Raw genomic sequence first — 115,104 nt, forward strand, 5'->3', positions numbered from 1 at the left:
AGCATCAGCATGGTGAAGCCCACCAGCCCGAGCACCAGGACCATTTCGGGGGTGAGCGAGAGTCCCACTAGCTGGCTTCCTGTCGGACCAGAGGACGAGGGTGGATGGCGTTGGGCAGTGCTTGCGTCACGCTGCGAAGACTCGTCCCTGTTTTTGTCAGCTTGCTCTGGTCGGCGAGTATAGGCGGTGCAACTGCTTTACTGGTGAATCGGAGCCGTCCTGGGGCCGGGCATATGTGCCTGGCGCGCTACTTACGGCGATACAGCAGATCCCATACGCCGTGGCCCAGCTTCAGGCCGCGCCGTTCGAAGTGGGTTTCGATGCGCCACGCCGGTTTCTCGGCGTACTGGCCGGGGCCGACGTCGTTGCGCCAGTCCGGGGCCGCTTCCATCACCTCGAGCATGTGCGCGGCGTAGGGCTGCCAGTCGGTGGCCAGGTGCAGCAGGCCGCCGGGTGCCATGCGCGAAGCCAGCAAGGCCACGAAGGACGGCTGCACGATGCGGCGCTTGTTGTGGCGCTTCTTGTGCCAGGGATCGGGGAACCAGATGCGCGCCTCGGCCAGCGTGCCAGGGGCGATCTCGTGTTCCAGCACTTCCACCGCGTCGTGCTTGTACAGCCGCACGTTGGCAGCGTCGCGCGCCGCCAGCGCATTCATCAGCCGGCCCACGCCCGGGCCGTGCACTTCGATGCCGAGGTAGTCGCGCGCCTGATCGTGCTCGCTGGCCCAGGCCAGCGCCTCGCCGTTGCCGAAGCCGATCTCCATCACCAGCGGCGCCTGGCGTCCGAAGCGCGCGGCGTAGTCCTGCGTGGCTTCGGCGTAGTCGATGCCGAAGCGCGTCCAGTGTTCGTCGAAGGCGCGCTGCTGCGCCGGCGTCATGCGGCCCTCGCGCAGCACGAAGCTGCGGATACGGCGCAGGTACGGCGCGCTGTCTTCGCTGTGCGCGCTCATGCTCAGCCGATGGTGCCGTCGAGCGGGCTCGACGCCGAGGCATAGCGCTTGCGCGGGATGCGGCCGGCGCGGAAGGCGGCGCGGCCGGCCTCGATCGCCAGCTTCATCGCATGCGCCATCAGCACCGGGTCCCTGGCGCCGGCGATGGCGGTGTTCATCAGCACGCCGTCGCAGCCCAGCTCCATCGCGATGGCGGCGTCCGAAGCGGTGCCCACGCCGGCGTCGACGATGATCGGCACCTTGGCCTGCTCGATGATCTCCAGCAGGTTGTAGCGGTTCTGGATGCCCAGCCCCGAGCCGATCGGCGCGGCCAGCGGCATCACCGCCACGCAGCCGATCTGTTCCAGGCGCCTGGCCAGGATCGGGTCGTCGCTGGTGTAGACCATCACGTCGAAGCCGTCGGCGACCAGGGTCTCGGCGGCCTTCAAGGTTTCCACCACGTCGGGGAACAGGGTGCGCTCGTCGCCGAGTACTTCCAGCTTCACCAGTTTGTGGCCGTCCAGCAGCTCGCGCGCGAGCCGGCAGGTGCGCACGGCGTCGACCGCGTTGTAGCAGCCGGCGGTGTTGGGCAGCAGGGTGAATTCGCTCGGCGGCAGCGCGTCCAGCAGGTTGGGCTGGCTGGCGTCCTGGCCGATGTTCACGCGGCGGATCGCCAGGGTGACGATGTCCGCGCCGGCGGCCTGGGTGGCGCGGCGGGTCTCGTCGAAATCCTTGTACTTGCCGGTGCCGGTGAGCAGGCGCGAGGCGTAGCTCTTGCCGGCGATGACCAGCGGATCGGCGACGTCGTGGGTCTTGGTGTTCATGGGGTCTCGACTGCGCGGAGGGATGGGCGGGGCATCAGCCGCCGCCGATGGCGTGCACGATCTCCACCTGGTCGTCCTCGGCGAGGACCCAGCGGATGTGCATGCTGCGGGGGACGATTTCGCGATTCACTTCCACCGCCACGCGGCGCTCGCCGTAGCCGGCTTCCTGCAGCAGCTGGGCGACGGTGATGGCGTTGGCGCAGTCGCGTGGGCTGCCATTGAGCATGATCTGCATCGCGCCATTGTAGCCGCTGCGGCGGCCATGCCCAAAAAGAGAGCCCGGCAGGTGCCGGGCTCGTGGGTGGCGCTAGTTCTGGTGTTCGTCCTTGTTGCGCGGCGGCGGCCGGTGCTCGCCGCCATGGTTCTGGCCCTGCGCCGGCTGCGGGCGGGCCTGCTCGCGCGGCTGCGCTTGCGGCTGCGGCGGTGGCGGCGGGTTGGGCCGCTCGAAGGCCGGGCGGGCTTCGCGCAGGCTGGGCTGCGGCATCGGCTCGGCGCGCTGCGGCGGGGCGCGTTCGATGCGCGGCTGCGGCTGCTGTTGCGGCTGCTGCGGTTCGCTGCGTTCCTGACGGAACGAAGGCTGCGGCTGGGCCTGGCGGAAGTCGCGCGGGGCGGTGTTCTCCGGCATGGGCTGCGGGCGTTCGACCCGACGCTCATCCGGGCGATTGGGCTGCTGCTCGAAGCGGGGTTGACGCGCCTCCGGTGCGGCGCCCGGTTCGTCGCGGCGGTTGAAGCGCTGCACGTCGGGCAGGGCGCGCGGCTGCGGGGTGGCTTGCGGCTGCGGCTGCGCCTGGCGGGCGCGGTCCTGCTCGGGATTGGTCACGAAGCTCACGCCGGGGCGCGGGTTGTTGCCATTGGGCATCGGCTGTCCGCCGTCGCGGCGGTTCTGCCAGGCGGCACGGTCGCCCGCGTCGGGGTGGGCGAAACGGGCGGAGGGCAGTTCGTTCGGACGCATGTCCGGGCGTGCATTGGGCACGTTCGCAGCGTTGTCCGGACGGCCGTTGGCCTCGAAGCGGCGTGGCGTGTTGTCGGCAGGCGCGGCCGGGTTGTCCGGGCGGTTGCCGACCGGCGGCAGGCGCGCCGGCACGGTGGCGGCGGTGTCGCGGCCGGGCATCGGACGGTTGACGCCGCTGGGGCCCACCGGGCCGGTGCTGCCGAGCACGCGCACGTTCGACGGCGGCGCGACCGGCATGCCGGGGCGCTGGCCGAAGCGGTTCGGGCGTGCATCGTCCGCCATTGGGCGCGCGGCAGGATTAGCCGGCGGCGCACGGCGCGCGACCACCTCACGTTGGAAACCCGCTTCCGGCAGCGGCCGCGCATTGGCCGCGCGCGGCGGCGCGAAGCTGGCGCGCGTCGGCTGGATCGCCACGCCACGCGCCAGTACCGGCGCCGCGGCGAAGCGGCCGGGATCGGCCTGCACCAGGTTGCGCCGCACGTTCTGCGCGCTGGCGAAGCTGCGGCCCGGCACGGCGCTGAAGGCGTGCGGCACGCCGCGGTTGGCGTAAGCGACGTTCGGCGCCGGGCGCCCGTTGCGGAAATAGTTGTACTGGTTGTTGATGTTGTTGATTACCGTGGTGCGATTGACGTTGTGCACATAGATATTGGTGACGTTGACGTTGGTGTAGTAGTTGCGGCTGGCGCGATACCACGGGTTGTAGACCTCGCGCGGGCCGAGCGGGAACCAGCCCACCGGCGCGCCGCCACCGATGCCGATCGACACATTCCAGTTGCCGCCGCCGACGAAGGCGACCAGCGCCGGCGCATACACCGGGCGCACCGCGACCGGCCCCGGCACCCAGCCCCAGCGACGGCCGACGAAGGCCCAGCGACCGTAGTGGAACGGCGCGAAACCCCACGGCGCATCGTCCACCCAGGTCCAGCCCCACGGTCCGACCCAGGCCCAGTGGCCGTCGCGGTACGGCGCCCAGTCCGCGGCCACCTGCGACGGGTACCACACGGCGCCGTAGTCGGGATCGGTCTGCCAGTCACCGTGATTGTCGAGGTCCTGGTAGCCGACCACGTCGTCCGACACATAGCGCCGGCTTGGCGAATTCGCATAGCGCTGGTCGCGCTGGTAGCACCAGTCGTCGAAGGCGTCGCCGCGGTTGCCGATGTCCTCCAGCGTGACCTGGGTCAGCGCGGCGTCGCCGATGACATAGCGCGTGCCGGCATTGACCATGCGCTGCGCATTGTTCTCGCCGTACAGCGTGGCCTGGCCGCGGAACACGGTGACATCCGTGGTGTGGCCGTCGCGGTCGATATCGACGCGGAAGGTGCCCGGCTGATTGATCACCAGCGCGGCGGTCGGCGTGTCGATCTCGTAGCTCTCGCCCTCGCCGAGGTTGCGCACGGCCAGGTTGAGCGTGCCCTGGGTCAGTTCCACCTGGGCGACCTGGTCGTTGAGGTCGAGCAGGCCGAAGTCGGTGTTCTGCGCGATGCGCAGGCTGCCGCCGCCAAGCTCCAGTTCGGCACGGCCGTCCGCACCGCTGGACAGGCGGTCGCCGCTGGTCAGCGGGCGGTTGAGGCTGGCGTCGCTCCAGTCCTGCGTGCCGGTTGGGAGTAGTCCCAGATCGCCGGACTGATAGGAAAGCCGCGCCACGCGCGAAGGCGGATCGCCGCCGTCGCTGTCCGGCGGCTGCGACTGGGCCTGGACCAGGCCCGCCGCGCACCACAGCGGCGCCAGCAGGAGCAGCGCCAGCGCTGCCCGCGGCCAGCCGCGTGTCATGAAGGAAGAGGGAAGACGCATGACGTTCTCCAGAGCGTTGCGCGTTGATGACGTCCGTAAAAACGCATGAGGATGGCCGGACGCCGACGGCCCGATTATGTGCATGCGGCGATAGGCGCCGCGCGCAAGGAATTCGTTCATCCCGCCGAGCGATTCAGCCGGCCGCCATCTGCGGTTCACCGCGCGTTAGGACGCGGCGGCCGGGCGCCCGCCGCCGGGTTGTTCCCAAGCGCACGGCTCCCGGTTACCATCCGCCGTCGATGCGGGTGTAGCTCAATGGTAGAGCTGTAGCTTCCCAAGCTACTGACGAGGGTTCGATTCCCTTCACCCGCTCCATTCCCGCCCTCGCCCCACCGAGCCCCTCTCCCGAATCAGTGCGCTGAAGATGGCGGATGCGATCACACTCGGCTGGCGGGAGCGACTGGCATTGCCGGACCTCGGCATTCACTCGCTCAAGGCCAAACTCGACACCGGCGCGCGCAGCAGTGCGCTGCACGTCGAGGAACTGGAAACCTTCGAACGCGACGGCGCCACCTGGCTGCGCTTCGTCGTGCGCACCGGCCGCAGCCATCGCGTGGACCAGCTATGCGAGGCGCCGGCACACGACCGCCGCGCGGTCACCGATACCGGCGGCCTGCGCACCGAACGCTGGTTCATCCGCACCGGCCTGGTGCTGGCCGGACGTAGCTTCAGCGTCGACGTCAACCTGACCGATCGACGGCATATGCTGTTCCCCATGTTGCTGGGACGCACGGCGCTGTACGGGCGCTTCGTGGTGGACCCGGCCCTCTCCTACACCCAGCCGCGCTACCCCCTCGCGGCCACGGATGTCCCATGAAGATCGCGATCCTCTCCCGCAATTCCCGCCTGTATTCCACCCAGCGCCTGGTCGAGGTGGCGCGCGCGCGCGGCCACATCGTGCGCGTGCTCGATCCGCTGCGCTGCTATGTGCGCATCGCGCCCGGCGACGTGGCGATCCGCTACAAGGGCAAGCCGCTGAAGGACATCGATGCGGTGATCCCGCGCATCGGCACCACCAGCACCTTCTACGGCACCGCGGTGCTGCGCCAGCTGGAAATGATGGGCGTGTACACGCCTAATCCTTCCGACGCGGTGCTGCGCGCACGCGACAAGCTGCGCGCGCTGCAGATCCTCGCCTCGCAGGGCCTGGACATGCCGGTGACGGTGTTCGGCGACAACCCGGACGACACCTCGGACGTGCTGGCCATGCTGGGCGACCCGCCGCATGTCATCAAGCTCAACGAAGGCAGCCAGGGCACCGGCGTGGTGCTGGCGGAAAAGCGCAGCGCTTCGCAGAGCGTGATCGAGGCATTCCGCGGCCTGTACGCCAACTTCCTGGTGCAGGAATTCATCGGCGAAGCGAACGGCAGCGACCTGCGCTGCTTCGTGGTCGGCGGCAAGGTGGTGGCGGCGATGCAGCGCGACGCCAGCCCCGGCGACTTCCGCGCCAACCTGCATCGCGGCGGCAGCGCGCAGGCGGCGAACCTGAGTGCGGAAGAACGGCAGATCTCGATCCGCGCGGCGAAGGCGCTGGGTCTGGGTATCGCGGGTGTCGACCTGCTGCGTTCCAAGCGCGGTCCGCTGATCCTGGAAGTGAATGCGTCGCCGGGCCTGGAGGGTATCGAGGCGGCGACCGGCGTCGACGTGTCGGCGCACATCATCAAGCATCTCGAGCAGCACCAGCGGAAAGCATCGAGCCGCTGAGCGGCGACACGCTGAACGGTTAACGGTGGCCTCCGTGCCGGTTAACCCCACCGTAACTCCACCGCCCCTATAAAGGTTCCACTGCAATTTGCTTGGCACTTCAACCGCTATGGTCTGGTGACAGCAGATTTCGGTATCGGGGCAGTAGCTTGGGCCCGGATGGAACGGCTTCCCGCCGCGCCTCCGGGCCTTTTCTTTTGGGTCGCCGCCAGGGTCCCGCAAGACATTCAGCCTGCTGCCGGCCTCGCGCCCACCTTCCCCGGCGCAAATTGTTAAGCTTGCTGCCATGGCCGGACCCAAGCCGGCGGCGACACGGAGTGGCGTATGCGCGTACTGGTGATCGAAGACAACAGCGATATCGCAACGAATATCGGCGATTACCTGGAGGATCGCGGCCATGTGGTCGACTTCGCCGGTGACGGCGTAACCGGCCTCCACCTGGCGGTGGTGAACGATTTCGACGTGATCGTGCTGGACCTGACCCTGCCCGGCATGGACGGCCTGGACGTGGCGCGCAAGCTGCGCCACGAAGCGCACAAGCAGACGCCGGTGCTGATGCTGACCGCGCGCGACGCGCTGGAGCAGAAGCTCACCGGTTTCGAGTCCGGCGCCGACGACTACATGACCAAGCCGTTCGCGCTGCAGGAACTGGCCGCCCGCCTGGAAGTGCTGGCGCGCCGCGGCAAGGGCCCGCAGAGTCGCGTGTTGAAAGTGGCCGACCTCACCTACAACCTGGACACGCTCACCGTCACCCGCGACAGCAAGTCGATCCAGCTCAACCCGATCGGCCTGAAGCTGCTGCAGGCGCTGATGGAAGCCAGCCCCTCGGTGGTGACGCGGCAGGATCTCGAACAGCGCGTGTGGGGCGAGGAACTGCCCGACAGCGACAGCCTGCGCGTGCATATCCACGGCCTGCGCGCGGCGATCGACAAACCTTTTGAAAAGCCGCTGATCCACACGCGGCACGGTATCGGATATCGCATGGTCGACCCGGATGCGGTCCAGACGTAAGCTTCGTTTTCGCCTGGTCCTGAGCTTTGCGCTGTTCGGGTTCGGCCTCAGCGCCCTGTTTGCCTTCGCCGCGCTCAATATCCGCGAGCGCGTCGAGAACCAGCTCATCACCGCCGCCCTGCAGGACGAGGTCGACCGCCTCAACGAACAAGTCCTGGCCCATCCGGACCGGGCGCCGGCGTTCGAGATCATCAAGGCGGCTTCCTGGAGCGACCGGACCATCTACAAGGCGCCACTGTCGTGGCAGGGCCTGGATACCGGCGTGCACGACATGTTCGAGACCGGGCCGGACGGCAAGCCGCGCCACTACAAGCTGGCCGTGCGCCGCAAGAATGGCGTGCTCAGCTTCATCCAGTACGACGTCTCGCGCGACGAACTGGGCAAGCGCCAGCTGCTGACGGCGGTGCTCGGGGCGGTGTTCCTGTTCGGCCTGATCTCGCTGGCCCTGGGGCTGTGGTTGTCGCGCAAAGTGCTCAAGCCGGTGAGCGAGCTGGCCCAGCAGCTGCGCGAGTTCCGCAAGAACGGCAAGGCCGAGGCGCTGGCGCCGCATTTCGCCGACGACGAAGTGGGCGAGCTGGCGCTGGCCCTGGACGAATACGCCAACCGCCTGACCTCGATGGTCGAGCGCGACCGCGAGTTCAATTCCGACGTCAGCCACGAACTACGTACGCCGCTGGCGGTGATCGCCAGCACCACCGAATTGCTGCAGGGCTCGCCAGATCTCACCGACAAGCTGCGCGAACGCTTGAAGCGCATCGAGCGCGCCTCGCGCCAGGCCACCGAACTGATCGAAGCGCTGCTGCTGCTGTCGCGCGCCGAGCGCCGCGGCCCCACCCGTGGCGAGACCACCGAGGTGGCCAAGGTGGCTGCCGACGTGATCGAAAGCCAGCGCCCGCAGATGCGCGACAAGCCGCTCAGCGTGGAGCTGGTGGTGACCGGGTCGCTGAGCATCAACGCACCGGCTTCGGTGCTGTCGGTAGCGCTGACCAACCTGATCGGCAATGCGATCAAGTACACGCTGGAAGGCCAGGTCACGGTGAAGGTCGACCAGAACCGCATCGAAGTGATCGACACCGGCCCCGGTATCCGGCCGGAAGATGCGGAGCGCCTGTTCCAGCGCGGCGTGCGCGGCGAAGGCGCGGGCGGCAGCGGCGCAGGGCTGGGCCTGGCCATCGTGCGGCGCCTGTGCGAGCTGTATGGCTGGGATGTGTCGATGCGTCCGCGCCCCGATACCAACGGCGCCATTGCTTGCATAGTATTTCAATGAAAAGGCGCGCGGACGCCATTATCAAGTCATGTCGGTCCGCTATTTCACATTAGTGAATTGACGGGCATTTCATGATTCGATTGTTAATGCGCCTGGATAATCGGCGCATTGACGCGGCTTTCATGCTGTTGAAAATCGCGTGTATTGCGTCGATTTGCCGTTGACGTTTTCTTCGCTATTAATTTCTCATTTTCCGGCAAAACTTTGCTGCGCTGCACAAGCTGTGATGCAAAGCACATTTCCCCCGATGGACAAGCTCCCGTTCAGGCATGGACACTCCAAGTCGGAAACGGGATAGGGGAATAGTCTTAGCGTATTTTCCGTACGCCATGCGGAATTCCCCATTCCGTGGCCAAGCGTCATCCAACAGATCCGTTACGGCTGATGCCGGTAGCTGAAGAGCCGGTGCCGGTAGTCGTCTGCGTCATAAAAATCGATGGCACGCGACATTTTGAAACATGGCCCGATTGGGCCGTGGCGGTCCTTTTCGGTCGCGATGATCCGATATTTCAAATGCATTACCTGGGCGAATAACGCCGGTTAATGCGTGCCTGCTGTTTGTGCTGCAACGGGTGCGTGCGGCCATGCCGGCCGCCAGGGGAACAACGATGAGTGACGTACGCGACGACGTGCTGCTGCCTTTGACCACGGCCCAGCGCGGCCTGTGGATGAACCACAAGATCGGCGGCGATGGCGCGATCATGAATATCGCCGAGGCCGTGGATATCCGCGGCCCGGTCCAGCCGCCGCTGTTCCGCCAGGCGCTGTACCGCCTCGTCTACGAAGCGCAGATGATGCGCGCCAACGTGATTGAGCGCGACGGCAAGCCGCTGCTGCTGATCCGCCAGGTCTACGGCGGCCAGTTCCCGTACTTCGACATGAGCGCCGAAGCCGATCCGCGCGCGGCGGCCGAGGCGTGGATGCACGAGGAGTACTCGCGCAACCCGGAGCTGGAACACGACCCGCTGTGGGTGAGCGTGCTGTTCAAGCTCGCCGACGATCACTACCTCTGGTATCAGCGCGGCCATCACATCGTGGTGGACGGCTACGGCGGAGGCTTGCTCGCGCGCCGGCTGGCCGAGCTGTATACGGCGCTGGTGAGCGGGCACGAACCGCCGCCGTGTGAGTTCACGCCGGCAGCCACCGCGTCCGAGCAGGAAACCGCGTACCGCGAGTCGGACCGCTTCCGCCGCGACCGCGAGTATTGGAAAGCCCTGCTCGCCGACCTGCCCGACGCGGTCAGCCTGTCGCGGCGCCAGCATCGTCCCGGGCTGGCCGGAAGCCTGTGCCGCAGCACCGGCTATTTATCCGCCGGCACCTCGCGCCGGCTGGCCGAGCTGGGCAAGCGCATGGGCGCCAGCCTGCCGCAGGTGCTGATCGGCCTGGTAGCGGCGTATTACCACCGCGTCACCGGCGCCGAGGATCTGGTCTTCGGCATGCCGGTGTCGGCGCGCATGAATGCGGCCGCGCGCCTGTCGCCGGGCATGTTCGCCAACGTAGTGCCGATCCGCCTGCGGTTCGCGGCGGATCTGACCGCCAGCGGATTGTTCGAGCAAGTGTCGCGCGCGGTGCGGCAGACGCTGCGCCACCAGCAATACCGCTACGAAGACCTGCGCCGCGACCTCGGCATGGCCGGGCAGGGCCGCAGCGTGGCGTGGCTGGGCATCAATATCGAACCGTTCGACTATCAGCTCGACTTCGCCGGCGCCGGCACCTCGCTGCACAACCTGTCGAACAGCTCGGCGGAAGACCTGATGGTCTTCGTCTACGACCGCGGCACCGATGCCGACCTGCGTTTCGACCTGGACGCCAACCCGCTGCTGTACGACATGGACGAGCTGGACGAGCACCGCCGCCGCCTGTGCCTGCTGATCGAAGGCGTGCTGGCCGAACCGGAAGCGCGCCTGCAGGACATCGACCTGCTCGGCACCGAAGAACGCCATCGCCTGCTGGTGGCGTGGAACGACACGGCCGCGCCGGTCGAGCCGCGCAACCTGCCGGCGCAGCTCGCGCAGCAGGCTGTGCTGACGCCGGACGCGCCGGCCGTGATCTCCGGCGAGACCGTGCTGAGCTATCGCGAACTGCACCGGCGCAGCGTGGCGCAGGCACGGCAGCTCATCGCCGATGGCGTCGCGCCCGGCGATATCGTGGCCGTGGCGCTGCCGCGCAACGAGCAACTGCTGATCGTGCTGCTGGCGATCATGCGCACCGGCGCCACCTACCTGCCGATCGATCCGGACGGCCCGGCCGATCGCACCGCGCTGCTGCTGGACGATGCCGCGCCGATCGCGCTGATCGCCACCCGCGCGATCCACGATCGCCTGCCCATCGGCGGCGGCATGCAGCTGCTGCCGGAGCAGTTCGACGCGCCGGCCCTGGCCTCGACGCAGGAGCCGGATCTGAGCCGCGCGGACAGCGTCGCCTACGTGCTCTATACCTCCGGTTCCACCGGTCGCCCCAAGGGCGTGGAAGTCACCCACGCCAATCTCGCCAACTTCCTGCAAGGCATGGCGCGCCTGCTCGAACCCGCGCCCGGCCATCGCTTCCTGGCGGTCACCACGGTGATCTTCGACATCGCAGGCCTGGAGCTGTATCTGCCGCTGACCGCCGGCGCCTGCGTGATGATGGCAGGCAGCGGCGCTGCGCAGCAGCCGATGGAACTGGCGCGGCTGATCCGCCATAGCGGCGTGACCCATGTGCAGGCGACGCCATCGCTGTGGCGCATCCTGCTGGCCGGCGCGGACACGCGGCTGGACGAGGTGCACGCGCTGGTCGGCGGCGAAGCGCTGGGCGCGGAACTCGCCGCGCGGCTCAAAGCGGCGGCGGCGCGGGTGACCCAGTTCTACGGCCCCACCGAAACCACGGTGTGGTCGACCGCGTACGAGCTGGAGGAAATCGGTTCCGGCATTCCGCCGATCGGCCGTCCCATCCTCAACACGCGCCTGTACGTGCTCGATGCCGCGCGGCGGCCGGTGGTGACGGGGGCGACCGGCGAGCTGTATATCGGCGGCGCCGGCGTGGCCAAGGGCTATCTGCATCGCCCGCAGCTCACCGAGGAACGCTTTCCGGCTGACCCATTCGCCGCCGACGGCAGCCGCATGTACGCCACCGGCGACCTGGTGCGCTGGGGCGACGACGGCCTGCTCGAATTCATCGGGCGTGCCGACAGCCAGGTGAAGATCCGCGGCCATCGCATCGAACTGGGCGAGATCGAAAACCTGCTGACCCAGCACGCCGACATCGCCGCCGCGGCAGTGACCACCGTGCGCGATGCGAACGGCAGCCTGGCCGTGGCGGCGTACGTGGTGCCGCGCGGGGCCTCCGCGCTCGATCCCGATCAACTGCGCGTGTTTCTCGCCCGCCGTTTGCCGGAGCCCGCGCTGCCGTCCAGCTTCACCGTGCTCGACGCGCTGCCGCTGACCCCCAACGGCAAGCTCGACCGCCGCGCGCTGCCGGCGCCGGACCGCGTCGCGCGTGTCGCGTTCGTGGAGCCGGCCACGCCGGTGGAGCGCAAGCTGGCCGAGCTGTGGCAGCGCCTGCTCGGGATCGAGCGCGTCGGTCTGCACGACAACTTCTTCGAGCTGGGCGGCGACTCGCTGACCGCGGCGGAGATGGCGGTGGGCTTCCCGGCGGAGTTCGGCGTGGAGCTGCCGCTGGGCAGCCTGTTCGAGGCGCCTACGGTGGCCAACCTGGCGGCCTTCGTCGACCGCCTCGGCGGCGAGCGCGACGACCCGCTGGGCGAGGTAGTGGTGCTGCGCGCGCCGCCGCGGCTGCGCGAAGTCGGCAAGGCGCCGGCGCGGCCGCTGTTCTGCATCCACCCGATGATGGGCTTGAGCCTGGGCTTTTCCGCGCTGCTGCGGCATCTGGATCCGGCGGTGCCGGTGTACGGCCTGCAGTCGCGTGGCCTGCGCGGCGACCTGCGCCTGCCCGGCAGCATCGAGGAAGTGGCGACCGACTACCTGGCGCAGATCCGCCGCATCCAGCCGGAAGGGCCGTATCGGCTGGTCGGGCGTTCGATGGGCGGCCTGATCGCCCACGCCATCGCCGAGCAACTGCTCGCGATGGGCGAGCGGGTGGAACTGCTGGCGATGATCGACAGCTACCTGTTCACCGCCGGCGAGCGCTCGCGGCCGCGCGAGGAAGCGAAGGAAGTGCGTGCCGCGCTGAGCTTCCTCGGGCTGCATCAGCATGCCGGCGAGGACGCGCCGCAGACGCTGAAGGAACTGGCCTCGCTGCTGCTGCACAGCTACAACGCGCGCTCGATTCCGCTGGTGCAGGAGATGGTCAAGAGCCATCCGCAATTCATCGAGCACCTGTTCGCGGTGATGCGCAACAACCTGGAACTGGCGCGGCAATACACGCCGCGCCGGATCAACCTGGACCTGCTGTTCTTCCACGCCACCGAGCGCGAGGGCGACCTGGATGGCATCCTCGACCACCGCCCCTCGGCATGGCGGCCGTTCATCGGCTGGCGCATCGAGTTGCAGGAACTGGCCTGCCACCACGAGGCGGTGCTCGATCCGGCGCCGGCCGAGAAGATCGGCACGGTACTGCGCCATCGTTTGTTCGACCTTCCGGACGAGCGCGCCGGCACCACGCCGCGGACGCCGCAGGCGGGGCTGGCCGCGGCATGAGTGCGCAGAAGCCGATCGTCATCTTCACCATCGGCACGCAGGGCGACGTGCGGCCCTGCGTGGCGCTGGGGCAGGGGCTGCGCCGCGCGGGTTATCCGGTGCGCATCGCCACCAGCGGCAATTTCGCGCCGCTGGTGCGCGAGGCGGGCCTGGAGTTCTTTCCGCTCACCGCCGATTTCCAGGCCATGCTCGAAGCCGACCGCAGCATCGCCGAGCAGGGACTGAACCTGCGCGCGATGGCGCGCATCTTTCGCCAGCGCTATGCACTGTGGGCCGAGCATTGGGCGGAAGAAGGCATGGCCGCGAGCGAGGGTGCCGGTCTGCTGATCGGCGTCAGCAACAGCACCCTGCTGGCCAAGGCGGTGGCGGAGCGGCGTGGCGTGCCGTTCGCGATCGCCCGCCTGCAGCCGCTGACGCCGTCGCGGCTGCTGCCGCCGATGGTGTTGAGCGGTTCGCGCGAGCGCCTGCCGGGTGCGCTCAGCCTCGCCGCGCATCATCTGCTGTGGCTGCTGGTGTGGCATGTGATGCGTCCGGCGATCAACGACATCGTGCGGCCGCGGCTGGGTCTGCCGCGCTATCCGTGGCATGGCCCGTATCTGGGCCGCCATGCGCTGGATGAAAAGGTGATCAACGGCTTCAGCCGCCACGTGCTGCCGCGGCCGGCGGACTGGCCGGACAGCTCGCAGATCACCGGCTACTGGTTTTTCGATCCGCCGGACTGGACCCCGCCGACCGAACTCGCCGACTTCCTCGCGGCCGGACCCAAGCCGGTCTATATCGGTTTCGGCAGCATGGTCAGCCATCGCGCCGCCGAGTTCACCCGCAGCGTGCTGGATGGCGTGCGCAAGAGTGGCCGGCGCGCGGTGCTGGCCGCCGGCTGGGGCGGACTGGAGATCGCGGAGGGTGCGCTCGACGACCAGATCTACGGCCTGCGCCAGGCGCCGCACGACTGGCTGTTCCCGCGCATGGCCGGCGCCGTGCATCACGGCGGCGCCGGCACCACCGCGGCGGCGGCGCGCGCAGGCATTCCTTCGACGATCGTGCCGTTCTACGGCGACCAGCCGTTCTGGGCGCGCTGCCTGCAGCGCCGCGGCGTGGCGCCGCCGGCGCTGGATCGTCGCACCTTGAACGCGGATGCTCTGGCGGCAGCGCTGCTGGCGATGCAGGCCCCGGACATGTTGCGCGCAGCGGAAGCGCTCGGTCAGGCCATCCGTGCCGAAGATGGTGTCGGCGAAGCGCTGCGGCATCTGCGGCGCTGGGCCCTGCTCGGCGAGCCGGACGCGCAGGACGCGGTGCGTGAACCGCAGCGGAGCATGGCATGAGCGCGCGCCGTCCATTCGCGTTGTACGAGCGCGGCATGTACCTCGATGGCCAGCGCGCGGTTGCATTCGTACTGCCGGCGACCGTGTCCGGCACGCTGGACGAGCAGCGCCTGCGCCTGGCGCTTGATCGCGTGCAGGCCAGGCATGCGGTGCTGCAGGCGCTGGTCGAGCACGACGCTGCCGGACATCCGTGGTTCGTGCAGCAGGAGACGCCGCCGCCGCTCGCCCTGCGCATCGTCGAGCGGCAAGGCGACGACGATTGGCAGGAGCTGGCGCGGCTCGAATGCGAGCGCCTGTTCGATGGCGCGCGTGAACCATTGGTGCGGCTGGTGTGGCTGCGCGGCGATGGGCGCGGCGATCTGCTGCTGAGCTGCCATCACTGCATCTGCGATGGCCTTTCCGCCGTGAGCCTGCTGCGCGACATCCTGAGCGTGTGCGGCCGGCCTGATGCCAGGCTCGGGCCGCGCTTCGAGCTGCACAGTGGTGTTGAGGTGGTACCGCCCGAAGTACTGCGCAACCGCTGGTTGCAGCGGCGGGCGCGCCTGAAAGCCGCCTTGTTCAAGGGTTTTATCCGCCTGCAGCGCATCGGTGCGCCGGTGCGCTACGGCGCGGTCTACACCCAGCGCTGGTCGATCGAGCCGGCAGCGGTGCAGGCCCTGGTCCGGCGCGCCAAGGACGAAGGTGTCGGCGTGTTTGCCGCGCTGTGCACCGCCTTCATGCTGGCCTGCTGGTCGGTGCGCGGCGTGCGTGGGGTGGACAAGTTCGTCGCGCCGGTGGATGCGCGCCGCTATCTGCCGGCCTTGCAAGGCGGCGCCTTATTCACCATGGCGCCGACGGTGCGGCTGAGTTTCGGCGGCCGCAAGTCGCGCGATGCCGATTTCTGGGTGCTGGCGCGTGCACTGCATGAGGATATGCGCCGCCAGGTCGATCGGCTTGGGGCCACGCTCTATGAGCAGCTGCTCGGTCTGGAGCGGCTGCATCCATGGTTCGAGCGCATGCTGGCGTGGTCGCGCGCGCAGCGCAGTGGACGCGGGGTGTCGCTGTCCTATCTGGGGCGCCTGGATGCCTCGGTGCGCGAGGAAGGCGGCTTCCGCCTCGAAGCGATCCACGCGCCGTCCGCGCTGCTGGAGCCCACACCGGCCAGCCTGATCACCATCGTCGGTTTCGCCGAGCGGCTGGATCTGGCCTTGATCTCGGACGAAAGCTCGCTGCCCGGCGCGCAGGCCGCGCAGATCCGCCAGCTGGCGATGGAGCTGCTGCGGGCCGCCACGGCCTTGCCGGCGCCGGCCGCCAGCGGCGTTCCTCATTCCGTACCGGTGGAAAGCCTATGAAAAGCTATGGCGTGATCTTCGTGCTGTACCACCCCAATGAAGCCTTTCTGCGCAATCTGGAGAAGGCCGCGGCGGCGGGGAAGAACGTGGTGGCCATCGACAACTCGCCGTGGCCGGATCCGGCGCTGTACGAGTTGCTGCAGCGGCAGGGCAGCACGGTGCTGCACAACGCCAACCGAGGCGGCCTGGCCGGCGCGTACAACCGCGGTGCGGAACTGCTGCTCGAGCGTGGCTGCGAAGTGATCTTTCTGCTCGATCAGGATTCGGATATCGGCGCGGATTTCTTCGACGCGATGATGCGCGCCTGCGAGCAGGAGCAGGGCGGTGCCTTCATCCTTGGCCCGAAGATCTACGAGATCCATCTGGAAAAGTTCATGGTGGTGATGCCGCCAGGACGGCGCTGGCCCAAGCCGCAGAAGATGCACGAGCCGACCGCGGGATTGTTCGACACCTTGTTCGTGATTTCTTCGGGTTCGGCCATCTCGGCGCAGGCGTATCGGCGCCTCGGTGCGTTCCGCGAAGACTTCTTTATCGAGTACATCGATATCGAGTACGGCCTGCGTGCCAACGCGCAGGGCATTCCGGTGCGCATGAATGCGGCGGTGACGATGCGCCAGACCACTGGCCAGATCGAACGCCATGGCCGCCTGTTCACCACCCATCATGCGGCGTGGCGGCGCTACTACGGTGCGCGCAACGGCGTGTTCACCCTGCGGCTGTATCGCAAGCAGTGGGCGCTGCATTGGCTGGGCGGCTTGCTGGCCTTGCATCAGGCCTTCAACGTGCTGCTGTTCGAGCCGCAGAAGCTGCGCAAGGTGCTGGCGGTGGCGTGCGGCTATATCGATGGCCGGCTTGGGCGGTTGGGTACGTTCGAAAGCCTGCATCCGCGCATCGCCGCGTTCTGCAAGCAGGACCGGATGCGCGGTGGTGCGCCAGCTGGTGCTTCCGTGGTGGCTACGGAGCGAGCGCCATGATGCGCAAGCTCACTACGATCGAACGCTTGATCGACAGCAACCTCACTTCCCGCCTCAGCATCGACGGCACGCTTTCGATCGATGGCCTGCGCGCGGCCATCGACCGCGTGCAGCGCAAGCATCCGGCGCTGCGTATGCTGCTGCGCCGGGAAAGCGATGGCTGGTACTACGCGCTGGATGCCGCAGGGCCGGTGTCTTTGCGCGTGGCGATCTGCACCTCGGCGCAAGTGCTTGCCAGTGAAATCGCACGCGAAGAGACTGCGCCGTTCGCCGACGACGAGCCGCTGTTGAGGCTGGCCTGGCTGCGCACCGACGGTGGTGGCGTGTTGTTGCTGACGGCCGCACACCGCATCTGCGACGGCATCGGCATGCTGACCTTGGCCAGAGAGCTGTTGGCCGCGCTGCATAGAGAGACTCCGCTGCTGCCGTATGCGCCGATCGATCCGTTGGACATGGTGGCAGCCGCCGATCGTCCACTGGAGCGCAAGCATCGCCTGCTGGCCGCCGCGATCAATGGCTTGATCCGCCTGCTTCCTTCGTCACGCCGGCCGCTGCAGCGCGATCTGATACGGCGGGAATGGCAGCTGGATGCGGGCCTGACCGAGGTGCTCAGGCAGCGCTGCAGGATGGAGCAGGTATCGATGCATGCGGTTCTGCTGGCGAGTCTCGATCTGGCCTTGTGCTCGGCGCTCGGCAAGCGGGCGCCCGCGCGCATCGATAGTCCCGTCAACACTTGGCGCGGCCGGCTGTCCCGTCTGAAGGCCGACATGCTGTTCTTCGGAGGGGGCAGCTTCAAGATCGCGGTGGGTCGTGAGCGCGGCGCCGACCTGTGGGAGCGTGCCCGGCACATCTACCTGGAGATGGGCCCGAAGATCGAGCAGGAGTTGCGGGACATTCCTGGCAAGTACCGATTCTGCGAGATGCTTGAGGTGCCTTCGGAGGGCAAGCTGCGCTCCCTGGCGCGGATCGCCGATGTATGGGGCCGCAACGGTAACTGGAACCAATTCCCCCTCTCCAACCTGGGGGTCGTCGAGTTGCTGGACGCGGATGCGCCGTTTCGGCTGCAGGATTTCAGTCTGTCCCTGCATTCCTTCAGCATGCGCTCGCTCGGTATGTTCGCGTTCACCGTGCATGGGCGGTTGCGCTTCGTATTCATGGGCGAGGAGCAGTGCATGGGCGCGGCGCAGGTGGATGCGCTGGAGCGGGCATTCTTGGGGGTGTTGCGTGAGCAGGCTGCGCCGCGCAGGCGTGAGGCCGAGCCGGACTCTGTCATTCCGGCGCAGGCCGGAATCCAGTAACGACTACGCATGGACGTGCGAAAGCTCTGATGCAGTGCTTTCGCGACAACCGATCGATATCGCCACTGGATTCCGGCCTGCGCCGGAATGACGAGCAATCAGACCGGTTCCAGCCAACCCCACTGGTCATTGGTCTTGCCATTGAACAGACCGAAGAACAGCTCCTGCATCCGGCGCGTCACACGGCCGGCCTTGCCCGAGCCGATCTTCTTGCCGTCGACCGAGCGGATCGGGGTGATCTCCGCGGCGGTGCCGCACATCAGCAGCTCGTCGCACAAATACAGGTACTCGCGCGGGAGATCGCGCTCGATCACTTCGATGCCGTCTTCGCGCGCCAGCGTCATCAGCGTGTGGCGAGTGATGCCGGTGAGGATCGAAGCGCTGGCCGGGGTGGTGTGCAGCACGCCGTCGAAGACCAGGAACAGGTTCTCGCCCGCGCCTTCACTGAGCAGGCCGGTGTTGGCCAGCGCGATGCCTTCGCCGAAGCCCAGGCGGCGCGCTTCGCGCGCGATCAGCTGGCCGGAAAGATAATTACCGCCGGCCTTGGCGCCGGCCGGAATGGTGTTCGGCGCGAAGCGCTGCCAGCTCGACACGCAGGCGTCGATGCCGGCCTCCAGCGCCTCCGGCCCGAGATACGGACCCATCGGCCACGCGGCTACCGCCACGTCGATCGGCGTTTCCGCCGACAGGCCGAAGCCGCCGAGGCCGCGGTAGGCGACCGGACGCAGATACGCCGCACCGAGGCCGTTCTTCTTGATCACGTCGCGGCAGGCGGTGGCGATCTCGTCCTGCGAATACGGCAGCACCATGTCGTAGATCTTGGCCGACTGGTACAGGCGCTTGAGATGGTCGGTGAGGCGGAAGATCGCGGCGCCGTCCGGCGTGGCGTAGCTGCGGATACCCTCGAACACCGACGAGCCGTAATGCAGCGCGTGCGACATCACATGCGTGGTGGCCTCGGCCCAGGGCTTGATCTGGCCGTTCTGCCAGATCCATTCGGGATATTGCTGCGCCATGTCGATTCTCCGAAAAATTGAGCGACATGATACCCGCTGCCGGGCGGGCTCATCTTTCAGCCGCCTTGCAGACGTTCAAGCGCTCGTTCGAATCGGCGTACGGCTCAGCCGGCGCTGCGCAGCCACAGGCAGCCGGAGCGGCGCACGATGTCGAAGCGCGTTTCCTTCGGTTCGCCGCTGGCATCGTCCGATGCGGTGTGCACCACCAGCTGGTGATCCGGCGGCGGCGCAGGGTGGTCGGCGGGTGCTGCGTCGGGATCGCTGCCGGCAGCCTGCTCGGGCGCGTTCTGTGCGCCGAAATCCAGCAGCGGACGCTTCATCAGTGCGCCCAGCGAGCGGATGTCGGAGAGCACCGCGTTGCGCCCCGCGCCTTCCCACAGCATCAGGCCGGCGAGGCGGTTGGGATCGCGCGTGGCGAACGCGTCGGTGACGCTCTGGCGCAGCTCGGCCACGCTGCTGGCGCACAGGATCGGCGGCGGCACCGATGGCACCGGCGCGTTCGGCGCGGGGGCGCTGGACTTGGGTGCGGCCTGTACCGGCGTGGCTTTCAGCGCGGCGCAGGGCTGATCGGTGAACAGCGGGTTGCCGTCGGGGCCGATGCAGCGATGCACGCCCTCCTGCGCGGAGGCGGGCAGCAGCCAGAGGGACAGCAGGAGCGAGCAGGCAAGGAGGAGTAGACGCATACCGCGCAGGATAACCCGCGCGGCCTGACTGAAAGATCGAACCGGCGCTTAAATCGACAGGCGCTCCAGCACCGCCTGCGTCGCCTTGGCCCGGTTGAGCGTGTAGAAGTGCAGCCCCGGCGCGCCGCCATCCAGCAGGCGGCGGCACAGCTGCGCGACCACGTCCGCGGCCAGCTCGCGGATCGACTCCGCGTCGTCGCCATGCGCCTGCATGCGCTTGGCCAGCCAGCGCGGGATCTCGGCGCCGCAGCCGTCCGAAAAGCGCTTGAGCATGCTGTAGTTGGAGATCGGCATGATGCCGGGCACCACCGGCACGTCCACGCCGAGGCGGCGCACGTCGTCGAGGAAACGGAAGTACGCATCCGGGTTGTAGAAGTACTGCGTGATCGCGCCGTTGGCACCGGCGTCGACCTTGGCCTTGAAGTGGCGCAGGTCGGCCAGTGCGTCGTCGGCCTGCGGATGGGTTTCCGGATAGGCCGCGACTTCGACGTGGAAATGCCCGCCGCTGTGCTGCCGGATAAAGCTGACCAGTTCCGCCGCATAGCGGAAGTCGCCCGGCGAGGCCATGCCCGAGGGCAGGTCGCCGCGCAGCGCGACGATGCGGCGGTAGCCGGCGGCGCGATAGCCGTCCAGCAGCTCGGCGATCTCGGCGCGGGTGCCGCCCATGCAGGACAGGTGCGGCGCCACGTCCAGGCCATGCTCGCGATGCAGGCGGGCCACCGTCTCGCCGGTATAGCTGAGGGTGGAACCGCCGGCGCCGAAGGTCACCGAGACGTAGTCCGGCCCGCGCCCCTTGAGCAGCCGGGCGGTACGGTCGAGTTGTTCGCGCTGTTCGTCGGTCTTGGGCGGGAAGAATTCGAAGCTGATGGCCGGCATCGTCGGACTCTCGGTGAGGAATGCCGGAGAGTATATATCTCTTGGTCGCGATGAAGGGATATATGGATGGATGATGACTACGGCGTAGGTTGGGGTGAGCCGCAGGCGAACCCCAACGTGGCCACCTCCAGACGCATCGCACCGTTAGGGTTCGCCTGCGGCTCACCCCAACCTACGCCCGGCGTGGTGGCGTCGGGCACAAAAAAAGCGCGCGGTGCGAACCGCGCGCTTTTCGTTTCCGGCTGGACCGCCGCTCAGTAGCGGTAATGGTCCGGCTTGTACGGGCCTTCCACCGGCACGCCGATATAGGCGGCCTGGTCGGCGGTCAGCTTGGTCAGCTTCACGCCGATCTGCTCCAGGTGCAGGCGGGCGACTTCCTCGTCGAGCTGCTTGGGCAGGCGGTAGACGGTCTTCTCGTAGACGTCCTTGTTCTTCCACAGGTCGAGCTGGGCCAGCGTCTGGTTGGAGAAGCTGTTGGACATCACGAAGCTCGGATGGCCGTGCGCGCAGCCGAGGTTCACCAGGCGGCCTTCGGCCAGCATGTAGATGCTGTTGCCAGTCTTGCCGAAGGTATAGCGGTCGACCTGCGGCTTGATCGTCTCGCGCGACACGTCCTTGGCGCCGTTCAGACGGTCGATCTGGATCTCGTTGTCGAAGTGGCCGATGTTGCACACCAGGGCGTTGTTCTTCATCGCCGCCATGTGCTCCAGCGTGATGATGTCCTTGTTGCCGGTGGTGGTGACATAGATGTCGGCGATGCCGAGGCTGTCTTCCACGGTGGTGACCTGGAAACCTTCCATCGCCGCCTGCAGGGCGTTGATCGGGTCGATCTCGGTGACGATCACGCGCGCGCCGAAGCCCTTCAGCGAGTGCGCGCAGCCCTTGCCCACGTCGCCGTAGCCGCAGACCACGGCGACCTTGCCGGCGACCATCAGGTCGGTGGCGCGCTTGATGCCGTCGGCCAGCGATTCGCGGCAGCCGTACAGGTTGTCGAACTTGCTCTTGGTGACCGAGTCATTGACGTTGATCGCCGGCACCAGCAGCTTGCCGGCTTCCATCATCTGGTACAGGCGGTGCACGCCGGTGGTGGTCTCTTCGGAGACGCCCTTCCAGTCGGCCGCGACCTTCTTCCAGAAGCCGGGACGCTCCTTGGCGGTGCGCTTGAGCAGGTCCTTGATCACCTGCTCCTCATGGTTGCCGCTGGGGGTGTTGACCCAGTCGTCGCCGTTCTCCATGTCCAGACCCTTGTGGATCAGCAGGGTGGCGTCGCCGCCGTCGTCGACGATCAGCTCGGGACCCTGCATGCCCGGGTGGGTGAGCATGTCCAGCGTGCAATCCCAGTACTCCTCCAGCGTCTCGCCCTTCCAGGCGAACACCGGGATGCCGGAGGCGGCGATGGCCGCGGCGCAGTCGTCCTGGGTGGAAAAGATGTTGCAGGAGGCCCAGCGCACCGAGGCGCCCAGGGTGCTCAGGGTTTCGATCAGGACCGCGGTTTCCTTGGTCATGTGCAGCGAACCGGACAGGCGCACGCCCTTGAGCGGCTGCTCCTTGGCGTAGCGGGCGCGGATCTGCATCAGGCCGGGCATTTCTTCTTCCGCCATGCGGATGCGGCGGCGGCCGAGATCGGCGAGGGCGATGTCGCGGACCTTGAAGTCCTGGCCGGCGGCTTCTTTGCTGACTGCGTTCATAGGTGTGGCTCCGGAAGTTTGTGCGGCAGGGAATGCCGCATCGGTTGACCGGGCGCCGTTTGAACATGAAAACCATCGAGCCTGGCCGGACTTGCGCAAGCCCCAGCTGGAACAAGCCAGGGTGGGATCGGCACAGTCACGGTCGCAGCGCCCCTCGACGGGAGTTCGCAAGTATAGCCGGTGGGCGCGTTGGGGATTCGTCTAGCCGGCCGTGGTGCCTGAACGGACGGGACCGTGACGGATGGCCTAGGCCCGGGCGGCGGCGTGCCGCTAAGGTCGCAAGTTTATTCGGCCACAGGTTTTCTGCCCCCATGAACCGTCCGCTCCGGCGTCTCGCTCTCGTTGGTCTCCTGCTGGCCGCGCTGCCCCTGGCCACTTCCGCCCGCACCCCGCAAGCCGCTCCGGCGCCGGCCGCCGCGGCCGACGGTTACCGCTTGCCGCCCGCGCCGCTGCAGGCACTGGTCGATGCGCCGCGGCCGCCGCAGCTGTCGATCAGCCCGCACCGCGACCTGCTGGCGCTGATCCAGACCCCCGCGCTGCCCGGCATCGACCTGGTGGCGCAGCCGGAGCTGAAACTGGCCGGCCTGCGCATCAATCCGCGCACCTATGCGCAAAGCCGCTTCTCGTTCGGCACCGACCTGTGGCTGCTGGATATCGCCAGCGGCAAGGAGCAGCGCCTGCAGGGCCTGCCGTCGCCGTTGTCGATCGCCACCACCAGCTGGTCGCCGGACCAGCGCTTCCTGGCCTTCAACCAGGTGGACGCGAAGTCCGGCCGCAACGAGCTGTGGGTGGTCGACATCGCTGCGCACAGCGCGCGCCGGCTCACCGAGCTGCCGCTCAATACGGTGGCCGGCCGCGGTTATCGCTGGATGTCCGACAGCCGGCGCCTGCTGGTGGAACTGCGGCCCGACGGGCAGGGCGAAGCGCCCGCCGCTGGCGGCATTCCGACTGGCCCGAATGCACAGGAGACGCGCGCCGGCGGCGGCGTGAAAGCGCTTCCCACCTATCAGGATCTGCTGCACAACGAGAACGACGCGCGCGTGCTGGAGCACTACCTGCGCGCGCAGGCCGCCCTGGTCGACCTGGACGGCAAGCTGAGCAAGCTCGGCGAACCGGCGCTGACTTTGTCGCTGCAACCGTCGCCGGATGGCCGCTACCTGCTGCGCGAACGCGTCGAGCGGCCGTTCTCCTACCTGGTGCCGGTGGACAACTTCCCGCGCCGCATCGAGGTGCTGGACCTGGACGGCAAGCTGGTGAAGGAAATCGCGCGCCAGCCGCTGGTCGACGGCCTGCCCACCGGCAACGACGCGGTGCGCACCGGCGTGCGCGATATCGACTGGCGCGCCGACGCCCCGGCCACCCTGGTGTGGGCCGAAGCGCAGGATGGCGGCGACCCCGCCCGCCAGGCCGACGTGCGCGACCTGGTGAAGACCCAGGCCGCGCCGTTCGCGCAGGAGCCCACCGTGCTGGCCAGGCTCGGCAGCCGTTACGCCGGCGCCTATTGGGGCAGCGGCGAGCTGGCGCTGATCGAGGAGTCCTGGTGGAAGACGCGCCAGGTGAAGGAGTGGCGCATCGCGCCGGACCATCCGGAGCAGGCGCCGAAGCTGGTGCGCGAAGGTTCCTCCGAGGACCGCTACAAGGATCCGGGCCTGCCCGCCACCGCGGTCGACGAGCGCGGCGAGCAGCGCCTGGTGGTCGCTGCCGACGGGCACGGCATCTTCCGCCTCGGCAAGGGCGCTTCGCCGGAAGGCGATCGTCCGTTCGTCGACAAGGTCGACCTGGACAGCGGCAAGAGCGAGCGCCTGTTCCATTCGCAGGCGCCGTACTACGAAGCGCCGCAGGTGCTGCTCGATGCGCAGGGCAAGCGTGCGCTGACGTCGCGCGAGGCACCGGCGGAAACACCGAATTTCTTCGTGCGCGAACTGGCTTCCAGCAGCGCGCCGCGTGCGCTCACCCACTTCGCGCATCCCACGCCGCAGCTCAAGGACGTGAAGAAGGAACAGATCCGCTACAAGCGCAAGGACGGCGTCGAGCTCACCGCCACGCTGTTCCTGCCGCCGCACTACGACCCGAAGAAGGATGGTCCGCGCCCGATGCTGATGTGGGCGTATCCCACCGAGTTCAAATCGGCCGACGCGGCCGGGCAGGTCACCGATTCGCCGTACCGCTTCAATCGCATCAGCTACTGGAGCCCGCAGGCGTTCCTGGCGATGGGCTATACGGTGCTGGACGACTTCTCGGTGCCGATCGTCGGCGAAGGCAGCAAGGAGCCGAACGACACCTACGTGCAGCAGCTCGTAGCCAGTGCCGAAGCGGCGGTGGATGAAGTGGTGCGCCGTGGCGTGGCCGAGCGCGGGCACATCGCGGTGGGCGGGCATTCCTACGGTGCCTTCATGACCGCCAACCTGCTGGCGCATACGCGGCTGTTCCAGGCCGGCATCGCGCGCAGCGGCGCCTACAACCGCACGCTGACCCCGTTCGGCTTCCAGTCGGAGGAGCGCAACTACTGGCAGGCGCAGGACGTGTACAGCGCGATGTCGCCGTTCAACTACGCCGACCACATCAAGGACGCGCTGCTGCTGATCCATGGCGAGCAGGACAACAACTCCGGCACCTTCCCGATCCAGAGCGAGCGCCTGTACGCGGCGATCAAGGGGCTGGGCGGCACGGCGCGGCTGGTGCTGCTGCCGAACGAGGCGCATGCGTATCGCGCGCGCGAATCGATCATGCAGATGCTGGCGGAGTCGAACGATTGGCTGGAGCGTTATCTGAAAAGCCAGCCAGCGCATTAGCGACTGGCGTAGGTTGGGGTGAGCCGCAGGCGAACCCCAACATCGGCACCTTCAAATGCATCGCATCGTTGGGGTTCGCCTGCGGCTCACCCCAACCTACGCCGGACTTATTCGTTTCATAAGCAACCGTTACGAGCTCATGCGGCGCTGCACAAAAAGGCGTTCGTTCGGGGTAGTCTTGGATGTCCAGACATCCGCCGACGTGGTTCCGATGGCCCAGCAGCGCAGTCCCGAGTTCGCCCCGCACGATGCCCCCCTGCGCGAAGACGTGCGCCGCCTCGGCACCCTGGTCGGCAATATGCTGGCCGAGCAGGTGGCGCCGGCGTTCCTGGACGAAGTCGAGCGCGTGCGCACCGCTGCCATCGCGCGCCGCCACGAAGGCGCACCGCTGGCGCTGCTGGCGGAACTGCTGACCGGAGTCGAGACCGCGCATGCCGAGGCGCTGGCGCGTGCCTTCGCCACGTATTTCCAGGCAGTGAATATCGCCGAGCGCGTGCATCGCATCCGCCGCCGCCGCGACTACCAGCGCGAGGACCGCGCGCCGCAGCCCGAATCGCTGCTCGACGCGCTGGGCAGCCTGAAGGAACAAGGCGTGGGCGCGGGCGAGCTGCTGGAATGGCTGGCGCGGCTACGGGTAGAGCCGGTGTTCACCGCGCATCCGACCGAGGCGATGCGCCGCTCGCTGCTGGAAAAGGAACAGGCGATCGTGCGCGCGCTGATCGACAACTTCGATCCCAGCCGCACGCCGCAGGAACGCAAGGAAGACGACGACCGCATCTTCATGGCCCTGTCCTCGGCGTGGCAGACCGCCGAAGCCTCGCCGGTGCGGCCCAGCGTACAGGACGAGCACCACCACGTCGGCTTCTACCTGGCCAATCCGATCTACCGCATCGTGCCGGCGCTGTACGAGTCGCTGGACGACGCGCTGCAGCAGGTCTATGGCGTGGCGGTGGCGCTGCCGCGGGTGCTGTCGTTCGCCACCTGGGTCGGCGGCGATATGGACGGCAATCCGAACGTGGGTGCGGACACCATCGCGGCCAGCCTGTCCACGCAGCGGGCGCACGTGCTGGAGCATTACATCGCGGATATCGCGGGGCTGGCGCGCCTGCTCAGCCAGACCGAAGGCCGCGTCGGTGTCGACGATAGTCTCGCGCGGCGCCTTGCCGATTACCGCGAGCGTTTTCCCGAAGCCGCGGCCCAGGTGCGGCCGCGCCATGCGGACATGCCGTACCGCGCGTTTCTCGCGGTGGTGCAGGCGCGCTTGCAGGCGACGCACGACGACGATCATCCGGAAGCGTATGCCTCGCCGCAGGATCTGTTGGCCGACCTGCAGCTGATCGCCGAAAGCCTGATCGACCATCGCGGCCTGCACGCCGGTGCGTATGCGGTGCAGCGGCTGGTCTGGCGCGTGCGCAGTTTCGGCTTCCATCTGGCGCGGCTGGATGTGCGGCAGGATTCGCGCGTGCATGACGATGCGCTCGCCGCGCTGCTCGGCGAAGCGGATTGGCCGGAGCGCGACGAGGTCGCGCGCGCGACGGCACTGCAGCCGTATGCCAGCGGCGAGCGCGCGTTCGCCGAGAGCGACGATGCGGGTGCCCAGTCGCTGAAAGCCGTATTCGCCACGCTGCGCGATGCGCGCAAGCGCTACGGCAGCGATGCGGTGGGGCTGTACATCATCAGCATGGCGCGCTCCGCGGCCGACGTGCTCGCCGTGCTGGCGCTGGCCAGGCATGGCGGCCTGGTCGCCGACGCGGACCGCGTGCCGCTGGATGTGACTCCGCTGTTCGAAACCGTCGACGACCTGGCCAATGCGCCGGAGACACTGCGGGCGCTGTTCGGCGATGCGGTGTATCGAGCCCATCTCGAACAGCGCGGCGGCCGCCAGTGGGTGATGCTGGGCTATTCGGACAGCGGCAAGGACGGTGGCACGCTCGCCTCGCGCTGGGGCCTTCAGCGTGCGCAGGTCGAACTGCTGGAGGTGGCGAATGCGGCCGGCGTGCGGCTGTCGTTCTTCCATGGCCGCGGCGGTTCGGCCAGCCGCGGCGGCGCGCGCATCGCGCCGGCGCTGATGTCCTCGCCGCGCGGCTCGGTGGCCGGCGTGCTGCGCGTGACCGAGCAGGGCGAGGTGATCCACCGCAAGTACGGCATCCGCGCGCTGGCGCTGCGCAACCTGGAGCAGACCGTGGGCGCGGTGCTGCGCGCCAGCCTGCGGCCGCGCGAGCAGGACGAGCGCGAGACAGCATGGCGCGAACGCATGAGCGAGTTGGCCGCGATCAGCCGCACGAGCTATCGCGCCTTCATCGACCGCGAAGGCTTTATCGAATATTTCCGCAGCGCCACGCCGATCGACGTGATCGAGCGCATGACGCTGGGCTCGCGCCCTTCGCGTCGCCGCAGCATGCGCGGCGTGCAGGACCTGCGCGCGATCCCCTGGGTGTTCGCGTGGACGCAGTGCCGCTCGATCATCACCGGCTGGTACGGGCTGGGCACCGCGCTGGAACAGGGCGCGGCAGCCTTTGGCGAGGAGGCGCTGGTGGAGATGGCGCGCGACTGGCCGTTCTTCGCGAACATGCTGGACGACGTGGAGATGGTGCTGGCCAAGAGCGACCTGGATATCGCCGAGGCGTTCTCGCGCCTGGCCGGCGACTTGCACGAGCCGTTCTTTGCGCTGATCCGCGAGGAATTCGAACGCACCACGCGCTGGGTGCTGCGCTTGAAGGGCGCGGAGGATCTGCTGCGCGATGCGCCGAAGCTGGCGGTATCGATCCGGCTGCGCAATCCCTATATCGATCCGATGAGCCTGCTGCAGGTGGACCTGCTGCGGCGCTGGCGCGCGGGCGGCAGCGAGGACGATGCGTTGCTGCGGGCGCTGGTGGCCTGCGTCAACGGGGTGTCACAGGGTTTGCAGAACACGGGTTGAAAGGCCTGCCTGGCGCTTGCGCAGAATCTTTCGACCTCGCTAGGCTGGCTGTTTTACCTCGACGGGTTTTTCCTCATGTCCGATTCTCCCCGCCGCCTCGGTCCGTTGCCCTGGCTGATCTTCGGTTCCCGCTGGCTGCAGCTGCCGCTGTACCTTGGCCTGATCGTGGCGCAATGCGTCTACGTGTTCCTGTTCGCCAAGGAGCTGTGGCACCTGATCCACGAGGCGCCCTCGCTGGGCGAGCAGGAGATCATGCTGATCGTGCTCGGCCTGATCGACGTGGTGATGATCTCCAACCTGCTGATCATGGTGATCGTCGGCGGCTACGAGACCTTCGTCTCGCGCCTGCGCCTGGAGCACCATCCGGACCAGCCGGAATGGCTGTCGCATGTGAACGCCTCGGTGCTGAAGGTGAAGCTGGCGATGGCGATCATCGGCATCTCCTCGATCCATCTGCTGAAGACGTTTATCGCGGCCGGTTCGCTGACCGGGCTGCCGTTCTGTTCGGCCGAGGTGCTGGCGAGCATCGCCGAGAACGGGCCCGGCGTGGGGCTGAAGTGCGCCACCTTCACGCCGGTCGGCGTGATGTGGCAGACCATCATCCACCTGGTGTTTATCGTGTCGGCGATCGGTATCGCCTACACCGACCGGTTGATGCAGAGCGCGAAGCGCAACGAGCACTGAGCAGCGCCCGGCGCAATCCGGCGCAGGTTGGGGTTCGCCTGTCGGCTCACCCCAACCTACGCCGGCGTTGGTTTAGCCTTCCAGCTCCGTCCAGCGTGCGTACGCCACTTCCAGCTCCGCCTGCACCTTCGCCAGTGCATCGTTATGGCGCTGGATCGCCGCGCTGTCCTGCTGATAGAACGCGGGGTCGTTCATCGTCGCGGAACGCGCGGCGACCTCGGTCTCCAGTTGTTCGATCCGCAGCGGCAACTGCTCCAGCTCGCGCTGTTCCTTGTAGCTGAGCTTGCGCTTGGGCTTCTCCGGCTCCGCTACGCGCGGCGCCTCGGCCGGCTTCACCGGCACCGCTTCCACCGCCCGCGACAGCGGCCGCTGGCGCAGCCAGTCGCTGTAACCGCCGACGTAGTCGCCGACCCGGCCCTCGCCCTCCAGCACCAGGGTGCTGCTGACCACGTTGTCGAGGAATTCGCGGTCGTGCGAGACCAGCAGCAGGGTGCCCTGGTATTCGGTCAGCAGTTCTTCCAGCAGCTCCAGCGTTTCCACGTCCAGGTCGTTGGTCGGTTCGTCCATCACCAGCAGGTTGGACGGCTGGGCGAACAGCTTGGCCAGCAGCAGGCGGTTGCGTTCGCCGCCGGAAAGGCGGGTGATCGGCGCGCGGGCGCGCTCCGGCGAGAACAGGAAGTCCTGCAGGTAGCCGATGATGTGCTTGCGCTGGCCGTTGAGCTCGATGTACTCGCGGCCGCCGGCGACGTTGTCCAGCGCGTTGAGGGTGTTGTCGAGCTGGCTGCGGTGCTGGTCGAAGTAGGCGATCTGCAGGCCGGTGCCGAGCGTCACCTCGCCGCGCTGCGGCTGCAGTTCGCCGAGCAGGATCTTCAGCAGGGTGCTCTTGCCGGCGCCGTTCGGGCCGACGATGCCGACGCGGTCGCCGCGCATGATCACGGTGTCGAGATCGCCGATCAGCACGCGCCCGCCGTAGGCCTGGTGCACGTGGCGCGTCTCGATCACCTTCTTGCCCGAGGCCTGCGCATTGGCCAGGGTGATCCTGGCGGTGCCGCCGAGCTCGCGCCGCTCGGCGCGCTCGTTGCGCAGCGCCTTCAGCGCGCGCACGCGGCCTTCGTTGCGGGTGCGGCGCGCCTTGATGCCCTGGCGGATCCACACTTCTTCCTGCGCCAGCTTCTTGTCGAACAGCGCATTGGCCTGCGCCTCGGCGTGCAGGCGTTCCTCGCGGCGGCGCAGGTAGTTGTCGTAGTCGCCGGGCCAGCTGGTGAGCTGGCCGCGGTCGATTTCCACGATGCGCGTGGCCAGCGAGCGCAGGAAGGAGCGGTCATGGGTGATGAAGACCAGGCTGCCGGCGAAGGACTTGAAGAAGCCTTCCAGCCAGCCGATGGCCTCGATATCCAGATGGTTGGTCGGCTCGTCCAGCAGCAGCACGTCCGGCTTGCGCACCAGCGCCTGCGCCAGCAGCACGCGGCGCTTCATGCCGCCGGACAGCGCGGCGAAGTCGGTATCGGCGGGCAGGTCCAGGCGCACCAGCACTTCGTTGACGCGGCGGTCGAGATCCCAGCCGTGGCGCGCCTCGATCTGCGACTGCACCTCGCCCAGCGCGTCGAAGTCGTGCTCGGCCAGCAGATGGTGGTAGCGCGCCAGCAAGGCGCCCAGGTCGCCCAGGCCCGCCGCGACCACGTCGAACACGCTGCCGGCGGTGTCCTGCGGCACCTCCTGCGCCATGCGCGCGACGACCGTGCCGGTCTGCACGCGCAGCTCGCCGTCGTCGGGTTTCAGTTCGCCGGCAATCAGCTTGAGCAGGGTGGATTTGCCTTCGCCGTTGCGACCGACGATGCACACGCGCTCGTTCGCCTCGATCGACAGATCGACGTGTTCGAGCAGGAGGGGGCCGCCGATACTGAAGTCGACGCGCTGGAGTTGGATCAGGGACATCCGCCCATTGTAGCCGCTGCACGGGTGCGCCTGGCATGGCCCCCAACGAAAACGGGCCGCTTGCGCGGCCCGTTTCCTCAAGCGAATACGATGCTTCGCTTACTTCAGCTTGGCGTCCACGCGCAGCGCCTCGGCCTTGTCCGTCTTCTCCCAGGAGAAAGCGGTGTAGGTCTTGCCGTCCGGGCCCTTCACTTCGTACGGCGAGCGGCCGAAGTGACCGTAGCTCGCGGTCTGCTGGTACATCGGATGGATCAGGTCCAGCATCTTGATGATGCCGTACGGGCGCAGGTCGAAATGCTTGCGGATCAGCTTCTCGATCTTGTCGTCCGAGATCTTGCCGGTGCCGAAGGTGGTCACCGAGATCGAGGTCGGCTCGGCCACGCCGATGGCGTACGAGACCTGCACTTCGCAGCGGTCGGCGATGCCGGCGGCCACGATGTTCTTGGCCACGTAGCGCGCCGCGTAGGCGGCCGAACGGTCGACCTTGGACGGATCCTTGCCCGAGAACGCGCCGCCGCCGTGGCGGGCCCAGCCGCCGTAGGTGTCGACGATGATCTTGCGGCCGGTCAGGCCGCAGTCGCCCACCGGGCCGCCGATCACGAACTTGCCGGTCGGGTTGATGTGGAACTTGGTGCCCTTGTGCAGCAGCTTGGCCGGCAGCACGGGCTTGAGGATGTGCTCGCGCACGGCCTCGATCAGGTCCTTCTGCTTGACGTCCGGATCGTGCTGGGTCGACAGCACCACGGCGTCGATGGCAGTCGCCACGCCGTCTTCGTAGCGCAGGGTGACCTGGCTCTTGGCGTCCGGGCGCAGCCACGGCAGCGGGGAGTTCTTCTTCTTGCGGACCTTGGCCTGCTGCTCGACCAGGCGGTGCGAGTAGTAGATCGCCGCCGGCATGTAGTCCTTGGTCTCATTGGTGGCGTAGCCGAACATCAGGCCCTGGTCGCCCGCGCCCTGTTCTTCCGGCTTCTTGCGGTCCACGCCCTGGTTGATGTCGGGGGACTGCTTGCCGATCAGGTTCAGCACGCCGCAGGTCTCGCCGTCGAAGCCGACGTCGGAGGAGTTGTAGCCGATGTCCACGATCACCTTGCGGGTGAGCGCTTCGAGGTCGATCCAGGCGCTGGTGGTGACCTCGCCGGCCACGATGGCCACGCCGGTCTTCACCAGGGTCTCGCAGGCCACGCGTGCACGCGGATCCTGCGCCAGGATCGCGTCGAGGACGGCGTCGGAGATCTGGTCGGCGACCTTGTCCGGATGGCCTTCGGAAACCGATTCGGAGGTGAAGAGGAAGTTGCTCATCGCGGGTTATATCCTTCCTTACGGATGAAGAGATGAAAGAGGGTGCGGCATGATACATGCCAGTCCCCGGTTTTGCAGCTACAGCATGGCGCCGGCAGGTGACGATTTCATGCCGATTCAGCCGTTTGGACGGCCAGGAGGCCGCGTGCCGCAGGCTGCCGGAGGCCCGTCGGGAGGCCGCGCAAGCCCCGCAGGATAGCTCAGAGCCGTCCCATTCATTGCTGCGATGCGGGCAGGCGGCGGGCGATTTCCGGGCCGGATCCGCTACATTCGGGCGGATCGGCATGACTCACCGAGGCGACCATGACCCCGAACCGCGCCACCCCTCCCTCCCGCTGGCTGCTGGCCCTGGCCTGGCTGCTGTTCGCCGCCGGCACCGCCCAGGCGGCGATTCCCTCCGGGCCAGCTCAGTGGCTGCCGGCGATGGAGGACTTCGCCCGGCAGGACCAGGCCCAGCCCCCGCCGCAGCATGCCGTGCTGTTCATCGGCAGCTCCTCGATCAACTACTGGCATTCGCTGGCCGAGGACTTCCCCGGCGTGCCGGTGATCAACCGCGGTTTCGGCGGTTCGGCGATCGCCGACAGCACCTATTACGCCGACCGCATCGTCACGCCGTACCACCCGCGCCTGATCGTGATGTACGCCGGCGACAACGACGTCAGCGAAGGGCATTCCGCGCAGCAGGTGGCGGACGATTTCAAGGCCTTCGTGGCGCGCGTGCGCAAGGACTTGCCGGCGGTGCCGGTGGTGTACATCTCGATCAAGCCCAGCGTGGCGCGCTGGTCGCTGTGGCCGGCGATGCGCGAGGCGAACGGGCTGATCCGCGACTGGGCGGCGACGCAGCGCACGGTGCGCTTCGTGGATATCGCCCCGGCGATGCTGGATGCGCAGGGCAAGCCGCGCGCCGAGCTGTTCCGCGACGACGGGCTGCATATGAAGCCGGCCGGCTATGCGCTGTGGATCCAAGTGCTGCGCCCGGTGCTGGCGGCGTACGGTTTTGCGGTGAAGCAGCCGGCCGCCGCGACGCCCTGAGCGTTCAGTACACGCTGGCCCGCGCCTGCACGAAGCCGAAGAAGAACACCGCGTTCGGGTCGTTGCGCACCGCCTGCAGTTCGCGGCGCATGCCGGCGACGGTGGCCGCGTCGACCTTGCCGCCGGCCAGCAGCGGCTCGGCGGCCGACAGCAGCAGTTCTTCCCAGAACTCGATCATGTGCTTGCGCCGGCCGGGCTGGCGATTGTCGAGGTGGATGGTTTTCACCTCGGTATGCACGTCGTGGTAGCCGCCGGCCTGCAGCAGGTTGCCGAGCTTGGCGCCGATGAAGGGGTCGCCGCCGGAGTCGTACTGGTGGTCGTTGAAGGCCATCCAGTAGCGCAGCAGGTGCGGCGAATACGGATCGAGGAAGAACGATGAATTCAGCACCTCGGTGACGTAGATCGTCGCGCCGGGGCTGAGCACGCGGCGCACTTCGCTCAGTACGCGCGCCGGGCTGGGCATGTGTTCCAGCACCCAGCACAGGTAGGCGGCGTCGAAGCTGCGTTCGCCGAAGGGAAGGTCGGTGGCGTCGGCTTGTTTCAGCGTATAGCGCGCTTCGCACCAGGCAGTGGCGCCCAGGTTGTGTTCGGCGGCAGCCAGTTGCGCGGGGGAGCGGTCGACGCCGGTCACGTGCAGCTGTGGGAAGCGGCGCAGCAGGATCTCGGTCTGCGCGCCGACGCCGCAGCCGACTTCCAGCAGGCGGGTGGCGTCGCTGTAGTCCACGTGGCTGAACAGGCTGGTCTCGAACATGCGCGCCTGGCGCACCAGGCGGGACTGTTCCTCGGCGGAGAAACCATGGATGTAGGGGAAATCGCCGGTGGGATCGGTGGCCATGCAAGGCCTGCGCGTCGGGGCGGGAAGCAGAGCTTAGGCTTCGCGTGTGACGCTCTCAATCGGCCGTCGGCCAGATGGGAAACGATGCCGGCGTGGTGGCGTCAGGCCGCCAGTTCCAGCCCGCTTTCCAGCGCCTGGAAATATTCGCGGGTCAGTCGCAGCTGGTCCTGCGCGCTCTCGGCGCGGTTGACCACGTTGCGGAAGGCAGCGTTCTCCGGGCGGTCCTTGGCGTACCAGCCCAGGTGTTTGCGGGCGATGCGCACGCCGGCTTGTTCGCCGTAGAACGCGTACAGGTGTTCCAGGTGGGCGAGCAGGATGGCGGCGACTTCGGCCGGACCCGGCTCGGGCAGGCGCTCGCCAGTGGCGAGGTAGTGCGCGATCTCGCGGAAGATCCACGGCCGGCCCTGCGCGCCGCGGCCGACCATCACCGCGTCGGCGCCGGTGACGTCGAACACATGTTTCGCCTGCTCGGGCGTGGTCACGTCGCCGTTGGCGAACACCGGGATGCGCACGGCAGCCTTCACCGCGGCGATGGTGTCGTACTCCGCTACGCCTTCGTACTTGTCGGCGCGGGTGCGGCCATGCACCGCGAGCGCGGCGATGCCGGCGTCCTCGGCGATGCGTGCGATGTTCAGCGCGTTCTTGTTCTGGCGGTCCCAGCCGGTGCGGATCTTCAAGGTCACCGGGATGTCCACCGCATCGACCACCGCCTTGACGATGCGCGCCACCAGCGGCTCGTCCTGCAGCAGGGCGGAGCCGGACCACACGTTGCACACCTTCTTGGCCGGGCAACCCATGTTGATGTCGACGATCTGCGCGCCATGCCCGGCGTTGTAGCGCGCCGCCTCGGCCAGCATGGCGGGGTCGTAGCCGGCGATCTGCACGCTGACTGGTTCCGGTTCGCCGGCGTGATCCATGCGATGCAGCGACTTGCGCGTCTGCCACAGGCGCGGGTCGGCGATGGTCATCTCGGACACGGCCAAGCCCGCGCCCAGCCGTTTGCACAGCAGGCGGAAGGGCTTGTCGGTGACCCCCGCCATGGGCGCGAGCACCACGGGCGGGTCGATGCGGTAGGGGCCGATCTGCATCCGGCTATTTTAGCCGGGAGCGGCCCCCGCGGTCAGAAATCCACCGAAGCCTGCACGAAGTAGGTGCGCGGCTGGCCCACGTAGAGGCCGTTGTTGTTGTCGGTGGAGCGGGTGAAATAGCGCCGGTCGAACAGGTTTTTCACGCCCACGCCGAGCTTCAGGTAGGCCAGCTCGGGGCCGAAGCGGTATTCGCTGCGCAGGTTCCAGCTGGTCCAGCCGGGGATGTCGCCGTAGTCGCCGGCCGGCGTGCCGACGGTGATGTACTGCGACGGCCTGGCCGGGTCGAAGCTGGGCGAGCCGGGCGAATGCTGGCGCGACTGAGTGAAGGCATCCAGATTCAGCGTCCACGGGCCGCGCTCGTAGCGCACGCCGAGGTTGGCGGTGCGGCGCGAATAGAACGGCAGGTCGAGGCCGGCGAACGAGCCGTAGTTGTAGGTGGCCTTGGTGTAGGTGAAGGTGCCCCACAGGGTGAGGCCGCGCAGCTTCGGGTCGAATGCGCCGGCATCGAGGTGTGCGGCGGTTTCCAGGCCCTTGTGGGTGGTGGCGCCGAGGTTGGTCCAGCCGTCGTGCGAATCGGCCACGCCGGGGAGCTTGCCGACCAGCTGCAGCTCATGGTCGAAATTGATGCGGAACACGGTGGCTTCGGCGCCCCAGGCGCCGTCGTCGTAGCGCGTGCCGGCTTCGTAGGTGCGCGCGGTTTCCGGGGCCAGACCGGTGGCGAACTGGCTGTCGGCGTTCTTCTGGCCGATCTGGAAATACTGCAGGCTGCCGAACGAGGTTTCGGCGTTGGCGTAGAGCTTCCAGCGCTCGGACAGGTGATAGATCACGTTGAGCGAAGGCAGCGGCTTGGAGTACTGCTCGCGGCGGTAGGTCGGGCCTTTCACCAACACCGTCGCGTCGGGCAGCGCGCGCCACCAGGTGTCGATGCGCTCGTAGCGCAGGCCGGGGGTGATGGTCCATGAGCCTGCGTTGATGGTGTCGTCGATGTACAGCGCATGCGCTTCGGTGCCGCCGACGTTGTTGCCCGAGCGCACGTACGGGCCGTTGTAGGGGAAGCTGTCGAACGGGGTGTAGTACAGCGGCGAGTCGTACTTGTTGTTGCGCAGCGTGCGCTCGTGCATCGCTTCGTTGAGATAGCGGTAGCCCACGCCGATCTCCTGCGTCCAGCCGCCGAAGTCGAACAGCTGCGCATAGCGCGGCTCGATCGCGAAGGTGTGGTAGTTGCGCGGGTAGGCGTTGAGCTGGTGCGTGTAGATGCCGGTCTTCGCGTTCTGCGTGATCGTCTCGATATGGCTGCCGCGGAAGCTGTCGGTGTAGTAGGTCTGCACCTCGAAGCTGCGGGTGTCGTCGACGTGGCTGTACTTCAGTACGGCGTCCTTGCGCAGGCCGCGGAAATCGTCGAACGGGCGGCGCGACTGAAACGGATCGGCGTTGTAATCGGCCTGGCTGAGGCCGCCGGGCATGCCGGCCTGGCCTCGGTAGTAGTGCAGGCTGCCGCTGAGCGTGTCGGTGTCGCTGAAGCGGTAGCTCGACTTCAGCATCACGTCGTCGATATTCGTGTTGTTCTCGTGCTCGCGGTAGCCCGGACCCTTGGTGCCCGAATAGAGCAGGGCCAGGCCCAGCCCCTGCGCGGTGGTGCCGCCGACAAAGGCGTTGCTCTGCGTCTGGATGCCGCCGTGAGCGCCGCCCTGCAACTGCACGCCAGCGCTGCCGCCGAAGGTTTCGGGGATCTCGCGGGTGACGAAGTTGATGATGCCGCCCACGTTCTGCGGCCCGTAGCGCACCGAGCCGCCGCCGCGCACCACGTCCACCGCTTCGAGGTTGGCCACCGCCATCGGCATCATCGATACCTGCGGCTGGCCGTACGGCGCCGCCGCCATCGGGATGCCGTCGAGCAGGATGGTCGAGCGCGGCGACAGGCGCGCGGTCAGGCCGCGCACGCCCACGTTCAGCGAGACATCGCTGCCGCCGGTGCCGTTGCTCTCCTGGACCTGCACGCCGGGAATGCGGCGCAGGATGTCGCGTACCTGGGTCGGCGCGGCCTCGACGATCTGCTCGCGGCGGATGGTGGTGCGCGCGCCGGGGTGGTTCTGCACGTCCCGCGCGGTGGCATCGCCCAGCCAGTCGCCGGTGACGCGCACGGCCGCCAGCTCTTTGGCCTGCTTCTGGTCGGAGGTGTTGTCGGCGGCGTGGGCGGAGGCGGCGCTGGCCAGCAGGGCCAGGGCGATGGCGCGGGAGAGGCGAGGCATGCTGTTAGGAGGCCGTGAAAACCGGCATCTTAAATGAGAATAATTCTCACCACAAATTCCTGCGCTGCCCCCGCCATCCGTAGGTTGGGGTGAGCCGCCAGGCGAACCCCAACAGTGCGAGGCGTATGCAGGTGGCCATGTCGGGGTTCGCCTGACGGCTCACCCCAACCTACGCCATGCGCTTCAGTGCGCCGCGCGCGCCGCGGCCACCGCCTGCGGATCGTGCTTGTGCTTGAACAGGAACAGGAACAGCACGGCCACTACCAGCGAATACGCGGCGAACGCGGTCCAGATGCCGTGCCAGTTCTTGCTGCCGTCGGCGTGGGTGAAGAAGGCATCGATCATCCAGCCGCTGATCGAGCTGCCCAGCACCGCGCCGATGCCGTTGGTCATCAGCATGAACAGGCCCTGCGCGCTGGCGCGGATCGACGGGTCGGCCTGGCCTTCGACGAACAGCGAGCCGGAGATATTGAAGAAGTCGAACGCCATCCCGTAGACGATGCACGACAGCACGATCATCCACAGCCCCGCGCCGGGATCGCCATAAGCGAACAGGCCGAAGCGCAGCGTCCACGCCAGCATGCTGATCAGCATCACCGTCTTGATGCCGAAGCGCTTGAGGAAGAACGGAATCGCCAGGATGAACAGCGTTTCCGAAATCTGCGAGATGGACATGATGATCGCCGGATAGCGCACGGCGAGCAGGTCCTTGTACGGCTCCATCGTGGCGAAGTCGTGCAGGAAGGTATCGCCGTAGGCATTGGTCAGCTGCAGCGCCGCGCCGAGCAGCATGGCGAACACGAAGAAGACTGCCATCTGCACGTTGCGGAACAGCGCGAACGAAGTCAGGCCCAGCGTATCCAGCAGCGACTGGTGCTCCTTGCGCTCGAAGCGCGGCGGGCACTTGGGCAGGGTGAACGCATACAGGCCCAGCAGCAGCGCGGCGGCGCCGGCCACGTGGAACTGGCCGGCGGTGGTTTCCAGATGCAGCAGGCTCACCGTCCACAGCGCGGCGATAAAGCCGACCGTGCCCCATACGCGGATCGGCGGAAACACCGTGACGATGTCTTCGCCGCCGCTCTTGAGCGCGTTGTACGCCACCGCGATCGAGAGCGAGATGGTCGGCATGTAGAACATCATGTTGAGCAGCATCACCCAGAACATCAGCCCGGGCGAATCGATGCTCGGCACGATGAACAGCATGATCGCGCCGCCGATATGCATCAGGCCGAACAGCTTCTCGGCGTTGATCCACTTGTCGGCGATCACGCCGGCGATCGAGGGCATGAACAGCGAGGCGATGCCCATGGTGGAGAAGATCGCGCCGAACTGCGTGCCGGGCCAATGCTTGTTCTGGAACCAGTACGCCCCGATGGTCAGCAGCCACGACCCCCATACGAAGAACTGCAGGAAGTACATGATGACGAGGCGGAGTTTGATGCTCATCGGGCTCTATCGGTCCTGGTGATTCGTTAATATCGCGGAGCGGTCCGTCGGGCACACGCCGGGCGGGGCAGCCAGCCGAGCTGGTGCTGCCCTTCCGGTGAACGCGCTGATCCCCCGCGGGCGGCCTTAGGACCGGTCTTAGGTCCTGGCCAAACGTCCGCCAGCGTAGGGAATCGGCCCGGCGGGAACAAGTTGCGCAGCCGCAAAATACCCGTGCCTTATCCCGAGTGTCCTTTCCACGCTGAGAGTGACCCCATGAGCCTCTTCCTCACCATCGCCGCAATCCAGCTGATCGCCCTGGCCAGCCCTGGCCCCGATTTCTTCTTCGTCTCGCAGACCGCGGTCAGTCGCTCGCGCCGGCAGGCCATGTTCGGCGTCGTCGGCATCACCCTGGGCGCGCTGGTGTGGGCGGCGCTGGCCCTGCTGGGCCTGCAGATCGTGTTGCACCAGATGGCCTGGCTGTCGCGCCTGATCGCCGTGGCCGGCGGCCTCTACCTGGCCTGGATGGGGGTGAAGATGCTGCGCGGCGCGTGGAAGGCGCCGGCCGGCGGCGCCACCCAGGTGGTGGTGGTCGAACGCAGCGATGTCGCCGCGCTGCGCGCCGGCCTGTTGACCAACCTGGCCAACCCCAAGGCGCTGGTCTACTTCGGCTCGGTGTTCTCGGCCTTCGTCGGCGACGGCGTCGGCGCGGCGGCACGCTGGGGCCTGTGGGGCCTGATCATCGCCGAGACCTTCCTGTGGTTCTCGCTGGTCGCCGCCTTCTTCGCCCTGCCGGCGATGCGCCGCGGCTACCTGCGCCTGACGCGTTGGATCGACGGCTTCGCCGGTGCGGTGTTCGTGCTGTTCGGGCTGCACCTGATCCTGCGCGGCACCGGCAACCGGCCCAGCTGAGCGCTACAGCGCCGCCGCTTTCAGCAGCGTGCGGCGCTTCCACAGGAACCACACGGCGCCGAGCGGGAACGCGATATTCAACACCCAGGGGCCGAAGCCGCCCTGGGAGACTCCGGCGCCGAGCAGCAGGAAGTAGATCGGGTGGAAGCTGAGCTCGCCGCTGTTCCAGTTCAGGCCGACCGCAACGAAGCCGAACAGGGTGAACAGTGCCCACAGCCAGCGGCGCTCCAGGTTCGGCGTGCGCAGGCACATCACGAAGGCGTAGATGCAGAAGAATGGGATCGCGATCACCAGTGCCAGGAAGGCCAGGTACTGGACGCCCTTGCCAGCGAGGCTGAAGCCGCTGGTCGCTTCCAGCGAGCGGGCCCGCGACTCGGTGTGCAGCCCAAGCACGCGCAAGCCGTCCTTGTCCCGTTGCAGGACGACGTTGGCCAGCACCCACGAATCGGCGAACTGGTATTCGTAGGTGAGGTTGTATTTGGTGGTGGCGGGACCGCCGTTCATGCTCAGGGTCGATGTATTGGCGCCCACCACGTGCACGGCTTTGGGCTCGCCGGCGGGGAAGGGCGCGGCGACCTCGGCCAGTTTCTTGTCGATGTCCGGTGTGCGCAGCGCGGGGGCGAGAGCGTCCTTCACCGTGTCGTAGTGGCCGGCGCGCAGATCGGCGAACAGCTTCTGCGCATAGGCGGATTCCGCCTTAGGCGTGAACTTGTCGATCAGTTCCTGCTGGCTGCAGGCGAGCAACAGAAGACTGGCGCAGGCCAGCAGCAGAAGCCGGACGACTTTCATGGTTTTCCCCCTGTGATGTCCGCAGCCTAGCAGCCTGCGCCGGCGCTGACAGCGCGCGCTACGGCAGCAATTTGCCCGGATTGAGAATGCCGTCCGGATCGAACGCCGCCTTCACCCCGCGCATCAGCCCCAGCGTCGACGGCTGCAGCGCCAGCGGCATGAATTCGCGCTTGACCAGGCCGATGCCGTGTTCGCCGGAGAGCGTGCCGTCCAGGCGGATCACCAGCGCGAACACCTCGGCCAGGCAGGCGTGGGAACGTTCGCGTTCGGCGTCGTCGCGCGGCAGCAGGTTCACGTGCAGGTTGCCGTTGCCGGCGTGGCCGAAGCTGACGATCAACACGTTGTGCTTCGCAGCCAGTTGCTTGATGCCGTCGACCAGTTCCGGCAGGCGGCTGACCGGCACCACCACGTCCTCGTTGATCTTGTTCGGCGAGATGGTGCGCTGCGCCGGCGACAGCGCCTTGCGCGCGGACCACAGCGCCTGGGTTTCCTCGGCGGTCTGCGCCACCTGCAGGCTTTCCAGGCCGTCGCCGCGGGCGGCGCGCGATACGGCTTCCACGGCGCCGGCCAGCGTGTCCGGCTCGCCGTCCACTTCGATCATCAGCATGGCGCCGGCGAGCGGCACGCTGTCGCCGCCGTGGTCGCGGGCCAGCTTCAGCGCCACGTCGTCGATGAATTCCAGCGCGCAGGGCGTGACCGGCTGCGCCATGATGCGCGCCACCGCGTGGGCGGCGGCGCTGACGTCGCGGTAAGTGGCGCGCAGCGTGCGCAGGCCGCTGGGTTTCGGGGTGAGCTTGAGGGTCGCTTCGGTGATCAGCGCCAGCGTGCCTTCCGAGCCGATCAGCAGGCGGGTGAGGTCGTAGCCGGTGGAACCCTTGCTGGTATAGGTGCCGCAGCGGAAACCCTCGCCGGTGCCGGCCACCGCGCGCAGACCCAAGGTGTTCTCGCGCGGACTGCCGTACTTCACCGTGCGCGGCCCGGCCGAATTGCAGGCCAGGTTGCCGCCGATGCTGCACCAGGGCGAGGAGGTGGGATCGGGCGGCCAGAAGAAGCCGTGCGGCTTCAGCGCCTGCTGCAGGTCGCCGTTGAGCACGCCCGGCTCCACCACGGCCAGGCGGTTGTCCGGGTCGATGCGCAGGATGCGGTTCATGCGCTCGAAGCTCGCCACCACGCCGCCGTCCACCGGCACGGTGGCGCCGGTGGTATTGGTGCCGCGGCCGCGCGCCACCAGCGGCACGCGGTGTTCGCGGCAGGCGCGCACCAGCGCTTCGGCCTGCTCGTGCGTGGTGGGAAACACCACCGCGTCCGGCAGGGCGTTGCGGCGGGAGTTGTCGTAGGCGTAGGCGAGGCGCTCGGCTTCGCCCAGCGACAGGGCGTCGCCGGCGAAGCTGGCGTGCAGGGCGTCGAGCAGGGCGGTGGGCAGCGTCATGCGCCAAGTCTAGCGCCGACGCCGCCCGGCGCCGTCAGATCTTCAAGACCGGGATGTCCGCCTTGGGCATCAGGCGCGAGGTGAAGTAGCTGTCCTTGTAGTAGCGGATCTTCTCGCACATCACCGGATGCGGGATGCCTTCGTACAGGAACACTTCCTTGTCCGCGCCCATCGCCTTGAGCTCCTGCGGCAGCATCAGCGCGCGGCGCTCCTCGGACTCGCTGCGCGACTGGTCGCCGCCCTTGCCGCGGGTGACGTTCTCCTTGCGCACGGTGGTGTAGCCGAGCATCTCGGAGTAGTCATTGGCGTCCTGCTGCTCGCGCGGCGCGAAGACGATCTGCAGCGCGTGGTTGGTGATCAGCGTGCGCGCCACTTCGCGGCCGTAAGTAGCGTCGAGCTGGGCCACGCTCTGGATGATCGGCAGCAGGCGGATGTTGTAGCCGGCCATGTACGACACGGCGGAGGAGATGATGTCCACCTTGCCGATCGAGGTGAATTCGTCCATCAGCAACAGGCACTGGTGCTTGAGCGCCTTGTTGTTCTGCGGCAGCTCCTTGGTGTTCTGGTTGATCAGCTGGCTGAAGAACAGGTTCACGATCAGCCGGCTCTCGGCCAGCTTGTTGGGCTGGATGCCGATGTAGATGGTCATGCGCTTCTTGCGCACGTCGGTGAGCAGGAAGTCGTCGTCGCCGGTGGCCGCGTCCAGCACCGGATTGATCCAGGCGTTCAGCGGTTCCTTGAAGGTGCCCAGGATCGAGGCGAAGGTCTCGTTCGCCTGCGACAGCAGGTTGGCGAAGGCCGACTGCGCATTGCCGCTGAGGAACGGCTGCTGCGACATCCACTGGTACAGCTGGCGCAGGTCGGTGCCGTCGCCGGAGGACAGGCGATACACCGCGCCGAGGGTGGGCTTGTCGCGCAGCACCAGCGGCAGGCCCTTCTGCTCGTCGTGTTCCCACTTCTCGCTCAGGTACAGGGTGAACGCCATGAAGGCGTTGCGCGCCTGGCTCACCCAGAACTTCTGGTCGTCCGCGCCGTCCGGATACAGCATGGCGGCGATGCTCATCAGGTCGGACACGCGGAAGGACGGGTCCTTGGACACGTAGCTCAGCGGATTCCAGCGATGCGAGCGGCGGTCCTCGGCGAACGGATTGAACAGGTAGATCTCGTGGCCCTGGCTGGCACGCCAGCCGGAGGTGAGCTCGTAGTTCTCCTGCTTGATGTCCAGCACCACCATCGATTCCTGGTAGTCGAGCAGGTTCGGGATCACCACGCCCACGCCCTTGCCGGAGCGGGTCGGCGCGGCAAGGATCACGAACTGCTGGCCACCCAGGCGCACCAGGTCACCCTTGTACTTGCCGACCAGGATGCCGTTCGCTTCGGCCTTGAACATGCCGGCCTTGCGCAGGTCGCCGCCGTGGGCGAAGCGCGCGTCGCCGTGCATCGAGGGCTTGTGCGTGCGGGCGATGAAATAGAACGCCACCATCCACAGGATGATCGGCAGGCCGAAGCCGACGCTGCCGGCGGCCTTGATGCGGCCGACGTAGGGCTGCACCTGCGGCACGTCCAGCGCGGTGACGTACTGGTAGTAGGTGTTCCAGGACAGCGGAACGTCCACTTTCAGCAGCAGGCGCACCAGCCAGCCGGAAAAGAACTCGCCGCCGACGAGGGCGACCAGCAGCAGGCCGGCGGCCCAATACCATTTCGTCTTGCTCATGAGAACCTGACTCGCATCCATTGCTCCGAAGCAGGGTGCTTCGGCCCCTGTGGTCTTGCCATGCCGCGGCCGGATGGCACCCCGCCGCGACATCCCTTCCGACTGTCATCCGCTCTAGTGTAATCGTGTTTCGGTGACAGGTCCGGTGATCGCCTTCGCGTCCACGGCATGCGACTCAGGCGCCCAGCGCAGGCGCCTAGCCCGGCTGGACACCCTGTTGTTGCCCGGGCTGGCCCGACTGCTGCTTCTGCGCCGCGGCCTGCTCCCACTGCGCGCTGCTGCGCTCGACCGGCGTGTTCACCGCCTGCTGGGTCGGCACTTCGGCCACGCGCCGGAACGGCGAGGCTACTTCGCCCTGCACCGCGTAGGCACGGTGGCCGTCATCGCTGAGCACCACGTGGTCGATGCGCTCCAGTCCTGCCTGGCGCGCGGCCACCACCAGCGAGCCGGACAGGTTGTCGCTCTGCTGGTCGGACGTGCGCTGGCGCGAGACGTCCAGCGTATGCACCGCATCGCGCGCCTGCTGGAACAGGGCGTGGTCCGGATGGCCGGGCTGGTCCAGGCGGGAGCTTCCCTCCGGCTTGTCGTGGTGCCACTCGCTGGGGTGGGTCAGCGTGTGGATGGCGTGGGAGGCGCGGTCGCCGAAGGCTTCGAGTTTTTCCTCCACTTCGTGCACTACGTGGCTGACCGCGTTGCCGACGGCATGCGCGCCCTCGGCGACCTTCTCGCCCACCTCGTGCGCCACCGTCTCCACGCCGTGCACCACGGCGCGCGGCACTTCCCACGGCGCCGACAGCACGGTGCGGATATCGCGCACGTCCTCGCGGTAGCGGTCGATCATGCCCTTGTGCTGCTGATACAGGGCGGCATTCTCGGGGCTCACGATGGAGTGGCCGAGCAGTTTGTTGTCCGGCACGAAGTTGTCGATCGCGTGCGCGCTGAAGTCGGTGGCTTTCAGCGGATTGCGCGGGCTGAGCGGGCCGCTATCGTCGCGGTAGCCGGCCTTGCTCAGGGTGTCGATGTCCTGCGGCGCGGCGTAGATGCGCACCTCGCCGAAATGCGGGCTGGCCGCGCTGACGATGTCGCCGGCGCGGATATGGTCGATCACCTGGTGGCCGCCCTCGGGCAGGCCGTAGAGCAGGCCTGCGGCGCCGTAGGCGTTGAAGGTCTCGCCCTTGAGGTCCAGCCGCGCAGCGGTCAGTTCGGCCAGGGTGCCGCCGAGCGAATGGCCGGTGACGGTGACGTCGTAGGGCACGCCGAGCTGCTCGGATTGCTGGCGCGCCTTGTCCACCACGCGCTGGGTGAAGGCAGTGGCGTCCGGCGCCTGCGCATTGAGGCCGGTGAGCACCATGCCGGCGTCGGTGCCGCCGTCCTTCAGCAGCTCGCGGTCGAACTCCGAGCCGCGATGGGCGACCACGATTTCGCCGGTGTCCACACGCTGGTAGGCGGTGCCCTGGTAGCCAGTGCGCGGATCGTCGGTGTGGTCGAAGATGCGGTACTTGACGCCACCCAATTCGACGGTCTGGTTGGTGCTGCGGTCCTGGTAGGCGTCGCGCGCGAGCAGCGCGTAGTCGGTGGTATCGATGCTCATGGGCCGGTCTCCCTGGCCGTCAGCGTCATCGAGAAGATGTCGGTGCGGGTGGTCGGCTTGAACAGCGCGCGGTTCGGCGTGCCGAAGGCGGTGCGCTCGTCGCTGCTGTTGAAGTATTCGCTGCGCACGAAATAAGTGGGCACCGGCTTCTGCGCCAGCAGCTCGCGCGAGTCCATCGCCGGCGAGAATTCCACGCCCTTGATCTTCAGCGTGGCCCAGGCGGTGTTCACCGCCCAGTGGCAGACGCCCATGCCGTAGTAGTCCTCGTCCTGCAGCAGGTCGACGAACAGGGTGCCCTTGTACTCATGGTCGTTGATGCGCACGAACTCGATGGGGACGTTGCGCTCCGGCGTCAGCGTGGCGCCGCTGCCCGGCGTGGCCGGCACGCAGCGCTCGTTCTGCACCTTGTAGTGGACGGTGCCGGTGATGGAGTCGAACGGTCCCGGCGCGCCGTCGATGCTGAGCGTCAGCTCGTAGCGCTGCTGTGGACGCGGGTTCTGCTTGATGTCTGGTGTCTTCATGGGAGAACCGAAAGCGGGGGTGGATGCGAGCGCCAGCAGCAGGGCGAACGCCTGCGCCGGCCCGCCGGCGGCGCTGGCCGCCCGGCGTGGTCGCGGATGCACGGTGGCGCCCATGCTCAGTGCAGGGTGACCGTGAACGTAAGATGCTTGTCCGGATCGGCCAGGCGGAAATATTCGCCGCTGATGGCCAGGCCGTTCTTGCCGGCGAGACGGAACGCGTCCTCGCCCTTGTCGACCCAGGCCGAGGTGGCGTCGGCGGCGCCGGGCATCGGCACTTCGCGGTTGCCGGTGACGCTGCCGGTGGCGACGTCCAGCTCGATCACCCGCAACGAGGTCTGCGCCAGCGACTGCGCGGCCTGGGTGTCGGCCTGCAGCAGCACGTAGACGGTGCCGCCCTTGTGCAGGCAATGCGTGGCGCGGCCCTGGTAGGTATGCGCCGGCAGCTCCAGCGGCCGCGTCCACAGCACGCGGTTGGCGTCGGTGTCCTCGACGTAGACGAACGGCTTCTGGTTCATGCCGTCGGCGTCGGCGACGGCGCCGACCACGCATTGCTTGTTGTCGCCGGCAGGTTCCGCCGCATACGAGGAAAAGCCCTGCGGCACGCTGGCGGTGGTGGCCGGCGCGGCGGACGGCGCCGGTTTCGGCGGCGTGTCCTTCGCATCCGTGCCAGCGGCTGTCGCGCCCTGGGTGAGCAGGAGCAGCATCAGCGAAAGAGTGAAACCCATCCTGGTTCTGATCGACATGGCCTGTCTCTGCGGAAGGAGCCGGGCCTGTCCGTGTTGCGGACAGGCCCGGGCGTTGCCGGTTAGTGGGAAACGCTGGGACCCGTGTGCGCGGGCGCCGGTTGCTGCTGCTTCTGCTGCTGCGAGTTTTGCGTCTGCGTGCTGGCGGCCTGTTCCAGTGCCGTGGTGCTCTTTTCCAGCGGGGTGTTGACGGCCTGGGCGGTGTTCACCTCGGCCACGCGCTTGAACGGCGAGTTGAGGTCACCTTGCACCGCATAGGTGTGCCTGGCGTCGTCGCTGAGCACGGCGTGGTCGATGCGCTGCAGGCCTTCCTCGCGTGCGCGGACCGCCAGCGAACCGGCCAGCTGGCCGCTCTGGTGGTTCGGTTCGCGCTGGTGGGTGGCGTCGAGGCGGTGCACGGCGTCGAGAGCCTGCTTGTACAGGCCGTTCTCCGGATGGGCGGGATTGTCCAGGCGCATGGGCGCCTTGGCCTGGTCCGGAGCATGCGCGGCGTGCTTGCCCTGCTCGAGCTGGTGGCGCACGGCGTCCATGGTCTTGGGGCCGGCGACGCCGTCGGGTTCGAGCTTGTGCTCGCGCTGGAACTTGCGCAGCGCGTCGTCGGTGAGGCCGCCGAACTTGCCGTCGGGCTGCAGCGGGGCTTCGCGCGTCGGATAACCGAGCCTGGCCAGTTCCTGCTGCAGGCTCATGACGTCGCCGCCGCGCGCGCCCTTGTGCAGGTAGTTCTCCTGTGCGTGCTTGTGCTCGGCCGGATCCGCATGCGCCGGCTTCGCGGCCGTGGCGGCGGGCTGGTGCGGTGCTGCGGTGTGGCCCGGCGCCGCGGCGGTATGTCCGACCGGATGATGCCGCTTGACCATGGGGCCGTTCGGCGCCTCCGGGATGACCACCTTGTCGTGCCCATGCAGCGGCTGATGCACCTGGAACTCCGGCTTGGGACGCATCGCCCCGACGATCTTGAAATCGCCCTCGTTCCAGTAGCCGAGCTTGCTGTCGATGGGCCCCATCGCCTTGCTCAGCGCCGGGCCGGTGCTGACCTGGGAACCGTAGAACTCGATATTGCCCTTGTCGTCGTAGCTCTTGAAGATCGCCACGTGCCGCCCGTGCTTGCTGTCGAACATCAGCAGGTCGCCCGGCTGCAGCGAGCCTGGCGTCTTGCGTGCGTCCTCGGCGGGCACGATGTCGAAGTGCTGCTTGGCGTAGCCGGTGAACTTGCCGCTGTCGTAGAGCTTGGACGTGGCGAACGGTTCGTTGCCGACGTCGTAGCCGGCGTTCTTCATGCCGCGCCAGACCAGCGAGGAACAGTCGACGCCGTAGTAGCCGTCGTGGTCCAGGTCCTGCTCGGTGCGGCTCGAATCCGAGCGGTGGTTGGGGGAGCCGTTCTTCAGGCTCATATCGCCGCGGCCGTACTCGTAGTTACGGCCTTCCAGCGCAAAATGACGGTAAGCCTCGTCCAGGATTTCGCGACCCATACATCCTCCGGGTGATCAGAAAGAAAGGCTGCTTACAGTCCCATCGAGAACTCTGCGTACTCCGATGCGCTCACCCAGCCGGCGGCGCAGTCGACATATTGCCCATGCTCCAGCCTGCACTTGCCTTGCGGCGCAGGCTTGATCCATTCCACTTTCGGCGCGCCGGCATCGCCGCACAGCTCGCTGTGCTTGCAGGTCGCGACGGATTCCGCCGGGATCGCCACCACGTAATGCCATTGCGGCTGCCCCGCCTGCTTGTGCGCATTGGCCATGACGCAGACGAGCTGCAGGTCATGCAACCTGGCCACTTGCGCGGACGGGAAGGGCGGGAACGCGGTCGACAGCACCGCGGATGGCTGGTCGTTGGCCTGGATCTGCCCGTAGATGCCGTCGGCGCTGCAGCCTTCCGTGTTCACCACGATCTGGTATTCGCCCGCCGTGCATTCCGGCGCCCAGTCTTTCTTTTTCTGGGTGCAGGCAACGCCTGGCAGGTTGGCGACGGGTGGCGGCAGCGGCCCATCCATGGGCATGTCCTTGGGCACCGCTGCATCGGCCGTGGTGGCGCTGGTGGCCGGGACGGATGCGTGCGGTGCCTGCGTGGCGGCGGCCGAAGCAGCGCGCGTCGGCGCGGCTTCGCCGGAAGGAACCGGTAGCTGGCCCTCGCTCGCCGGATTGCCGCAGGCTGCCAGCAGCAGGCAGGGCAGGAGGCTGAGGATGGGTCGGCTGACGGTCATGATGATGCTTCCTTCCGGATCGGGCTTGCGGTGGTGCGGAGCGGGAACGGCCATCTCCGTGGAGAGATGGCCTGCCGCAGGGCATCGGAGTTCGATAGGTTGTTCAGGGACTTTCGCAGTCGGTTTGACTCGGTCGCGGCCGGCGTCTCGATAGGCCGGCCGCGAGGAGCGATTACCTTTGCGGCGAAGTCGCCTGGGCCTGCTGAGCCTCGTGCGCCTGCTGCGGGTTGCTGGTTTGTTGCGGGCTGGTCTGCTGCTGCCCGGTGTGCGCTTGGCCGGTGTGCGCCTGGCCGAGCTGCTGCATGTCGCGGCTGCTCTGCTCCAGCGACGTATTCACCGCCTGCTGCGTCGGTACCTCGGCCATGCGCTTGTGCGGCGAGTTCATATCGCCCTGCACCGCATAGACGCGGCTGCCGTCCTCGCTCATCACCACGTGGTCGATGCGGGTGAGGCCGGCGCGCTGTGCGGCGACGGCCAGGGAGCCGGCCACGTTCTGGCTGACCTGGTCGGGCGCACGCTGGCGGTCGGCGTCGATCTTGTGCACGCCGTCCAGCGCCTGCTTGAACACGCCGTGCGCGGGATGCGCCGTGTCGCCGAGCTGCTTGTGGCCGTGCTCGGCGTGCAGCTTCAACTCGCGGTCGAGCGCGGCCTGTGTCCGCGGACCGTACTGGCCGTCGGACTTCAGGCCGTGATCGTGCTGGAAGGCCTTGAGCTTTGCCTCCGTCTGCGGGCCGAACTGCTTGTCGGCGCGCAGGTCGTAGCCGAGCCGGTTGAGTTCTTCCTGCAGCTTGCCGACCTCGGCACCATGCGCGCCCTGCTTGAGCACGCCCGGCGCGCTGTCGCGGGCCGGCTCTGGCGCGTGCTGGCCCGGCGCGCGCTTCATCAGCTGGTCCAGGCCATCGCGGTTGCGCGTGATGTCGTGCAGGTAGTCGTAGTTGCTGGTGCCGTTGCTGTCGCGCATCACGCGGCCGCCGGTGGCGGCGGCCACAGCGCCGCCGTAGCCGGCGATATGGCGGGCCTTGAGGAAGCCGGCGATCTTCTCGGGCTTGTCGTCCTCGTGCAGCACGCCGTTCTTCACGGCCTGCTTGTAGGCGTGGTCGCTGTTGATGCGGAAGGCGTTGTCCTGCAACTCGGCGGAGCCCTTGTACTTGTCCAGGCTCAGGCCGTTCTTCCAGTTGGAAGGGTCGTTGAGGAATTCGGTCATGCCGCCCTTGGACGCCCATGCCCATTCGCTGCGGCTGCCCTTCATGGCCTCCTGCAGTTTTTCCTTGTCGATGTAGCCGGCGTCGGCGAGCCAGCCGGCGCCGGCCTGGTAGCGGCCGACATAGCCCTGCTTGTTGGTCACGGTGAGGTTGCCGCCGCTGCTTTCCGTCATGACGACGGAAGCGACCAGTCGACGGGTCATCGCGTCGTCCAGACCGGCGATGTTGCCCTGGTGGTATGCCTGCGCAGTGGCCACTGCGTGCTCTCGTCTATCAGCCATTGCTTACTCCTTAGTGGATGACGATGCTGGTTGAGTTGTGGAGGAGGTTGGGAGCCTCTGATCTATTCCTACGTGCCCGGCATGACGCTCAGAAGGTCCGCAGGCGCTGCCGCACGGCGCCGGGAAGACTGGCTGTCTTGCCAAGTCGTGCGGCAGCGCCTGCGGACCTTCTGAGCGTCACCCCTACATTTAAATTCAGTTTGTTGGGGCCGCACTGTATGCGCGCCTCGCTGCGCTCCGGTGTCTCGACAGGCCAGTCTGCCTTCACCACCGGAGCGCAGCGAGGCGCGCATACAGTGCGGTGACGGGTACGTAGGAATAGATCAGAGGCTCCCGGTCTCCTTACAGCGCATGGCCTCCATCCGCTGCGCCGGTTTGCTCCGATAGAACACGAACGTGGTGCTGCCCGGCCCCTGGTTGCCGCCGTCCTCGTCGATATAAGCCTCGGCGAAGACGGGCGCCGCACCGGCCCCGAGCGTGATCTGGTAGAAGGCGTTCTTCTGCGTGTTGGCGGCGGTGGTGCCGAAATCCAGCGCGCACGAGCCGCCGATGGGCTTGATCGCGGCGTCGCCGCTCAACTGATGCTGCAGGATCTCCTGCAGGTTCTCGCTGGGATAGAACTTCACCAGCGCGACCGATTGCACTGCCGTGGCGTCGCCGTTGAGGGTGACGCCGACGTTGCCTTCGTTGTCCTGTTTCGTGCCGGCTTCCTCGCCGGTCTTGCCGTCCGGCACGTCGACCATGCCGAAGCCGGCCAGCAGCAGGTTGCCGCTGCGGTAGTGCGACATATCCGGGCCGGTGGCGTCGGCATTGTCGAGCGGCTTGGCGTCGCGCCAATGGACGCCCGCCACGGCGTCGAACGCCGGCCAGGACGAAGCGTGGGCTGCGGCGAACACGCCGAGCAGGTTCTGCAGGGGAGACATGGCACTCTTTCCTTGAGTTTCGGCGGTGGCATGCGCCGCAGGCGCGGAGACCGCCGCTGCCGGAGCCTTCGCCGAAGACGTTGCGGAAGGATCGGTGGATTGCGCTGAGCCGCACGCGCTGAGCGAAGCCAGCAGCGCGACGAGAAGTAGCTTCCTTGGGCTCATGGAACGTTGGGTCCTTTCGATCTACCGCCGCCGAGTGTCACTTGCTCCGATGGCGCAAGGCAAGTGCAAGCTATGTGCGGAACTGCCTGATTTCTGTATCGCGTTGCGGGCTTCTTCGCTGCGCTCGCCATTCCACCCACCTTGAGAGCGGTGGGCGGAATCATGCGTATCGCTCAACGGTTGGCATTGGCCGGGTCTGCCGCGGCGGGCACTTCTTTCGCCGGCGGGATGGCCTCAGCCGAACTGCCAAGCTCACCGGTCCCCGACGCGCCCGGAAAAGCCTTGGGGCAGACTTCCTTGTAGACGAGTGCGGAAGTGGGGTTGTAACACTCCCAGTCGATGACCGTGATCGAGCCGGTCACCGGGTCGCTGGGCACCCAGCAATCCATGGGCATGCCGAGCTTGCAGAACAGGTAAGGGTTGTTCCCGTAGTAGGGAATGGCCTTGAAGAACTGCGCGGACGCGCTGGTGCTGGCGGCCAGGAGCAGGATGAGCAGTAGTGCTTTTTTCATGAGCATTCCTTTGCACTTGGATGGTTACGCGGATTTCAGAAGGAAAGGCGCTTGCGCCCTGGATCGCCTTGCATCTGCTGATTCATGGATATCTCAAGCGGCCTCTCGCGGAAGCTGTTCCACACATCGCCCGCATTCACTCGAGGCGATCCGATTCCATGGATCTCACTAGAGGCGCAGCGCCGTGCTGCAGCTGCTAAAGACAACCTTGCATGACGCGTCATCACATAAGCCTATGACCACTTTCTCCGCATCGGGCTTGGTCGGGCGGGTTGCGACGCTATAGTGGTTGTCAGCCTTCGCTACCGCGACGCAACTGTTGGAGAAAGCGGAGATCAGTTCGCATTTCGTCGAACCGAGCGAGCGACAGTTCGCCATGGCGATCTGCTCTGCCTCGGATCGACTGGCTTTGTTACGCGCAGCGCCGAGGTTGCCGGTGTACTGGGCGTCCAGCGCGACCGCTCCCCAACGCTCGACCCAAACGACATTTTGCGGCGCTCCCGGTACGGGCGCCTGACTCCCCGGCTGGCCATAACCGGGAATGGGGCGGCAGGAAGTGACGCCTTGCCCACCTTCCGGAACCATGCCAGGGGGGCAACCCCCTTCAGCGTGAAGCACAGGGCTGAAGCAAAGGATGCAAAAGAGCAGGATCAGCAAGGATTTCATGGCGATCACGTTTCTCGATTCTGGCCAATCTTGACCTGATCGGCCGAGGCTGTCATTGGCGTACTGGGCGTACGCACCCCCAGGCCGGGTGTCGGCGAGGAGGGAATCGACCTCGTATCCGACGTGGCCTGGGATTGAGGCGACGGCATATAAGACCCCGGCGGCTGTCCCGATGCACTCGGCTGGCTGTTCGCACCACCCATGGCCGAATAGGTCATGAAGTTACCCATCGTGCCCTGGAAGAACATCGCAGCCATCGGCGGCACGCTGACGATCAGCACCGTCATCAACAGGCCGATGCCGCCCTGCTGCAAGGCCAGGCTGGACAGGCCTTCGGCACCCTCGCCAGTGAGGCTATTGATCAGGTTGGCCGCCCACAGCGCCTCGGCGACGCTCAGGCACAGGCGCATGGCGATCGATGTGACCACCGCCAGCATAGCCATCGAGAACAAGGTGCCGATGCCGTACATCAACCATTTTCGGAATAGTTCCTTGGTCTGCTCGAAGATCAGGCACAGGATGAACAATGGTCCCAGCCCGATGAATAGCGCCATAGCGAACTGATAGAGCAGCAGCATCGCGCCGGCGGTCATCGGCGGACTGGCGGTGCCGAAGGTGGCCAGCAGTTCGGCCTTCGATTTCTGGCCGGCCATGTCGATGTCGGTGGGATTGACCTTGATCACATCGATCGCCGACAAGGCCAGCTGGGTCTTGGCCAGGTTCTGGTCGATCATGTCCTCCGGCGAGCTGTTGTTGCCGGTGAACAGGAAGTTGATGTGCTTGCCGAGATCCGTGGTGAGCAGCTCCTGGATATCGTTGCCCGCGACGGCCAGGGTGGTGGCCACGGAGACGATGAAGACGATCTTCGCCATGTTGGCGACCAGGGCCATCATCGGTTCTCGGCTCTGGCCGGTCACCATGCGGTAGCCCTGGATCGCTACCCAGAGGGTGACCAGGATCACCGCGAAGGTCGACGCCCACAGCGCCATGCGTCCAAGCACGTCCTGCTGGAAGTGGGCGATCTGGCTCTTCAGATAGCTGTTGACCAGCGAGAAGAAAATATAATCGCCAGTAGTTGATGCAGGCACCATAGCACCCAGTTCCTTAGGTTCGTGTCGCGAATGACTTCATTGCCGACGAGCTCAGTTACCGCTGTTGAGCGTCGAGAAGGCGAGTTCCAGCGTGCCGGCGTGGACGATGGTGCCCAGCAGCGTGTTCTTGCCCTTCATCGCTTCCTGGCCGAGCTTGGCCTGCTGGCCTTCCAGGTACTTGATGATCTGGTCGTCGCTCTGCACCTGCACCTGCCACAGGCGCATTTCGGTATCCATGCTGGCCTGGCCGCGCGCGATGTTGGCCTGCGCGCCGGCGAGCGCGCCCTGGCTGGTGCCGACCATCTGCGAGATCTGCTCGAACTGCCTCGCATAGCCGCCGTAGACGGTATTGACGCGGTTGAGCATGTCCACGGTGACGTTGTACTGGTGGTTGCGCCGCATCACGATCTGCTGGCAGACCTTCATCTGGCTATCCACCACCGAATCTTGCAGCTTGGGCAGGGACAGCGTCAGCAGGCCGGGAATGATGGGCACGCCATCCTTGGGCGAGGGGCACGCTTCCGCCACGCCAGCGTCGTCGGCGATCCTGACGTAGGTGGTGTCCAGGCTCAGCACGCTGGAGAAGCTCATGCTCTGCAGCGAAATCAGCTGCTGCGCGTAGTGCTGCAGCACAGAGGCGTACTGCGCGACTTCCTTGCCGTACTGAGCCGCGGTCTGGATGAAGTTCGCCGCATCCTGCGCGATGTGCGCGGGATCGATGACGGCCCACTGGGCCTGCGCCTGATCGGCATAGAAGCCGGTGAGCGAGACCACCGCGAGAGCCACGGCGGCCGGAAGCTTCAGAAGACGGGGGGTGCGCGTTTGCTTGGTCATGGCACGTTGTCCGTAGTCGAGGGTAGGGGTCAGCCGGCCGCAGTGCGGCGGGGAGTGTTCTGGTTGGCGCCGGTGGGGGAACTGGGCCGGCCCTTGCCGCTGCCTTTGCGGCGTTCGTAGAAGGTGGGCAGCCACTGGTCGGGCTTGAGATCGCCGGCGGGTATGCCGGCGGCGTTGGCGTGTTCGGCCAGCACCTGGTGCATGATCTCGATGTTGTCGGTGGAGGCGGAAATCACCGCCAGCGCATCGTCCAGGCCGCGCAGGTTGAGCTGGCATACCGACGAGGCATGGCCCTGCTTGACCAGGAAGCAGCGCGAGCGCTCGTCCAGTCCCACCACCACCTGGTACTCCGCTTCAGTGAGCTTGAGACCGTTGATGTAGTCCTCGCGGCTCGCGTTCGGATTGGGCAGCAGGACCATGGTGGCGGTCTGCTCGATCAGTGCCGCGGAGATGTCGCTGGCCAGCGCGTCTTCCGGACTCTGGGTGGCGAAGATGCCCATGCCGTTCTGCTTACGGATGGTCTTCTGCTTGTTCTTGGCGAATTCCTTCAGGCCGCCCTTGCCGTCGAGGATCTTCCAGAATTCGTCCATCACGTAGATCAGGCGGCGGCCGTCGATCAGCGACTCCAGGCGGTGCAGCAGGTAGTTGATCACCGGCGAGCGCACTTCGGGGTTGTCGATGATGTCGGTGTAGTCGAAGCCGATGATGTTGGCTTTTTCCAGGTCGATGGTGTCGACCGGGTTGTCGAACACCCAGCCCAGCGAGTTGCCGGCAGTCCACTTGCGCATGCGCACGAACAGGCCGTCGTCGCCCATGTTGGGCAGGCTCTTCTGGAAGTTGGTCATGGTGCGCAGGTGCATCGGCGTGTCGAGGATGGCCTCGACCGCGCGGAAGATGTCATCCTCTTCGCGCGAGCTGTACACGCTTTTGCCGGCCAGCACCTTCATCAGGTCGGACAGAAACTGCACGTTGCCTTCGTTGCGTTCGCACTGGAACGGGTTGAAGCCGGTCGGCTGGCCGTTCTCCAGCGCCAGGTAGTTGCCGCCGCAGGCGCGCACGAAGATCTCCGCGCCCTTGTCCTTGTCGAAGAAGAAGATGGTCGGCGCGGGCTTGAGTTTCTGCACCTGGCTGAGCAGGAAGTTGATCAGTGCGGTTTTACCGGTACCGGACTTGCCGATCACCATGGTGTTGGCGATCGCCTTCTCGCCCAGCGAGTTCTCGCCCGGATGAGTGGCGTGGAAGTTGAAGTAGTACGGCTGGCCGTTGGTGGTCTGCAGCGTGGTGACGCAGTCGCCCCAGGGGTTGTTCTCCTTCTTGCCCAGCGCGAAGTTGTGCAGCGGGGACAGGCCCAGGAAGTTCAGCGAGCTGACGTTGGCCAGGCGGGTGCGGAACTTCCAGTTGGCGGGGAACTGCGAGTAGTACGAGGAGGTGACCGCCAGGTCTTCCTTGATCGAGACGAAGCCGGCATTGGACAGCTCCGCGCGGGTGGCGGCGATCTGCTGCGACAGCAGCTCGTGCGTGGCCGCGTAGATCGTCATCATGAAGTGGTACTCGCCCAGCACGAAGTTGCCGGAGGCGAGCTGGTCCATGGCCTGGTCCATCTCGATGATCTGGCTCACGGCCTTGTCGCCGGAGGAGATCATCATGCCCTTGGTGCGCTCGAGCGCTTTCAGCGCGTCCTGGCGGCCCATCGGGCTGAACGAGTGGGTGACCACGTATTCGAAATCGAGGTACTTCAGGCCGTTGAGGATGCCCGGATAGGTGCCGTCCGGATATTCCTTGACGTTGAGCACGGCGCCGAAGTGATTGACGCCGGTGGGCGTGGTGATCACGAAGTCGCCGGTCTTGGCGGAGAAGCGCTGCTTGCTCACCGGCAGGTAGCGGTAGACCGGCGCCTGCAGTACCGGCACCGGTTCGTCGATGCGGTTGAGCAGGTAGCCGAAGAATTCCAGCGTCTCGGAGAACACGATGCCGTTGCTGGCCTCGTACATCCCCAGGCGGGTGGGCGAATACTCCTTGAGTACGGCCTCGACGTTGCCGGCCAGCTCCAGGATGGTGGCGATCGCCTGCTGCTGTTCCGCTTCGAGCTGGGTGGTGTCGCTGGACTTGTCGGCAAAGCGCTTGCCGGAGACCACCGGGCGGTAGATCAGGGTCAGGTACAGCTCGTTCTGCATCAGCTTCTGGGCCGACAACGCGTTGTAGTAGGCGTCGGACAGGCCCTGGTTGAAGTTGTGGTCGAAGCGGCTGTTGTTGACCAGCTTGCGGCGGCGGCGCACGTCATGGACCCAGAAGGCCACGTTGACGAAGTCCGGCGCGCGCAGCGTCTGCAGCATGCGGTTGAAGGTGTTGTGCCGGTGCTCGAGTTCCCATTCCTCGCGTCCGACGAAGGGCAGGCCTTCCAGCCGCCATACGAGCATGTAGTCGCCGCCCGTGGTCTTGAGCACGGTCGGGGATACATGGGTGGACAGTGGCAGGAATTCGCTGATGGGTGCGTCTGACGTGAACATGGCTCGATGACCGGTGATGTGTCGAAAAGGCCGCCCTCGGCGAAAGCATTCGCCGAGGGGCCCCTGTATTACTTGTCTTTGTGATCCCGATAGGCATTGGGGGTGAACACCCACATGCCTTCGTTCTGCTGCAGATTGCGCACCCGGGTCCGGAACTGCATGCGCAGGCCCAGCAGGCGGAAGATCAGCTCGTCACGGCGCGCCATCTGGCGCATCACCATGATGGTCGGCGGGATCACCGCCAGGAACAGCATGTTGCCGGAGTACATGGCAAACAGCAGTCCGCTGCCCGCGCCCACGAAGAACGGCACGTACGGCACGCCCATGAACATGGGCGGGCGCGTGCAGCCCCGGAAGAGCGCGTTCTTATGCATAGTGCTGCAGGATGTGGATCACGGCGGCGCTGCAGCTGTTGCCGGTGTCGCCGATCAGCATCTTGGCGATCTGGGCCGCCGCGCCGATCAGCACGCCGCCGATCAGGATCGGAGCCACGTCGCCGATGCGCTTGTGGGCGAACGCGATCTGGTAGCCGGAGAAGATCACCGCGATGGTCACCACGGCGATCGACGCCATGTTGAGCAGGCCGTTGATGTTCTTGAAGAAGCCGCAGATCTTGGTGTCGGTGCCACCGAAGTCCTGAGCAAACGCCAGGTCCGGCATGGCGATGGCGGCGACAAGAACCAGGCCCATGATCATCATGGCGAGCATGTTCTTGGTGTTCATGTTGGTCGGGATGTAGAGCTTGTTTGCCATTGGACGGTTCCTTCTGGGCGGTTCGGTGAATTGGGCGTCAGCCCTTGGACTTCGGTGATACGACGGACGGCCCGGCCTGGGCCGGAGCTTGCTGGCGGCCCGAAGGCCTTCGCGGCAGGCCAGGCGAACCCGCGCACGAATCGGTGGCGTCGCGCCTTGCGGGCGACGTCTGGTGAAAGTCAGAAAACGAGCGCGGCATCGCGGCCTCCCTGGCGCATGTCGGCCCGGTCGGGGCCTGGCGCCATGGTCGCGCCGGCGGCCTGGCCGGACTGTGCGGAGGTTTGCGGCGCGCGATCGTTGGGGCCGCGCACCTGCGGCGTGAACACGCCATCGCCGGGCGCCGCGGGGTTGGCCGCCGGGCTGCCGCTCGGCGCTCCGCCGACCACGCCGGCCATGATCGGCTGGTTGTCGTCGGCCTGGCCCTGCATGGTGTTGGCCACGCCCTGCGGCGCCATTTGTCCGTTGGACGGCATGGCCTGCTGCATGGTCCGCGCGACATTGGGATAGGGCACGCCCTGCGGCACGGCCTGGCCATTGGCCGGCATGCCCTGGGGCAGCGGCTGGCTGTTCACCGGCTGCTGCGGCTGCATGCCCAGGCGGTTGGCAAGCGCGCTCACGGCGACATTGGCGGCGGTGTCGATCGCCACGCTGCGCAGCGCCACCCGGTAGGAGGCGTCATCGATCTGGGTGTTGACCACCGGCGCCACGCGGCGGCCGCCGCCCTGGGCTTGTACTTGGGCTTGGGCTTGCGGCTGCACCTGCGTCTGCAGCGGGATGGCCTGCGCCACCGGCGTGCTGTTGCTGGCCAGGCGCATGCCGCGGCCCATCGAGTCGTAGATCTTCTGGACGTAGCCGTCGCGGTAGCCGGTGGTGAAATTGCCGGAGTAGTAGCAGCTGAACGCCTTGCCCCAGTCGCCGCCCGCGCTGGCATAGCAGCCGGCCAGGATGCGCGAACCGGCGCCCAGGTTGCCGCACATCGAGAAGGCCTTCTCGTAGGTGTCCAGCCCGTACTTGCCGAAGTTGGTGCGATTGACCTGCGCCAGGCCCACCGAAAAGTTGTAGCCCTTGCTTTCCAGCATCTGCACGGTGGCGATCGCCTCGTCCAGGTTCTGCGGCTGGCGCACCAGCTGACCGCCCACTACGCCGATGGCGAAGGGGTTGGAGCTCGACTCGACATTGACGACGTGCTGCATCACCTCCGCCGGTACGGCGAGGTTCTGGCAGGCCATCATTTCCAGTCCGGTCAACATGGTCGGTCCCTGTGCTCCTGGATGCTTACGCCGCGGCGAACTGGCGCGCGGGGTTGAAGTCGATGCCGGTGATGTAGCGGCGGCCGGCGTGCGCCTTGATGTGCACCACGATGTCGATGGTCATCATCAGCAGGCGCTTGATGGTGGCGAACTCCAGGCCCGAGCCTTCGGCCGAGGCCTTCACCATCAGTGCGAGCTGGTCCCAGGTCTGTTCCGGGCTGCCGGCGTGGCAGCTGGTGATCGAGCCCGGGTGGCCCGAAGCGCAGTTGCGGATGAAGTAGAACGATTCGTCGCCGCGCAGCTCGGCCAGGATGATGCGGTCCGGCTTCATGCGCAGGCACGCTTCCATGCAGCTCTTCGCGGTGACGTTGCTGGTGCTCTGGCCGCCCTTGGAATAGAGCAGGTGCACCACGTTGGGCTGGTCGAGGAACAGCTCGCGGGCGTCCTCGATGCTCACCAGCCGCTCGTTGTGCGGGATGTGGTGCACCAGCGACTTCATGAAGGTCGTCTTGCCGCTGCCGGTGGCGCCGGACACCACGATGTTCTTCTTGTACAGCACCGCCTGGCGGAAGAAGTCCGCATAACGGCGCTGCGCGCGCAGGTCCAGCAGTTCCTGGTCCAGGCTGCTGACCCCGTGCGCGTCCTCGATGATCTCGCTGAAGAAGCCGTCGTCGTGGTACTGCGCCAGCGTCTTGGTCTGCTTGGACGGCAGGCGGATGGTGATCGAGACCTTGCCGGCCTCGACGGCCGGCGGGATCACGAACTGCGCACGCTGCCCGGTGGGGAAGGTGAGCGACACCACGGGGTCGGTGTCGGTGATGCGCTGCCCCGTGTTGCTCTCGTTGACGACGGCGGTGCAGAACTGGCGGGCGCGGTCGAAAGTCAGCGATGGAATGTCCATCTTCTGCCATCCGTTGCGGCTCTCCAGGTACAGCTCGCCCGGTTTGTTGATGCAGATTTCCGTGACCTCGGGCGAGGCCATGAATTCCTTGATGCCCAGTACCTCGTACTGGTACTCGAGGAATTCGTTGGAAACCTGTGCGACCGCTCCGTCATCCATACCGGTTTGTCTCGTTCCTCAAAGGCGGGAGACGACGCCGCTGAAGTCCACGTCCTTGGCGACGTAGACATACAGCACCGTACCCTGGTTGACGGTAACCGTCGGCAGCCGGTTGGCGGCTTCGCGCACCGCCTGGCTGGCAAGAGTCTGGATCGTGGCCGCGGTGTTGCTCTCGAACGGCGACTGCGTCACCACGCCATTGCTGACCGTGGTCTGGCGCGGGCCGTGCTCGGCCGCCTCGTACTTGAACGCATCGCTGAGCAGGCTGATCAGCATGGCTGCGCCGATGCGGCTGGGCCAATGCGCGTCGTACTGGCCGGGATGGCCGGCGCTGCCGAGGTTGTCGATGCCGGGGCTGGACATGTTCACGTCGACGCCGTTGGGCGTGATGATGCGGTCCCAGATCACGGCGATGCGCGGACCCTTCGGCACGGACTGGTACTTGCCCAGCACCTTCGAGCCCTTCGGCAGCAGCAGCTTGTGGCCGTTGAAGGAGTACACCGGCTCGGTGACGATGCAGGTGGTGAAGCCCGGGAAGTCGCTGATGATGCGGGTTTCCAGCACGCAACGGATGTAGGTGCCGCGCTGCATCAGCGTGTCGGGGTTATGCACCGTCTGCGCGCTGGAGTTCTTGTCCAGCGAGTTGAGGCCGAAGTCGGGACGGTTCGGATCGCCCTGCTGCTGCGCCGGCTGGTTCGGATTGGCGCCCGGCATGCCTGCCAGATAGGGGTTGCCCGCGGGCAGCGGATTGCCCTGCGCGTCCACCGACTGCGCGGCCGAGTTGCCGGTCATCATGCGGCGCTCGACCAGGGTCGGGCCACGCGGACCTTCCTCGCGCTTGGGCGTCGGCACGGTGTTCATCGGCAGCGGCGGCGTCTGCGTGACCTGGATCGGCTCCGGCAGGCGCGGCGGCGGGGGCGGCAGCGGAATCGGCTTGGGCGCGTCCGGCACCGTGACCGTTTCTTCCTTGGCCTTCTTCGGCGCATCGTGGCGTGTCGCGCCGCTGATCAGCCAGAACGCCAGCACCACCATCAACGCCAGGATGCCGCCCATGAAGGCGAGCGCGCGGCGGTTCATGCGCTTCAGGTCGTTGGAGCGCAGCTGCGGCGCGTTGGCGTCCAGGTCGGGGACCGACTGCTGCTGCTGGTAGTTGGTGTGGTAAGGATTGCTCGACAACGGCTCGCCGCTGCCTTGCGGATTGTCCTGCGGCGCGCCCTGGCCGCTGCCCTCATAAGGATTGTTCGAGCTCACTTTTTGGTATTCCTTCGCAGGCCTACGACGTTGTCGCCGTGACGGATGACCAGGTACGGATAGGTGCCGTGCACGATGATGGTGTTGCCCTCGACGGTGGTGTTCACCAGCGAGTCTTCGCCATGCTCACGTTCGCGCATGTACACCACCGGGAAGTCTCCCGTCGGGAACTTGGCCATGTCGGGCAGCTTGATGTAGGTGAAATGCGCGTCGTCATAGACGTTCACCGGAATCAGCCAAGGCGATCTCTTGCCCGCACGGCTGGCGTAGTCGTAGTCGAAGTTGTAGACACGGTCCTTGTGCAGATCGGTGCTCTGTTCCGGCACGGCCGCGGTCTTGACCGCCTCGTCCGCGAAAGCGGTGTCACCCGGATAGTTGAACGAGATGCGGTATTGCACGCCGGCGCGCTTGGCCTGGTCCAGCGCCTTCCAGTCCGTGGCGACCACCTTCAGCTCGAAGATGTACGAATGCGTCTCCGTGCGGATCATCAGGTTGGTGTCGACGTCGACGTTCTTGGGCTTCAGATAGAACACGTTGTCGCGGCGCGACAGTTCCCAGCCGTTGGCGAAGCCCGTGCTGTAGTCGAGGATCTTCTCGTTCGGGCTCAGCTCGATCTGGGTGGTGATGCCCAGCGCGGTGCGCACCTGGTAGATGCGGTCAGGCTGGTATTCGTACTGCTGCACCACCTGCGCGTGAGCGTGGGGCGCAAGGCCCATGGCTGCCATGCAGATGGCGCCAGCCAGGGCTAATTTCCTCGTTCGGTTCATCGACGGCCGACTCCATTCGCTGTGTTACGGGGCGCAGGCGCGGCGGGCGCCGGTGCCGTGGTCCTGGGGGCTTCGCGTTCCGGAATCGGGGATTGCGGAACGGGTGCGGTACGCAGTGCGTCGTCGCCGACAGGGGCGCCGCCTGGCTGCACGGTCATGGTGCCTTCGGCGGGCGGGGCGCCTGCCTGCTGGGCCACCGGCTGATCGGCGTTCGGATCGGCCGCGGCCGGCGCGACGGGGACTTCCTCCGGCGGCGCCGTGGCGTAGTCGTTGTCCACGCGATAGCTGGTGACCTGGAAGCCCAGGGGGTTCTCGACGCGGTACTGGTCGTCCATCTTCAAGTTCGCCTTGTAGGCAAACTCGATGGTGGCGATCTTGCTGTCCAGCGGCTGCAGGGTGCCGGACTGCTTGTTGTAGATGCTGCGCTGGAAGCGCACGGTGGCGCCCTTCGGCGTCTGGCCCTGGCCGCCGCCGATCAGCACGATGCTGAGGATCTTCACGCGGATCGCGCGCTCGCGGCCATACAGCTTGTACGGGCTGGTCGGATTGTTGGCCGAATGCAGCACGCGGAAGGCGTCCGCCACGTCCGGCGCCGACATCACCAGCACCGTGCCCCAGTCGCGCAGCGTCATGGTGGCCACGTCGAACGATTCGCGCGCCAGTACGAAGTGCGCCACGTTGCTGCGGTTGATCGCTTCGCTGGTGCTGATCTGGCGGTTGGTGAAGTCTTCCGTCAGGCGCGCCACGGTGGCGGTGCCGGTGTAGGCGTCGGCCATCACCATGTACGGGACCTTTTCCTTCAGCGGCAGCATGTAGAAATAGCCGCCCGCGAGGATCAGGGACATCACCAGGGATGAACCGGCGACCCACCACGCGCGGCGTTCGCTGCGCTTGGCGAGGTCGGCGACGGTCACCTCGTAATTGACCGACTTGGCCACGGCCTCGTCGATCTTCTTGCTCGATGTGCGCTTCAGCATCGGCGGAAACCCATGACGGAATTCACAACTTGTCCCCTGTGATTACTTTGCGCCTGGCGCACTCGGCGCCGGGCTGTTCGGTGCATCCGCCGGCGTGCCGGCAGCTGGCGCACCCGCACCCTGCACCAGGATCTGGCGCTCGTCCGCACTCACCGACACGCCCTGGCCGGCGTAGATCGACGACAGTTCGGACGCGGCCGCCTGGATGTCGGTGGTGTGCAGCTCGGTCACGCGCTTGTAGAGCGTGTAGTCGGACGGCAGCTGATAGGACAGCTGCATGCCGGTATCACGCGACCAGCGCGTCAGCATGGTCTTGAGCGTCTCGTCCATGGGCGAGGCGTAGAACGTGTAGTTCTTGGCCAGGGGGATCTCGGTGGGCGCGTCCTGGAAGCGGTTGACCTGTTTCCAGGAACCGCCGAAATCCTTGGCTGGCGTAGTGCCGCAGCCGGTCAGTGCCAGGGTGGCGAGTAGCGAGGCGCCCAGCAGGGCCGGTTTGAAGAAATCCTTTTTCACGTCGTACCCATATTTGTAAGGGAAGCAACCGATATCGAGGCGGTGGATCTTTCGCCGCGGGATTCGCATGCCCGAAACAGGGGCATGCCGATGACACCGGTACGGGCCGGGGGCGTCAGATTCAGAGCAAGCGAAGAAGCGTCGGTACGCAAGAACGCGCCGGAGTCCCCGAAGGTCCAGTGCGGAGGCAGGCGGTCGAGCCGCCGTTGTTTTTCCCCTGTCGCGCTACCGCGATGGCGGGCGACGCAAGCGCCCGCGAAGTGAAGTACATCGATTCCATTCAGACTCCCTGTCTAATCTGGCTTCTTGCGACTGTCCTTTAAAACCTTTGCATGCGGGCGGTTAGATGTGCGGCCTACACTTAATACAAGTAAACCGCACATTAATCCCGGGGGGCCAGACCCCGAGGGGCGGATTGTGACGCAGTGCGCCTAAATATGGCAAACCGGCGTGTAGGTACGGCTTTTGCTTAGTGTTTGAAACGTTGTCGCAAATCAGCCACAAAACAGAGGCTTGGGCATTTGGACGTCTAAATGGCTGACCTTAACAAGCGGTTTGGTGCAGCGCGTTTTTGGGCCGATGCTGAAGCCTGGTCAACTGGCCTGAAACGCGTCGCGCCACCACGACATCCGCGCTTCGTCCGCCGGCCCGTCGTAGCAGACCACATCGAAGCGGCAGGGGCGCTGCGCATGCTGCGGATGCGCAGCCAGCCATAGCCGGGCGGCGCTGATCAGCCTGGCCTGCTTCGCCATCGTCACCGAGCTGGCCGCATCGCCATGGGTGGCGCGCACGCGGTGGCGCACTTCGACGAAGACCACCGTGTCGCGGTGGCGCATCACCAGATCGAGTTCGCCATGACGGGTGGTGAAGTTGCGCCCGAGCAGCGCCAGTCCAGCCGCTTGCAAAGCGGCACAGGCGCGTTGCTCGAACAGCGCGCCGGCGGCGCGCATCGGCGCTGGATCAACCCTGGCTGGGCGGCGGCGCGGCACTGCTGGCCGGTGCCGGCTGCGCGGGCGCGCTGTCCATCTGCAGGCTGCCGTTGACCGGATGGGCCAGGCCCTCCTGGAACTTCGCCCACACCAGCACGCGGCGCACGCGCCCGAACTGGTCCGCGGTGAGCTGGCCGCTGGCGCCGGGCAGATAGCTGCCGGCGTGTTCGCGCAGCCAGTCGATATACGGAATCAGATTCCACGCATCCATGCCGAAGGCGAACAGCCGCGCCGCGGGGCCGCGCGCGCTGGGCAGCTGCGCGGCGATCTCGGCGTGGTCGGGCAGGCCCGGCTGGGCGTCGAACAGCCACGGCGCGTCGCAGAACTCGACGCCTTCGAGGTCGTGGTTGGCGCCCGCGTCGTCCACGCCGGCATACACATGCGAGGTGGCGAACACCGGCAGGTTCACGCGGGCCAGGCGCAGTTGCGGCAACAGCAGGCGGGCCTGTTGCGGACGCATGCTGATGAAGACGCCGGCCTCGGTGCCGGCCTCGGCCGCGTTGAGGCCGGCGATCAGCGAGGCGTAGTTGACGCCACTGCCGTTGAGCGTGGCCATGCGGGCGACCTTGCCGCCGCGCGCTTCGAGCTCCGCCTTGAAGGCATTGGCGGCGCGCTGGCCGTAGTCCTCGCCGGTCACCACTACATAAGCGGTGAGCAGGCCGCGCTCGACCATATGGTCGGCCGCCTGTGCGCCCTCGGTCTCCGGCAGCAGGCCGAACTCGGCGACGCCGCCGGCCGGCAGGCTCTTGTCGTCGGGGTGGTTCAGCGCGAGCAGCTGCACCGGCAGCTGGGCCTGGCCGAACAGCGCCGACACTTCGCCGCGCGTGAGCGGGCCGACGACAAGTTTGGCGCCGTCGGCGACCGCCTGCTGATAAGCCTTGACCGCGCCGGCCGGCGTGCCGCCGCTGTCGTAGACCTTCACCGGCGGGCGCGGCGCGCGGTTGCGCGCGGCGTCGGCATAGGCGGCGAAGAAGCCTTCGCGGATGGTCGCGCCGGCCGCGGCAAAACTGCCGCTGGTCGGCAGGAGCAGGGCCACGCGCTCGGGCATCTTGTAGCCCTCGCGCACGTTGGCGTCCTGTCCGGGGAGCATGGTGCCGACCTGCTGCTCCAGCGTCGGCTGCGGGCGCGCCACCGCGACGCCCAGCTGGCTCAGCGCCTCGTTGAGCCACGGCAGCATGCGGTCGCCCTGCTGCATGGCGGCGGCACGCTGCTTGAGCGGGTCCACCCCCAGCTTGGTCAGCTGCGCCAGGATCTGCTTGCGGTTCTGCGTCTGGTCCAGGCCGGTGAGCCGCTCGTCCATCTCCACGCGGCTGCGCGCGGCGCCCCAGGCATCGCCGGTGGCGTCCATCGCCTTCGCGCGCAGTTCGAGCTGGCGCAGCTGCAGGTTCGCCGGCACCGCGACGCCGGCCTGCGTGGTCAGCTGCAAGGCGCGCTGCGGGTTGTTCTGCTTGAGCGCGAACTCGGCCTGCAGCAGGTCCAGCCGCACCGGCTCGTCGCCGCTCAGGCGCTGGCGCTTGATGGTGGGCAGGAAGGTGGCGGCCTGTTCCAGGCGGCCTTCCTGGCGGTAGGCCTCGCCGGCCAGCAGGCGGTAATGATCGGCGGCGCCGGACGAGGTGCCCGCGAGCGCGAGATACGCCTGCGCGGCCTGGTCGAAGCGGCCATCGCGGGCCATCGCGGCGGCGCTCTCCTCGGCGGAGACTTCGGCGGGAGTGCGCGTTGCACTCGGCGGTACGCAGCCGGCAAGCGCCAGCGAGATCATCAGGCCGAGGCCTGTGGCGCGAATCAGGCGCATGCAAACGTCCTTGGATCTGTCGACACGAAGAACAATTGGGCGATCATAGCCGATCGTGTCCGTCGCTTATGTCAGAGGAATGCCGCCCATGTCTCATGTTCAGCCCGGTTGTCTGTGGGTGGTGGCCACGCCGATCGGTCATCGCGACGACATGTCCGCACGTGCGGTCGAGGTGCTGCGCGCGGTCGCCGTGATTGCTTGCGAAGACACCCGGCACAGCCGTCCGCTGCTCGTGCATCACAACATCGGCACGCCGCTCACTGCCTTGCACGAACACAACGAGCGCGAGGCGGTGGATGCGCTGGTGCGGCGCCTGCAGGGCGGCGAATCGGTGGCGCTGATCTCCGATGCGGGCACGCCGCTGGTCAGCGATCCCGGCTTCCGCCTGGTGCGCGCTGCGCGCGCTGCGGGCATCCGCTGCGCGCCGGTGCCGGGCGCCTGTGCGGCGATCGCGGCCTTGTCGGTGGCTGGCCTGCCCAGCGACCGCTTCGTGTTCGAGGGATTCCTGCCGCCCAAGTCGGCGGCGCGCCGTAGCCGCCTGCAGGAGCTGGCGGGGGAGGGGCGCACGCTTATCTTCTATGAGTCTTCGCATCGCGTGGCCGAAAGCCTGGCCGATATGCGCGACGTGTTCGGCGAAGCGCGCGAGGCGGTGCTGGCGCGCGAACTGACCAAGCTGTTCGAAACCGTGCTGGGCGAGCCGCTGGGCGCGCTGGCCGCGCGCGTGGCAGCCGACCCGAACCAGCAGCGCGGCGAATGCGTGCTGCTGGTGCATGGCCGCGGCGACGACGCCGATGCGCGCGTGGCGGAAGGCCGCCGCGTGTTCGCCATCCTGCGCGAGGAAATGCCGCCGACCCGGGCGGCCAAGCTCGCCGCGTCGATTACGGGCGCCTCGCGGCGTGCTCTTTATGAAGGCGGCGACTGAAGCAACCAGATGTCGCTCCGGTTACAGCATCCCGGTTACAATCGGGCGGCGGAGTCGGCCGGGCAGTCGCGATACGCGCAAGCGCATCGAGGAAAGTCCGGGCTCCACAGGGCAGAGTGCCAGGTAACGCCTGGGCGGCGCGAGCCGACGGAAAGTGCAACAGAGAGCAAACCGCCGAACGGCATCTTCGGATGCGCGTGGTAAGGGTGAAACGGTGCGGTAAGAGCGCACCGCGCGCGGGGCTAACGCCGCGTGGCATGGCAAACCCCACTCGGAGCAAGACCAAATAGGGGAACGATAACGCGGCCCGCGTTGTTCCCGGGTAGGTTGCTGGAGCCTGGCGGCGACGCCAGGCCGAGAGGAATGACTGTCGCGCCGCAAGGCGTACAGAACCCGGCTTACAGGCCGACTCCGCCTCTTCTTCTCCCATGCGCAGGTCCGTTGCCGGTGGTCTGGACGGATCCTGCGTGGGATTTCCTGGAGTGCCAGACCGCGTGAACGCCGGTTCATGCGATGGGGTCCTGCGCCCCCGGTTTGGACTGCGAAATGGTTCGCAACTTTTCCAAAAAATCCTAGCCATTCAAATACCTCTGGGTATTTCCTAAGAAAAGGCTGGAATTACTGCCACATCACCGCCTTTCTCATTGATTCACAAGCAAAAATCCCTTGACAGTCTCAGGGGGCGAGACTATCGTGGGTTCACGTGTGAAATCGTGGGAATTAGTGGGAGTTACCTAGACCGTGTTCCAGGGCGAAACCGCCATCACCGTCGACGACAAAGGCCGCCTGGCCATCCCGACTGCGTATCGGGATCAGGTGGCGGATGAGTGCGGGAATCGCCTGGTGATCACCTACAACCCCTTCGACGCGGGCTGCCTGTGGGTTTTCCCGTACGCGGAGTGGGAGCAGGTGCGCGACCAGGTCAACGCCCTGCCCAAGGTCAAGGCGGCTCATCGCGACATGCAGATGAAGCTGGTAGGCGCCGCGGCCATCGTCGAACCGGATTCCGCCGCGCGCGTATTGCTGCCGGCGAGCCAGCGGGCGGCGGCGGGCATCGAGAAAAAAGCGGTTCTGCTGGGCATGGGCAACAAGTTCGAGCTGTGGAGCGAGCAGGCCCACCTGGCCAAGATTCGCCAGACCATCGGCGAAGACGACATCACTGAAGAAATGGCAGACCTGCGTCTGTAACCGGCCTTGAGTGGCGGCGTAGCGCAGTACTTGGGACGGGAGCGGGAGTGCGGCATGGCCGAGCAAGTATTGCGGCACATCCCGGTGATGCTGGGTGAAGCAGTGGAGGGTCTCGCCGTGCAGGCTGGCGGGCGTTATCTGGATGGCACGTTCGGACGCGGCGGTCACGCCCGCGCCGTGCTGTCGCGCCTGGGTCCCGACGGCCGCCTGCTGCTGATGGACCGCGATCCGACCGCGATCGCCACCGCCCAGGCCGAATTCGCCGGCGACCCGCGCGTGTCGATCCGCCACGCCAATTTCTCCAGCCTGGCCGAATGGGACCAAACCGCCGCCGGCCTCGACGGCGTGCTGCTGGACCTGGGCGTGTCCTCGCCGCAGCTGGACGAAGCCGCCCGCGGTTTCAGCTTCATGGCCGACGCGCCGCTGGACATGCGCATGGACCCCACCCAGGGCGAAAGCGCCGCCGATTTCCTGGCCCGCGCCGACGAGCGCGAGATCGCCGACGTGCTGTGGGTCTACGGCGAGGAGCGCTTCAGCCGCAAGATCGCCCGCGCCATCGTGCAGGACCGCGCCGAGCACCCGCTGGCCCGCACCAGCGAACTGGCTGGGTTGATCGAGCGCGTGATCGGCCGCCGCGAGCCAGGCAAGCATCCGGCCACGCGCAGCTTCCAGGCGCTGCGCATCCGGGTGAACGGCGAGCTGGATTCGCTCAAGCACGGGCTGGAAGCGGCGCTGGAGCGCCTGAACGTGGGCGGCCGCCTGTCCATCATCAGCTTCCACTCGCTGGAAGACCGCGCCGTCAAACTGTTCATCCGCGACCACTCCGGCCGCGTGCAGGGCAGCCGCCGCGGTCCGCCCATCGCCGCCGCGCCCGCGCGGCTGGCCGCCGTGGGCAAGGCGCAGTTCCCGTCCGAGGCCGAGCTGGCCGCCAATCCGCGCTCCCGCTCGGCGGTGCTGCGCGTGGCGGAGAAACTCGGTTGAAGATCCTCGGCACCATCTTCCTGCTGCTCCTGCTCGGCGCCACGCTGGCCAGCGCGGTGGGCGTGGTGTGGACGCGCCACGAGAGCCGCACGCTGTTCGTCGAGCTCAGCCGCCTGCAGAACCAGCGCGACGACCTCAATATCGAATACGGCAAGCTGGAACTGGAGCAGGCCACCTGGGCCGAGCCGCGCCGGGTGGACAGCGAGGCGCGCCAGAAGCTCGGCATGCTCAATCCCAAGCCGCAGGACATCCAGCTGGTGCGCCGATGAACATGCGCCCCCGCTTCCCGACCCAGCCCACCGCCCGCCGCCGCCAACATGGTCCCAGTCCCCGCCGCCGCATGATCGTAGTGGTGGCGGTGCTGTCGCTGGCCTCGCTCGGCCTGGTCGCGCGCGCGTTCGACCTGCAGGTGGTGCGCAAGGAGTTCTACCAGAGCCAGGGCGACGCACGCTTCCTGCGCGAGGTGCCGATCGCGGTGTCGCGCGGCACCGTGTTCGACCGCAACGGCGAGCCGCTGGCGGTGTCGACGCCGGTGATGTCGATCTGGGCCAACCCGTCCGAAGTGCTGGAAAGCGAAGACCGCCTGCCGCAGCTGGCCAAGGCGATCGGCATGGACGTGGGTGAGCTCAAGCAGTACCTGATGCAGCGCTCCGAGCGCGAGTTCGTCTACCTGCGCCGCCAGATGCGCCCGGACGCGGCGCAGGCCGTGCTGGACTTAGGGATTCCCGGCGTCAACGGCCAGCGCGAGTACCGCCGCTACTACCCCTCGGGCGAGGTCACCTCGCACATCCTGGGCTTCACCAATATCGACGACCACGGCCAGGAAGGCCTGGAGCTGGCCTTCGACGACTGGCTGGCCGGCAAGCCGGGCGCCAAGCGCGTGATCCGCGACCGCATGGGCCACATCGTGGAGGACGTGGAACAGGTGCGCGCGCCGCAGCCGGGCCGCAACCTCACGCTGAGCATCGACCGCCGCATCCAGTTCCTCGCCTACAACGAGCTGAAGACCACGCTGGAGCAGTCGCAGGCCGATTCCGGCTCGATGGTGATCATCGACATCCCCACCGGGGAGGTGCTGGCGATGGTCAACCTGCCGACCTACAACCCCAACGCCCTGCGTAGCAGCACGCCGTCGCAGCGGCGCAACCGTTCGATGACCGACGTGGTGGAACCTGGTTCCACCATCAAGCCGGTGGTCATGGCCGCGGCACTGTCCAGCGGCAAATACACGCCGAACGGCCCGCTGGTCGACACCGGCAACGGTCATTTCTATTACATGACCCATGACATCCGCGACACGCATGCCTACGGCATGTTGTCGCCCACCGGCGTGATCCAGAAATCCAGCAACATCGGCGCGGCCAAGATCGCGATGACGCTGGATACCGGCCTGCTCTACGACACCTACCGCGCCTTCGGCCTCGGCAGCAGCACCAACAGCGGCTTCCCTGGCGAGGCTTCCGGTTATCTGAAGGTGGGCCGCGACTGGCGTCCGCTGGAAAAAGCGATCATGGCCTACGGTTATGGCCTGAACGTCACCGCGCTGCAGCTGGCCAATGTCTACGCCACCATCGGCGACGGTGGGTTGATGCACGAGCCCTCGTTCGTGAAGGGCACCGCCGGCGAGACCAAGCAGATCATCGCGCCGGAAATCGCGCACAAGCTGGTGACCATGCTGGAGTCCACCACCCAGCCGGGCGGCACCGCCGCGCCGTATGCGTGGATCGCCAACTACGCGGTGGCGGGCAAGACCGGCACCGCGCACAAGGCGCAGGCCGGCGGCTACTCCAAGAACAACTACAGCGCCGCCTTCGCCGGCATCGTCCCGGCGACCAACCCGCGCCTGGCCGCGGTGGTGGTGATCGACGATCCGAAGAAGGGCAGCTACTACGGCGGCCTGGTCTCCGCGCCGGTGTTCGCCAAGGTGATGGACGGCGCGCTGCGCCTGCTGGACGTACCGCCGGACAATATCGGGCGCTGGTACGTCGGCGGTCCGCTGCAAGGCAATAACGGACTGGTCGGCAGCAAGCCGCCGGATGCGCCGGTGGTCGACGACGCGCCGGTCGAGGAAGCGACCCCATGAGCCGGCGCCTCGATCAACTGTTGCACGGTATCGCCGACACGCAGGGTGCCGGCGATATCGTCGTTTCGGGGCTGGCGCTCGACTCGCGCCGCGTGCGCGCGGGCGAGGCCTTTTTCGCGCTGCGCGGCACCCGCGGCCACGGCATCGAATTCGCCGCCGGCGCCGTCGCGCAAGGCGCGCGCGTGGTGCTGGCCGAAGCGCCGATGACGGCGGCGCCTTCGCTGGGCGTGCCGGTGATCTGGATCGAGCGCCTGCATGCGCAGGTGGGCGAAATCGCCGCGCGCTTCTACGGTCGCCCGTCGGAAGCGCTGCACGTGGTCGGCGTCACCGGCACCAACGGCAAGACCTCCACCGTGCAATTGATCGCGCAGGCGCTGCATCACCTGGGCCATCGCCCGGCCAGCATCGGCACGCTCGGCGCCGGCCTGCACGGCCAGGTCGAGGAGGGCGAGCGCACCACGCCCGACGCCATCCACGTGCAGGCGCTGCTGGCCTCGTTCCGCGCCGAAGGCGCGACGCACGTGGCGATGGAAGTGTCCTCGCATGCGCTGGAGCAGGGGCGCGTCGGCGCGGTGACGTTCGGCACCGCGGTGTTCACCAACCTCACCCGCGACCATCTCGATTACCACGGCAGCATGCAGGCCTACGGCGCCGCCAAGGCCAAGCTGTTCGCCTGGCCGACGCTGACCCACGCGGTGATCAACGTCGACGACGCGTTCGGCCGCGAACTGTTGGGCCGCACGCCCGCGCCGGTGCGCAAGCTGCGCGTGAGCGCGGCGGGCGACCTGGCCTCCGACGTGCGCGCGAGCAATATCCTCACCTCGGCCGAAGGCCTGCGCTTCGACCTGCATACGCCGTGGGGCTCGCGCCCGCTGCAGACGCATCTGATCGGCCGCTTCAACGTCGACAACCTGCTCGCCGTGGTGGCGGTGCTGGGCGCGCTGGGCGAGTCGTTCGAGCACATCGTCGAGGCGGTGTCCGCATTGCATCCGGTCAACGGCCGCATGAGCCGCCTCGGTGGCCACCACGGCCTGCCGCTGGTGGTGGTCGACTATGCGCACACGCCCGACGCATTGGAGCAATCGCTGCACGCCGTGCGCGCGCATTGCGAAGGCCGGCTGATCTGCGTGTTCGGCTGCGGCGGCGAGCGCGACGCCGGCAAGCGCCCGTTGATGGGCGCGATCGCTGAGCGCCTCGCTGACGTAGCGATCATCACCGACGACAACCCGCGCGGCGAAGACGGCGACGCCATCGTGGCGCAGATCGTGGCGGGTCTGCTGCGCCCGGCCGAAGCGCAGGTGCAACGCAACCGCGCGCTGGCCATCACCGAGGCCTTGCAGCAGGCCAGGACCGGCGACGTGGTGCTGATCGCCGGCAAGGGCCACGAAACCTATCAGGAAGGCGCGCACGGCAAGCGCCCGTTCGACGATCTTGCAGTCGCTCGTGCTGCATTGGAGTTGCACGCATGATGCGTTTGTCCGCCATCGCCCTGTGGACCCGCGGGCACCTGCACGGTGCCGACGTGGAAGTCCTGGGCGTGGGCATCGATACCCGCAAGCTGCGCGCGGGCGACCTGTTCGTCGCAGTCAAGGGCGAGCGCGTGGACGGCCACGACTTCCTGGCGCAGGCCGCTGCCGCCGGTGCGATCGCGGCGCTGGTCGAGCGCCGCGTCGATGCGCCGATCGCGCAGGTCGTGGTGAACGACACGCAGCTGGCGCTGGGCGACCTGGCCAGCGCGGTGCGCGCGCAGAGCAATGTGCGCGTGGTCGGCATCACCGGTTCCAACGGCAAGACCACGGTGAAGACGCTGACCGCCTCGATCCTGTCGCGCCATGGCCGCACTCATGTCAACGCCGGCAACTACAACAACGAGCTGGGCCTGCCGCTGACCCTGCTGGCGATGCCGCAGGACACCGAGTACGCCGTGCTGGAAATGGGCGCCGGCAAGCCGGGCGACATTGCCTATCTGGCGGCGATCGCGCGGCCGGATATCGGCCTGGTCAACACGGTGGCGCCGGCGCATCTGGAACGCATGGGCAGCGTCGAAGGCGTGGCCGAGACCAAGGGCGCGCTATACCAGGCGCTGCCGGCGGATGGCGTGGCGGTGATCAATGCCGACGATGCCTTCGCCAAGTTCTTCGAAGGGCTGGCAATGGGTCGCCGCCAGCTGCGTTTCGGGCTGGATCATCCGGCGGACGTGCTCGCACAAGTCATCGAACAGCGCGTGGACGGTTCGCGCTTCGTGCTTGCCACGCCGGTTGGCGATGCCGAAGTGAAGCTGCCGCTGGCCGGCCGCCACAACATCGCCAATGCACTGGCCGCGGCATCGCTGGCGCTGGCGCTGGAGGTGCCGCTGGCCACCATCGTGGCAGGGCTGGAGCAGGTGCCCGGCGTGGCCGGCCGCCTGAAGCTCGAGCGCATGCCGGGCGGCTGGACCCTGATCGACGACAGCTACAACGCCAACCCGGGTTCGGTGGGCGCTGCGATCGACACGCTGGCCCTCGCCGACGGCGAGCGCTGGCTGGTGCTCGGCGACATGGCCGAACTCGGCCCGGAAGCGAAAGCCCTGCACGCAGGCATCGGCACCCGCGCTCGCGAGCGCGGCATCCAGCGGCTGTTCGCGGTCGGCCCGCTCGGCGCCGCCACCGTGGCCGCGTTCGGCGCCAACGGCGAACACCATGCGGACCAGGCCGCGCTGATCGCCTCGCTCAAGCAACACCTACACGGCGGTGTCACCTGTCTGGTCAAGGGCTCGCGTTCGGCGGGCATGGAACAGGTGGTGGCCGCGCTTCGCAACGATCGATCGAAGGAGGGCGCATCCGATGCTGCTTGAACTCGCAGACTGGATGGCCCGCCACTTCACGGCGCTGCATCTGTTCCAGTACATCACCTTCCGCACCATCATGGCCTCGCTCACCGCGCTGGCGATGTCGCTGCTGTTCGGCCCCGCGCTGATCCGCAAGCTGGCCGCGCTGAAGGCGGGGCAGGTGGTGCGCAAGGACGGTCCGCAGACCCATCTGGCCAAGGCCGGCACGCCGACCATGGGCGGCGTGATGATCCTGCTGGCGGTGGCCATCGCCACCTTGCTGTGGGCCGACCTGCATAACCGCTATGTATGGGTGGTGCTGGCGGTGCTGATCAGCTTCGGCGTGATCGGCTTCTACGACGACTACAAGAAGCTGGTGCTGAAGGACAGCCGCGGCTTGGCCTCGCGCTGGAAGTATTTCTGGCAATCGGTGTTCGGCCTGATCGCCGCGCTGTTCCTGTACTTCACCGCGCCGACCACGCCGCCGCCGTGCGTGCGCCCGGCGGTGCCGGCGGTGGTGCAGCACGTGGAGACCACCGCCACCGCGCTGGACAGCCGCCTCACCCTCGAGCCGCCGGCCAACGCCGCGCCGGCATGCATGAAGGAAGTGGCCGAGACCGCGCTGTTCGTGCCGCTGTTCAAGCAGGTGGCGGTGCCGCTGGGCCTGTTCTTCGTGGTGCTGACCTATTTCATGATCGTGGGCTTCTCCAATGCGGTGAACCTCACCGACGGATTGGATGGCCTGGCGATCATGCCCACCGTGCTGGTGTCCGGCGCGCTAGGCGTGTTCGCCTACCTGGCCGGCAATCGCCTGTTCTCCGAGTACCTGGGGATACCCTCGATTCCCGGCGCCGGCGAGCTGGCGATCATCTGCGGCGCGCTGTCCGGTGCGGGCCTGGGCTTCCTGTGGTTCAACACCTATCCCGCCCAGGTGTTCATGGGTGACGTCGGCGCGCTGGCGATCGGCGCGGCGCTGGCCGCGATCGCGGTGATCGTGCGCCAGGAAATCGTGCTGCTGATCATGGGCGGCGTGTTCGTGATGGAGACCGTGTCGGTGATGCTGCAGGTGGCGAGCTTCAAGCTCACCGGCAAGCGCATTTTTCGCATGGCGCCGATCCATCATCACTTCGAACTGAAAGGCTGGCCCGAGCCGCGGGTGATCGTGCGCTTCTGGATCATCAGCGTCGTGCTGGTGCTGATCGGCCTCGCCACGTTGAAGGTGCGCTGATGCTATTCGACGCCACCCAGGCCAAACGCCGGCAAGGTCCGCAGGGCAGCTTCGATCTGCCGCTGCTGATCGCGCTCGTCGGCCTGGCCTGCGTCGGGCTGGTGATGATCACCTCCAGCTCGATCGCGGTGGCCGACAGCCAGCACCTGGGCGCGTTTTATTTCCTCAAGAAGCATCTGATGTTCCTGGGCCTGGGCATGGTGCTGGCCGGCGTGGCCATGCGCACCGAGCTGAAGGTGCTGGAGAAGAACGGCTTCCTGTTGCTGCTGCTGGCCTTCATCCTGCTGCTGGCGGTGTTCCTGCCGTTCCTCGGCATGCGCCTCAACGGCGCGCGGCGCTGGCTCAACCTGATCGTCACCAGCTTCCAGCCGGTGGAGGCGGTGAAGCTGATCCTGGTGGTGTACGTCGCCAGTTATCTGGTGCGCCATCGCGAGAGCGTGGAAACGCGCTTCCTCGGCCTGCTCAAGCCGATCGTGGTGGCGGGCGTGATGGTGCTGCTGCTGCTGGCGCAGCCGGACTTCGGCTCGGCCACCCTGGTGATCGCGGTGACCATCGCGATGGTGTGGCTGGGTGGCGCGCGGCCGATCTTCCTGTTCGGCATGGGCCTGCCGCTGATGCCGCTGCTGGCGATCGCGGCGACCAGCGAAAGCTATCGCATGAAGCGCCTCACCTCGTTCATGGACCCGTGGAAGGATCCGTTCAACGACGGCTTCCAGCTGACCCAGTCGCTGATGGCGATCGGCCGCGGCGAATGGACCGGCGTGGGCCTGGGTTCGAGCGTGCTGAAACTCTCCTACCTGCCGGAAGCGCATACCGACTTCATCTTCGCGGTGATCTCCGAGGAACTGGGCCTGGCCGGCATCCTGACCGTGATGAGCCTGTTCGCGCTCACCGTCGGCCGCGGGCTGTACCTGGGCCTGAAGGGCGTGGAGCTGGGCCAGCGTTTCGCCGGCTACGTGGCATTCGGCATCTCGCTGATGATCGGCCTGCAGACCATGGTGTCGATCGGGGTGAACCTCGGCGCGCTGCCGACCAAGGGCCTGACCCTGCCGCTGATCAGCTACGGCGGTTCGTCGATGGTGCTGACCTGCGCCATGGCCGGCGTGCTGCTGCGTGCGACCTATGAGATCAACCGCGCGATCGACGCGCGCCAGATGGCCACGCGCATGCCGGCCACCGCAGTGGCCGACGCGAATACGGCCACGGCGCGCGAGGCGGTGAACGCATGAGCGCAGCCAACGCACCCGTGCTGATCATGGCCGGCGGCACCGGCGGCCACATCTTCCCCGGCCTGGCCGTGGCCGAGACGCTGCGCGCGCAGGGCGTGCCGGTGGTGTGGCTGGGCGCGGACGGCGGCATGGAAACCAAGGTGGTGCCGGCGCACGGCGTGCCGCTGCGCACGGTGCCGGTCGGCGGGCTGCGCGGCAAGGGTTTCAAGACCCGCGTGCTGGCGCCGCTGATGCTGGCGCGCGCGCTGCTCGCCTCGTTGCGCGTAGTCGGTTCGGTGCGGCCGCGCAGCGTGCTGTCGATGGGCGGCTACGTGGCCGGCCCCGGCGGCATCGCGGCGTGGCTGCTGCGCAAGCCGCTGCTGGTGCACGAACAGAACGGCGTGGCCGGCTTCACCAACCGGAAGCTCGCAGCGCATGCGGTGCGCGTGCTGGTGGGTTTCAACGACACGCTGCCGGGCGCCGAGTGGGTGGGCAATCCGGTGCGCTCCACCATCGCCGCGCTGCCGGCACCCGCCGTGCGCATGGCCGGACGCACCGGCAAGTCACGCCTGCTGGTGCTCGGCGGCAGCCTGGGTGCGCGCGCCTTGAACCTCGCGCTGCCGCAGGCGCTGGCGCAGCTGACGCTCGAACAGCGCCCGGACGTGCTGCACCAGTGCGGCAACCGCGGTGCCGACGAAGCGCGCGAGGCCTACGCCAAGGCCGGCGTCGACGCGCAGATCGTGCCCTTCATCGAAGACATGGCCGGCGCCTACGCCTGGGCCGACCTGGCCGTGTGCCGCGCCGGCGCCCTGACCGTGGCCGAACTCACCGCCGCCGGCCTCGGCGCGGTGCTCGTGCCTTTCCCTCATGCGGTGGATGACCACCAGACCCGCAACGCCGAGGCCCTGGTGGCCGCCGGTGCGGCCGACGTCGTACAGGAACGAGATTTGGACGTACAGCAGTTTGCCCAGCGCCTGGATGCGCTGTTGAACGATCGCACGCGCACGCTGGCCATGGCCGACGCCGCACGTTCCCTGGCCAAGCCCGACGCCGCGGCGGCGATCGCGCGCGCCTGCCTGGAGGTGCGCGCATGACGCCGCGCCGCCTGCTGGCCCACGAAGACCTGATGACCACCTTCCGCCGCGTGCATTTCATCGGCATCGGCGGCGTGGGCATGAGCGGCATCGCCGAGGTGCTGCACAACCTGGGTTATGCGGTGTCCGGTTCCGACCGCGCCAACTCGCCGACCGCGCAGCGCCTGGCCGACCTCGGCATCGTGGTGCACGTCGGCCATGCCGCCGAGCACATCGGCGACGCCGACGTGGTGGTCACCTCCAGCGCGATCCGCCAGGACAATCCGGAATTGCTTGCTGCCCGCGCGGCACGCATCCCGCTGGTGCCGCGTGCAGAGATGCTGGGCGAGCTGATGCGCTTCCGCCGCGGCGTGGCGATTGCCGGCACGCATGGCAAGACCACCACCACCAGCCTCACCGCCAGCGTGCTGGCCGAGGCCAACTACGACCCGACCTTCGTGATCGGCGGCCAGCTCAATGCGGCCGGCGCGAATGCGCGCCTGGGCACCGGCCAGTACATCGTGGCGGAGGCCGACGAGTCGGACGGCTCGTTCCTGATGCTGTCGCCGGTGGTGGCGGCGATCACCAATATCGACGCCGATCACCTGGAGAACTACCAGGGCGACTTCGCCCTGGTGAAGAAGGCGTTCGACGATTTCCTGCACCGCCTGCCGTTCTATGGCCTGGCCGTGCTGTGCGTGGACGATCCGGAAGTGGCCGCGCTGGCCAAGCGCACCACGCGCCGCGTAATGACTTACGGCATCGACTCGGCCGATGCCGACGTGCGCGCCAGCAACCTGACCCAGCACGGCTTCGAGATGCACTTCGACCTGTGGCTGCCGGGCCGCAACGAGGCATTGCGCGTCCAGCTCAACCTGCCGGGCCGCCACAACGTGCTCAACGCCTTGGCCGCCGCCACCATCGGCTGGCAGCTCGGCGTGGAAGCCGAATCGATCGCGCGCGCGCTGCAGCAGTTCGAAGGTGTGGGCCGGCGCTTCCATCGCCGGGGCGAGATCGCGCTCGATCAGGGCTCGGTGCTGCTGGTCGACGACTACGGCCACCATCCGCGCGAACTGGCCGCGGTGTTCGACGCCGTGCGCGGCGGCTGGCCGGAGCGCCGCCTGGTCGCGGCCTTCCAGCCGCACCGCTACAGCCGTACGCGCGACCTGCTGGACGACTTCGCCAATGTGCTGAGCGACGTCGACGTGCTGGTGCTCACCGACGTGTACCCGGCTGGCGAGGCGCCGATCGCCGGCGCCGACGGCCGCGCGCTGGCCCGTGCGGTGCGTGCGCGCGGCAAGGTCGATCCGGTGCTGGTCGAGCATCCGCGCGAATTGAAGGAAGCCCTGCCGGCGCTGCTGCGCGACGGCGACCTGTTGCTGCTGCTCGGCGCCGGCGATATCGGCGCGGCGGCGGTGGAGCTGGCCACGGCCGGCAACCTGAGGAGCAAGAAGTGAGCGCGCCGAAGAAGGACGAGCTGAAGAAAATTGCTGACCCCGCACAGTTCGGCCGCGTCGCCGTGGTGATGGGCGGCAGCTCGGCCGAGCGCGAGGTCTCGCTCAATTCCGGCGACGGCGTGCTGAAGGCGCTGCGCGCGCGTGGCGTCGACGCCGAAGCGATCGACGGCATCCCCGCGCTGCTCGATGCGGTGCGCGCCGGCCACTTCGCGCGCGTGTTCAACATCCTGCACGGCGGCGGTGGCGAGAACGGCGAGCTGCAGGGCGCGCTGCAGTCGCTGCGCGTTCCGTTCACCGGTTCCGGCGTGCTCGGCTCGGCGCTGTCGCTGGACAAGATCCGCGCCAAGCTGGTGTGGCAGGCGCTGGGCCTGCCGACGCCGCGCTTCAAGGCGCTGCCGCGCGGCGCCGACGTGCACGCCGCGGCGCGCGAGATCGGTTTCCCGCTGATCGTGAAGCCGGCCTGGGAAGGCTCCAGCGTGGGCGTCACCCGCGTGTTCGACGAGAAGGACCTGGATGCCGCGGTGGAATTGGCCCAGCGCTATCCCGGCGACATGCTGATGGAAACGCTGATCGAAGGCGGCCCGCTCGAAGGTGGCGAGTTCACCGTCGGCATCCTCGGCCGCGAGGTGCTGCCGACCATCAAGATCGTGCCCAAGGGCGAGTACTACGACTACAACGCCAAGTACATCGCCGAGGACACCCAATACATCTGCCCCGGCCTCGACGGCGAAGCCGAGCGCGAGATGCAGGCGCTGGCCCTGCGCGCGTTCGACGCGCTGGCCTGCGGCGGCTGGGGCCGGGTCGACGTGATGCGCGACCGCCACGGCCGCAACTGGCTGCTGGAGGTGAATACCGCCCCCGGCATGACCTCGCACTCGCTGGTGCCCAAGGCGGCCAAGGTGGTCGGCATCGACTACGAGACGCTGTGCTGGCGCGTGCTGGAAACGAGCTTCCGGGAGGGCGTGTGAGGGGAGCTATCCGCCTCGTTGCCTGGTGTCTGGCCATTGCGCTGGTGGTGCTGCCGATCGTCGGCGTGCTGCGCGGATGGTTTGCGGCCAATCGCTGGCCGGTGACCCAGTTGACGGTGCAGGCCGAGTTCAAGCACGTGAGCGCGGACGCCATCCGCGCCACCGTGCTGCCGCGCCTGGGCAAGGGCTTCTTCGCGCTGGACCTGGACGCGGTGCAGAAGGCCGTGGCCGCGCTGCCGTGGGTGGAATCGGTGGAGGCGCGCAAGCGCTGGCCGGACACCCTGATCCTGCGCATCTACGAGCGCCAGCCGTTTGCGCGCTGGAACGACAAGCAGCTGATCAGCCGCCAGGGCCTGGTGTTCGACGCGCCCGGCGCCGACGGCTTCGACAGCCTGCCGCAGCTGCGCGGCCCCGACGCGCGCCTGGCCGAGGTGGTGAGTTTCTACGCCGAGACGCAGAAGGCGTTCGGCAGCACGCATCTGAAGATCAGCGGCGTGTCGCTGACCGAACGCGGCAGCTGGAGCCTCAGCACCTCCAGCGGCGCGCAGATCGTGCTCGGTGATCGCGACCAGGCCGGCCGCCGGCTGCGCCGCTTCCTCGACGTCTACCCCCAATTGATGGCGAACCGCCCGGACGGTTTCGCCTATGCCGATCTTCGCTATACCAACGGATTCGCCGTGCGATGGCCGCAAGCGCAAGCACCGGAAGCCGTCACTACCAAAGGCACGCCCCGCACATGAAAACCCGCAACGACAAGCAACTGGTCGTCGGCCTCGACATCGGCACCTCCAAGGTGGTGGCGATCGTGGGCGAGTACGAACCGGGCGAGCCGATCGAAGTGATCGGCATCGGCACGCATGTGTCGCGCGGACTCAAGCGCGGCTCGGTGGTGGACATCGAATCCACCGTGCACTCGATCCAGCGCGCGGTGGAAGAGGCCGAGTTGATGGCCGGCTGCGATATCCGCTCGGTCTACGCCTCGATCTCCGGCAGCCACCTGGAAACCAAGAACTCGCACGGCACCGCCGCGATCCGCGACCGCGAAGTGACCCCCGGCGACCTGGAGCAGGTGCTGGAGGCCGCCACCGCGGTGGCGATCCCGGCCGACCGCAAGGTTCTTTATAAGGAGTCGCAGGAGTACCGCATCGACGGCCAGGACGGCATCCGCTCGCCGGTGGGCATGAGCGGCGTGCGCCTGGAGGCGAGCGTGCACCTGGTCACCGGCGCGGCCGCGGCGGTGCAGAACATCAGCAAGTGCATCCAGCGCTGCGGCCTGAGCGTGGACGAGCTGGTGCCGTCCTCGGTGGCCAGCGCCAAGTCGGTGCTGACCGACGACGAGCGCGAGCTGGGCGTGTGCCTGGTCGACATCGGCGCCGGCACCACCGACATCGCCATCTATACGCAGGGCTCGATCCGCTACACCAAGTCGCTGCCGGTGGGTGGCGACCAGGTCACCAACGACATCGCCTACGGCGTGCACACGCCGACCGCGCATGCCGAGGAGATCAAGATCAAGTACGCCTGCGCGCTGGCGCAGCTGGCGCACGCCGAGGAAACCATCCAGGTGCCCAGCGTGGGCGACCGCCCGCCGCGCCGGCTGGCCCGCCAGTCGCTCGCGCAGAGCGTGCAGGCGCGCTACGAGGAAATCTTCGAGATGGTGCAGGACGAGCTGCGCCGCTCCGGCTACGAAAGCCTGGTGGCGGCCGGCGTGGTGCTGACCGGCGGCGCCTCGCGCATGGAAGGCGCGCTGGAGCTGGCCGAGGAGATCTTCCACAAGATGGTGCGCATCGGCGTGCCGCAGCACGTGAGCGGCCTGGGCGAAGTGGTCACCAACCCGCTGCATTCCACCGGCGTGGGCCTGCTGCTGCATGGCGCGCGCGCCGGCGGCATGCGCGCGGGCAGTGCCTCGGGCGGCAGCGTGGGCGGGCTGGTGGAGCGGCTGCGCGGCTGGCTGGCAAAGAATTTCTGATGTTCCAGTTTTTTTGGCGGCGCAGGACGCGCAGCCACGGGCGACGGGAAGTTGCCCACCACTCGAGGGACCGCAAGGAGCGGAACCCGCGGGTTACAACGACAACGAAAGCACTACGGAGGACGGGAAATGTTTGAACTGGTCGAAAAACTCGCACCTAACGCGATCATCAAGGTCATTGGCGTCGGCGGTGGCGGCGGCAATGCTGTAGCCCACATGCTGGGCGCCAACATCGAGGGCGTGGAATTCGTCGTGGCGAACACCGATTCGCAGGCGATGAAGAGCTGCGGTTCGCGTACCCACCTGCAGCTCGGCGCCAATGTCACCAAGGGCCTGGGCGCAGGCGCCAACCCGGAAGTGGGCCGTCAGGCCGCCCTGGAAGACCGCGAGCGCATCGAGGAAATGCTCGAAGGCGCGGACATGGTCTTCATCACCGCCGGCATGGGCGGCGGCACCGGCACCGGTGCGGCACCCGTGGTGGCCCAGCTGGCCAAGGAAAAGGGCATCCTGACCGTGGCCGTGGTCACCAAGCCGTTCCCCTTCGAAGGCCGCCGCCGCATGCAGGTGGCGATGAAGGGCATCGAGGACCTGTCGCAGCACGTCGACTCGCTGATCACCGTGCCGAACGAGAAGCTGCTGTCGGTGCTCGGCCGTGAAGTCACCCTGTTGAACGCCTTCAAGGCCGCCAACGACGTGCTGCTGGGCGCGGTGCAGGGCATCGCCGACCTGATCACGGCCCCGGGCCTGATCAACGTCGACTTCGCCGACGTGCGCACCGTGATGTCCGAGATGGGCATGGCGATGATGGGCTCGGGCACCGCTCGCGGCGACGACCGCGCGCAGGCCGCCGCCGAGGCCGCCATCAACAACCCGCTGCTGGAAGACGTCAACCTCAACGGCGCCTGCGGCATCCTGGTCAACGTCACGGCCGGTCCGAACCTGACCATGCGCGAGTTCGACGAGATCGGCCGGGTGATCCACGACTTCGCCAGCGAAGACGCCACCGTGGTGATCGGCACCTCGCTCGATCCGGAAATGCAGGATGACGTCCGCGTCACCGTGGTGGCCACCGGCCTGAACCGCGTTGCCGCCGTGCGCCAGCCGCAGCGCCAGGCAGTGACCCAGCAGGTGGAGATGCGCCAGCGGCCGCGTCCGGTCGTGCTGCGCACCGGCACCGGCAACGAAGTAGTGGACTACGCCCAGCCCGACGTGGTGGCCAGCCGTGGCGACGCTGCCCCGGCCAAAGGCGCCGATCCGAGCTTCGACTACCTGGACATCCCGGCCTTCCTGCGCCGCCAGGCGGATTGAGTTCGGTAGATAGAAAAAAAATGTTCAAAAAGGAGTGAACAAACGTCAGATTGACTTGTCAGTCACATTACGTGCCTTGCGGCTGCTGCAAAGTTTGCCGCTTGTGCGTTCTCCCGCCCCAGGCGGGGGAGTGTGCTGACGCCAGTCCGTTTGCTCCTGGAGGAACATGACAGGACTGTGCGTCCGGGATGACGCACGACTTGACCGGGGTATTTCCGCCCGGCCCGGTCCGACGCCCGCCACCGGATTTCCCGTCCCGGTGCGGGCGTCGTGTCGATCCTAACTAGCTGACGGAATTGAGGTATTTCGCCGTCTGGTGCGCCTTCTGCTGTTCACAAGGATGAAACTGGCATGAAAGCGTGAACAGACTGTACGGGCCGGTTTGCTATTTTCAGTGGTTAAGACTGTGTTAGCATCCGTCCCCTGTTGGCTGCTGCCCCTTGCAGGTACCAAAAAAATGATCAAGCAGCGTACGCTCAAGAACATCATCCGGGCCACCGGCGTCGGTCTGCATACCGGCGACAAGGTCTACATGACGCTCCGCCCCGCCGCACCGAACACCGGCATCGTGTTCCGCCGCACGGATCTCAATCCGCCGGTGGACATCGCCGCCCGTCCCGACAATGTCGGCGACACGCGCCTGTCGACCACCCTGGTCAACGGCGACGTGCGCGTCTCCACCGTGGAGCATCTGCTCTCGGCGATGGCCGGCCTCGGCATCGACAACGCTTACGTCGACCTGTCTGCACCGGAAGTGCCGATCATGGACGGCAGCGCCGGTCCCTTCGTATTCCTGCTGCAGTCGGCCGGCATCGAAGAACAGAACGTCGCCAAGCGCTTCATCCGCATCAAGAAGCCGATCAGGGTGCAGGACGGCGACAAGTGGGCCACTTTTGAGCCGTTCGAAGGCTTCAAGGTCGGCTTCTCGATCGAGTTCAACCACCCGATCATCAGCAAGCGCACGTCGAAGGCGGAGATCGATTTCTCCACCACCTCGTTCGTGAAGGAAGTGAGCCGCGCGCGCACCTTCGGCTTCATGCGCGATATCGAGATGCTGCGCGAACACAACCTGGCGCTCGGCGGCTCGATGGACAACGCCGTGGTGCTGGACGACTACCGCGTGCTCAACGAAGATGGCCTCCGCTACGAGGACGAATTCGTCAAGCACAAGATCCTGGACGCCATCGGCGACCTGTATCTGCTGGGCCACAGCCTGATCGGCGCCTACTACGCGCACAAGTCCGGCCATGAGCTCAACAACAAGCTGCTGCGCACGCTGATGGCCGACGCCACCGCGTGGGAAGAGGTCGTCTATCAGGACGATCCCGCTACGGCCCCGATCTCCTACGCGCACCCCGCCCAGGCGATCTGAAGCCCTCGCCTCCGCGCGAAGCTGAACAAACTGAACGGCCGCGTCTCCAGGGACGCGGCCGTTTGTTTTGTGATATACCTCGCCTCTTGGTCCTGGCACGACTCACGTATTGAGGATGTCAACGTCTTACGTGACCGTGGAGCCATGCTATAAACCCGCCACTGCCGATCGGGCATGCGGGCGACCTGGCCGCTGGCGATAGCAGGATGAATGGTCTGGACAGGGGGGCGAGTCGAACTCAGCCGCCCGGTTTGCGGGAATCAGCAGTTTCGGCGATGGACGCCAGCTCGAGGAACAGACGCTGCAATTCGGGGTCTGTTAGCGAGACCGCCGCGGCCTTCAAATGGTCTGCGGCAGCGGGCGAAAGCGGTTTTGACCGATCCGGCAAGGTTTCAGCCGGTGGTAGGGGGGCCACTTTCACGGTGAGGTATCCGGCGCGCACGCCAATGGCATGCGCGGCAGCGAGGATTTGCGTCTGCATAAGACGAAGCCTCGAGGCCAGCGCCGGCGAAGGAGCCAGGAATACAAGACGGCCGTCGCGCAGGTTGGCGAATCTCACCTGCTCGCGGAGCGGTGACGGCAGCGTCTGGCGCAGTGCACGATCCAACGCCTCCAGCTCACTGGCCTTGCGAGCCAGCTTGGCGAAGGGGCCACATTCGGTAAGGGATTTCGGTCCTGAGCCGGTGCGGCGGGAAGCGTAGGGAACGTCGCGCTGCATGGGTGCCGACATCTTCGACGTGGAAAAACATGCAAATCATACTCGTGTCACGCACCAAGCGGGTGCCGAAAACCTTCGATCTGGCCGACCGGCGCTTGCGCTATCGGCTGGTGGCAACGGCAGTCGCAGCGGTGCTGGCCTGCGCGGCGCTGGGCGCCACGGTGGCCTTGGCGGTAGCTAGTCCGCGTGATCGCGCACTGGCGGAAATCAGCCAGCTGCATCAGCAGGTGTCGAAGCAGAACGTGCAGCTCGGCGACGTCCGCAAGGACGCACAACGCGATATCGATGCGCTCGCCGCCAAGCTCGGCCAATTGCAGGCCCAGTCCACCCGCCTGAATGCCCTGGGCGAGCGCCTGGCGCAGGTCGGCAAACTCGACAGCACCGAATTCAACTTCGACGAACAGCCCCCCGTCGGCGGCGTCGAAGACGTCAACGACAGCGCCTATGCCTTGCCGCAGGCGCTGGACAGCGGCATCGACCAGCTCGCCAACCGCTTCGACAGCCAGCAGGCGCAGCTCTACGCCCTGCAGAGCCTGCTGCTCGACGCCAAGATCGAATCCAATCTCAAGCCCACCGGCATGCCGGTCGAAGGCTACATTTCCTCCTATTTCGGTGGCCGCCCCGATCCGTTCAGCGGGCACGCGGCGTACCACACGGGCCTGGACATCTCCGCGCCCACCGGCACGCCGGTACACGCGGTGGCCGAAGGCATGGTCACGTTCGCCGGGCTGCGCAGCGGCTATGGCGACGTGATCGAGATCGATCATGGCAACGGCTACATGACCCGCTACGCCCACAACAGCTCGCTGATCGTGCGTCCGGGCCAGCGCGTGCACGTGGGCGACGTGATCGCCAAGGCCGGCTCCACCGGCCGCTCCACCGGCTCGCACGTGCATTTCGAGGTCTGGTACAAGGGCAACGTGGTCAATCCGCTCGCCTACGTGCGCAATCATCGCTGAAGCCGCGCCGGTTCGAGGCCTCGCTGTGCCGAGGCCTCTTGAAACGCTCCCTCGGAGCCGCCAGACATGGCACCGGGAAGGATGACGGGGTCTGCCGCAAAAGGTTGCGGCCACTGCGGGCCACCGGCTGGGGAGAACACCCCGGCCCGGCTTTCGTTTGGGATCGCCCGGCGACCCTAGTATCATCAATCCTTTCGTCCCGCCCGTTGTCATGCGGTGGGCGTTTACGACTCACGCAGATCCGGAAGATCGATGCTCAATCGCGCCCTGACCAGCCTTTTCGGTAGCCGCAACGAACGCGTGCTGCGGCAGCTTTCCAAGTCTGTCGCCCGCATCAATGCGTTCGAGCCCGAGTTCGAAAATTTCAGCGAAGCCCAGCTGCGCGCGAAGACCGACGAGTTCAAGCAGCGCCTCGCCGGCGGCGAGCCGCTGGACAAGCTGCTGCCCGAAGCCTTCGCCGTGGTGCGCGAAGGCGCCAAGCGCGTGCTCGGCATGCGCCACTACGACGTGCAGATGATCGGCGGCATGGTGCTGCATTCGGGCCGCATCGCCGAAATGCGCACCGGCGAGGGCAAGACCCTGGTCGGCACCCTGCCGGTGTACCTCAACGCGCTGGAAGGCAAGGGCGTGCACGTGGTCACCGTGAACGACTACCTGGCCCGCCGCGACTCGGCCCAGATGGGCAAGCTGTACAACTTCCTCGGCCTGACCGTGGGCGTGGTGTGGCCGGGCATGAACCACGCCGACAAGGGCGAGGCCTACGCCGCCGACATCACCTACGGCACCAACAACGAGTTCGGCTTCGACTACCTGCGCGACAACATGGCCTCCAGCAAGGACCAGCGCTACCAGCGCGGCCTGCACTACGCCATCGTCGACGAGGTGGACTCGATCCTGATCGACGAAGCGCGCACCCCGCTGATCATCTCCGGCCCCGCCGAGGATTCGCCGCAGCTGTATCTCGCGGTGAACAAGATCGTGCCGAAGATGATCCGCCAGGAGAAGGAAGACTCCGCGGGCGATTACTTCGTCGACGAGAAGCAGAAGCAGGTGCACCTGTCCGAAGAGGGCATGTCGCACGCCGAAGAACTGCTGCAGCGCGCCGGCGTGATCGAAAGCGAAACCGGCCTGTACGATTCCAAGAACCTCGCCGTGGTGCACCACCTCAACGCGGCGCTGCGCGCCAACGCCATCTATCACCGCGACGTGGACTACATCGTCCGCGACGGCGAAGTAGTGATCGTCGACGAATTCACCGGCCGCACGCTGCCGGGCCGCCGCTGGTCGGACGGCCTGCACCAGGCGGTGGAAGCGAAGGAAGGCGTGCAGATCCAGCGCGAGAACCAGACGCTGGCGACGATCACCTTCCAGAACCTGTTCCGCATGTACAAGAAGCTGGCCGGCATGACCGGTACGGCCGACACCGAAGCGTACGAGTTCCAGCAGATCTACGGCCTGGAAGTGGTGGTGATCCCCACCCACAAGCCGATGATCCGCAAGGACAACGCCGACATGGTCTTCCTCGGCCAGCAGGCCAAGTACGACGCCGTGGTCGAGGACATCACCGATTGCCACAAGCGCGGCCAGCCGGTGCTGGTGGGCACCACCTCGATCGAGGTGTCGGAGCTGCTGTCCAAGCTGCTCAGCAAGGCCAAGATCCCGCACGAAGTGCTCAACGCCAAGCAGCACGAGCGCGAGGCGCACATCGTGGCCCAGGCCGGCGCGCCGGGTTCGGTGACGATCGCCACCAACATGGCCGGCCGCGGTACCGACATCGTGCTGGGCGGCAGCCTGGAAGCGGCCGTGGCCACGCTGCCGGAGACCGCCACCGACGTCGATCGCGGCAAGATCAAGATCGAGTGGAAGAGGAAGCACGAGCAGGTGCTGGAAGCCGGCGGCCTGCACATCGTCGGCACCGAGCGCCACGAATCCCGCCGCATCGACAACCAGCTGCGCGGCCGTTCGGGCCGCCAGGGCGACCCGGGCTCCTCGCGCTTCTACCTGTCGCTGGAGGACAACCTCCTGCGCATCTTCGCCGGCGACTGGGTCGGCCGCTGGATGCGCATGTTCGGCATGAAGGAAAACGAGGCGCTGGAAGACCGCATGGTCAGCCGCCAGATCGAAAAGGCGCAGCGCAAGGTCGAGCAGCACAACTTCGACATCCGCAAGCACCTGCTCGAATTCGACGACGTCGCCAACGACCAGCGCAAGGTGATCTACGCGCAGCGCGACGAACTGCTGGAAACCGACAGCATCGCCGAGACCATCGCCGACATCCGCGACGACGTGGTCACGGGCCTGGTGCGCCGCTTCGTGCCGGCCGACAGCATCGACGACCAGTGGGACATCCCCGCGCTGGACCGCGAGCTGGAAAGCGAGTTCGGCCTGTCGGTCGACGTGAAGCACTGGGTCGAGAAGCAGAACGACATGGATGCCGGCATGATCCTCGAGCACGTGCGCGAGGCGGTCGAGAACCTGTTCAAGACCAAGGAAGAGCAGATCGGCACCGACACCATGCGCCAGCTCGAAAAGCACATCATGCTCAGCGTGCTGGACAACGCCTGGAAGGAACACCTGGCCAGCATGGATTACCTGCGCCAGGGCATCTATCTGCGCGGCTACGCGCAGAAGCAGCCCAAGCAGGAGTTCAAGCGCGAGTCGTTCGAGCTGTTCTCCAGCATGCTCGACCGCATCAAGACCGAAGTCATCCAGATGCTCGCGCGCATCCGCATCCGCAGCGAGGACGAAGTCACCGCGATGGAAGCCGAGCAGCAGCGCATGGCCGAGCGCCTGTCGCGGCAGATGCAGGCCACCGGCGGCGGCGCGCCGACCGCGGCGCTGGGCGCCGATCCGGAAGCCGTGGCCGCGGGTGCCCTCAGCGCGGCGGTGGCCGCGGGTAACGAAGGTCCCAAGGTCGGCCGCAACGATGCATGCCCCTGCGGCTCGGGCAAGAAGTTCAAGCATTGCCATGGCCAGTTGAACTGAGCCTGCCCGGCATCGAACGAAAAAGGCGGCCCATGGCCGCCTTTTTCGTTGGAGCCGCCTTGCGCCGCGCAGCTCAGTCCTCGCCCGGCATCCGCTTGCGATGGGGTTCGGCATCCACGGTGATGTACTGCGGCTCTTCGCTGTCCAGGCGCAGTGCGGTGAGCTTGCCGCCCCACACGCAACCGGTGTCGATGGCGTAGATGCCCAGCCCCGCGAAACGCCCCAGCGCGGACCAGTGCCCGCATACGATGCGCGACTCGCGGCGTTTCATGCCCGGCACCTCGAACCACGGATACATGCCCGGCTTCTGCGTGCCGGGGATGTCCTTGCTTTCGAAGTCGATGCGGCCGTGGATGTCGCAGTAGCGCATCCGTGTGAAGGTGTTGATCGAGGCGCGCATGCGCTCGATGCCCTGCAGCCGGCTCGACCATCCCGCCGGCCGGTTGCCGAACAGGTTCTTCAGGATGCGCCCGTGGCGCGGGCTCGACAGTTCGCGCTCCACCTCCTGGGCGCAGCGCAGTGCCTGCCGCAGCGTCCAGATCGGTGCGAGGCCGGCGTGCACCATGGTCCAGCCCAGCGCCTCGTCGTGATGCATCAGCTTCTGCGAGCGCATCCACTCGAACAGCACCGGCGCATCGTCCGCGAACAGCACCTCGCGCAGTTCCGGATTGACCTTGGACTGCGCTTCCGGCCGCCGCTGCGCGATGGCCAGCAGGCTCAGGTCGTGGTTGCCGAGGGTGAGCACCACCTGCTCGCGCAGGCCGTGGATCAGGCGCAGCGTGTCCAGCGACTGGCCGCCGCGGTTGACCAGGTCGCCGCAGAACCACAGGCGGTCCGCCGCCGGATCGAAGCGCAGCTTGTCGAGCAGGCGTTGCAGTTCGGGGAGGCAGCCCTGTACGTCGCCGATCGCATACGTAGCCATCAGTGCAGCGTACGCGGAATGGACAGGGTGAAGGGCGCGATCGGGGCCTCGAAATGGGTGCCGTCGTCGGCCAGCATCTGGTAGCTGCCCTCCATGATGCCCACCGCGGTCTCCAGCACGGCGCCGGAGGTGTACTCGTAGTCGTCGCCGGGACGCATCCACGGCTGCTCGCCGACCACGCCTTCGCCGCGCACTTCTTCCACCTTGCCGTTGGCATCCGTGATCACCCAGTGGCGGGCGATCAGGCGCGCCGGCATGTCGCCGGCGTTATGCAGCGTGATGGTGTAGGCGAACACATAGCGGTTGTCGCCGGGCTTGGATTGATCGGGGACGAAGCGTGTTTCGACCTGCACGTCGATCGTGTAGGAGGCTTTCTCGGTCATGACCGGATTGTAAGGCTTGCCGACACGCATGGAGCAAGCCTGAACGCGTGCGCCTGAACCGCGCTTGCCCGCCGCCGCTGGCATCGGCAGGTTGTCACACCGCGGTTGGCACCTTGGCCAGGCGGACGAAGTCCAGCGGCGCGAGGGTTTCGGCGCGCGCCTTCGGGTCGATGCCGGCCGCTTCGATCGCGGCCGCGTCCATCAGCTGGCGCACGGCATTGCCGAGGGTCTTGCGCCGCTGTGCGAAGGCCGCCTTGACGATGGCGTATACGCGCTGCGGATCGCCGTCGTGGCGCTGTTCCGGCGGCAGCGGCACCAGCCGCACCACGGCCGAATCCACCTTCGGCGGCGGACGGAACGCGCCGGGCGGCACGGTGAACAGCGGCTCGACCCGGCAGGCCAGCTGCAGCATCACGGATAGACGTCCATATACCTTGCTGCCGGGTTCGGCGGCCATGCGGTCCACCACTTCCTTCTGCAGCATGAAGTGCATGTCCTGGATCGCCTCGGCGTGATCCACGCAGTGGAACAGGATCGGGCTGGAGATGTAGTAGGGCAGGTTGCCGGCGATGCGCAGGCGCTCGGCGCCGAGTTCGCGCGCCAGCGCGGTGAAATCCACCTTCAGCACGTCGGAGTGAACGATGCGCAGCGTGCCCACTGCATCCGCGCGCGCCTGCAGGCCGGGAATCAGGTCGGTATCGAGTTCGATCGCGGTGAGCTTGCCGGCCGCGGCCAGCAGGGGCAGGGTCAGCGCGCCTTCGCCGGGGCCGATCTCCACCACCACGTCCTCGGGCTTGGGCGCGATCGAGCTGACGATGCGCTCGATGTAGCGCTTCTCGTGGAGGAAGTGTTGGCCGAAGCTTTTCTTGGGACGGGCGTTCATGGCATTCCGGAAAGCGGGCTCAGCCGCGTGCGGCGCGGCGGGCAGATAGCTCGAGCGCCATGCGGGCGGCGGCGATCAGGCTGGATGGATCGGCGCGGCCGCTGCCGGCCAGGTCCAGCGCCGTGCCGTGGTCCACCGAGGTGCGGATAAAGGGCAGGCCGAGCGTGAGATTGACGGTGCGGTCGAAGGCTTCGCTCTTGAGCACCGGCAGCGCCTGGTCGTGATACATCGCCAGCACCGCGTCGTAGCCGGCGCGCTGCGCGGGCACGAAAGCCGTGTCGGCAGGCAGCGGGCCGAGCAGCTGCAGGCCTTCGGCGCGCAGCGTCTCCATCACGGGCGCGATGGTGTCGATCTCCTCGCGCCCCAGATGCCCGCCTTCGCCGGCATGCGGATTCAGGCCCAGCACCGCGATGCGCGGCGCGGCGAAGCCGAACTTGTCGCGCAGCTCCGCATGCACGATGCGCAGCGTGCGGGCCAGGCTGTCCGCGGTGATCGCGGCGGGGACGGCGGCCAGCGGCAGGTGCGTGGTGGCCAGCGCCACGCGCAGCTCCGGGCTGGCCAGCATCATCACCACGTCGCTGCGGCTGCGCTCGGCGAAGAATTCGGTGTGGCCGCTGAAACGGATGCCGGCGTCGTTGATCGAGGCCTTCTGCAGCGGCGCGGTGACCACGGCGTCGTAGCGGCCGCTCATGCAGCCGTCCGCGGCCTCGGCCAGGGTGGTGAGCACGTGCGTGGCGTTGCGCGGATCGGGCTGGCCCGGGCGCTCTTCGGCGGCCAACGGGATATGCCGCACGCGCAGCGTGCCGGCCTGGCGCGCGGCGAGCGGGGCGCCGTCGTCGTCGATCAGTTCGATGTGGCTGCCGCAGCGGCGCGCGGCGCGCTCGAGCAGGCCGCGGTCGGTGACCGCAATGAAATTGGCCGCCAGCGGAGTGGCGGCCAATCGGATCAGCAGTTCGGGGCCGATACCCGCCGGTTCGCCAGCGGTGACGGCGAGCCGGGGGAGCGCGACCGCGTTCAAGGCATCCCTCAGGAAGACTTGCCCGGCGCGGGGTCGCGCAGTTCCGGCACCAGGATGTTGACGTAGGCGTTGGAACGCATCTCGCGCAGGTAGTCCTCGTAGGCCTGCTCGGCCTTGCGGTTGCCGATGGCCTGGCGGGCCTGGTCGCGCGCGATCTGGTCGGTGAGATCGCTCTGGCGCACGCCCAGGCGCTGCATGATGTGCCAGCCGGCTTCGCTCTGGAACGGCTTGGAGACCTCGTTGTCCTTCAGGTCGCCGATCTGCTGGGCGATCGTGGTGCCCCAGGCCTGCTGCGGGAACCAGCCCATGTCGCCGCCGTTGTTGGCGGTGGTGTTGTCCTTGGACTCGTCCTTGGCCAGCTTGGCGAAGTCCTCGTGCTTGTTGGTGATGCGGTTGTACAGGTCCTCGGCCTTCTGGCGGGCCTGCTCCGGCGTCACGATCTCGCTGGGCTTGATCAGGATCTGGCGGGCGTGGAATTCCGGCACCACCTGGCGGGTCGGCGCGCGCTGTTCCATCAGCTTGATGATGTGGAAGCCGGTCGGGCCGCGCAGGGCCGCGCTGACGTCGCCCACCTTCATGCCGGCGACGGCATCGGCGAAGGCCGGCGGCACTTCGTCCATGCGGCGCCAGCCGAGGTCGCCGCCTTCGAGCGCATCTTGCGCGTCGGAGAAGCGGATCGCCGCGGCCTTGAAATCCATGCCGCCCTGAACCGCCTTGATGGCTTCCTCGGCTTTCTTCTGCGCGGTCGCGATCGCTGCCGCGTCGCCGCCGGAAGGCACGCCGATCTGGATGTGCGCAAGGTGGATCTCGCCGGCCTTGTAGGTCGGGCTGGCCAGCAGGTTGTTGATCTCGCTGTCGGTGACGTTGACCGAATCGCGCACCACGCTCTCGTGCAGGCGCTGGGCGATCAGCTGCTCGCGCAGCTGCTGGCGGAACGCGGCGAAGCTGGAGCCTTCCTGTTCCACCGCGGCGCGCAGCTGGTCGGCGGACATCTTGTTCTGCTGGGCCACGGCGCCCACGGCCTGGTCGACGTCGGCGTCGGAGACGCGGATGCCCTGGTCGTCGGCCTTCTGCACCTGCAGCTTCATCAGCACCAGGCGGTCCAGCACCTGGCGCTGCAGCACGTCCAGCGGCGGCAGCTGGCCCGGCTGGCTGGCGTACTGCTGCTGCACCGAGCGCACGGCGTCATTGAGTTCGCTCTGCAGGATCACGCCCTCGTCCACCACCGCCACGATGCGGTCCAGCGGCTGATTGCCCTGGGTCCCCGGCAGCAGCTGGGCGTGGGCGGGAACGACGGCCGCGGTGGCGACCGCGAGCAGGAACAACGCGAGAGGCTGTTTCATTACGTTTGGGACCTTCAATCGCCTCTGGCGACCGGGAAGTTATTGATAGCCAAGGATACCACGGCGCAGCACCCCTTCCGTCTGGCCGTTGAAGGCGCCCAGACCCTTGAACTGCAGCTCGAACATGATGGCGTTGTTGGCGCGGGCGTTGGTGGTGGCGAAGTTGTAGGTGTTGACGTAGTGGCGGCCCACCACGCGCACCGCGACGCAGCAACTGTCGTATTCGACGCCGGCCAGCGCTTCCACCGTCCGCTTTTCCATCACCGAATAAGTCCAGCGGCCAACCAGGCGCCAGCGTTCGGAGACGGGGTAGACCGCGGAGGCGTCGTATTGTTCCAGCAGGCCGCGGCGGTAGCGGTAGGAGAAGTTGATGATGCCGTCGGTGCCGATCCGGCGCTGCACGCTGAACGCTGCCAGGTCGGTGCTGCGGCCGACGAAATAGGCCTTGCCGGTGATGTCGGTGCCGCCCTGCTGGCGCTGGTGCGGGTTCCACTGGTACTGGGTGCTGACGCGCCAGTTGTCGTCCAGCTGCATGTTCAGCTGGGCCACGTAGTTGGAGCCGGACCAGTCGGTCGGCGGGGCCGAGGTGTTGTAGTTGTTGGGCAGCTGCACGCGCTGCTGGTTCAAGTAGCGGATCTGGCCGATGCTGGCCGACAGGCGCTCCACGCCGTTGTCGTCCAGCAGGCGCGTGGTCAGCGCCGCCGTCACGTTGTTCGCGTTCATCTGGCGATCCGCGCCGGAATACTGGTTCGGCGAGAACAGCTGCCAGTAGTCGAACGACATCAGGTTGGTGTCGAACAGCGGCAGGTTGTTCTGGTTGCGGTACGGCACGTACAGGTAGTACAGCCGCGGCTCCAGGGTCTGCGTATAGCCCTTGCCGAACAGCGTGGTGAGGCGGTCGAACACCAGGCCCGTGTCCAGGCTCGTGATCGGCACCGAGCGACTCGGCGAGCGGTTGTTGAAGGGCGAGGTCTGCCCCGCGGCCAGCGGCGCGTAGTAGCCGTAGCGGTCGTAGCCGCCGCTCAGCTCGTAGGCGGTGTAGCGATAGGCCACCTTCGGCCGCACGTACCACGCGGCGCCGCGGAAATCGGCCGCCAGGTACGGGTACAGGTCCAGCCGGTTGCCTTCGACCACGTCGTCCTTGCGGAACGCCACGGCCTCGGTGTTGGCGCCGAATTCCAGCCACTTCTGCAGCGGCAGGTTGACGTTGAAGGTGGCGCGCGGCCAGCGCTTGTACTGCACCGCGGTGTCCGGCAGCGTCGGGTCGACGTTCTGGTAGCTGTCCGCGCCGAAGGTGGCGGTCCACCAGTTGCCGCCGCCGACCACGTAGGCGCTGGAACTCAAGGTGCCGATCGCCGAGGTGTACAGGTCGTTGCCGAAGTCGCGCAGGTAGTTGCGGTCCGAGGCGCGGTTGATGCTGGTGACGAAGGTCCACGGGCCGACCAGGTGCGACTGGTCGTTGAACTTCACCAGGTAGCGGTCGTCGCCCTTGGTCTGCTCGACGCTGTCCGGATCGTTGGCGCCGCGGTCGTTGTGCAGGTATTCGATATTGAGCTGGCCGGTGGTGCCGGGGATCAGGTTCAGATAGCGGAACTCGCCGGCCATCATCAGGCCGCGCTCGGTGTACAGGCGCGGCTCCACCGTGGCGTCGTAGTTCGGCGCCAGGTTGAAGTAATACGGTATGCCCAGCATCGTGCCGGAGCGGTTGGAATTGCTGAAGGTCGGATACAGGAAACCGCTCTTGCGCCGATCGTCGATCGGGAAGGTGAAGTAGGGCAGGTACATGAACGGCACGTTGGCGAAACGCATGGTGGCGCCGTGCGCGGTGCCCACGCCGGTTTCCTTGTCGATGCGCAGATCCTTCGAGCGCACTTCCCACAGGTGATGGCCCACGTCGCAGGTGGAATAGCTGACGCGCGAATAGTGGGTGCGCTGCGCGTCCAGCATCTGGCCCTGCTGCGCCGTGCCGTTGCCGCGCGAGGCGAGCATCTGGTAGCGCACGGTGTCGGCGATGCCGGTGCTGGTGCCGGTATTGCCGCGGATATGCTCGGCGTTCAACAGCTGGCCGGCTTCCTGGTAGCGCACGTTGCCGCGCGCGTCGTAGTCGGTGCTGTCGCTGTTGTAGTCGGCGGTGTCCGACTGCAGCTTCTGGTCGGCGCGTTCGAGCAGCACCCGGCCCTGCAGGTGGTAGACGGTCTGGTCGGAGCTGTCGACCTGCTCGGCATAGACCTCGGTATTGGCCGTGTCGCGCAGGCTGGTGTCCTTGGGCAGCGCCGGGTCGTAGAACTCCAGCAGCGCGTTCGGGCGGCACATGGTGTAGTTCAGCGGGCGCGGCTTGCAGTGGAACGAACCCAGCGGGCAGGACGGCGTGTCGGGGGTCTGGTTCTCGCCGCCCTGGGTCCCGTCGGAGGTCGACTGGGCTTCGGCCTGGCCGCCCATCAGGGCAAGGGCCGCGGCGACGGCCAGCAGGCGGCGCGGGGGCAGGTGGCGCGAGGTCGGCTTGAGCGTCACGATGGCGGTCTGCTGGTTTCGGAAAGGTCGTTAAGCTAGCAGAAAGACCCCATATACGGCAGGCAATCCCCCATCCCCAAGCCTGAGGATTCAGCATGAGCGAGACCAAGCTGACCAAGACCGATGCCGAGTGGCGCGCCGAGCTCACCCCCGAGCAGTACGCCGTCTGCCGCTGTTCCGCCACCGAGCGTCCGTTCAGCGGCAAGTGGTACCACCACGCCGAAGCCGGCGCCTACGTCTGCGCGGCCTGCCACAACCGCCTGTTCGGCTCCGACGCCAAGTACGACTCCGGCTCCGGCTGGCCGAGCTACTTCCAGCCGATCGAGCCCGGCACGGTGATCGAGCACGCCGACGACAGCCACGGCATGAGCCGCATCGAGGTGCGCTGCGCCCACTGCGATTCGCACCTGGGCCACGTCTTCCCCGACGGCCCCCAGCCGACCGGCCTGCGCTACTGCATCAATTCGGCGGCGCTGGATTTCGAACCGGCTGGCTCGTAAAGACGCGGGTTCGCAAAAAAGCGGATTCGTAAGAACTCAGGCCATCAGCTCGGCGACATGCGCGCCGACGCTGGCCGCCAGGGCCTGCAGGTCGTAGCCGCCCTCCAGGGTCGACACCAGGCGGTCCGCGGCGTGCGCGTGGGCCAGGTCGACCAGGCGGCCGGTGATCCAGGTGTAGTCCTCGGTGCCCAGCTCCAGCTGGGCCAGCGGGTCGGCGCGGTGGGCGTCGAAGCCGGCCGAGACCAGCACCAGCTGCGGCTTGAACGCATACAGCTTCGGCAGCAGCGCGCCTTCCCACAGCTCGCGGAAGGCGTAGGAACCCTCGCCCGCCGCCAGCGGCGCATTGACGATATTGCCGACGCCGCGCTCGTCCTCGCGGCCGGTCTCCGGATACAGCGGCGACTGGTGGCTGGAGACGAACAGCACGCGGCCGTCGCGCTCGAAGATGTCCTGCGTGCCATTGCCGTGATGCACATCGAAATCGGCGATGGCGACGCGCTTGAGGCCGTGCTCGGCGATCGCGTGCGCGGCGGCGACGGCGACGTTGTTGAACAGGCAGAAGCCCATCGCGCGATCCGGCGTGGCGTGGTGTCCCGGCGGACGCACGGCGCAGAAGGCGCGTCCGCCGCCGGCCATCACCATGTCCACCGCGGCCACCGCGGCGCCGGCGGCACGCAGGGCGGCTTCGGCGGAGGCGGGCGACATCACGGTGTCCTCGTCCAAGCGCACCGTGCTGCCTTCGGCGGGGGCGATGGCGAGGATGCGCTCGACGTGTTCGGCGCTGTGCACGCGCAGCAGCTGTTCGCGCGTGGCGCGCGGTGCCTCGATGCGGTCCAGCGCGGCGTAGCGGTCGTGGTCCAGCGCGCGCAGCACGGCGCGCAGGCGCGAAGGGGATTCGGGATGGCCTTCGCCGGGATCGTGCTGCAGGCAGGCCGGATGGGTATAGAGCCGCAGCATGCGGCGGCTCAGCTGGCGCTGGGCTTGCGGCGGCGCTCGTGCTGCCACAGCACTTCGCCGTGGCCGCCGGCGCGCGCCAGCACGCGACAGATCACGAACAGCAGGTCGGACAGGCGGTTGAGATAGCGTTGCGCCTGCGGCCGCACGTCCTCGACGCGGGCCAGCGCGATCACCTCGCGCTCGGCGCGGCGGCACACCGTACGCGCCAGGTGGCAGCACGAAGCCGCCATGCCGCCGCCGGGCAGGATGAAATCCTTCAGCGCGGGCAATGGCTCGTTGAAGCCGTCCAGCACCTGCTCCAGGCGGTCGATGTCACGGTCGTCGATCATCGCCATGCCGGGAATGCACAGCTCGCCGCCGAGATCGAACAGGTCGTGCTGCACCTGGGTCAGCGCTTCGCGCACGTCGTCGCTCACGCCATCGCTGGCCAGCACCATGCCGATGCTGCTGTTGAGTTCGTCCACGGTGCCGTAGGCGGCGACCCGCAGCGAATCCTTCGGCACGCGCGAACCGTCGCCGAGGCCGGTGCTGCCGTCGTCGCCGGTGCGCGTATAGATCTTGGAAAGACGGTTGCCCACGCGGCGCTCAGCGCGTCAGCTTGGAATGGTCCGCCTGGCCCAGCGTGCGCGCCAGCTGGGTGGCCAGCGCGTGCACCACCAGGCCCAGGCCCACCCACAGCGCCGTGGTCTGAAGGAAGAACAGGTACCAGTCGCCCAGGTTGGCGAACCAGGCCGCGAAGCTGCGCGGCTGCGGCACGGTGGCGCTCAGCCAGTAGTAGCTGCCGTTGGACACCACGTAGCACGCCGCCCAGCTCAGCAGCAGGGCGCCCGCCGCCAGGCCCAGGCCGCGCAGGTTCAGGCCCGGCTTGCGCGCGGCCAGCCAGCTGCCGCCCATCCACAGCGCGAAATACGACGGCACCAGGAACCAGTAGCCGGCCGAGACGCAGTAGTGCTGCCAGAAATCGATGCCCTGGCCGGTGATCACGAAGTAATCCGCCAGCACCGCCCCGGCCATCAGCAGCGGGAAGGCCCAGCGCGCCGAGCCGCGCAGCCAGAAGCCGGCCAGGAAGAACACGCCCCAGGAGGCGTCCCACACGTCGTGGTGCAGGATCGAGATATGCACGCGCGTGGCGGCCATGACCAGGGCGAGGGCCGCGAAGATGCCGAGGCGCTGGGATTGCGTGGTAGCCATGAGCTGCTCCAGAAGAAGTGTCGCTAGAAAATGCAGACGCGAAGTCTATCGCAAGTGGGTGCGGGCCTGAATTGGCCCGGATCGAGTGGCTAAGAGCCCCTCTCCCGTCGGGAGAGGGGTTGGGGTGAGGGTACGGGCGGAGTGGTGTGTTGCGCTCCGCCCGTACCCTCATCCGGCTGCCGCCACCTTCTCCCGCAGGGAGAAGGATTCAAGTGCGGAGACTGAAAGGCGCCGCAGCCGGGCCAGGCGGGCCGAGCGCGTATCATGCGGGCCCATGTCTTCCCCATCCCTGCCCGCGATGACCTCGTCTTCTTCCGCCCGTCCCCCCGTGCTGATCATCGGCGGCGGCCTGGTCGGCGCCAGCCTGGCCATCGCGCTGGACACGGCCGGCGTGGATGCCGTCATGGTCGAGGCTGCCGCGCCGCGCGCCGACGCCCAGCCCAGCTACGACGAACGCAACCTCGCGCTGTCCCGCGCCACGGTCAACGGCCTGGCGGCGATCGGCGTGTGGCGGCATGCCGCGGCGCAGGCGACGCCGATCCGGCATATCCATATCAGCCGCAGTGGGGATTTCGGCAGCGTGCGCCTCGACGCCGAGCGCGAGCGTGTGGACGCGCTGGGCTGGACCTTGCCGGCACGCGAACTCGGCAACGCACTGCTGCGCCGCCTCGACGAATGCCAGCACCTGCGCCGCCTCGCCCCGGCCCGGCTGGAATCGCTGGAACCGCTCGCCGACGGCTGGCGCGCGCAGGTGAGCGGCGCCGAGGGCGTGCAGCAGATCGACGCGGCGCTGCTGGTCGGCGCCGACGGCACTGCCTCGTCGGTGCGCGAGCGGCTCGGCATCGACGCCGAAACCTACGACTACCAGCAGACCTTGTTCGTCTGCACCGTGACCCCCGAGCGCCCGCACGCGAACCGCGCCTACGAACGCTTCGCCGACCACGGCCCCGTCGCCCTGCTGCCGCTGGCCGAGCGCCGCTGCGGCCTGGTCCTCACCGTGCCCACGGAAGACGCCGCGGCGGTGCTGGCGCTGGACGACGATGGTTTTCTCGCCTTCGCCCAGCAGCGCTTCGGCTGGCGCCTCGGCCGCCTGGCGCGGCCCGGCAAGCGCCATCCGTATGCGATCAAGCGCGTGGCGGCGGGGCGGCTGACCGGCCCGCGCGCCGTGCTGGTCGGCAATGCCGCGCAGACCGTGCATCCGATCGGCGCGCAAGGTTTCAACCTGGGTCTGCGCGATGCGCTGACCCTGGCCGAACTGATCGCCGCCGCCGCCGATCCCGGCGCGCCGGCGCTGCTGGAGCAATACGCCGCGCGCCGTCAGCCGGACCGCGAGGGCACCATGAACATGAGCCACGGCCTGGTGCAGCTGGCGTGCCTGCAACAACCCCTGCTCGGTCCGCTGCGCTCGCTGGCGCTGCTGGCCTGCGACCGCGTGCCGCCGCTGCGCGGGTTGCTGGCGCGCAAGGGCATGGGCTTTCGCGCCGAACCGCCGCGCGCCGTGCTGGAGCGTTTGCCATGAACCAGGTTGTCGCACGTGGCGAAGCGCGTCGGCGCGGGCCGTCGCTGGACGTCGCCGTGGTCGGCGGCGGCATGGTCGGTGCTGCTGCCGCGCTTGCCTTGGCCCGCGCCGGTTTCGCTACCGCCTTGATCGAGGCGCGCGAACCCGCGCCATGGTCGCCCGAACAGGAAGTCGATCTGCGCGTGGTCGGCCTGGCGCCTTCCTCCATCGCGCTGCTCGATGAACTCGGCGTGTGGGCGTCGATCCGCGCATCGCGTTCCAGCCCGTACGCGCATATGCACGTATGGGATGCCGAAAGCGGCGCCGCCATCCATTTCGACGCGGCCAACGAAGGCCGCGACCTGCTCGGCCATATCGTCGAGAACAACCTGGTGCAGTGGCGCCTGTGGCTGGCGCTGGATGCGGCCGGCGTGCAGCGGCTGTGCCCGGCGGAAGTGCAAGGCTTCGAAGCGCAGGACGACCGTATCCAACTGGACATGGCCGATGGCCAGTCCATCGCCGCGCGCCTGCTGGTCGCCGCCGATGGTGCCGGCTCGCCGCTGCGCAAGCTCGCCGGCATCGACACGCGCGGCCGCGATTACGCGCAGCGCGCGGTGGTGGCGCATGTGCAGACCGAACGTCCGCATCAGGGCACGGCGTGGCAGCGTTTTCTTCCCGACGGTCCGCTTGCCCTGCTGCCGCTGGCGGACGGGCGAAGCTCCATCGTGTGGTCGCTGCCCGAGGACGAAGCGAAGCGCGTGCTTGCGCTGGACGACGAGGCCTTCCTCGCCGAACTCGGTGTGGCCAGCGATTTCCGTCTCGGCCGTATCGTCGGCAGCACCAAGCGCGCAGCCTTCCCGCTGAAAATGCAACTCGCCGAGACCTACCAGGCCGAACGCTTCGTCCTGCTCGGCGATGCCGCGCACGCGGTGCATCCGCTGGCGGGGCAGGGCGTGAACCTGGGCCTGCGCGATGTGGTCGAGCTGCGCGACACCCTGGTCGCCGCACGCGAGGCGAATCGCGATATCGCCGCCGCCCACGTGCTGCGCCGCTACGCACGCCGCCGGCGCAGCGCCGACACGCTGGACGCCTGGGGCTTCGACGCACTGGCCCGCATCTACGGCTGGCGCGCGGCGCCGCTGGTGGCCGCGCGTGGCCTGGGCGTGCGCCTGGTGGATCGCCTGTCGCCGCTGAAGCGCCGCCTGGCGGAGCACGCCGCCGGGCGCTGAGCCGCCGTCACCGCAAGCTTTCTTCGCACACCGTCAAGGAGTGGATCATGCGTATCGCACGACTCGGTTGTCTGCTGTTGCTGTCCGGCCTTGCCTTCGCCGCGCAGGCGAAGATGGTGCACAAGCCGGTGGAGTGGACGCTGGACGGCACCAGGTTCCACAGCGTGCTCGTCTACGACGACGCGGTGACCGCCAGGCGCCCCGCGCTGCTGATGGTGCCGAACTGGTACGGCGTGAACGAGCTGGCGCTGACCAAGGCCGAAGGCATTGCCGGCAAGGATTACGTCATCCTCGTCACCGACATGTACGGCGCCACCACGCGCCCCACCAGCGACGCGCAGGCGCAGGCGGCGGTGAAGCCGCTGTATGGCGATCGTTCGCTGATGCGCAAGCGCGTGTCCTACGCGCTGGATCAATTGAAGGCGCAAGCGAAGGACGCGCCGATCGATCTTTCGAAGCTGGCCGCGATCGGCTTCTGCTTCGGCGGCTCCGCGGTGCTGGATCTCGCGCGTGCCGGCGCGGACGTGGCGGCGGTGGTGTCGTTCCACGGCGGCCTGGCGACCGACAACCCGGAGCTGGCCAAGCAGATCAAGGCGCGCGTATTGGTGTTCAACGGCGCCGACGACAAAGGCACCATGCCCGATGCCGACAAGTTCATGGACGAGATGCGCGGCAGCAAGGCCGACTGGCAGTTCGTGGTGCTGGGCAATGCGGTGCATTGCTTCACCGAGACGGACCAGCATCGGGAAGGCTGCGCGTATGACGAGCGGGCGGCCAAGCGCAGCTACCGGATGATGGGCGATTGGTTGCACGGGGCGTTTACCAACACCCCATAGACCCTGGCGCTAGACGTAGGTTGGGGTGAGCCACAGGCGAACCCCAACAATGCGCAACGTTTGAAGGTAATCGTGTTGGGGTTCGCCTGCGGCTCACCCCAACCTACGCCAGCGGTGTGATACGCGGATCAGTAGCTGCGCTGCACCGAGTAATCCGCCAGCGCTGCCAGCGCATCGCGATACGTCGACGGCGGCAGCGTCTCCAGTGCGGCACGTGCCGCATGCGCATGAAACACCGCCCGCTCATGCGTACGGTCCAGTGCGCCGGAATCGCGGATGGAGGCGATGATCCGCTCCAGCGAATCCAGCCCGCCGTGTTCGATGGCATGGCGCAGCGACTGCACCTGTTCCGGATCGGCCTTCTGCATCGCATAGATCAGCGGCAAGGTCGGCTTGCCCTCGGCCAGGTCGTCGCCGATGTTCTTGCCCAGCGTGTCGGCGTCGCTGACGTAGTCGAGCAGGTCGTCCGCGATCTGGAACGCGTAGCCCAGCTCCATGCCATAGCGGCGCAGCGCGGCGATCTGCTCTTCCGGCAGGCCACCGAGCACGCCGCCCAGCTCGGTGGCGGCGGCGAACAGCACCGCGGTCTTGCGTTCGATCACCGCCAGGTAGGCCGCTTCGTCCACGTCGGCATTGCCGATGTTGAGCAGCTGCAGCACCTCGCCCTCGGCGATGGTGTTGGTGGTGTCGGCCAGGATGCGCATCACGCGCATGTCGTCCAGCTCCACCATCAGCTGGAACGAGCGCGAATACAGGAAGTCGCCGACCAGCACGCTCGCCGCATTGCCCCACACCGCGTTGGCGGTCTTGCGGCCGCGGCGCAGGTCGGACTCGTCGACCACGTCGTCGTGCAGCAGGGTGGAGGTGTGGATGAATTCGATCACCGCGGCCAGCTTGATGTGCTGCTCGCCGCCATAGCCGGCGGCGCCGGCGGCCAGCACGTGCAGCATCGGGCGCAGGCGCTTGCCGCCGCCGGCGATGATGTGGTCCGCGATCTGGTTGATCAGCACCACGTCGGAGGACAGCCGGTGGCGAATCAGGCTGTCCACCCGCTTCATGTCGTCGTCGGCCAGCGCGCGCACGTCGGCGAAATCGGTCGGGCGGATGGCAGTGGCGGGCATCGTGGTCATGGTGGGGTCGCGGTTTCGTAGCGAGCGATTATAGGGGGAGGCCGCGCGATTTCGCCGCCGGGCGGCAAGTGGCGGCTGGCGATACACCCTGTTTCCCATCCGGAACGTTTGCAAAGCGCCCGCCGCACCCCAATCATCAGCGCATTCCAACCGGCCGCAGGCCGGGTCTCCAGGGGTGCCGACGATGGCCCATGAAATCATTGCCCTGCTGGCCGAATACGGCCTGGTGCTGGTGTTCTTCAACGTGCTGGTCGAACAGGCCGGCGCGCCGGTGCCGGCGGTGCCGACCCTGGTGGTCGCCGGCGCCCTGGCCGCCAATGGGCAGCTGCCGCTGGTCGGGGTGGTGGGCCTGGCCCTGCTGGCCTGCCTGCTGAGCGACCTGGCCTGGTACTGGGCCGGCCGGCGCTATGGCTCGGGGGTGATGCGCACCCTGTGCCGCATCTCGCTGTCCCCGGATTCCTGCGTGAAACAGTCCGAACTGCGCTTCCAGCGCTGGCGCGGGCAGGTGCTGCTGGTGGCGAAGTTCATCCCCGGCCTGTCCACCGTCGCCCCGCCGCTGGTCGGCGCGCTGGGCCTGCGGCCGGGCATATTCCTGCTGATGGACGGCCTGGGTTCGCTGCTGTGGCTGGGCCTGGCCGTGGGCCTGGGCTACGTGCTTGCGCCGCAGATCGACCAGGTGCTGGTGGCGCTGGGCAACGCCGGCACCATCGCCCTGGAAGTGGTCGGCAGCCTGCTGGCGCTATACATCCTGATGAAGTGGTGGCAGCGCCACCGCCTGATCGCCACCCTGCGCATGGCGCGCATCACGGTGGACGAACTCAAGCGCGCCATCGACGAGGGCCTGGGCCCGGTGCTGCTGGACGTGCGCTCGCCGGCTTCCCGCATGGTCGACACCCGGGTGATCCCCGGCGCCCTGCTGGCCGACGTGGCCGGCATCGACCGCGCCGTGCACGACGTGCCACTGGACGCCGAGCTGGTGATCTATTGCAGCTGCCCCAACGAAGCCTCCGCCGCCGTCGCCGCCAAGAACCTGATGCAACAGGGATATCGCCGCGTACGCCCGCTGCTGGGCGGCCTCGACGCCTGGGAAGCGGCCGGTTTCGCCATCCTGCGCCTGCCCGCGGAAGGCGCCGACGCCGAGGACGCGCATCTGCCTACGCAGCACGCGGCCTGAGCCTTACGCGAGGCGAGGGCGGCGCGTCCTGACTCTTGAGACCGCGATCGGTATCATGACCGGCCATATCAACCCCGGCCGTACTCTTCCTTATTTACGGCCGGCCAACAGAGGACATCCATTCCATGGCCCGCGGCATCAATAAAGTCATCATCGTCGGCAACCTGGGCGCCGACCCCGAAACCCGCTACACCAGCAGCGGCACCGCGATCACCAACCTGCGCATCGCCACCTCCGAGCAGTGGACCGACAAGCAGAGCGGCGAGCGCCAGGAGCGCACCGAGTGGCACCGCGTGAAGCTGTTCGGCAAGCTGGCCGAGATCTCCGGCGAATACCTGAAGAAGGGCCGCCAGGTCTATATCGAAGGCTCGCTGCGCACCGACAAGTACACCGACAAGGACGGCGTCGAGCGCTACAGCACCGACATCATCGCCAACGAGATGCAGATGCTCGGTGGTGGCGGTGAAGGCGGTGGCGGCGCGGGTGGTGGCGGTGGCGGTGGCGGTGGTTACCAGCGTGCGCAGGGCGGCGGTGGTGGCGGCGGTCAGCGCCAGGGCGGCGGCGGTGGTTACGGCAACCGTGGCGGTGGCGGTGGCGGCGACGATTACGGCAATCGCGGCGGCAATGACTTCGGTGGTGGCGGTGGTGGCGGCAGCAACCGTGGCGGCAACGACCAAGGCTCGCGCCAGTCTTCTCCTCCGCCGGTCGAGAACAACAGCTTCGACGATGACGATATTCCGTTCTAGCCAATGGATGTTTAGCCGTACTGATTTAGATCTGGAAAGCCCTTGCTCCTGCAAGGGCTTTTTTTTCCCAGTTTTATGCCGGAAAGACGCTCTGAAAGACGTGCGACTTCACGAAGACGCGGATGGCTATGGCGTCTTATGCGTTGACTGAATCCATTAGCCAATGGATTGATCGGTGTCTTGCAGCTCAACGGCTGTGCTTGCCCAGTCAGGTCCGTGCTTGCTTGCGCGCGCTTCGATCGGGCCGCGCGGCCCGTCGATACTCAAAATTGCGCTGAGCAAGATGCTCGAGAATCCATCTGGCATGGTCATGTTGAAGTAGCGATCGCCGTCCATCAGCGCAATCAGGGCAAGTGCTTGATCGGCATGAAAGCTTGGTAGCTGCATGTCAGGGCAGGTGCAGAGCCTGTCGACGATGCATGCAATCAGATCGAGCTTTTCGAGATACAGGACATTCACGCATTGGCGGAATTCCATATCGCGAAGAGCGTGCAGGCGCGCCTCCGCCCAAAGGATGTAGTGGTCGCCATCGGGATAGTACTGCGCATGCAGCGAGGCGAGCTGCGTGTGCAGATGATCGCCGCTGCAGTGGGTCTTGAGCAGCTTGCGCAAGTTTTCTTGAGTATTTTGGTGATCGAGTTGAAGCAGTTCGACAAACAGGTCGTTCTTGCTGCGGAAATTCGAATAGAACGCGCCGCGGGTATAGCCAGCCTGCGCGGCGATCTCCTCCACGCTCGTCGAGGCCAGACCTTTCCTGGCAATGCTTATGGCCGCCGCATCGAGCAGGCGCTGACGCGTCTTCTCGCGGCTCTCCGTCCGAGTCAGGCGTTTGCGTGGCATGCGGCGACAGCGCTTACTTGATAGCGACCGCCTCGGCCCCGCGAGGCTGCCAACCGCCACCGAGCGCCCTGAAGGCAGCAACCGCCGCACGCGCCGATTCCGTTTTCGCCTGCGCTCGCTGATCAGAGGCACGCAGCAAGCTCTCGTCGGCCTGCAGGACCTCGATCAGGCTGACGACGCCTTTTTGATAGGCCGCAAACGAAGCCGCGCGCGCACGGCCGAGCGAGTCCACGCCCTGACTGAGTACCGTGGCCTGTTCCTCGCGTTTGACCAGCGCCGAAAAGGCGTTCTCGACGTCCTCGGTCGCTTGCAGCGCAGCCAACCGATACGCGGCCAGCATCTCGGCTTGCTGGCCCTTGGCCTGTTGGATCTGTGCATTGATGCGCCCGAAATCAAACAAGCGCCAGCGCAGGCCCGCCATCCCTGCCGCTTGGTTGGCGCCGCTGGTAAACAGGTTGCCGCCGGTCACCGCCGTCGCACTGCCGATCAGGCCACTCAACGAGAGCTTGGGGTAGTACTCGGCGATGGCGACACCGATACGCGCGTTCGACGCGGCCAGGTGGCGCTCGGCCACGATCAGGTCGGGCCGGCGCCTGAGCAACTCGCCCGGCGTTTCAGTGGTGGCGATCTGCGGGGCGGCCGGAATGTCGCTGGCTTCCATCAGCTCTGCCCGATGCGTACCAGGCTGCGTGCCCAGCATCACATCCAATGCATTCATGGCTGCATCCAGGCCCGTTTCGAGTACGGGGACGGAAGCGCGCACCTGGGCAAGCGCGCCCTCGGCCTGCCGCACTTGAAGTTCGGCCGCCAATCCTTTGCCGTACAGGAGGTTGATGGTCGAGAGCAGGTCCTGCTGTGTCTGTACCTGCTTGCGGGCTACCTCCAGGCGGGCCTGCAATCCACGGATGCTGATGTAGATGTCGGCGGTTTGCGCCGCCACGGCCAATCGCGTGGCTACCGCGCCGGCCTCCGAGGCCTGATAGTCGGCAAGCGCTGCCTCGCGTCCGCGACGCAAGCCGCCGAATACATCCAGCTCCCAGCTGGCACTGAAATCGGCCTCGTAGTTGTTGCCGTAGCGATCGAAGCCTGGCCTGGCATTCAAGACCTGGCCTAGAGGCGTTTCCACCGACTGGTAAGCCCTGGCGGTCTGCCCACTGATAGTGCCGAAGGGCAGCAACGCGGCATTCGCCGCGCCAAGTCCGGCGCGGGCCTGGGTGACGCGGGCGGAGGCCTGCGCGAGATCCAGGTTCTGCTCCAGCGCAAGCGTGATGTATCGGGTCAACCGCGGGTCGCCGAACCCCGTCCACCATGCAGCGAGATCGGCATCGGCCGACGCGGGCCGACGGGCTACGTCAGCCTGACCCTGGAACTGATCCGGCATGGGCAGCGCGGGCCGGACGTAATCGGGACCGACGGCGCAGCCGGCAAGGAGGCTGGCGGCAATCAGCGCGGCAAGGACGACGTGTTTGGACGGCATGGGATTGGCTCCGGCAATGGCGATAGTGACTATATTACCAAATAGTCACTTGTTGTCCATTCCCTGGCCGGGCGCTAAGCTGTTCCCCATGAAAAAAGCATCCGCTTTATCTCAGCCCGGCCGTGGCCCGGTTGATCACGAGGTGCGCGACCAGATCGTTGCCGCCGCTACCGAGCATTTCAGCCGGTACGGCTATGAGAAAACGACGGTTTCCGACCTCGCCAAGGCCATCGGCTTTTCCAAGGCCTACATCTACAAGTTCTTCGAGTCCAAACAAGCCATCGGCGAGGTGATCTGTGCGAACTGCCTGCGGCAGATCGAGACGGAGGTAAAGGCGGCTATCGCGGAGACCAGCCTGCCGCCGGAAAAGCTGCGGCGGATGTTCAAGGTGCTTACCGAGGCGACTCTTCGCCTGCTGTTCCAGGACCGCAAGCTTTACGAAATCGCTGCATCGGCCGCTACGGGGGGCTGGCAAGCGGTGCTTGCCTATGACGATCGCGTGCAGGCGCTGCTGCGGGAGATCCTGCAGGAGGGGCGGCAGAGCGGGGATTTCGAGCGTAAGACGCCGCTCGATGAAACGGCGGCGGCGATCTACCTGGTGATGCGCCCGTACTTCAATCCGCTGCTGCTGCAGTACAGCTTCGATTACACCGACGAGGCGCCGGCTCAGTTGTCCGGACTGGCGTTGCGCAGCCTGTCGCCGTAATGCCTGAGATTGTAGTGACTATTGACTGATTTGGTCACTAGTGGCAAAGTGAGGCCCTGGTCATTCGCCACGGGTCTCTTTCATGTTCCGCTTCCGCTTTGCCTCCCTCGCCATCGTCTGTGCACTGCCGCTCGCGCTGGCCGCCTGCGGCGGGAAGACGCCCAGCGATCCACGCACTGAGGCGCCCCTGGTACGGGCCGCCATCGTTCAGGGCGCAGTCCCCACGACACGTTCGTTTACCGGCACGGTCGCCGCCCGGGTGCAGAGCGACCTGGGCTTTCGCGTTTCCGGCAAGGTGCTGCAGCGGCTGGTCGATGCCGGCCAGACCGTCAAGCGCGGCCAGCCGCTGATGCGCATCGATCCGATCGATCTGAAGCTGGCCGCGCAGGCACGGCAGGAGGCGGTCGCGGCCGCGCGAGCACGGGCGCGGCAAACCGCGGAGGATGAAGCGCGTTACAGCGATCTGCGCGGCACCGGCGCGATATCCGCGTCGACCTACGACCAGGTCAAGGCCGCGGCGGACGCCGCCAAGGCCCAGCTCAGTGCCGCCGAGGCCGAGGCGAACGTGGCCAACAACGCCAGCGGCTACGCGGAGCTGGTGGCCGATGGCGATGGCATGGTCATGGAAACCCTGGTTGAGCCGGGCCAGGTCGTCAGCGCCGGCCAAACCGTGGTGCGCCTGGCCCATGCCGGACCTCGCGAGGCGGTCGTCCAGTTGCCGGAAACCCTGCGCCCCGCGATCGGCTCCGCCGCGCAGGCCGCTTTGTTCGGTAAAGAAGGTGTCAGCACGCCAGCCACGCTGCGGCAGCTTTCGGACGCCGCCGATCCGCTGACTCGCACCTTTGAGGCGCGCTACGTGCTGGAAGGCGAGCTGACCAGCGCATCGCTGGGCGCCACGGTGACGATCCAGATTCCCGACGGACACACCTCGACGCAAGGTGGCTTGCAGGTGCCGATGGGCTCCCTGTTCGACGCAGGCAAGGGACCCGGCGTATGGGTCATTACTGGTGAACCGGGCAAGGTGTCCTGGCGGCCGGTGACCGTCCAGCATCTGGATGACGACAGCGCACGCATCGCCGGTCAACTCAAGCAAGGCGATCGGGTCGTCGCACTCGGCGCGCATCTGCTGCGCGAAGGCGAGCCGGTGCGGGTGGCCGGCCAGGCGGTCACCGCGGCGACCGCGGGAGTCAGCCCGTGAGCGAGCGTCGTTTCAATCTGTCGGCGCTCGCCGTGCACGAGCGCTCCATCACCTTGTTCCTGATCTGCCTGATCTCATTGGCCGGGCTTGTTTCGTTCTTCAAGCTGGGTCGGGCGGAAGACCCAGCGTTCACGGTCAAGGTGATGACCATCGTCACTGCCTGGCCCGGCGCCACCGCGCAGGAAATGCAGGAACAGGTCGCCGAGAAGATCGAAAAGCGCATGCAGGAACTGCGCTGGTACGACCGCACCGAAACCTACACCCGCCCCGGCCTGGCGTTCACCACCTTGACCCTGCTCGACAGCACGCCGCCGTCGGAGGTAAACGAAGAGTTCTATCAGGCCCGCAAGAAAGTCGGCGACGAGGTAGGCAACCTCCCGCCCGGTGTGATCGGACCGATGGTCAATGACGAGTATGCGGACGTCACCTTTGCCTTGTTCGCACTCAAGGCCAAGGGCGAGCCGCAGCACCTGCTGGTGCGCGACGCGGAGACGTTGCGCCAACGGTTATTGCATGTGGCGGGCGTGAAGAAGGTCAACATCATCGGCGAGCAGGCGGAGAAGATCTACGTCGAGTTCTCGCACGATCGCCTGGCCACGCTGGGCGTGAGTCCACAGGACGTGTTTGCCGCGCTCAACAGCCAGAACGCCCTTACACCCGCCGGCTCCGTGCAGACCAAGGGGCCGGAGGTATTCATTCGCCTGGACGGCGCGTTCGACTCGTTGCAGAAGATCCGCGACACCCCGGTCGTGGCGCGAGGCCGCACCTTGAAGCTGTCGGATATCGCCACCGTCAAGCGTGGTTACGAGGATCCGGCCACCTTCATGATCCGCAACAACGGCGAGCCCGCGCTGCTGCTGGGCATCGTCATGCGCGACGGCTGGAACGGCCTGGATCTGGGCAAAGCACTGGACAGCGAGGTCGGCGCCATCAACGGCCAGCTGCCGCTGGGCATGAGCCTGACCAAGGTCACGGATCAATCCGTCAACATCAGTTCGGCGGTCGATGAGTTCATGCTCAAGTTCTTCGTCGCGCTGCTGGTGGTGATGCTGGTGAGCTTCGTCAGCATGGGCTGGCGCGTGGGCCTGGTGGTGGCCGCCGCCGTACCGCTGACGCTGGCGGTGGTCTTCGTGGTGATGGCCGCGACCGGCAAGAATTTCGACCGCATCACCCTGGGCTCGCTGATCCTGGCGCTGGGCCTGCTGGTGGACGACGCCATCATCGCCATCGAGATGATGGTGGTGAAAATGGAAGAGGGCTACAGCCGCCTGGCCGCCTCCGCCTATGCCTGGAGCCATACCGCCGCACCCATGCTGTCGGGCACGCTGGTCACTGCTGTCGGCTTCATGCCCAACGGTTTCGCCCGATCCACCGCCGGCGAATACACCAGCAACATGTTCTGGATCGTCGGCATTGCGCTGATCGCCTCCTGGGTGGTTGCCGTGGTGTTTACGCCCTATCTGGGCGTCAAAATATTGCCTGACTTCAAGAAGGTCGAAGGCGGCCACGCCGCGATCTACGACACCCCGCGCTACAACCGCTTCCGTCGGCAACTGGAGCGCGTCATTGCGCGCAAATGGCTGGTCGCCGGATCCGTCGTGGGCCTGTTCGTCTTGGCGATACTCGGCATGGCGGTGGTCAAGAAACAGTTCTTTCCCATTTCCGACCGCCCTGAAGTGCTGGTCGAGGTGCAGATGCCTTATGGCACGTCGATCGAACAGACCAGCGCTGCCGCAGCGAAGGTGGAGGCATGGCTGGCCAAGCAGAAAGAAGCCAAGATCGTCACTACCTACGTCGGCCAGGGCGCGCCCCGCTTCTATCTGGCCATGGGCCCGGAGCTGCCGGATCCGTCGTTTGCCAAGATCGTGGTTCGCACCGACAGCCAGGAGGAGCGCGACACGCTGAAGCAGCGGCTACGCCAGGCCGTCGCCGCCGGCCTGGCTGACGAGGCCCGCGTGCGCGTCACGCAGCTCGTGTTCGGTCCCTACTCGCCGTTCCCTGTCGCCTATCGCGTCTCCGGTCCGGACCCGGACAAGCTGCGCGGCATTGCGGCCGAAGTCGAGCAGGTGATGAGTGCCAGCCCGATGATGCGCACGGTCAATTCGGATTGGGGCACACGCACGCCCACGCTGCATTTCACCTTGCAGCAGGACCGGTTGCAGGCGGTGGGGTTGAGTTCCAGTGCGGTGGCGCAGCAGCTGCAATTCTTGCTGAGCGGCGTCCCCGTCACCGCCGTGCGCGAGGACATCCGAACCGTGCAGGTGGCTGCGCGCTCGGCCGGCGACGTTCGGCTCGACCCGGCCAGGATCGGCGACTTCACGCTGGCTGGCGCCAACGGGCAACGCATTCCGTTGTCGCAGGTAGGCAAGGTCGACGTGCGCATGGAGGAGCCGGTCATGCGCCGGCGCGATCGCGATCCGACCATCACGGTACGCGGCGACATCGCCGATAACCTGCAGCCGCCGGACGTGTCGACGGCGATCACCAGGCAGCTGCAGCCGATCATCGCCAAGCTGCCCGTGGGTTACCGCATCGAGCAGGCCGGCTCCATCGAAGAATCGGCCAAGGCGACCAAGGCCATGCTGCCGCTGTTCCCGATCATGCTGGCAGTCACCTTGCTCATCATCATCTTCCAGACCCGCTCGATCTCCGCGATGGTGATGGTGTTCCTGACCAGTCCGCTCGGCCTGATCGGTGTGGTGCCTACCTTGATCCTGTTCGGGAAGCCTTTCGGCATCAACGCGCTGGTCGGCCTGATTGCACTGTCGGGCATCCTGATGCGCAACACGCTGATCCTGATCGGGCAGATCCACCACAACCAGGCGGCGGGGATGGATCCGTTCCACGCCGTCGTCGAGGCCACCGTGCAGCGCGCCCGCCCCGTGATCCTGACCGCCCTGGCGGCGATCCTGGCTTTCCTTCCGCTGACCCATTCGGTGTTCTGGGGAACCCTGGCGTACACGCTGATCGGCGGCACGTTTGCGGGAACGGTGTTGACCCTGGTGTTCCTGCCGGCGGTGTATTCCATCTGGTTCAAGATCAAGCCGGGTGATGCGGCTGAGGGGCACAAGGGCCTGCATGAGCAGGGACCTTCGGAACACAGGCAGGAGGAAGCCGTGGCGGGATAAAGAAACTGGCCGATCGAGTCGTTGAACCGATTCTTGTCTCCACTGTATCGAAGAGAGCTGTCATGTCGAATTCCAAGGTTGTCGTTGTTACCGGTGTGTCGTCGGGTATCGGACGCGCTGTTGCGCAGAAATTCGTCAAACGAGGGTGCCGCGTTTTCGGCACGGTTCGCAATCTTCACAAGGCGACGCCATTGCCCGGTGTCGAGCTGGTCGAAATGGATATTCGTGACGATGCTTCCGTCCGGCTTGGCATCCAATCCATCATTGATCGCGCCAAGCGCATTGACGTGCTCGTCAACAGCGCGGGAATGAGCCTGGTCGGCGCGGTGGAGGAAACGGCCGTCGATGAGGCGGCCTTGCTCTTCGATACCAATGTCTTCGGTATGTTGCGTGCCGTGCAGGCGGTACTTCCGTCTATGCGCGCGCAAGGCCACGGGCGTATCGTCAATGTCAGTTCCGTGCTCGGCTTTCTGCCGGCGCCATATATGGGACTTTATGCAGCGTCCAAGCATGCCGTAGAGGGCTTATCCGAAACCCTCGATCATGAGGTGCGCCAGTTCGGCATTCGCGTCACGCTGGTCGAGCCGAGCTTCACTAAGACCAACCTTGACATCAACGCGCCCCAGACCGTCGCCAAGATCGCCAGCTATGACCGCGAGCGCTCCCTTGCCACGCAGGCGATCGTCAACAGCGTCAAAACCGCACCAGAACCTGACGGCGTGGCAGACACCATCGTCGAAGCTGCGCTTGGTGCATGGCGCATGCGCCGCGCCCCGGCTGGACAGGCATCTTTGCTGAGCAAGTTGCGTCGCTTCATGCCGGCCGGACCGGTCGATGCGAGCTTGAGGAAAACATTCGGGCTGGGTTGAACGCCGGCAAGCATCTCCTGCTCACGTCCCTGATAGGTAGAACATGAAAATCGGCATCATTGGTACGGGCAACATCGGTGGCACTATCGCCCGGAAGCTGGCGGCGTCAGGGCACCGCGTTTGGCTTGCGAACTCGAGAGGACCGGATACCGTTCAGGCCTTTGCCACTGAAATCGGCGCAACTGCCGTTGATGTGCCCGGCGCGGCCAGGGGCGTCGATGCAATCATCCTTGCGATACCGTTGCCCGCGATGGCGCATCTTCCTAAAGATCTGTTCGAGGCGGTTCCGGCCGAGGTGCCGATTATCGATACCAGCAATTACTATCCCGGCCTGCGCGATCCGCAGATCGCGGAAATCGAAAGTGGGCTGCCTGAGAGTGTGTGGGTATCGAAGCAACTCGGCCGCCCCGTCATCAAGGCCTTTAACAACGTCCTGGCTTACACGCTCGCAGAGCTCGGCCGCTCACCTTGTGCGCTGGACCGCCTTGCGATGGCCGTCGCAGGGGATGACGCCAAGGCCAAGCAAATCGCGATGGCGCTGGTAAATGAGGTCGGATTCGACCCTGTCGACGCCGGCTCGCTCGAAGAGTCCTGGCGGCAGCAGCCGGCGACACCGGCGTACTGCTGCGATTACGACGCCGAGACGATGCGAAAGGGGCTCGATGCCGCCGTGAAGGGTCTGGCATCTGAAAAGCTCCGTCGCATGGGCGAGCTATTTGCCAAGCTTGGGCCGGATCCGACGCATCGAAAAATTGTGGCCATGAATCGTTCGCTTAATCCGCTTTAGCTCAGAAACCCCCGATTCGTCGGGGGTTTTCTTTTTTCAGACCGGGCGATTTCGTAGCAAGGCGTGAGTCGCCGGAGCTCAAGCGATCACGGCCAGATCCGCCGAGGCGCGCAGACGTGCAACGTCGCGCGCCGGCGGCTCACCAAAGTGGCGGCGATACTCGCGGCTGAACTGCGACGCACTTTCGTAGCCCACGCGTAAGGCGGCGGTCGTGACGTCGATATCCTCGATCAGCATCAGACTGCGCGCGTTCTGCAGCCTTAGCTGCTTTTGGAATTGCAGCGGCGTCATCGCCGTCACCGCGCGAAAATGCTCGTGCAGGCTCGACGGACTCATACCCACTTCCGCGGCAAGCTGCTCGATGCTGAGCTGTTCCTGGAAGTTCTTTCCGATCCATGCGATGGCGCGGCCAACCAAGGCCACCCGCCCCTGGCTGGAGGTGATGTGACGCATCCTGGCGCCGTCAGGGCCCGCAAGCAGGCGATAGAGGATTTCCTGCTCGGCAAGCGGGCCGAGCACGGGCAGTGCCGCCGGATCGTCGAGCAGGCGTAGCAGGCGTAGCG

97 protein-coding genes, 1 tRNA gene, 1 other RNA gene, 1 pseudogene and 1 riboswitch (2 of these 101 only partly in view) are annotated in these 115,104 nt (G+C 67.0%); of the genes and pseudogenes, 46 read left to right on the forward strand and 54 right to left on the reverse strand.

From position 1 onward, the window contains the following. From AB4083_RS07170 to AB4083_RS07190, 5 genes are all read right to left on the reverse strand, one after another. Positions 1-44 carry the 5' portion of an SLC13 family permease gene (locus AB4083_RS07170; RefSeq protein WP_441607198.1) on the reverse strand. 1,774 nt of this gene lie to the left of the window's left edge, so the window shows 44 of its 1,818 coding nt (coding positions 1-44); it begins with the start codon at positions 42-44; its stop codon lies off the left edge, out of view. A gap of 203 nt (positions 45-247) precedes the next feature. Next, positions 248-949, reverse strand: coding sequence for a tRNA (guanosine(46)-N7)-methyltransferase TrmB (gene trmB, locus AB4083_RS07175; RefSeq protein WP_441607081.1), 702 nt, complete (start codon positions 947-949; stop codon positions 248-250). A 2-nt stretch (positions 950-951) separates the two neighbouring features. Then, positions 952-1,752 carry a thiazole synthase gene (locus AB4083_RS07180; RefSeq protein WP_441607082.1) on the reverse strand — a complete coding sequence of 267 codons (801 nt, stop codon included), beginning with the start codon at positions 1,750-1,752 and terminating at the stop codon, positions 952-954. A gap of 34 nt (positions 1,753-1,786) precedes the next feature. Further along, positions 1,787-1,987: a sulfur carrier protein ThiS gene (gene thiS / locus AB4083_RS07185; RefSeq protein ID WP_441607083.1), complete on the reverse strand. Its 201-nt coding sequence runs from the start codon at positions 1,985-1,987 to the stop codon at positions 1,787-1,789. Positions 1,988-2,059: 72 nt separating this feature from the next. Further along, entirely contained in the window at positions 2,060-4,495 is a 2,436-nt protein-coding gene (locus AB4083_RS07190; RefSeq protein ID WP_441607084.1) for a DUF6600 domain-containing protein, read from the reverse strand. A gap of 241 nt (positions 4,496-4,736) precedes the next feature. Between AB4083_RS07190 and AB4083_RS07195 the strand changes: the two genes are divergently transcribed. From AB4083_RS07195 to AB4083_RS07245, 11 genes are all read left to right on the forward strand, one after another. Further along, a tRNA-Gly gene (locus AB4083_RS07195) sits at positions 4,737-4,810 on the forward strand. 49 nt (positions 4,811-4,859) lie between these two features. After that, positions 4,860-5,312, forward strand: a complete 453-nt coding sequence (locus tag AB4083_RS07200; protein WP_441607085.1) for an ATP-dependent zinc protease family protein — start codon at positions 4,860-4,862, stop codon at positions 5,310-5,312. Continuing rightward, positions 5,309-6,199, forward strand: a complete 891-nt coding sequence (rimK, locus tag AB4083_RS07205) for a 30S ribosomal protein S6--L-glutamate ligase (protein WP_441607086.1) — start codon at positions 5,309-5,311, stop codon at positions 6,197-6,199. The genes AB4083_RS07200 and rimK overlap by 4 nt, the downstream gene beginning before the upstream one ends. Before the next feature lie 324 nt (positions 6,200-6,523). Then, a complete protein-coding gene (locus AB4083_RS07210) occupies positions 6,524-7,210 on the forward strand; it encodes a response regulator transcription factor (protein ID WP_441607087.1) in 687 nt (228 codons plus the stop codon). Beyond that, positions 7,194-8,477, forward strand: coding sequence for a sensor histidine kinase (locus AB4083_RS07215; protein WP_441607088.1), 1,284 nt, complete (start codon positions 7,194-7,196; stop codon positions 8,475-8,477). Before AB4083_RS07210 ends, AB4083_RS07215 begins: the two co-directional genes overlap by 17 nt. Before the next feature lie 348 nt (positions 8,478-8,825). Continuing rightward, a complete protein-coding gene (locus AB4083_RS07220; protein ID WP_441607089.1) occupies positions 8,826-9,011 on the forward strand; it encodes a hypothetical protein in 186 nt (61 codons plus the stop codon). A gap of 74 nt (positions 9,012-9,085) precedes the next feature. Beyond that, complete coding sequence (locus tag AB4083_RS07225; RefSeq protein ID WP_441607090.1) at positions 9,086-13,111, forward strand: amino acid adenylation domain-containing protein; 4,026 nt, start codon at positions 9,086-9,088, stop codon at positions 13,109-13,111. Continuing rightward, positions 13,108-14,433, forward strand: a complete 1,326-nt coding sequence (locus AB4083_RS07230; RefSeq protein WP_441607091.1) for a glycosyltransferase — start codon at positions 13,108-13,110, stop codon at positions 14,431-14,433. The genes AB4083_RS07225 and AB4083_RS07230 overlap by 4 nt, the downstream gene beginning before the upstream one ends. Continuing rightward, positions 14,430-15,764, forward strand: a complete 1,335-nt coding sequence (locus tag AB4083_RS07235) for a condensation domain-containing protein (RefSeq protein WP_441607092.1) — start codon at positions 14,430-14,432, stop codon at positions 15,762-15,764. The genes AB4083_RS07230 and AB4083_RS07235 overlap by 4 nt, the downstream gene beginning before the upstream one ends. Next, positions 15,761-16,738, forward strand: a complete 978-nt coding sequence (locus AB4083_RS07240; protein ID WP_441607093.1) for a hypothetical protein — start codon at positions 15,761-15,763, stop codon at positions 16,736-16,738. The genes AB4083_RS07235 and AB4083_RS07240 overlap by 4 nt, the downstream gene beginning before the upstream one ends. After that, positions 16,735-18,036: a condensation domain-containing protein gene (locus tag AB4083_RS07245; protein WP_441607094.1), complete on the forward strand. Its 1,302-nt coding sequence runs from the start codon at positions 16,735-16,737 to the stop codon at positions 18,034-18,036. The genes AB4083_RS07240 and AB4083_RS07245 overlap by 4 nt, the downstream gene beginning before the upstream one ends. A 98-nt stretch (positions 18,037-18,134) precedes the next feature. Here AB4083_RS07245 and AB4083_RS07250 read toward each other — a convergent pair whose 3' ends face one another. The 4 genes from AB4083_RS07250 to ahcY form a co-directional block, all read right to left on the reverse strand. Further along, complete coding sequence (locus AB4083_RS07250) at positions 18,135-19,052, reverse strand: branched-chain amino acid transaminase (RefSeq protein WP_441607095.1); 918 nt, start codon at positions 19,050-19,052, stop codon at positions 18,135-18,137. A gap of 104 nt (positions 19,053-19,156) precedes the next feature. Beyond that, positions 19,157-19,735: a DUF4124 domain-containing protein gene (locus AB4083_RS07255; RefSeq protein ID WP_441607096.1), complete on the reverse strand. Its 579-nt coding sequence runs from the start codon at positions 19,733-19,735 to the stop codon at positions 19,157-19,159. A 48-nt stretch (positions 19,736-19,783) separates the two neighbouring features. Further along, positions 19,784-20,611, reverse strand: a complete 828-nt coding sequence (gene metF / locus AB4083_RS07260; RefSeq protein ID WP_441607097.1) for a methylenetetrahydrofolate reductase [NAD(P)H] — start codon at positions 20,609-20,611, stop codon at positions 19,784-19,786. Between the two features lie 254 nt (positions 20,612-20,865). Further along, entirely contained in the window at positions 20,866-22,299 is a 1,434-nt protein-coding gene (gene ahcY, locus AB4083_RS07265; protein ID WP_441607098.1) for an adenosylhomocysteinase, read from the reverse strand. A 43-nt stretch (positions 22,300-22,342) separates the two neighbouring features. After that, positions 22,343-22,461: riboswitch (S-adenosyl-L-homocysteine riboswitch) on the reverse strand. Positions 22,462-22,610: 149 nt separating this feature from the next. Between ahcY and AB4083_RS07270 the strand changes: the two genes are divergently transcribed. The 3 genes from AB4083_RS07270 (at position 22,611) to AB4083_RS07280 (ending at position 28,695) form a co-directional block, all read left to right on the forward strand. Further along, positions 22,611-25,091: a S9 family peptidase gene (locus AB4083_RS07270; protein ID WP_441607099.1), complete on the forward strand. Its 2,481-nt coding sequence runs from the start codon at positions 22,611-22,613 to the stop codon at positions 25,089-25,091. A gap of 211 nt (positions 25,092-25,302) precedes the next feature. Beyond that, positions 25,303-28,011 carry a phosphoenolpyruvate carboxylase gene (gene ppc, locus AB4083_RS07275; RefSeq protein ID WP_441607100.1) on the forward strand — a complete coding sequence of 903 codons (2,709 nt, stop codon included), beginning with the start codon at positions 25,303-25,305 and terminating at the stop codon, positions 28,009-28,011. Between the two features lie 75 nt (positions 28,012-28,086). Beyond that, positions 28,087-28,695, forward strand: a complete 609-nt coding sequence (locus AB4083_RS07280; RefSeq protein ID WP_441607102.1) for a TIGR00645 family protein — start codon at positions 28,087-28,089, stop codon at positions 28,693-28,695. A 72-nt stretch (positions 28,696-28,767) separates the two neighbouring features. On the opposite strand, the gene AB4083_RS07285 is transcribed toward AB4083_RS07280, so the two are convergent. Together AB4083_RS07285 and metK are read right to left on the reverse strand one after the other, a co-directional pair. Beyond that, positions 28,768-30,630, reverse strand: coding sequence for an ATP-binding cassette domain-containing protein (locus AB4083_RS07285; protein WP_441607103.1), 1,863 nt, complete (start codon positions 30,628-30,630; stop codon positions 28,768-28,770). Positions 30,631-30,729: 99 nt separating this feature from the next. Next, positions 30,730-31,929, reverse strand: a complete 1,200-nt coding sequence (gene metK / locus AB4083_RS07290; RefSeq protein ID WP_441607104.1) for a methionine adenosyltransferase — start codon at positions 31,927-31,929, stop codon at positions 30,730-30,732. A 303-nt stretch (positions 31,930-32,232) separates the two neighbouring features. Here metK and AB4083_RS07295 point away from each other — a divergent pair, with 303 nt between their 5' ends. After that, positions 32,233-32,961 (forward strand): SGNH/GDSL hydrolase family protein, encoded by a 729-nt coding sequence (locus AB4083_RS07295; protein WP_441607105.1) that lies wholly within the window; start codon positions 32,233-32,235, stop codon positions 32,959-32,961. Positions 32,962-32,965: 4 nt separating this feature from the next. Here AB4083_RS07295 and AB4083_RS07300 read toward each other — a convergent pair whose 3' ends face one another. The 4 genes from AB4083_RS07300 to AB4083_RS07315 form a co-directional block, all read right to left on the reverse strand. Then, positions 32,966-33,796 carry a methyltransferase domain-containing protein gene (locus AB4083_RS07300; protein ID WP_441607106.1) on the reverse strand — a complete coding sequence of 277 codons (831 nt, stop codon included), beginning with the start codon at positions 33,794-33,796 and terminating at the stop codon, positions 32,966-32,968. A gap of 101 nt (positions 33,797-33,897) precedes the next feature. Next, positions 33,898-34,884, reverse strand: coding sequence for a tRNA dihydrouridine synthase DusB (gene dusB, locus AB4083_RS07305; RefSeq protein WP_441607107.1), 987 nt, complete (start codon positions 34,882-34,884; stop codon positions 33,898-33,900). 32 nt (positions 34,885-34,916) lie between these two features. After that, a complete protein-coding gene (locus tag AB4083_RS07310; protein ID WP_441607108.1) occupies positions 34,917-37,133 on the reverse strand; it encodes a TonB-dependent receptor family protein in 2,217 nt (738 codons plus the stop codon). A 183-nt stretch (positions 37,134-37,316) separates the two neighbouring features. Then, complete coding sequence (locus tag AB4083_RS07315) at positions 37,317-38,579, reverse strand: nucleoside permease (RefSeq protein WP_441607109.1); 1,263 nt, start codon at positions 38,577-38,579, stop codon at positions 37,317-37,319. A gap of 255 nt (positions 38,580-38,834) precedes the next feature. On the opposite strand from AB4083_RS07315, the gene rhtC reads away from it, so the two are divergent. Next, entirely contained in the window at positions 38,835-39,470 is a 636-nt protein-coding gene (rhtC, locus tag AB4083_RS07320) for a threonine export protein RhtC (RefSeq protein WP_441607110.1), read from the forward strand. A 3-nt stretch (positions 39,471-39,473) separates the two neighbouring features. Here the strand turns inward: rhtC and AB4083_RS07325 are convergent, their stop codons facing one another. The 25 genes and pseudogenes from AB4083_RS07325 to AB4083_RS07445 form a co-directional block, all read right to left on the reverse strand. Continuing rightward, positions 39,474-40,259 (reverse strand): hypothetical protein, encoded by a 786-nt coding sequence (locus tag AB4083_RS07325; protein WP_441607111.1) that lies wholly within the window; start codon positions 40,257-40,259, stop codon positions 39,474-39,476. Positions 40,260-40,317: 58 nt separating this feature from the next. After that, a complete protein-coding gene (locus AB4083_RS07330) occupies positions 40,318-41,688 on the reverse strand; it encodes an FAD-binding oxidoreductase (RefSeq protein WP_441607112.1) in 1,371 nt (456 codons plus the stop codon). Positions 41,689-41,722: 34 nt separating this feature from the next. Beyond that, positions 41,723-43,402 (reverse strand): type IV secretory system conjugative DNA transfer family protein, encoded by a 1,680-nt coding sequence (locus AB4083_RS07335; RefSeq protein WP_441607113.1) that lies wholly within the window; start codon positions 43,400-43,402, stop codon positions 41,723-41,725. 196 nt (positions 43,403-43,598) lie between these two features. Further along, entirely contained in the window at positions 43,599-44,993 is a 1,395-nt protein-coding gene (locus AB4083_RS07340; RefSeq protein WP_441607114.1) for an XVIPCD domain-containing protein, read from the reverse strand. Further along, entirely contained in the window at positions 44,990-45,514 is a 525-nt protein-coding gene (locus AB4083_RS07345; RefSeq protein WP_441607115.1) for a hypothetical protein, read from the reverse strand. The genes AB4083_RS07340 and AB4083_RS07345 overlap by 4 nt, the downstream gene beginning before the upstream one ends. 116 nt (positions 45,515-45,630) lie before the next feature. Further along, the gene (locus AB4083_RS07350; RefSeq protein WP_441607116.1) at positions 45,631-46,257 is read right to left on the reverse strand and encodes a hypothetical protein; all 627 of its coding nucleotides are present in this window, start codon (positions 46,255-46,257) and stop codon (positions 45,631-45,633) included. Between the two features lie 62 nt (positions 46,258-46,319). Then, positions 46,320-47,723 carry an XVIPCD domain-containing protein gene (locus tag AB4083_RS07355; RefSeq protein WP_441607117.1) on the reverse strand — a complete coding sequence of 468 codons (1,404 nt, stop codon included), beginning with the start codon at positions 47,721-47,723 and terminating at the stop codon, positions 46,320-46,322. 32 nt (positions 47,724-47,755) lie between these two features. Then, the gene (locus AB4083_RS07360; RefSeq protein ID WP_441607118.1) at positions 47,756-48,457 is read right to left on the reverse strand and encodes a hypothetical protein; all 702 of its coding nucleotides are present in this window, start codon (positions 48,455-48,457) and stop codon (positions 47,756-47,758) included. 172 nt (positions 48,458-48,629) lie between these two features. Then, positions 48,630-49,940, reverse strand: coding sequence for an XVIPCD domain-containing protein (locus AB4083_RS07365; RefSeq protein WP_441607119.1), 1,311 nt, complete (start codon positions 49,938-49,940; stop codon positions 48,630-48,632). 323 nt (positions 49,941-50,263) lie between these two features. Further along, positions 50,264-50,863 carry a hypothetical protein gene (locus AB4083_RS07370; RefSeq protein WP_441607120.1) on the reverse strand — a complete coding sequence of 200 codons (600 nt, stop codon included), beginning with the start codon at positions 50,861-50,863 and terminating at the stop codon, positions 50,264-50,266. Between the two features lie 338 nt (positions 50,864-51,201). Further along, on the reverse strand, positions 51,202-51,540 hold the full coding sequence (locus tag AB4083_RS07375) for a hypothetical protein (RefSeq protein ID WP_441607121.1): 339 nt from the start codon (positions 51,538-51,540) through the stop codon (positions 51,202-51,204). A 168-nt stretch (positions 51,541-51,708) separates the two neighbouring features. After that, positions 51,709-52,206, reverse strand: a complete 498-nt coding sequence (locus AB4083_RS07380; RefSeq protein ID WP_441607122.1) for a DUF4189 domain-containing protein — start codon at positions 52,204-52,206, stop codon at positions 51,709-51,711. Between the two features lie 5 nt (positions 52,207-52,211). Continuing rightward, on the reverse strand, positions 52,212-53,297 hold the full coding sequence (locus AB4083_RS07385) for a type IV secretion system protein (RefSeq protein WP_441607123.1): 1,086 nt from the start codon (positions 53,295-53,297) through the stop codon (positions 52,212-52,214). Positions 53,298-53,348: 51 nt separating this feature from the next. After that, positions 53,349-54,131, reverse strand: a complete 783-nt coding sequence (locus AB4083_RS07390; RefSeq protein WP_441607124.1) for a hypothetical protein — start codon at positions 54,129-54,131, stop codon at positions 53,349-53,351. Between the two features lie 29 nt (positions 54,132-54,160). Next, positions 54,161-56,638 (reverse strand): VirB4 family type IV secretion/conjugal transfer ATPase, encoded by a 2,478-nt coding sequence (locus AB4083_RS07395; RefSeq protein ID WP_441607125.1) that lies wholly within the window; start codon positions 56,636-56,638, stop codon positions 54,161-54,163. A 68-nt stretch (positions 56,639-56,706) separates the two neighbouring features. Beyond that, positions 56,707-57,012 carry a type IV secretion system protein VirB3 gene (locus AB4083_RS07400; protein WP_441607126.1) on the reverse strand — a complete coding sequence of 102 codons (306 nt, stop codon included), beginning with the start codon at positions 57,010-57,012 and terminating at the stop codon, positions 56,707-56,709. Next, a complete protein-coding gene (locus AB4083_RS07405) occupies positions 57,005-57,337 on the reverse strand; it encodes a TrbC/VirB2 family protein (protein ID WP_441607199.1) in 333 nt (110 codons plus the stop codon). Before AB4083_RS07405 ends, AB4083_RS07400 begins: the two co-directional genes overlap by 8 nt. 880 nt (positions 57,338-58,217) lie before the next feature. After that, positions 58,218-58,629 (reverse strand): annotated as a pseudogene (locus AB4083_RS07410) (lytic transglycosylase domain-containing protein); the annotation flags it as partial. Between the two features lie 37 nt (positions 58,630-58,666). After that, positions 58,667-59,701, reverse strand: coding sequence for a P-type DNA transfer ATPase VirB11 (gene virB11, locus AB4083_RS07415; RefSeq protein ID WP_441607127.1), 1,035 nt, complete (start codon positions 59,699-59,701; stop codon positions 58,667-58,669). An 18-nt stretch (positions 59,702-59,719) separates the two neighbouring features. Then, a complete protein-coding gene (locus AB4083_RS07420; RefSeq protein WP_441607128.1) occupies positions 59,720-60,952 on the reverse strand; it encodes a TrbI/VirB10 family protein in 1,233 nt (410 codons plus the stop codon). Next, positions 60,949-61,719: a TrbG/VirB9 family P-type conjugative transfer protein gene (locus AB4083_RS07425; RefSeq protein ID WP_441607129.1), complete on the reverse strand. Its 771-nt coding sequence runs from the start codon at positions 61,717-61,719 to the stop codon at positions 60,949-60,951. Before AB4083_RS07425 ends, AB4083_RS07420 begins: the two co-directional genes overlap by 4 nt. Next, positions 61,716-62,696, reverse strand: coding sequence for a virB8 family protein (locus tag AB4083_RS07430; protein WP_441607130.1), 981 nt, complete (start codon positions 62,694-62,696; stop codon positions 61,716-61,718). Before AB4083_RS07430 ends, AB4083_RS07425 begins: the two co-directional genes overlap by 4 nt. Before the next feature lie 42 nt (positions 62,697-62,738). After that, entirely contained in the window at positions 62,739-63,209 is a 471-nt protein-coding gene (locus AB4083_RS07435; protein ID WP_441607131.1) for a hypothetical protein, read from the reverse strand. A gap of 593 nt (positions 63,210-63,802) precedes the next feature. Continuing rightward, a complete protein-coding gene (locus AB4083_RS07440; protein WP_441607132.1) occupies positions 63,803-64,159 on the reverse strand; it encodes a YraN family protein in 357 nt (118 codons plus the stop codon). 10 nt (positions 64,160-64,169) lie between these two features. Further along, a complete protein-coding gene (locus AB4083_RS07445; protein WP_441607133.1) occupies positions 64,170-65,990 on the reverse strand; it encodes a penicillin-binding protein activator in 1,821 nt (606 codons plus the stop codon). 88 nt (positions 65,991-66,078) lie between these two features. Here AB4083_RS07445 and rsmI point away from each other — a divergent pair, with 88 nt between their 5' ends. The 17 genes from rsmI to lpxC all read left to right on the forward strand — a co-directional run bounded on the left by rsmI (position 66,079) and on the right by lpxC (position 84,553). After that, entirely contained in the window at positions 66,079-66,912 is an 834-nt protein-coding gene (gene rsmI / locus AB4083_RS07450; RefSeq protein WP_441607134.1) for a 16S rRNA (cytidine(1402)-2'-O)-methyltransferase, read from the forward strand. Positions 66,913-66,962: 50 nt separating this feature from the next. After that, an RNA gene (rnpB, locus tag AB4083_RS07455) (RNase P RNA component class A) lies at positions 66,963-67,329 on the forward strand. Between the two features lie 324 nt (positions 67,330-67,653). Then, a complete protein-coding gene (gene mraZ, locus AB4083_RS07460; protein WP_441607135.1) occupies positions 67,654-68,100 on the forward strand; it encodes a division/cell wall cluster transcriptional repressor MraZ in 447 nt (148 codons plus the stop codon). Between the two features lie 54 nt (positions 68,101-68,154). Then, on the forward strand, positions 68,155-69,081 hold the full coding sequence (gene rsmH, locus AB4083_RS07465) for a 16S rRNA (cytosine(1402)-N(4))-methyltransferase RsmH (RefSeq protein ID WP_441607136.1): 927 nt from the start codon (positions 68,155-68,157) through the stop codon (positions 69,079-69,081). Further along, on the forward strand, positions 69,078-69,350 hold the full coding sequence (ftsL, locus tag AB4083_RS07470) for a cell division protein FtsL (protein WP_441607137.1): 273 nt from the start codon (positions 69,078-69,080) through the stop codon (positions 69,348-69,350). The genes rsmH and ftsL overlap by 4 nt, the downstream gene beginning before the upstream one ends. Next, positions 69,347-71,164 (forward strand): peptidoglycan D,D-transpeptidase FtsI family protein, encoded by a 1,818-nt coding sequence (locus AB4083_RS07475; protein ID WP_441607138.1) that lies wholly within the window; start codon positions 69,347-69,349, stop codon positions 71,162-71,164. Before ftsL ends, AB4083_RS07475 begins: the two co-directional genes overlap by 4 nt. Further along, complete coding sequence (locus AB4083_RS07480) at positions 71,161-72,633, forward strand: UDP-N-acetylmuramoyl-L-alanyl-D-glutamate--2,6-diaminopimelate ligase (RefSeq protein WP_441607139.1); 1,473 nt, start codon at positions 71,161-71,163, stop codon at positions 72,631-72,633. The genes AB4083_RS07475 and AB4083_RS07480 overlap by 4 nt, the downstream gene beginning before the upstream one ends. Next, positions 72,630-73,997, forward strand: a complete 1,368-nt coding sequence (locus AB4083_RS07485) for a UDP-N-acetylmuramoyl-tripeptide--D-alanyl-D-alanine ligase (RefSeq protein WP_441607140.1) — start codon at positions 72,630-72,632, stop codon at positions 73,995-73,997. Before AB4083_RS07480 ends, AB4083_RS07485 begins: the two co-directional genes overlap by 4 nt. Continuing rightward, complete coding sequence (gene mraY / locus AB4083_RS07490; RefSeq protein ID WP_441607142.1) at positions 73,987-75,198, forward strand: phospho-N-acetylmuramoyl-pentapeptide-transferase; 1,212 nt, start codon at positions 73,987-73,989, stop codon at positions 75,196-75,198. The genes AB4083_RS07485 and mraY overlap by 11 nt, the downstream gene beginning before the upstream one ends. Next, a complete protein-coding gene (gene ftsW / locus AB4083_RS07495) occupies positions 75,198-76,427 on the forward strand; it encodes a putative lipid II flippase FtsW (RefSeq protein ID WP_441607143.1) in 1,230 nt (409 codons plus the stop codon). The genes mraY and ftsW overlap by 1 nt, the downstream gene beginning before the upstream one ends. Beyond that, entirely contained in the window at positions 76,424-77,500 is a 1,077-nt protein-coding gene (murG, locus tag AB4083_RS07500; protein ID WP_441607144.1) for an undecaprenyldiphospho-muramoylpentapeptide beta-N-acetylglucosaminyltransferase, read from the forward strand. Before ftsW ends, murG begins: the two co-directional genes overlap by 4 nt. Beyond that, positions 77,497-78,936 carry a UDP-N-acetylmuramate--L-alanine ligase gene (gene murC, locus AB4083_RS07505; protein ID WP_441607145.1) on the forward strand — a complete coding sequence of 480 codons (1,440 nt, stop codon included), beginning with the start codon at positions 77,497-77,499 and terminating at the stop codon, positions 78,934-78,936. Before murG ends, murC begins: the two co-directional genes overlap by 4 nt. Further along, on the forward strand, positions 78,933-79,904 hold the full coding sequence (locus tag AB4083_RS07510; RefSeq protein WP_441607146.1) for a D-alanine--D-alanine ligase: 972 nt from the start codon (positions 78,933-78,935) through the stop codon (positions 79,902-79,904). Before murC ends, AB4083_RS07510 begins: the two co-directional genes overlap by 4 nt. Then, entirely contained in the window at positions 79,901-80,644 is a 744-nt protein-coding gene (locus tag AB4083_RS07515) for a cell division protein FtsQ/DivIB (RefSeq protein ID WP_441607147.1), read from the forward strand. The genes AB4083_RS07510 and AB4083_RS07515 overlap by 4 nt, the downstream gene beginning before the upstream one ends. After that, complete coding sequence (ftsA, locus tag AB4083_RS07520; RefSeq protein WP_441607148.1) at positions 80,641-81,873, forward strand: cell division protein FtsA; 1,233 nt, start codon at positions 80,641-80,643, stop codon at positions 81,871-81,873. The genes AB4083_RS07515 and ftsA overlap by 4 nt, the downstream gene beginning before the upstream one ends. Before the next feature lie 129 nt (positions 81,874-82,002). Next, positions 82,003-83,181 carry a cell division protein FtsZ gene (ftsZ, locus tag AB4083_RS07525; RefSeq protein ID WP_441607149.1) on the forward strand — a complete coding sequence of 393 codons (1,179 nt, stop codon included), beginning with the start codon at positions 82,003-82,005 and terminating at the stop codon, positions 83,179-83,181. Positions 83,182-83,638: 457 nt separating this feature from the next. Beyond that, positions 83,639-84,553, forward strand: coding sequence for a UDP-3-O-acyl-N-acetylglucosamine deacetylase (gene lpxC, locus AB4083_RS07530; RefSeq protein WP_441607150.1), 915 nt, complete (start codon positions 83,639-83,641; stop codon positions 84,551-84,553). A 238-nt stretch (positions 84,554-84,791) separates the two neighbouring features. On the opposite strand, the gene AB4083_RS07535 is transcribed toward lpxC, so the two are convergent. Beyond that, positions 84,792-85,271, reverse strand: coding sequence for a DciA family protein (locus AB4083_RS07535; RefSeq protein ID WP_441607151.1), 480 nt, complete (start codon positions 85,269-85,271; stop codon positions 84,792-84,794). A gap of 29 nt (positions 85,272-85,300) precedes the next feature. Between AB4083_RS07535 and AB4083_RS07540 the strand changes: the two genes are divergently transcribed. Continuing rightward, positions 85,301-86,230 (forward strand): peptidoglycan DD-metalloendopeptidase family protein, encoded by a 930-nt coding sequence (locus AB4083_RS07540; protein WP_441607152.1) that lies wholly within the window; start codon positions 85,301-85,303, stop codon positions 86,228-86,230. A 252-nt stretch (positions 86,231-86,482) separates the two neighbouring features. Further along, on the forward strand, positions 86,483-89,215 hold the full coding sequence (secA, locus tag AB4083_RS07545; RefSeq protein ID WP_441607153.1) for a preprotein translocase subunit SecA: 2,733 nt from the start codon (positions 86,483-86,485) through the stop codon (positions 89,213-89,215). A gap of 73 nt (positions 89,216-89,288) precedes the next feature. Here secA and AB4083_RS07550 read toward each other — a convergent pair whose 3' ends face one another. From AB4083_RS07550 to AB4083_RS07575, 6 genes are all read right to left on the reverse strand, one after another. Further along, positions 89,289-90,137, reverse strand: coding sequence for a symmetrical bis(5'-nucleosyl)-tetraphosphatase (locus tag AB4083_RS07550; RefSeq protein ID WP_441607154.1), 849 nt, complete (start codon positions 90,135-90,137; stop codon positions 89,289-89,291). Next, positions 90,137-90,520 (reverse strand): Co2+/Mg2+ efflux protein ApaG, encoded by a 384-nt coding sequence (gene apaG / locus AB4083_RS07555; protein WP_441607155.1) that lies wholly within the window; start codon positions 90,518-90,520, stop codon positions 90,137-90,139. Before apaG ends, AB4083_RS07550 begins: the two co-directional genes overlap by 1 nt. 94 nt (positions 90,521-90,614) lie before the next feature. After that, a complete protein-coding gene (gene rsmA / locus AB4083_RS07560) occupies positions 90,615-91,403 on the reverse strand; it encodes a 16S rRNA (adenine(1518)-N(6)/adenine(1519)-N(6))-dimethyltransferase RsmA (protein WP_441607156.1) in 789 nt (262 codons plus the stop codon). Between the two features lie 19 nt (positions 91,404-91,422). Further along, a complete protein-coding gene (gene pdxA, locus AB4083_RS07565) occupies positions 91,423-92,421 on the reverse strand; it encodes a 4-hydroxythreonine-4-phosphate dehydrogenase PdxA (RefSeq protein WP_441607157.1) in 999 nt (332 codons plus the stop codon). Positions 92,422-92,429: 8 nt separating this feature from the next. Continuing rightward, positions 92,430-93,764, reverse strand: coding sequence for a peptidylprolyl isomerase (locus AB4083_RS07570; protein WP_441607158.1), 1,335 nt, complete (start codon positions 93,762-93,764; stop codon positions 92,430-92,432). A 39-nt stretch (positions 93,765-93,803) separates the two neighbouring features. Further along, positions 93,804-96,275, reverse strand: a complete 2,472-nt coding sequence (locus AB4083_RS07575; protein WP_441607159.1) for an LPS-assembly protein LptD — start codon at positions 96,273-96,275, stop codon at positions 93,804-93,806. Positions 96,276-96,370: 95 nt separating this feature from the next. Between AB4083_RS07575 and msrB the strand changes: the two genes are divergently transcribed. Further along, complete coding sequence (gene msrB, locus AB4083_RS07580) at positions 96,371-96,775, forward strand: peptide-methionine (R)-S-oxide reductase MsrB (RefSeq protein ID WP_441607160.1); 405 nt, start codon at positions 96,371-96,373, stop codon at positions 96,773-96,775. 36 nt (positions 96,776-96,811) lie between these two features. On the opposite strand, the gene AB4083_RS07585 is transcribed toward msrB, so the two are convergent. The 3 genes from AB4083_RS07585 to AB4083_RS07595 are packed head-to-tail and all read right to left on the reverse strand — an operon-like array spanning position 96,812 to position 98,923. Further along, entirely contained in the window at positions 96,812-97,732 is a 921-nt protein-coding gene (locus AB4083_RS07585) for a histone deacetylase family protein (RefSeq protein ID WP_441607161.1), read from the reverse strand. Positions 97,733-97,740: 8 nt separating this feature from the next. Then, positions 97,741-98,310, reverse strand: a complete 570-nt coding sequence (locus AB4083_RS07590) for a cob(I)yrinic acid a,c-diamide adenosyltransferase (protein WP_441607162.1) — start codon at positions 98,308-98,310, stop codon at positions 97,741-97,743. Between the two features lie 7 nt (positions 98,311-98,317). After that, positions 98,318-98,923, reverse strand: a complete 606-nt coding sequence (locus AB4083_RS07595) for a hypothetical protein (protein WP_441607163.1) — start codon at positions 98,921-98,923, stop codon at positions 98,318-98,320. A 274-nt stretch (positions 98,924-99,197) separates the two neighbouring features. Between AB4083_RS07595 and ubiH the strand changes: the two genes are divergently transcribed. The 3 genes from ubiH to AB4083_RS07610 are packed head-to-tail and all read left to right on the forward strand — an operon-like array spanning position 99,198 to position 102,486. Beyond that, positions 99,198-100,442 (forward strand): 2-octaprenyl-6-methoxyphenyl hydroxylase, encoded by a 1,245-nt coding sequence (ubiH, locus tag AB4083_RS07600; RefSeq protein ID WP_441607164.1) that lies wholly within the window; start codon positions 99,198-99,200, stop codon positions 100,440-100,442. After that, entirely contained in the window at positions 100,439-101,650 is a 1,212-nt protein-coding gene (locus AB4083_RS07605) for a UbiH/UbiF/VisC/COQ6 family ubiquinone biosynthesis hydroxylase (RefSeq protein WP_441607165.1), read from the forward strand. Before ubiH ends, AB4083_RS07605 begins: the two co-directional genes overlap by 4 nt. A 47-nt stretch (positions 101,651-101,697) precedes the next feature. Next, a complete protein-coding gene (locus tag AB4083_RS07610; RefSeq protein ID WP_441607166.1) occupies positions 101,698-102,486 on the forward strand; it encodes a dienelactone hydrolase family protein in 789 nt (262 codons plus the stop codon). Between the two features lie 128 nt (positions 102,487-102,614). On the opposite strand, the gene AB4083_RS07615 is transcribed toward AB4083_RS07610, so the two are convergent. After that, a complete protein-coding gene (locus AB4083_RS07615; RefSeq protein WP_441607167.1) occupies positions 102,615-103,616 on the reverse strand; it encodes a polyprenyl synthetase family protein in 1,002 nt (333 codons plus the stop codon). A gap of 184 nt (positions 103,617-103,800) precedes the next feature. On the opposite strand from AB4083_RS07615, the gene AB4083_RS07620 reads away from it, so the two are divergent. Further along, positions 103,801-104,790: a DedA family protein/thiosulfate sulfurtransferase GlpE gene (locus AB4083_RS07620; RefSeq protein WP_441607168.1), complete on the forward strand. Its 990-nt coding sequence runs from the start codon at positions 103,801-103,803 to the stop codon at positions 104,788-104,790. A 125-nt stretch (positions 104,791-104,915) separates the two neighbouring features. Then, complete coding sequence (ssb, locus tag AB4083_RS07625; protein ID WP_441607169.1) at positions 104,916-105,536, forward strand: single-stranded DNA-binding protein; 621 nt, start codon at positions 104,916-104,918, stop codon at positions 105,534-105,536. 156 nt (positions 105,537-105,692) lie between these two features. Here the strand turns inward: ssb and AB4083_RS07630 are convergent, their stop codons facing one another. Both AB4083_RS07630 and AB4083_RS07635 read right to left on the reverse strand, forming a co-directional pair. Next, positions 105,693-106,376, reverse strand: a complete 684-nt coding sequence (locus AB4083_RS07630; protein WP_441607170.1) for a TetR/AcrR family transcriptional regulator — start codon at positions 106,374-106,376, stop codon at positions 105,693-105,695. A gap of 13 nt (positions 106,377-106,389) precedes the next feature. After that, entirely contained in the window at positions 106,390-107,853 is a 1,464-nt protein-coding gene (locus AB4083_RS07635; protein WP_441607171.1) for an efflux transporter outer membrane subunit, read from the reverse strand. An 88-nt stretch (positions 107,854-107,941) separates the two neighbouring features. On the opposite strand from AB4083_RS07635, the gene AB4083_RS07640 reads away from it, so the two are divergent. The 5 genes from AB4083_RS07640 (at position 107,942) to AB4083_RS07660 (ending at position 114,541) form a co-directional block, all read left to right on the forward strand. Continuing rightward, the gene (locus tag AB4083_RS07640; protein ID WP_441607172.1) at positions 107,942-108,559 is read left to right on the forward strand and encodes a TetR/AcrR family transcriptional regulator; all 618 of its coding nucleotides are present in this window, start codon (positions 107,942-107,944) and stop codon (positions 108,557-108,559) included. A gap of 82 nt (positions 108,560-108,641) precedes the next feature. After that, positions 108,642-109,757, forward strand: a complete 1,116-nt coding sequence (locus AB4083_RS07645; protein ID WP_441607173.1) for an efflux RND transporter periplasmic adaptor subunit — start codon at positions 108,642-108,644, stop codon at positions 109,755-109,757. After that, on the forward strand, positions 109,754-112,885 hold the full coding sequence (locus tag AB4083_RS07650; protein ID WP_441607174.1) for an efflux RND transporter permease subunit: 3,132 nt from the start codon (positions 109,754-109,756) through the stop codon (positions 112,883-112,885). Before AB4083_RS07645 ends, AB4083_RS07650 begins: the two co-directional genes overlap by 4 nt. Positions 112,886-112,947: 62 nt before the next feature. Next, the gene (locus tag AB4083_RS07655; RefSeq protein WP_441607175.1) at positions 112,948-113,754 is read left to right on the forward strand and encodes an oxidoreductase; all 807 of its coding nucleotides are present in this window, start codon (positions 112,948-112,950) and stop codon (positions 113,752-113,754) included. 43 nt (positions 113,755-113,797) lie between these two features. Further along, positions 113,798-114,541: an NADPH-dependent F420 reductase gene (locus tag AB4083_RS07660; protein WP_441607176.1), complete on the forward strand. Its 744-nt coding sequence runs from the start codon at positions 113,798-113,800 to the stop codon at positions 114,539-114,541. A 78-nt stretch (positions 114,542-114,619) separates the two neighbouring features. Here AB4083_RS07660 and AB4083_RS07665 read toward each other — a convergent pair whose 3' ends face one another. Beyond that, on the reverse strand, positions 114,620-115,104 hold the 3' portion of the coding sequence (locus AB4083_RS07665) for an AraC family transcriptional regulator (protein WP_441607177.1). 415 nt of this gene lie beyond the right edge of the window; only the last 485 of its 900 coding nucleotides appear in the window; its start codon lies beyond the right edge, outside the window — the gene reads right to left on this strand; the stop codon is at positions 114,620-114,622.

Source organism: Dyella sp. 2RAB6, from assembly GCF_052115385.1.
In the GTDB taxonomy this organism is placed as follows: Bacteria; Pseudomonadota; Gammaproteobacteria; order Xanthomonadales; family Rhodanobacteraceae; genus Dyella_D.

Bases quoted from the DNA above. Each gene is read 5' to 3' on its own strand.
- rhtC (WP_441607110.1), top strand. From the start codon at position 38,835: ATGAGCCTCTTCCTCACCATCGCCGCAATCCAGCTGATCGCCCTGGCC.
- AB4083_RS07190 (WP_441607084.1), bottom strand. From the start codon at position 4,495: ATGCGTCTTCCCTCTTCCTTCATGACACGCGGCTGGCCGCGGGCAGCG.
- mraY (WP_441607142.1), top strand. From the start codon at position 73,987: ATGCTGCTTGAACTCGCAGACTGGATGGCCCGCCACTTCACGGCGCTG.
- AB4083_RS07445 (WP_441607133.1), bottom strand. From the start codon at position 65,990: ATGCGCCTGATTCGCGCCACAGGCCTCGGCCTGATGATCTCGCTGGCG.
- AB4083_RS07295 (WP_441607105.1), top strand. From the start codon at position 32,233: ATGACCCCGAACCGCGCCACCCCTCCCTCCCGCTGGCTGCTGGCCCTG.
- AB4083_RS07405 (WP_441607199.1), bottom strand. From the start codon at position 57,337: ATGATGATCATGGGCCTGGTTCTTGTCGCCGCCATCGCCATGCCGGAC.
- virB11 (WP_441607127.1), bottom strand. From the start codon at position 59,701: ATGGATGACGGAGCGGTCGCACAGGTTTCCAACGAATTCCTCGAGTAC.
- AB4083_RS07430 (WP_441607130.1), bottom strand. From the start codon at position 62,696: ATGCTGAAGCGCACATCGAGCAAGAAGATCGACGAGGCCGTGGCCAAG.
- AB4083_RS07315 (WP_441607109.1), bottom strand. From the start codon at position 38,579: ATGAGCATCAAACTCCGCCTCGTCATCATGTACTTCCTGCAGTTCTTC.
- AB4083_RS07210 (WP_441607087.1), top strand. From the start codon at position 6,524: ATGCGCGTACTGGTGATCGAAGACAACAGCGATATCGCAACGAATATC.
- AB4083_RS07595 (WP_441607163.1), bottom strand. From the start codon at position 98,923: ATGGCTACCACGCAATCCCAGCGCCTCGGCATCTTCGCGGCCCTCGCC.
- AB4083_RS07340 (WP_441607114.1), bottom strand. From the start codon at position 44,993: ATGAGCATCGATACCACCGACTACGCGCTGCTCGCGCGCGACGCCTAC.
- rimK (WP_441607086.1), top strand. From the start codon at position 5,309: ATGAAGATCGCGATCCTCTCCCGCAATTCCCGCCTGTATTCCACCCAG.
- ftsW (WP_441607143.1), top strand. From the start codon at position 75,198: ATGCTATTCGACGCCACCCAGGCCAAACGCCGGCAAGGTCCGCAGGGC.
- AB4083_RS07235 (WP_441607092.1), top strand. From the start codon at position 14,430: ATGAGCGCGCGCCGTCCATTCGCGTTGTACGAGCGCGGCATGTACCTC.
- trmB (WP_441607081.1), bottom strand. From the start codon at position 949: ATGAGCGCGCACAGCGAAGACAGCGCGCCGTACCTGCGCCGTATCCGC.
- AB4083_RS07355 (WP_441607117.1), bottom strand. From the start codon at position 47,723: ATGGGTCGCGAAATCCTGGACGAGGCTTACCGTCATTTTGCGCTGGAA.
- dusB (WP_441607107.1), bottom strand. From the start codon at position 34,884: ATGCAGATCGGCCCCTACCGCATCGACCCGCCCGTGGTGCTCGCGCCC.
- AB4083_RS07585 (WP_441607161.1), bottom strand. From the start codon at position 97,732: ATGCTGCGGCTCTATACCCATCCGGCCTGCCTGCAGCACGATCCCGGC.
- AB4083_RS07480 (WP_441607139.1), top strand. From the start codon at position 71,161: ATGAGCCGGCGCCTCGATCAACTGTTGCACGGTATCGCCGACACGCAG.
- AB4083_RS07255 (WP_441607096.1), bottom strand. From the start codon at position 19,735: ATGCGTCTACTCCTCCTTGCCTGCTCGCTCCTGCTGTCCCTCTGGCTG.
- AB4083_RS07660 (WP_441607176.1), top strand. From the start codon at position 113,798: ATGAAAATCGGCATCATTGGTACGGGCAACATCGGTGGCACTATCGCC.
- AB4083_RS07345 (WP_441607115.1), bottom strand. From the start codon at position 45,514: ATGAAGACACCAGACATCAAGCAGAACCCGCGTCCACAGCAGCGCTAC.
- AB4083_RS07375 (WP_441607121.1), bottom strand. From the start codon at position 51,540: ATGAAAAAAGCACTACTGCTCATCCTGCTCCTGGCCGCCAGCACCAGC.
- AB4083_RS07270 (WP_441607099.1), top strand. From the start codon at position 22,611: ATGAACCGTCCGCTCCGGCGTCTCGCTCTCGTTGGTCTCCTGCTGGCC.
- AB4083_RS07610 (WP_441607166.1), top strand. From the start codon at position 101,698: ATGCGTATCGCACGACTCGGTTGTCTGCTGTTGCTGTCCGGCCTTGCC.
- AB4083_RS07230 (WP_441607091.1), top strand. From the start codon at position 13,108: ATGAGTGCGCAGAAGCCGATCGTCATCTTCACCATCGGCACGCAGGGC.
- AB4083_RS07245 (WP_441607094.1), top strand. From the start codon at position 16,735: ATGATGCGCAAGCTCACTACGATCGAACGCTTGATCGACAGCAACCTC.
- AB4083_RS07540 (WP_441607152.1), top strand. From the start codon at position 85,301: ATGCAAATCATACTCGTGTCACGCACCAAGCGGGTGCCGAAAACCTTC.
- AB4083_RS07395 (WP_441607125.1), bottom strand. From the start codon at position 56,638: ATGTTCACGTCAGACGCACCCATCAGCGAATTCCTGCCACTGTCCACC.
- ssb (WP_441607169.1), top strand. From the start codon at position 104,916: ATGGCCCGCGGCATCAATAAAGTCATCATCGTCGGCAACCTGGGCGCC.
- apaG (WP_441607155.1), bottom strand. From the start codon at position 90,520: ATGACCGAGAAAGCCTCCTACACGATCGACGTGCAGGTCGAAACACGC.
- AB4083_RS07200 (WP_441607085.1), top strand. From the start codon at position 4,860: ATGGCGGATGCGATCACACTCGGCTGGCGGGAGCGACTGGCATTGCCG.
- AB4083_RS07335 (WP_441607113.1), bottom strand. From the start codon at position 43,402: ATGAGCAAGACGAAATGGTATTGGGCCGCCGGCCTGCTGCTGGTCGCC.
- AB4083_RS07615 (WP_441607167.1), bottom strand. From the start codon at position 103,616: ATGACCACGATGCCCGCCACTGCCATCCGCCCGACCGATTTCGCCGAC.
- AB4083_RS07655 (WP_441607175.1), top strand. From the start codon at position 112,948: ATGTCGAATTCCAAGGTTGTCGTTGTTACCGGTGTGTCGTCGGGTATC.
- AB4083_RS07400 (WP_441607126.1), bottom strand. From the start codon at position 57,012: ATGCATAAGAACGCGCTCTTCCGGGGCTGCACGCGCCCGCCCATGTTC.
- AB4083_RS07605 (WP_441607165.1), top strand. From the start codon at position 100,439: ATGAACCAGGTTGTCGCACGTGGCGAAGCGCGTCGGCGCGGGCCGTCG.
- lpxC (WP_441607150.1), top strand. From the start codon at position 83,639: ATGATCAAGCAGCGTACGCTCAAGAACATCATCCGGGCCACCGGCGTC.
- rsmH (WP_441607136.1), top strand. From the start codon at position 68,155: ATGGCCGAGCAAGTATTGCGGCACATCCCGGTGATGCTGGGTGAAGCA.
- AB4083_RS07635 (WP_441607171.1), bottom strand. From the start codon at position 107,853: ATGCCGTCCAAACACGTCGTCCTTGCCGCGCTGATTGCCGCCAGCCTC.
- AB4083_RS07425 (WP_441607129.1), bottom strand. From the start codon at position 61,719: ATGAACCGAACGAGGAAATTAGCCCTGGCTGGCGCCATCTGCATGGCA.
- AB4083_RS07645 (WP_441607173.1), top strand. From the start codon at position 108,642: ATGTTCCGCTTCCGCTTTGCCTCCCTCGCCATCGTCTGTGCACTGCCG.
- AB4083_RS07630 (WP_441607170.1), bottom strand. From the start codon at position 106,376: ATGCCACGCAAACGCCTGACTCGGACGGAGAGCCGCGAGAAGACGCGT.
- AB4083_RS07370 (WP_441607120.1), bottom strand. From the start codon at position 50,863: ATGTCTCCCCTGCAGAACCTGCTCGGCGTGTTCGCCGCAGCCCACGCT.
- AB4083_RS07535 (WP_441607151.1), bottom strand. From the start codon at position 85,271: ATGCAGCGCGACGTTCCCTACGCTTCCCGCCGCACCGGCTCAGGACCG.
- AB4083_RS07285 (WP_441607103.1), bottom strand. From the start codon at position 30,630: ATGTCCCTGATCCAACTCCAGCGCGTCGACTTCAGTATCGGCGGCCCC.
- ftsA (WP_441607148.1), top strand. From the start codon at position 80,641: ATGAAAACCCGCAACGACAAGCAACTGGTCGTCGGCCTCGACATCGGC.
- AB4083_RS07620 (WP_441607168.1), top strand. From the start codon at position 103,801: ATGGCCCATGAAATCATTGCCCTGCTGGCCGAATACGGCCTGGTGCTG.
- AB4083_RS07180 (WP_441607082.1), bottom strand. From the start codon at position 1,752: ATGAACACCAAGACCCACGACGTCGCCGATCCGCTGGTCATCGCCGGC.
- AB4083_RS07330 (WP_441607112.1), bottom strand. From the start codon at position 41,688: ATGACGCTGCCCACCGCCCTGCTCGACGCCCTGCACGCCAGCTTCGCC.
- ftsZ (WP_441607149.1), top strand. From the start codon at position 82,003: ATGTTTGAACTGGTCGAAAAACTCGCACCTAACGCGATCATCAAGGTC.
- AB4083_RS07310 (WP_441607108.1), bottom strand. From the start codon at position 37,133: ATGCCTCGCCTCTCCCGCGCCATCGCCCTGGCCCTGCTGGCCAGCGCC.
- AB4083_RS07380 (WP_441607122.1), bottom strand. From the start codon at position 52,206: ATGAAATCCTTGCTGATCCTGCTCTTTTGCATCCTTTGCTTCAGCCCT.
- murG (WP_441607144.1), top strand. From the start codon at position 76,424: ATGAGCGCAGCCAACGCACCCGTGCTGATCATGGCCGGCGGCACCGGC.
- AB4083_RS07215 (WP_441607088.1), top strand. From the start codon at position 7,194: ATGCGGTCCAGACGTAAGCTTCGTTTTCGCCTGGTCCTGAGCTTTGCG.
- ubiH (WP_441607164.1), top strand. From the start codon at position 99,198: ATGTCTTCCCCATCCCTGCCCGCGATGACCTCGTCTTCTTCCGCCCGT.
- rsmA (WP_441607156.1), bottom strand. From the start codon at position 91,403: ATGAACGCCCGTCCCAAGAAAAGCTTCGGCCAACACTTCCTCCACGAG.
- ahcY (WP_441607098.1), bottom strand. From the start codon at position 22,299: ATGAACGCAGTCAGCAAAGAAGCCGCCGGCCAGGACTTCAAGGTCCGC.
- ppc (WP_441607100.1), top strand. From the start codon at position 25,303: ATGGCCCAGCAGCGCAGTCCCGAGTTCGCCCCGCACGATGCCCCCCTG.
- AB4083_RS07440 (WP_441607132.1), bottom strand. From the start codon at position 64,159: ATGCGCGCCGCCGGCGCGCTGTTCGAGCAACGCGCCTGTGCCGCTTTG.
- AB4083_RS07360 (WP_441607118.1), bottom strand. From the start codon at position 48,457: ATGACCGTCAGCCGACCCATCCTCAGCCTCCTGCCCTGCCTGCTGCTG.
- AB4083_RS07225 (WP_441607090.1), top strand. From the start codon at position 9,086: ATGAGTGACGTACGCGACGACGTGCTGCTGCCTTTGACCACGGCCCAG.
- murC (WP_441607145.1), top strand. From the start codon at position 77,497: ATGACGCCGCGCCGCCTGCTGGCCCACGAAGACCTGATGACCACCTTC.
- AB4083_RS07385 (WP_441607123.1), bottom strand. From the start codon at position 53,297: ATGGTGCCTGCATCAACTACTGGCGATTATATTTTCTTCTCGCTGGTC.
- msrB (WP_441607160.1), top strand. From the start codon at position 96,371: ATGAGCGAGACCAAGCTGACCAAGACCGATGCCGAGTGGCGCGCCGAG.
- AB4083_RS07365 (WP_441607119.1), bottom strand. From the start codon at position 49,940: ATGGCTGATAGACGAGAGCACGCAGTGGCCACTGCGCAGGCATACCAC.
- thiS (WP_441607083.1), bottom strand. From the start codon at position 1,987: ATGCAGATCATGCTCAATGGCAGCCCACGCGACTGCGCCAACGCCATC.
- metK (WP_441607104.1), bottom strand. From the start codon at position 31,929: ATGAGCAACTTCCTCTTCACCTCCGAATCGGTTTCCGAAGGCCATCCG.
- rsmI (WP_441607134.1), top strand. From the start codon at position 66,079: ATGTCTCATGTTCAGCCCGGTTGTCTGTGGGTGGTGGCCACGCCGATC.
- AB4083_RS07240 (WP_441607093.1), top strand. From the start codon at position 15,761: ATGAAAAGCTATGGCGTGATCTTCGTGCTGTACCACCCCAATGAAGCC.
- AB4083_RS07280 (WP_441607102.1), top strand. From the start codon at position 28,087: ATGTCCGATTCTCCCCGCCGCCTCGGTCCGTTGCCCTGGCTGATCTTC.
- AB4083_RS07570 (WP_441607158.1), bottom strand. From the start codon at position 93,764: ATGAAACAGCCTCTCGCGTTGTTCCTGCTCGCGGTCGCCACCGCGGCC.
- AB4083_RS07475 (WP_441607138.1), top strand. From the start codon at position 69,347: ATGAACATGCGCCCCCGCTTCCCGACCCAGCCCACCGCCCGCCGCCGC.
- AB4083_RS07640 (WP_441607172.1), top strand. From the start codon at position 107,942: ATGAAAAAAGCATCCGCTTTATCTCAGCCCGGCCGTGGCCCGGTTGAT.
- secA (WP_441607153.1), top strand. From the start codon at position 86,483: ATGCTCAATCGCGCCCTGACCAGCCTTTTCGGTAGCCGCAACGAACGC.
- AB4083_RS07250 (WP_441607095.1), bottom strand. From the start codon at position 19,052: ATGGCGCAGCAATATCCCGAATGGATCTGGCAGAACGGCCAGATCAAG.
- AB4083_RS07550 (WP_441607154.1), bottom strand. From the start codon at position 90,137: ATGGCTACGTATGCGATCGGCGACGTACAGGGCTGCCTCCCCGAACTG.
- metF (WP_441607097.1), bottom strand. From the start codon at position 20,611: ATGCCGGCCATCAGCTTCGAATTCTTCCCGCCCAAGACCGACGAACAG.
- AB4083_RS07300 (WP_441607106.1), bottom strand. From the start codon at position 33,796: ATGGCCACCGATCCCACCGGCGATTTCCCCTACATCCATGGTTTCTCC.
- AB4083_RS07485 (WP_441607140.1), top strand. From the start codon at position 72,630: ATGATGCGTTTGTCCGCCATCGCCCTGTGGACCCGCGGGCACCTGCAC.
- AB4083_RS07325 (WP_441607111.1), bottom strand. From the start codon at position 40,259: ATGAAAGTCGTCCGGCTTCTGCTGCTGGCCTGCGCCAGTCTTCTGTTG.
- AB4083_RS07390 (WP_441607124.1), bottom strand. From the start codon at position 54,131: ATGACCAAGCAAACGCGCACCCCCCGTCTTCTGAAGCTTCCGGCCGCC.
- AB4083_RS07350 (WP_441607116.1), bottom strand. From the start codon at position 46,257: ATGTCGATCAGAACCAGGATGGGTTTCACTCTTTCGCTGATGCTGCTC.